This window comes from Flavobacterium sp. UBA6135, from assembly GCF_002428305.1.
Classification (GTDB): domain Bacteria; phylum Bacteroidota; class Bacteroidia; order Flavobacteriales; family Flavobacteriaceae; genus Flavobacterium.
In genome coordinates, this window is sequence record NZ_DIVJ01000010.1 from 173,015 (window position 1) to 270,649 (window position 97,635).

General features: G+C 34.0%; 79 protein-coding genes, 1 tRNA gene and 1 pseudogene (1 of these 81 running past the window's edge). 56 read left to right on the plus strand and 25 right to left on the minus strand.

Annotated features, from left to right (window positions below):
• Positions 1-248, plus strand: the final stretch of a protein-coding gene (gene dinB, locus B3L86_RS03140; protein WP_291114939.1) for a DNA polymerase IV. Its footprint begins 835 nt before the window's first position; only the last 248 of its 1,083 coding nucleotides appear in the window; its start codon lies off the left edge, out of view; it ends in the stop codon at positions 246-248.
• Between the two features lie 55 nt (positions 249-303).
• Here dinB and pyk read toward each other — a convergent pair whose 3' ends face one another.
• The 5 genes from pyk to B3L86_RS03165 form a co-directional block, all read right to left on the minus strand.
• Positions 304-1,734 (minus strand): pyruvate kinase, encoded by a 1,431-nt coding sequence (gene pyk, locus B3L86_RS03145; protein ID WP_291114941.1) that lies wholly within the window; start codon positions 1,732-1,734, stop codon positions 304-306.
• Positions 1,735-1,740: 6 nt separating this feature from the next.
• Positions 1,741-2,226 (minus strand): IPExxxVDY family protein, encoded by a 486-nt coding sequence (locus B3L86_RS03150; RefSeq protein WP_291114943.1) that lies wholly within the window; start codon positions 2,224-2,226, stop codon positions 1,741-1,743.
• 99 nt (positions 2,227-2,325) lie between these two features.
• Positions 2,326-3,069: a ribonuclease III gene (gene rnc / locus B3L86_RS03155; protein WP_291114945.1), complete on the minus strand. Its 744-nt coding sequence runs from the start codon at positions 3,067-3,069 to the stop codon at positions 2,326-2,328.
• Between the two features lie 8 nt (positions 3,070-3,077).
• Positions 3,078-4,331: a beta-ketoacyl-ACP synthase II gene (fabF, locus tag B3L86_RS03160; protein WP_291114947.1), complete on the minus strand. Its 1,254-nt coding sequence runs from the start codon at positions 4,329-4,331 to the stop codon at positions 3,078-3,080.
• A 175-nt stretch (positions 4,332-4,506) separates the two neighbouring features.
• A complete protein-coding gene (locus B3L86_RS03165; protein ID WP_007137004.1) occupies positions 4,507-4,743 on the minus strand; it encodes an acyl carrier protein in 237 nt (78 codons plus the stop codon).
• 174 nt (positions 4,744-4,917) lie between these two features.
• Between B3L86_RS03165 and B3L86_RS03170 the strand changes: the two genes are divergently transcribed.
• The 4 genes from B3L86_RS03170 to B3L86_RS03185 all read left to right on the plus strand — a co-directional run bounded on the left by B3L86_RS03170 (position 4,918) and on the right by B3L86_RS03185 (position 6,761).
• Positions 4,918-5,487 (plus strand): phosphoribosylglycinamide formyltransferase, encoded by a 570-nt coding sequence (locus B3L86_RS03170; RefSeq protein ID WP_291114949.1) that lies wholly within the window; start codon positions 4,918-4,920, stop codon positions 5,485-5,487.
• A gap of 23 nt (positions 5,488-5,510) precedes the next feature.
• On the plus strand, positions 5,511-5,990 hold the full coding sequence (rnhA, locus tag B3L86_RS03175; RefSeq protein WP_291114951.1) for a ribonuclease HI: 480 nt from the start codon (positions 5,511-5,513) through the stop codon (positions 5,988-5,990).
• 249 nt (positions 5,991-6,239) lie between these two features.
• A complete protein-coding gene (locus B3L86_RS03180; RefSeq protein WP_291114953.1) occupies positions 6,240-6,458 on the plus strand; it encodes a hypothetical protein in 219 nt (72 codons plus the stop codon).
• Positions 6,459-6,479: 21 nt separating this feature from the next.
• Entirely contained in the window at positions 6,480-6,761 is a 282-nt protein-coding gene (locus B3L86_RS03185; RefSeq protein WP_291115093.1) for a type II toxin-antitoxin system RelE/ParE family toxin, read from the plus strand.
• Between the two features lies 1 nt (position 6,762).
• Here the strand turns inward: B3L86_RS03185 and B3L86_RS03190 are convergent, their stop codons facing one another.
• Positions 6,763-7,140: a hypothetical protein gene (locus B3L86_RS03190; protein WP_291114955.1), complete on the minus strand. Its 378-nt coding sequence runs from the start codon at positions 7,138-7,140 to the stop codon at positions 6,763-6,765.
• A complete protein-coding gene (locus tag B3L86_RS03195) occupies positions 7,140-7,451 on the minus strand; it encodes a hypothetical protein (protein ID WP_291114957.1) in 312 nt (103 codons plus the stop codon). The genes B3L86_RS03190 and B3L86_RS03195 overlap by 1 nt, the downstream gene beginning before the upstream one ends.
• Before the next feature lie 691 nt (positions 7,452-8,142).
• On the opposite strand from B3L86_RS03195, the gene B3L86_RS03200 reads away from it, so the two are divergent.
• From B3L86_RS03200 to B3L86_RS03210, 3 genes are all read left to right on the plus strand, one after another.
• Positions 8,143-8,883 (plus strand): hypothetical protein, encoded by a 741-nt coding sequence (locus tag B3L86_RS03200; RefSeq protein WP_291114959.1) that lies wholly within the window; start codon positions 8,143-8,145, stop codon positions 8,881-8,883.
• A 129-nt stretch (positions 8,884-9,012) separates the two neighbouring features.
• The gene (locus B3L86_RS03205) at positions 9,013-9,939 is read left to right on the plus strand and encodes a PfkB family carbohydrate kinase (RefSeq protein ID WP_291114961.1); all 927 of its coding nucleotides are present in this window, start codon (positions 9,013-9,015) and stop codon (positions 9,937-9,939) included.
• A gap of 122 nt (positions 9,940-10,061) precedes the next feature.
• Positions 10,062-11,960, plus strand: coding sequence for an amidophosphoribosyltransferase (locus B3L86_RS03210; RefSeq protein WP_291114963.1), 1,899 nt, complete (start codon positions 10,062-10,064; stop codon positions 11,958-11,960).
• Between the two features lie 526 nt (positions 11,961-12,486).
• On the opposite strand, the gene B3L86_RS03215 is transcribed toward B3L86_RS03210, so the two are convergent.
• Positions 12,487-13,095: a superoxide dismutase gene (locus B3L86_RS03215; protein ID WP_291114965.1), complete on the minus strand. Its 609-nt coding sequence runs from the start codon at positions 13,093-13,095 to the stop codon at positions 12,487-12,489.
• A gap of 109 nt (positions 13,096-13,204) precedes the next feature.
• Here B3L86_RS03215 and B3L86_RS03220 point away from each other — a divergent pair, with 109 nt between their 5' ends.
• From B3L86_RS03220 to B3L86_RS03235, 4 genes are all read left to right on the plus strand, one after another.
• Positions 13,205-16,375, plus strand: a complete 3,171-nt coding sequence (locus B3L86_RS03220) for a UvrD-helicase domain-containing protein (RefSeq protein WP_291114967.1) — start codon at positions 13,205-13,207, stop codon at positions 16,373-16,375.
• 20 nt (positions 16,376-16,395) lie between these two features.
• Positions 16,396-17,589 (plus strand): glycine C-acetyltransferase, encoded by a 1,194-nt coding sequence (gene kbl / locus B3L86_RS03225; RefSeq protein ID WP_291114969.1) that lies wholly within the window; start codon positions 16,396-16,398, stop codon positions 17,587-17,589.
• A gap of 112 nt (positions 17,590-17,701) precedes the next feature.
• Positions 17,702-19,090 carry an OmpA family protein gene (locus B3L86_RS03230; RefSeq protein ID WP_291114971.1) on the plus strand — a complete coding sequence of 463 codons (1,389 nt, stop codon included), beginning with the start codon at positions 17,702-17,704 and terminating at the stop codon, positions 19,088-19,090.
• Positions 19,091-19,153: 63 nt separating this feature from the next.
• A complete protein-coding gene (locus B3L86_RS03235; protein ID WP_291114973.1) occupies positions 19,154-21,913 on the plus strand; it encodes a PD-(D/E)XK nuclease family protein in 2,760 nt (919 codons plus the stop codon).
• A gap of 49 nt (positions 21,914-21,962) precedes the next feature.
• Here B3L86_RS03235 and B3L86_RS03240 read toward each other — a convergent pair whose 3' ends face one another.
• Positions 21,963-22,757: an alpha/beta fold hydrolase gene (locus B3L86_RS03240; RefSeq protein ID WP_291114974.1), complete on the minus strand. Its 795-nt coding sequence runs from the start codon at positions 22,755-22,757 to the stop codon at positions 21,963-21,965.
• A 428-nt stretch (positions 22,758-23,185) separates the two neighbouring features.
• Between B3L86_RS03240 and B3L86_RS03245 the strand changes: the two genes are divergently transcribed.
• The 3 genes from B3L86_RS03245 (at position 23,186) to B3L86_RS03255 (ending at position 29,118) form a co-directional block, all read left to right on the plus strand.
• Positions 23,186-23,584: a hypothetical protein gene (locus tag B3L86_RS03245; protein ID WP_291114976.1), complete on the plus strand. Its 399-nt coding sequence runs from the start codon at positions 23,186-23,188 to the stop codon at positions 23,582-23,584.
• A 331-nt stretch (positions 23,585-23,915) separates the two neighbouring features.
• Positions 23,916-27,368 (plus strand): toxin-antitoxin system YwqK family antitoxin, encoded by a 3,453-nt coding sequence (locus tag B3L86_RS03250; RefSeq protein ID WP_291114978.1) that lies wholly within the window; start codon positions 23,916-23,918, stop codon positions 27,366-27,368.
• Entirely contained in the window at positions 27,358-29,118 is a 1,761-nt protein-coding gene (locus B3L86_RS03255) for a hypothetical protein (RefSeq protein WP_291114980.1), read from the plus strand. Before B3L86_RS03250 ends, B3L86_RS03255 begins: the two co-directional genes overlap by 11 nt.
• 318 nt (positions 29,119-29,436) lie before the next feature.
• On the opposite strand, the gene B3L86_RS03260 is transcribed toward B3L86_RS03255, so the two are convergent.
• On the minus strand, positions 29,437-30,729 hold the full coding sequence (locus B3L86_RS03260) for an aminopeptidase P family protein (protein WP_291114982.1): 1,293 nt from the start codon (positions 30,727-30,729) through the stop codon (positions 29,437-29,439).
• 114 nt (positions 30,730-30,843) lie between these two features.
• Between B3L86_RS03260 and B3L86_RS03265 the strand changes: the two genes are divergently transcribed.
• From B3L86_RS03265 to B3L86_RS03300, 8 genes are all read left to right on the plus strand, one after another.
• Entirely contained in the window at positions 30,844-33,699 is a 2,856-nt protein-coding gene (locus B3L86_RS03265; RefSeq protein WP_291114984.1) for a VPS10 domain-containing protein, read from the plus strand.
• A 16-nt stretch (positions 33,700-33,715) separates the two neighbouring features.
• Positions 33,716-34,585: a ChaN family lipoprotein gene (locus tag B3L86_RS03270; RefSeq protein WP_291114986.1), complete on the plus strand. Its 870-nt coding sequence runs from the start codon at positions 33,716-33,718 to the stop codon at positions 34,583-34,585.
• A gap of 302 nt (positions 34,586-34,887) precedes the next feature.
• Positions 34,888-35,781 carry a succinate dehydrogenase cytochrome b subunit gene (locus B3L86_RS03275; protein WP_291114988.1) on the plus strand — a complete coding sequence of 298 codons (894 nt, stop codon included), beginning with the start codon at positions 34,888-34,890 and terminating at the stop codon, positions 35,779-35,781.
• Positions 35,782-35,799: 18 nt separating this feature from the next.
• Positions 35,800-37,809, plus strand: a complete 2,010-nt coding sequence (locus tag B3L86_RS03280; RefSeq protein ID WP_291114990.1) for a fumarate reductase/succinate dehydrogenase flavoprotein subunit — start codon at positions 35,800-35,802, stop codon at positions 37,807-37,809.
• An 8-nt stretch (positions 37,810-37,817) separates the two neighbouring features.
• The gene (locus tag B3L86_RS03285; protein ID WP_291114992.1) at positions 37,818-38,576 is read left to right on the plus strand and encodes a succinate dehydrogenase/fumarate reductase iron-sulfur subunit; all 759 of its coding nucleotides are present in this window, start codon (positions 37,818-37,820) and stop codon (positions 38,574-38,576) included.
• 79 nt (positions 38,577-38,655) lie between these two features.
• Positions 38,656-41,442, plus strand: coding sequence for a GH92 family glycosyl hydrolase (locus B3L86_RS03290; RefSeq protein WP_291114994.1), 2,787 nt, complete (start codon positions 38,656-38,658; stop codon positions 41,440-41,442).
• Positions 41,443-41,508: 66 nt separating this feature from the next.
• Complete coding sequence (locus B3L86_RS03295) at positions 41,509-42,924, plus strand: glycogen synthase (protein WP_291114996.1); 1,416 nt, start codon at positions 41,509-41,511, stop codon at positions 42,922-42,924.
• A 3-nt stretch (positions 42,925-42,927) separates the two neighbouring features.
• On the plus strand, positions 42,928-44,202 hold the full coding sequence (locus B3L86_RS03300) for a glucose-1-phosphate adenylyltransferase (protein ID WP_291114998.1): 1,275 nt from the start codon (positions 42,928-42,930) through the stop codon (positions 44,200-44,202).
• Here the strand turns inward: B3L86_RS03300 and B3L86_RS03305 are convergent, their stop codons facing one another.
• A complete protein-coding gene (locus tag B3L86_RS03305) occupies positions 44,203-44,766 on the minus strand; it encodes a hypothetical protein (protein WP_291115000.1) in 564 nt (187 codons plus the stop codon). It abuts the gene before it with no gap.
• 62 nt (positions 44,767-44,828) lie between these two features.
• Here B3L86_RS03305 and B3L86_RS03310 point away from each other — a divergent pair, with 62 nt between their 5' ends.
• Positions 44,829-45,593, plus strand: coding sequence for an amidohydrolase (locus B3L86_RS03310; RefSeq protein ID WP_291115002.1), 765 nt, complete (start codon positions 44,829-44,831; stop codon positions 45,591-45,593).
• A gap of 1 nt (position 45,594) precedes the next feature.
• Here B3L86_RS03310 and B3L86_RS03315 read toward each other — a convergent pair whose 3' ends face one another.
• Complete coding sequence (locus B3L86_RS03315) at positions 45,595-47,181, minus strand: Ig-like domain-containing protein (RefSeq protein WP_291115004.1); 1,587 nt, start codon at positions 47,179-47,181, stop codon at positions 45,595-45,597.
• 74 nt (positions 47,182-47,255) lie between these two features.
• On the minus strand, positions 47,256-47,936 hold the full coding sequence (locus tag B3L86_RS03320) for a ComF family protein (RefSeq protein WP_291115006.1): 681 nt from the start codon (positions 47,934-47,936) through the stop codon (positions 47,256-47,258).
• A gap of 155 nt (positions 47,937-48,091) precedes the next feature.
• Here B3L86_RS03320 and B3L86_RS03325 point away from each other — a divergent pair, with 155 nt between their 5' ends.
• The 12 genes from B3L86_RS03325 (at position 48,092) to B3L86_RS03380 (ending at position 62,177) form a co-directional block, all read left to right on the plus strand.
• Complete coding sequence (locus tag B3L86_RS03325) at positions 48,092-49,633, plus strand: glycine--tRNA ligase (protein WP_291115008.1); 1,542 nt, start codon at positions 48,092-48,094, stop codon at positions 49,631-49,633.
• 4 nt (positions 49,634-49,637) lie between these two features.
• Positions 49,638-50,936: a M48 family metalloprotease gene (locus B3L86_RS03330; RefSeq protein ID WP_291115010.1), complete on the plus strand. Its 1,299-nt coding sequence runs from the start codon at positions 49,638-49,640 to the stop codon at positions 50,934-50,936.
• A gap of 12 nt (positions 50,937-50,948) precedes the next feature.
• Positions 50,949-52,508: a DUF6770 family protein gene (locus tag B3L86_RS03335; RefSeq protein WP_291115012.1), complete on the plus strand. Its 1,560-nt coding sequence runs from the start codon at positions 50,949-50,951 to the stop codon at positions 52,506-52,508.
• A gap of 108 nt (positions 52,509-52,616) precedes the next feature.
• The gene (locus B3L86_RS03340) at positions 52,617-53,384 is read left to right on the plus strand and encodes a sensor histidine kinase (RefSeq protein WP_291115014.1); all 768 of its coding nucleotides are present in this window, start codon (positions 52,617-52,619) and stop codon (positions 53,382-53,384) included.
• Positions 53,347-54,063, plus strand: a complete 717-nt coding sequence (locus B3L86_RS03345) for a LytR/AlgR family response regulator transcription factor (protein ID WP_291115016.1) — start codon at positions 53,347-53,349, stop codon at positions 54,061-54,063. Before B3L86_RS03340 ends, B3L86_RS03345 begins: the two co-directional genes overlap by 38 nt.
• Before the next feature lie 169 nt (positions 54,064-54,232).
• Positions 54,233-54,889 (plus strand): hypothetical protein, encoded by a 657-nt coding sequence (locus B3L86_RS03350; RefSeq protein ID WP_291115018.1) that lies wholly within the window; start codon positions 54,233-54,235, stop codon positions 54,887-54,889.
• Positions 54,879-55,307 (plus strand): hypothetical protein, encoded by a 429-nt coding sequence (locus tag B3L86_RS03355; RefSeq protein ID WP_291115019.1) that lies wholly within the window; start codon positions 54,879-54,881, stop codon positions 55,305-55,307. Before B3L86_RS03350 ends, B3L86_RS03355 begins: the two co-directional genes overlap by 11 nt.
• Before the next feature lie 4 nt (positions 55,308-55,311).
• Positions 55,312-57,585, plus strand: coding sequence for a cation:proton antiporter (locus B3L86_RS03360; protein ID WP_291115021.1), 2,274 nt, complete (start codon positions 55,312-55,314; stop codon positions 57,583-57,585).
• 328 nt (positions 57,586-57,913) lie between these two features.
• Entirely contained in the window at positions 57,914-58,984 is a 1,071-nt protein-coding gene (locus B3L86_RS03365) for a LytR/AlgR family response regulator transcription factor (RefSeq protein WP_291115023.1), read from the plus strand.
• Between the two features lie 219 nt (positions 58,985-59,203).
• Positions 59,204-59,365 carry a hypothetical protein gene (locus B3L86_RS03370; RefSeq protein WP_291115025.1) on the plus strand — a complete coding sequence of 54 codons (162 nt, stop codon included), beginning with the start codon at positions 59,204-59,206 and terminating at the stop codon, positions 59,363-59,365.
• 93 nt (positions 59,366-59,458) lie between these two features.
• The gene (locus tag B3L86_RS03375) at positions 59,459-61,510 is read left to right on the plus strand and encodes a tetratricopeptide repeat-containing sensor histidine kinase (protein WP_291115027.1); all 2,052 of its coding nucleotides are present in this window, start codon (positions 59,459-59,461) and stop codon (positions 61,508-61,510) included.
• 1 nt (position 61,511) lies between these two features.
• Positions 61,512-62,177, plus strand: coding sequence for a response regulator (locus B3L86_RS03380; RefSeq protein ID WP_291115029.1), 666 nt, complete (start codon positions 61,512-61,514; stop codon positions 62,175-62,177).
• 799 nt (positions 62,178-62,976) lie between these two features.
• Here B3L86_RS03380 and thiL read toward each other — a convergent pair.
• Both thiL and B3L86_RS03390 read right to left on the minus strand, forming a co-directional pair.
• Positions 62,977-64,023, minus strand: a complete 1,047-nt coding sequence (gene thiL / locus B3L86_RS03385; protein ID WP_291115031.1) for a thiamine-phosphate kinase — start codon at positions 64,021-64,023, stop codon at positions 62,977-62,979.
• 39 nt (positions 64,024-64,062) lie between these two features.
• Entirely contained in the window at positions 64,063-68,130 is a 4,068-nt protein-coding gene (locus tag B3L86_RS03390) for a T9SS type B sorting domain-containing protein (protein WP_291115032.1), read from the minus strand.
• 206 nt (positions 68,131-68,336) lie between these two features.
• Here B3L86_RS03390 and B3L86_RS03395 point away from each other — a divergent pair, with 206 nt between their 5' ends.
• Complete coding sequence (locus tag B3L86_RS03395; protein WP_291115034.1) at positions 68,337-68,813, plus strand: DinB family protein; 477 nt, start codon at positions 68,337-68,339, stop codon at positions 68,811-68,813.
• An 83-nt stretch (positions 68,814-68,896) separates the two neighbouring features.
• On the opposite strand, the gene B3L86_RS03400 is transcribed toward B3L86_RS03395, so the two are convergent.
• The gene (locus B3L86_RS03400) at positions 68,897-69,862 is read right to left on the minus strand and encodes a helix-turn-helix transcriptional regulator (RefSeq protein ID WP_291115036.1); all 966 of its coding nucleotides are present in this window, start codon (positions 69,860-69,862) and stop codon (positions 68,897-68,899) included.
• A gap of 115 nt (positions 69,863-69,977) precedes the next feature.
• On the opposite strand from B3L86_RS03400, the gene B3L86_RS03405 reads away from it, so the two are divergent.
• Genes B3L86_RS03405 through B3L86_RS03415 form a run of 3 tightly spaced genes read left to right on the plus strand, consistent with a single transcriptional unit; the run spans position 69,978 to position 71,619 of the window.
• The gene (locus B3L86_RS03405) at positions 69,978-70,442 is read left to right on the plus strand and encodes a HigA family addiction module antitoxin (protein WP_291115038.1); all 465 of its coding nucleotides are present in this window, start codon (positions 69,978-69,980) and stop codon (positions 70,440-70,442) included.
• 2 nt (positions 70,443-70,444) lie between these two features.
• Positions 70,445-71,074, plus strand: coding sequence for a nucleotidyl transferase AbiEii/AbiGii toxin family protein (locus B3L86_RS03410; protein ID WP_291115040.1), 630 nt, complete (start codon positions 70,445-70,447; stop codon positions 71,072-71,074).
• Positions 71,075-71,079: 5 nt separating this feature from the next.
• Complete coding sequence (locus B3L86_RS03415; protein WP_291115042.1) at positions 71,080-71,619, plus strand: hypothetical protein; 540 nt, start codon at positions 71,080-71,082, stop codon at positions 71,617-71,619.
• Between the two features lie 99 nt (positions 71,620-71,718).
• On the opposite strand, the gene lepA is transcribed toward B3L86_RS03415, so the two are convergent.
• Positions 71,719-73,515, minus strand: a complete 1,797-nt coding sequence (gene lepA, locus B3L86_RS03420) for a translation elongation factor 4 (protein ID WP_188361368.1) — start codon at positions 73,513-73,515, stop codon at positions 71,719-71,721.
• Between the two features lie 284 nt (positions 73,516-73,799).
• Here lepA and B3L86_RS13655 point away from each other — a divergent pair.
• Positions 73,800-74,026 (plus strand): annotated as a pseudogene (locus tag B3L86_RS13655) (DUF433 domain-containing protein).
• Positions 74,027-74,176 (plus strand): DUF5615 family PIN-like protein, encoded by a 150-nt coding sequence (locus B3L86_RS03425; protein WP_291115043.1) that lies wholly within the window; start codon positions 74,027-74,029, stop codon positions 74,174-74,176.
• Between the two features lie 517 nt (positions 74,177-74,693).
• Here the strand turns inward: B3L86_RS03425 and B3L86_RS03430 are convergent.
• Positions 74,694-75,458 (minus strand): hypothetical protein, encoded by a 765-nt coding sequence (locus B3L86_RS03430; protein WP_291115045.1) that lies wholly within the window; start codon positions 75,456-75,458, stop codon positions 74,694-74,696.
• Between the two features lie 157 nt (positions 75,459-75,615).
• Between B3L86_RS03430 and B3L86_RS03435 the strand changes: the two genes are divergently transcribed.
• Together B3L86_RS03435 and dusB are read left to right on the plus strand one after the other, a co-directional pair.
• Complete coding sequence (locus B3L86_RS03435; RefSeq protein WP_291115047.1) at positions 75,616-75,969, plus strand: helix-turn-helix domain-containing protein; 354 nt, start codon at positions 75,616-75,618, stop codon at positions 75,967-75,969.
• Between the two features lie 161 nt (positions 75,970-76,130).
• Positions 76,131-77,123 carry a tRNA dihydrouridine synthase DusB gene (gene dusB / locus B3L86_RS03440; RefSeq protein ID WP_291115049.1) on the plus strand — a complete coding sequence of 331 codons (993 nt, stop codon included), beginning with the start codon at positions 76,131-76,133 and terminating at the stop codon, positions 77,121-77,123.
• A 61-nt stretch (positions 77,124-77,184) separates the two neighbouring features.
• Here the strand turns inward: dusB and B3L86_RS03445 are convergent, their stop codons facing one another.
• From B3L86_RS03445 to rbfA, 3 genes are all read right to left on the minus strand, one after another.
• Positions 77,185-78,612: an MATE family efflux transporter gene (locus tag B3L86_RS03445; protein ID WP_291115051.1), complete on the minus strand. Its 1,428-nt coding sequence runs from the start codon at positions 78,610-78,612 to the stop codon at positions 77,185-77,187.
• A gap of 156 nt (positions 78,613-78,768) precedes the next feature.
• Complete coding sequence (locus tag B3L86_RS03450) at positions 78,769-79,968, minus strand: ABC transporter permease (protein ID WP_291115053.1); 1,200 nt, start codon at positions 79,966-79,968, stop codon at positions 78,769-78,771.
• Position 79,969: 1 nt separating this feature from the next.
• Complete coding sequence (rbfA, locus tag B3L86_RS03455) at positions 79,970-80,362, minus strand: 30S ribosome-binding factor RbfA (protein WP_188361363.1); 393 nt, start codon at positions 80,360-80,362, stop codon at positions 79,970-79,972.
• Between the two features lie 93 nt (positions 80,363-80,455).
• On the opposite strand from rbfA, the gene mce reads away from it, so the two are divergent.
• Together mce and B3L86_RS03465 are read left to right on the plus strand one after the other, a co-directional pair.
• Positions 80,456-80,860 carry a methylmalonyl-CoA epimerase gene (gene mce, locus B3L86_RS03460; RefSeq protein ID WP_291115056.1) on the plus strand — a complete coding sequence of 135 codons (405 nt, stop codon included), beginning with the start codon at positions 80,456-80,458 and terminating at the stop codon, positions 80,858-80,860.
• 46 nt (positions 80,861-80,906) lie between these two features.
• A tRNA-Ile gene (locus B3L86_RS03465) sits at positions 80,907-80,980 on the plus strand.
• Between the two features lie 464 nt (positions 80,981-81,444).
• Here B3L86_RS03465 and B3L86_RS03470 read toward each other — a convergent pair.
• Positions 81,445-82,035 (minus strand): riboflavin synthase, encoded by a 591-nt coding sequence (locus B3L86_RS03470; RefSeq protein ID WP_291115058.1) that lies wholly within the window; start codon positions 82,033-82,035, stop codon positions 81,445-81,447.
• A gap of 61 nt (positions 82,036-82,096) precedes the next feature.
• Between B3L86_RS03470 and pdxA the strand changes: the two genes are divergently transcribed.
• From pdxA to B3L86_RS03510, 8 genes are all read left to right on the plus strand, one after another.
• A complete protein-coding gene (gene pdxA, locus B3L86_RS03475; protein WP_291115060.1) occupies positions 82,097-83,143 on the plus strand; it encodes a 4-hydroxythreonine-4-phosphate dehydrogenase PdxA in 1,047 nt (348 codons plus the stop codon).
• A gap of 84 nt (positions 83,144-83,227) precedes the next feature.
• A complete protein-coding gene (locus B3L86_RS03480) occupies positions 83,228-83,767 on the plus strand; it encodes a YceD family protein (RefSeq protein ID WP_291115062.1) in 540 nt (179 codons plus the stop codon).
• Between the two features lie 9 nt (positions 83,768-83,776).
• Positions 83,777-83,971, plus strand: coding sequence for a 50S ribosomal protein L32 (gene rpmF, locus B3L86_RS03485; RefSeq protein ID WP_008465217.1), 195 nt, complete (start codon positions 83,777-83,779; stop codon positions 83,969-83,971).
• A gap of 162 nt (positions 83,972-84,133) precedes the next feature.
• On the plus strand, positions 84,134-85,132 hold the full coding sequence (locus tag B3L86_RS03490; RefSeq protein ID WP_291115064.1) for a beta-ketoacyl-ACP synthase III: 999 nt from the start codon (positions 84,134-84,136) through the stop codon (positions 85,130-85,132).
• A gap of 21 nt (positions 85,133-85,153) precedes the next feature.
• Positions 85,154-85,645: an acetyl-CoA carboxylase biotin carboxyl carrier protein gene (gene accB / locus B3L86_RS03495; protein WP_291115066.1), complete on the plus strand. Its 492-nt coding sequence runs from the start codon at positions 85,154-85,156 to the stop codon at positions 85,643-85,645.
• A 98-nt stretch (positions 85,646-85,743) separates the two neighbouring features.
• Positions 85,744-87,090, plus strand: a complete 1,347-nt coding sequence (accC, locus tag B3L86_RS03500; protein ID WP_291115068.1) for an acetyl-CoA carboxylase biotin carboxylase subunit — start codon at positions 85,744-85,746, stop codon at positions 87,088-87,090.
• A gap of 299 nt (positions 87,091-87,389) precedes the next feature.
• Positions 87,390-88,892 carry a glycosyltransferase gene (locus B3L86_RS03505; protein ID WP_291115070.1) on the plus strand — a complete coding sequence of 501 codons (1,503 nt, stop codon included), beginning with the start codon at positions 87,390-87,392 and terminating at the stop codon, positions 88,890-88,892.
• Positions 88,893-89,096: 204 nt separating this feature from the next.
• Positions 89,097-90,431: a sigma-54-dependent transcriptional regulator gene (locus B3L86_RS03510; protein ID WP_291115072.1), complete on the plus strand. Its 1,335-nt coding sequence runs from the start codon at positions 89,097-89,099 to the stop codon at positions 90,429-90,431.
• Here the strand turns inward: B3L86_RS03510 and B3L86_RS03515 are convergent.
• Both B3L86_RS03515 and B3L86_RS03520 read right to left on the minus strand, forming a co-directional pair.
• The gene (locus tag B3L86_RS03515) at positions 90,420-92,834 is read right to left on the minus strand and encodes a hybrid sensor histidine kinase/response regulator (protein WP_291115074.1); all 2,415 of its coding nucleotides are present in this window, start codon (positions 92,832-92,834) and stop codon (positions 90,420-90,422) included. The two genes, B3L86_RS03510 and B3L86_RS03515, sit on opposite strands and share 12 nt — an antisense overlap.
• Positions 92,835-92,916: 82 nt before the next feature.
• Positions 92,917-94,821 carry a S9 family peptidase gene (locus B3L86_RS03520; protein WP_291115076.1) on the minus strand — a complete coding sequence of 635 codons (1,905 nt, stop codon included), beginning with the start codon at positions 94,819-94,821 and terminating at the stop codon, positions 92,917-92,919.
• Positions 94,822-94,904: 83 nt separating this feature from the next.
• On the opposite strand from B3L86_RS03520, the gene B3L86_RS03525 reads away from it, so the two are divergent.
• Complete coding sequence (locus B3L86_RS03525) at positions 94,905-96,143, plus strand: RHS repeat domain-containing protein (RefSeq protein ID WP_291115078.1); 1,239 nt, start codon at positions 94,905-94,907, stop codon at positions 96,141-96,143.
• Positions 96,144-96,145: 2 nt separating this feature from the next.
• Complete coding sequence (locus B3L86_RS03530) at positions 96,146-96,565, plus strand: hypothetical protein (protein ID WP_291115080.1); 420 nt, start codon at positions 96,146-96,148, stop codon at positions 96,563-96,565.
• 854 nt (positions 96,566-97,419) lie between these two features.
• Here the strand turns inward: B3L86_RS03530 and B3L86_RS03535 are convergent.
• Positions 97,420-97,635 (minus strand): OmpA family protein (locus tag B3L86_RS03535; RefSeq protein WP_291115082.1); only part of this gene is annotated, 216 nt, incomplete at its 5' end.

Genomic DNA, 97,635 nt, shown 5'->3' on the forward strand with positions numbered 1-97,635 from the left:
TGCAAAAACACAAAATAGCCGGAAAAACAGTAACCTTAAAAATAAAATACTCTGATTTTTCACAACAAACCCGAAGCAAAACCTTGCCCTATTTTATCTCTGATAAAGCCTTATTGTTGGAAACCGCAAAAGAATTATTATACCAAGAAAAATTAAAAGAATCTGTTCGATTGTTGGGGATATCATTAAATAATTTAAATACTGAAATCAAAAAAACTGTTGTGGTGCAACTGAAATTTGAGTTTTAAAAAAAAACTCCAATTAAGAAATCTCAATTGGAGTTAGTTATTTTTATGATGTATGTTACTCTATTTCAGAAACACGTAAGGTGTTTACCATTCCTTTTTCTGCAATTGGCATTGCAGCTAAATTTATAACCATATCGCCTTTAAAAACAAAACCTTTTTCTTTGGCAATGCTGTTTACATCTTCAACCGTATCATCAGTGCTGGCAAATTTGTCATAGTAAAAAGAACGAACACCCCATAACAAGTTAAGCTGTGTTAAAATACGTTTGTTTGAAGTAAATACTAATATATGAGCACTCGGACGCCAAGCTGAAATTTGAAAAGCAGTATAACCACTATTAGTTAGTGTTGAAATGGCTTTTGATTTGATTTCATTTGCCATAATCGCAGCATGATAACAAATAGATTTGGTTATAAATCGTTTTGTTCTAACATGAGGTGGGTTTTGTGGCACTTGAATCAGCGGACTGTCTTCTACGGAAGTAATAATTTTAGTCATGGTTTCAATAACTTCAACCGGATAACTACCCACAGAAGTTTCACCTGACAACATCACAGCATCAGCACCATCCATGACCGAGTTGGCCACGTCGTTTACTTCTGCTCTTGTTGGAGTTAAACTTGTAATCATTGTTTCCATCATTTGTGTGGCAACAATTACCGGAATTCGAGCAGTTTTAGCTCTGTGAATTAATTTCTTTTGAATTAAAGGCACTTCTTCAGCGGGAACTTCCACTCCTAAATCACCTCGAGCCACCATTAATCCATCACAAAAAGCAACAATTTTATCAATATTTTCTACACCTTCCGGTTTTTCAATTTTTGCAATAATCGGAATTTTATGATCGGAATGTTTAGCAATTAAATCTTGTAACTCTTCTAAATCTTTTGAAGTTCTTACAAATGAAAGTGCAATCCAATCTACATTGTTTTCTATAGCAAATAAGGCATCTTTTATGTCTTTTTTAGTCAAAGCCGGAAGCGATACTTTTGTGTTTGGCAGGTTAACTCCTTTTTTTGATTTTAACGGACCACCTTGAATAACTCTACAAACTACTTCTGTGGTTCCGTTTGTTTCAATAGCTTCAAACATTAATTTACCGTCATCTAAAAGAATTTTTTCACCAGGATTTACATCTTTTGGAAATTCTTTATAATTCATATAAACGCGTTCGGCTGTTCCGGGGATGTCTTCTGCAGTTTGAAAAGTGATAATGTCACCTTTGTTTACCACAACATCTTCTTTCATAACCCCAACACGAAGTTTTGGACCTTGTAAATCGGCTAAAATGGCTGTGGTATAACCATATTCGTCATTTAATTCACGAATAATTTTTATTCTTTCGCTGACGTCAGTATAATCTGCATGAGAAAAATTAATTCTAAAAACATTAACTCCGGCATCAATCATTTTTTTAATGATTTCTTTACTACTACATGCAGGACCTAAGGTGGCTACAATTTTTGTTTTTTTATTTGTTGGCATTTCTTTTTAGAAAATTAGATTATTTTTTGATTTAATTTTTGATTTATCTACTTGATAAAGTGTTGTTAAAGATGGAATGTTTTTTATTTTTCCCATTAATCCGGCAATATTTACTTGTGATTTTTCAGCATCAATTTTGAAAAAAAAATCTACTTTTTTGTATTCAGGAACTAAATATAAAGTAGTGGTGAATTCTTCTGAGTTTTCAAAAAGAGTTTGTCCTTTGTTTTTTTGTGAAACCGCAATTTCTTTTTTATTTTCAATTAAATTCCAAGCAATTTGATTGTCAGGATCTTCAAACACAAATCGGGTAAATCCGGTTTTGATGGTTTGAAATGAAGTTTGTATTTCTTTTTTGCTTCGACTCAACAAGATCGGCAGATTCTGGTTTATAAAATAGGCCAACCGATAATCTTCTAATGTGGTATGAATAGCGATTAGTTGAAAATCAGCTTCTTCAAAATCGTCGATTACTAATTTGTGGACTGCCATTTAAAACCAAATTAAGCTGTAAATATACTATTTAAATGGCTAAAAAGTATGGTAGGCATGTAACTTAACTAAAATTTATTAACGAAAACGATATAGTTTTTAGTGCTTTATAATCATTTTTTCCTGAAGTGCATAATAGGCTCTTTTGGCAGCAATTTCCTCAGCCTTTTTTTTGGATGTAGCTCTTGATTTTGCAATGATTTTAGAATCAATCATCAATTTAACACCAAAAAAGCGTTGACCATCAATACCATTGTCATCATAAATATCAAAATGAAAACTCTTTTTTTCTTTTTGACACCATTCAATAATCATACTTTTATAGCTGATGACTTTTCCTTCCAGTTTGGCAATATCCACATATGGAATGATTACCCGTTTGTTGATGAATTTTTCACAATAGGTATAACCTTTGTCTAAGAAAATAGCTCCAATTAAAGCTTCAAAAATATTGCCGTGAATGTTGTCTCCAAAATGTTTAGTGGGAACATTGCTACTTACAAACCGGATAAGGTTTAAATCCCGGCCTAATTCGTTGAGGTGTTCTCTGCTTACTACCTTTGAACGCATTTTAGTCAAATAACCTTCATCTCCATGAGGTACTTCATTAAAAAGATGTCCGGCAATAACGGCACTTAACATTGCGTCTCCAAGAAATTCCAGACGTTCATAACTGATGGGATTTCCTTTTGCATCCAATTTATTAAAGGAACGATGTGTGAATGCTTTTTTATAAATTTCTATGGATTTCGGTTTAAAACCTAGTATTTTTTGAATTTCAGTAAAAAAAATCCCGTCCTCATTAGAACGGGAATTTGATAATATTTTTTTAAATAAACTCATCTTACGAACTAAGCGTCTATTTTTTTAAACAATACACAAGCATTGTGACCTCCAAAGCCAAAAGTATTACTCATTGCCACTTTGATATCTCTTTTTTGAGCTTTGTTTAAAGTCAAATTAAGATCAGGATTGATGTTTTCATCAACTACTGTATGATTAATTGTTGGAGGAATAATTCCGTGTTTGATGGCTAAAATGGAAGCAATTGCCTCAATTCCTCCGGCAGCACCCAAAAGGTGACCCGTCATGGACTTGGTGGAATTGATGTTTATGGTTTTTGCATGGTCACCAAAAACTGCACTAATAGCTTTTAATTCAGCAACATCGCCCAATGGCGTTGAAGTTCCGTGTGTGTTGATATGATCTACTTCTTCAGGATTCATACGTGCATCACGCAGACAGTTTTTCATTACGGCAATTACACCCAGTCCTTCAGGGTGAGGTGCCGTTAAGTGATAGGCGTCTGAAGACATTCCTCCGCCACCGATTTCACAATATATTTTTGCTCCACGGGCTTTGGCGTGTTCGTATTCTTCTAAAACCAATGCTCCTGCTCCTTCACCTAAAACAAATCCATCACGGGTGGCATCAAAAGGTCTTGAAGCTGTTTCCGGACTTTCATTTCGGGTTGATAAAGCATGCATCGAATTAAATCCGCCCATTCCTGCAATAGTTACAGCGGCTTCAGAACCTCCAGAAATGATAACATCGCAAAGTCCTAAACGAATGTAATTGAACGCATCAATCAAGGCATTAGCAGATGAAGCACAAGCAGAAACGGTGGTATAATTTGGACCCATAAATCCATTTTTCATGGAAATATGTGCCGGTGCAATGTCTGCAATCATTTTAGGGATAAAGAAAGGGTTGAATTTTGGTGTTCCGTCACCTTTGGCATAATATAAAACTTCTTCTTGAAAAGTTTCTAATCCGCCAATTCCGGCACCCCAAATTACACCTACGCGGTGTTTGTCAACATTTTCTGGCGTAATTCCGGCATCTAAGATGGCTTCATCACTGGCAACCAAAGCATATTGAGCAAATTTATCCATTCTTCGAGCTTCTTTGCGGTCAATAAAATCTTCCACATTGAAATTCTTTACTTCGCAAGCAAACTTGGTTTTGTGTTTTTCTGTATCGTAATAAGTAATTGGTGCCGCTCCACTAACTCCATTCACTAAACTATTCCAGTATTCTTGAATATTATTTCCAATGGGGGTTAAAGCACCTAAACCGGTAACAACTACTCGTTTTAATTCCATTTTTAACTGAATTTTATTGGTACGAATATAAACAAAAAAACCCTGATTTTTATTGAATAATTAAAAAACAGGGGTTAAATTGTATATGTTTTAGATTGTATGACAATCAGGATATAATTTTAATTAAAATAATAACACCCGCCAGACCTAAGTAAAGCGGGATGTTTTTTTGTTATTATTTTTTAGCCTCTTCGATATACGAAATCGCTTGACCTACTGTAGCAATGTTTTCAGCTTGGTCATCCGGAATTTGAATGTCAAATTCTTTTTCGAATTCCATAATTAGCTCAACAGTGTCTAATGAATCAGCTCCTAAATCGTTAGTGAAGCTTGCTTCTGTTACAACTTCGTTTTCGTCAACTCCTAATTTGTCCACGATAATCGCTTTTACTCTTGATGCAATGTCTGACATAATCTTTAAATTTTAGTTTAATTGTTGGCAAAAATAAAAAACTTTATTTTAAAACAACATTTTAGTTAATAAATGTGACTACGAATTTAAAAAATTTATTTCACAATAGAAGCTTAAACCCTATAAATTCTCGTTTCTTTTTTGTTTTTTTGCGTAATAAAAATTACAGGAAACATGAAGAACATCGTGATTTTTGCCTCAGGAACGGGTTCCAATGCTGAAAACATCATTCATTATTTCAAAAATAATACCTCAAAATCGGTAGTCGGTGTATTTTCAAACAATTCTAATGCAAAAGTAATAGAAAAAGCAAAAAAACTTGATGTTCAAACGCTTATATTCAACAAAGACGAGCTTTACGGCGATTTTGTGCTTTCTAAATTAAAGGAATTGAATCCTGATTTAATTGTCTTAGCCGGGTTTTTATTGAAGTTCCCGGAGCCTATTATCGCAGCATTTCCCAATAAAATTATTAATATTCATCCGGCTTTGTTGCCAAAATATGGCGGAAAAGGAATGTATGGCAACCACGTGCATCAAGCCGTTTTGAACAACAAAGAGACCGAAACCGGAATCACTATTCATTATGTAAATGAACACTATGACGAAGGAGGAATAATCTTTCAAAAATCTGTTTCCATTCTGGATTGTTCTACTTTTGAAGAAGTTTCAAAGAAAGTTCATCAATTGGAACACGAGTATTTCCCACAAGTTATCGACCAACTTTTAACTCGTAACCCGTAACTTTTAAACCCGCAACCAATTAAATGACTCACGAAATTCATATCTATACTGACGGAGCTGCCAAGGGAAATCCCGGACCCGGAGGATATGGTGTGGTGATGGAATTGGTGGGGACTCCCTATAAAAAAGAATTTTACGAAGGATTTCGACATACTACTAACAACCGTATGGAATTATTGGCGGTGATTGTTGGTTTGGAAAAGATAAAGAAACCAAATACAACCGTTTTGGTTACTTCCGATTCTAAGTATGTGGTGGATGCTGTAGAGAAAAGATGGGTTTTTCAATGGGAGAAAAAAGGCTATGCCGGAAAGAAAAACCCTGATTTATGGATGCGGTTTCTAAAAATCTATCGCAAACATAAAGTAGATTTCAAATGGGTAAAAGGGCATAACAGTCATCCGCAAAACGAGCGATGTGATGAGTTAGCGGTTTATGCCTCGGGATTGCCAAATTTGTCTGTGGATGTGTTTTATGAAAAGGAGGATGAGAAGTTGTTTTGATTTGTTATTTTTTATACTTTTACTGATATAAACCCGTTGGGTGTAATTATTTAATTCAATAGTATTCTGGATATTTTTGCCACGAATTCACAAATTATAAATTTAGTAAATGCAATAATTTGTTCATCTTTGATGAAAATTCGAATTTAATCGAATAATTATTATAAAAAATTAGTGAATTAGTGGCAAAATTATTTCCAAAATTTAATTACACCCAACGGGTTAATATAACTTTTTATACTTCTACTAATGACAACAAAAGCATTAAAACAAGTAAGCGAAAAATTAAAGCTTTTGCCGGAGAGCATGATTGAGGATGTAGAAAATTATATTGATTTTTTATCCTATAAACATTCTCAAGAATCTTTTGATATACCGCAATGGCATAAAGAGGAGGTTTTTAAAAGAATAAAGCTCAACAAAAAACCGATAGATGCATTTGATATGATTGATAATCTAGAGGAATAATTCATAGCAAAATTTTCAATAATTGCTGATCCAAATGTTAAAAATGATTTAAAAGAAGCTCGAGATTTTTTAAATTCAAGGAGAAATGGATTAGGCAAAAAATTCTTGTCAGAATATAGAATAACGCTAAAACATCTAGAAAAAAATCCCAATTTTCAAATAAGATATAGTGACATTCACTGTTTACCTTTAAAAACTTTTAAATACATGATTCATTTTAGAGTAGATGAAGAAAAAAAAATCGTTCATGTGTATGCAGTTCTTTCTACCTATTTGAATCCTGAAAAAAATTGGATTAAGTAGTCTAATCCTCTTTTTTCAAACTATTCATCCTTTGCCACCCATAAAAGAGAAAAGCACCAATCATATATAAAATCCCATCTATTATATCTGCTGTGTAGCGTAGGTTTCTTTCAGGCAGATAGATTTCAAAAAACCATCCAAAGAGTAACGCCATGGCAGTACATTGAAAAAAAGTGAGTTGTAGTTTTGGGTTGGCTTTGATTTTTCTTACTGACCACAAACAAACACTTAAGACCAAGGGCAAAGCTGTCAAGTCGTTGTAATAATTATTTATGATTCTTGGTACATGATACTCTGTTTGTTGCAGAAGATAAATAGCAGTAGAGCTCAAAAGTAAGAGCAGAAAAAGCCAAAAGGAATAGTGTTTTTTTCTTTGCATCAGGCGGAAATCATTGCGGCTAACCAAGCCAAAAAACTTCCGATTGCCATAATGATGACCCAAACGGAATGTAAAACAGCAGCGAAAACGCGAACGAGCCAAAAGCGATGGTTTTGTAATTTGTATAAAAAAGAATTTTCAGTAGTAACCTGTTCTTCTTTTAGTTGGTCTTTTATTTTCTTCTTTCTTTTTTCAATGCTTAGCTTTCGAATCAGTGTTGGATTAATCAATTCGCCACAATTGGAACAATGGTCCAAATTGCGATTGAATGTGCCGCAGGATTTGCATTTTATTAGCGAAAGATTGTTCAATTTTATTTTTTACAAAAATACGAAAAATAAAAGGGATGGATGAAACAGCCAATTTTGTGAGGTTGGGTGTTACTATGAAGTTTGTTGGAGTTCTTTTGGAGTTTTCATTTGAAAAATGACTTTTAACTTTACTTGTACTAATTAAATTAGCAGCTTTGATAAAGTGATGCGATAGCAGCGGGGGTTTATAGTCGAATGGGTTATAAACGCTTTTGTTATTTTATATAAAATCTGTTTTTTTCATTTAATCTAATTGGATTTCGAATTACTACTGACTGAATTTGACCACAATTGACGTGTTTTGACTTATTTTGATAGCCTTTGGAGGGATTTGACGATTTTTTTGGAATTTAGTTGGGTTTTGTTCGATACATGTTCGGGATTTGTTCGAACGGGCTTCGGAAAAAGGGGGTGTTTTCCGAACAAATGTGCCACTTGTATGGAACAAAAGCCGAAAAGAAGAGCTAAACCCCCTGCTCCCGAACGAATCCTTTCGTGTGGTTCTGTTTAATAAAGAAAATTTTTACTATTTTTGAGTTAAAGCAAAAGTAGGAGTAGAAACTATAAATTTTATAATCCTGAAGATTTTTCAGTATTTTAAGTTATAAAGCCACACGAAGGGATTCGTGCAGCAGCGGGGGACTTTTTTTGTATTCATATCATTAAAAACTATAATCAAAATTCAAGTAATATGACAAACAACAAATTCGATGAAATCATCGCTAATGACAAACATTTAAATGCGTTATTAAAAGAGAAAAAAGTTTCAGCTTTTAGTCAATTTAGGAATAAAGATTTTAGAGACGAAAGTTTTAAAGAATACATAAGCAATGATTATAATCACATTTTTTTGGAATTGTTTTCAAATTCAACTGTAGAAAACACCGATGTCAGAACTGCGTTACTTAGATCAATTGAGTTCTTGGCAACAGATAGTTTTAAAGAAACCCTAATGACACATTTTAAAGGGGAGTTGGAAAATTCTTATGCAAAACTTATTAAATTTAAAGAATTTTTGCTTTCCACAGAAACAAAATCATTACCTCTTGAAAAGGCATATGAACAAAATAATGTTGATGATTTGGATTTGGACTCGATTTTTTCGCCTGAAAACTTTTTTATTTATAACAATTATGGGAATCATCCAAAAATTGTGGATGTGAAAAATAAAATCATGAACGAATGTCTTGCTATTTGCGATGAAATTTCAAAATCAAAACCCAATAAAGATCATTTTAGGTATGCTGTTTATAATGTGTTGTTTAACAATTTAGAAAAAATCACCACTTTTGATGCAAATCAATTGGAAAAATTGAATTTACATAACAAAACAATCGCAAAAAAAAGAAATGCTGTGGAATATAAGTATTATATAATGGTAACGCTTATTATATTGTTTTTTGTTTTCAGACTTCTTAAACGAGTTTCTTAATTTTTTTAACTCAAAAAAACTACTAATCCGTATAAATACCACCCAAACTTTCACAAACTTTTAAATCAAGACCCATTTAAACTTTTAAACAAAAAACGTATCTTTGCACCTCATTTCAAATCATAAAAAATGAACAAATTGCTTATCGTTGGGACCGTTGCTTTTGACGCTATTGAAACCCCTTTTGGTAAAACAGACAAAATACTAGGTGGAGCCGCTACTTTCATTGGTTTATCTGCTTCGTTTTTTGATGTGAAATCAGCTATTGTTTCGGTTGTTGGCGAAGATTTTCCGCAAGAGTATTTGGATTTATTATCAGATAGAGGCATCGATATTTCGGGAATTGAAATTGTAAAAGGCGGCAAAACGTTCTTTTGGAGTGGCAGATACCATAATGATTTGAACTCAAGAGATACTTTAGTAACAGAACTAAATGTATTGGCTGATTTTCAACCGAAAGTGCCGGCAGGTTATCAAGATGCAGATGTGGTGATGTTGGGCAATTTACATCCGATGGTGCAAATCAGTGTTTTAGATCAAATGACTGAAAAACCAAAGTTGGTTGTATTGGACACGATGAATTTCTGGATGGATTGTGCCTTACCGGAATTACACCAAGTGATGAAAAGAGTAGACGTGATTACGATTAACGATGAAGAAGCCCGTCAACTTTCAGGCGAATATTCGTTAGTGAAAGCGGCTGCAAAAATCCATACGATGGGTCCTAAATATGTAGTAATTAAAAAAGGCGAACACGGAGCCTTGTTGTTTCAAGGAAAAGAAATTTTCTTTGCTCCGGCTTTACCGTTAGAAGAAGTGTTTGATCCAACCGGAGCTGGCGATACGTTTGCCGGTGGTTTTTCAGGATTTATCGCTCAAAGCGAAAACATTTCGTTTGATAACATGAAAAACGCCATTATTCACGGCTCCAACTTAGCTTCTTTTTGTGTAGAGAAATTTGGAACAGAGCGAATGCTTGTTTTGGAAAAAGAAGAAGTTTATGACAGATTAAAACAATTTAGAGCTTTGACTCAATTTGATATAGAATTAGAATAAGAAAGTGTGCCTCGAAATTTCGGGGCATTTTTGATTAAAAATTTAACTGCAAATTCGCAAATTTCTAATTTAAAAAAAGTTACAAATTTGAGGAAGCAACAACACAACAACTATAGAATACCATGAGTGACAACTTAAAACACGAATGCGGCATTGCCCTTTTACGATTAAAAAAACCGTTGCAATTTTATAAAGACAAATACGGAACGGCTTTTTATGGGATACAAAAAATGTATCTTTTGATGGAAAAGCAGCACAACCGTGGTCAAGATGGAGCCGGTTTTGCGAGTATCAAATTTGATATGGAGCCCGGACAGCGTTATATCAGTCGCGTTAGATCCAATCACGCACAACCTATTCAGGATATTTTTACACAAATAAACGAACGCATTAATGAGGAGCTTACTGAAAAACCGCAGTTTGTTGATGATGTAGCTTGGCAAAAAGAAAATTTACCGTATATCGGTGAGTTGTTTTTAGGACATGTACGTTACGGTACTTTTGGTAAAAACAGCATTGAAAGTGTGCATCCGTTTTTGCGTCAAAACAATTGGATGCATCGAAACTTGATTGTAGCCGGAAATTTCAACATGACCAATGTGAAGGAGTTATTTGAAAACCTGGTTGAGTTGGGACAACATCCAAAAGAAATGGCCGACACGGTTACTATTATGGAAAAAATAGGTCATTTTTTAGATGACGAAGTGATTGAGCTGTATCAAGAATGCAAAAACAATGGCCTTTCCAAAAGAGAAGCGTCGCCTGTTATTGCAGAAAAATTGGATATAGCAAAAATTTTAACCAAAGCATCAAAAAATTGGGATGGTGGCTTTGCAATGGCCGGACTTTTAGGTCATGGTGATGCATTTGTGTTTCGTGATCCCGCCGGAATCCGCCCTGCGTTTTTTTATGAAGACGACGAAATTATGGTGGTTGCTTCAGAAAGACCGGTCATTCAAACGGTTTTCAATGTGCCTTTCGAGAAAGTGCAAGAATTAGATCCGGGAAAAGCATTGATTATAAAAAAGAACGGCTCTTTTTCCATGGAACAAATTTTGGAACCTTTAGAAAAAAAATCATGTTCCTTTGAACGCATTTATTTTTCCAGAGGAAGCGATGCCGAAATTTATCAAGAGCGGAAACAATTGGGAAGGTTAATTCTTCCTGCGGTTTTAGATGTAATTGAAAACGATACCGACAACTCTGTTTTTTCTTATATTCCCAATACGGCTGAGACTTCTTTTTACGGAATGGTGGAAGCGGCTCAAGATTTTTTGAACCAACGAAAAAACAAATACATCTTAAATAACCGTAAAACGTTAACGAAAGAAAAACTAGAAGAAATCTTATCGGTTAAAATCAGAACAGAAAAAGTAGCGATTAAAGATGCCAAACTACGCACTTTTATTACAGAAGACAGTAGTAGAGATGATTTGGTGGCTCACGTTTATGATGTAACCTACGGGGTTATTAAACCTACAGACAATCTGGTTATTATTGACGATAGTATTGTTCGTGGCACCACGCTCAAGAAAAGCATCATCCGAATGATGGACCGTTTGAATCCGAAACGAATTGTTGTGGTTTCATCGGCTCCACAAATTCGTTATCCGGATTGCTACGGAATTGACATGGCAAAATTAGAAGGATTGGTAGCTTTTAGAGCGGCATTGGCTTTGTTGAAAGAAACCAACCAATATCACATTGTTGATGAAGTCTATAAAAAGTGCAAACAACAAGAAAAATTAAAAGACGCAGAAATTGTTAATTATGTGAATGAAATCTATGCACCGTTTACGGACCAACAAATTTCGGATAAGATTGCAGAAATGCTAAGTTCTTCGGATATCAAGGCCGATGTAAAGATCCTATTTCAAACGGTTGAAAATTTGCATATAGCTTGTCCGAATCATTTGGGTGACTGGTATTTTACAGGGGATTATCCTACACCCGGAGGTAATCGAGTGGTGAACCGAGCCTTCATGAATTTCTATGAAGGAAAAGATGCAAGAGCCTATTAAAATGGCATTTGCTACTTTTTAACGATTTTTATTGCATTTCATCTATTTTATTTGTTAAATGATTTAACATAAGTGTAAATTTGAACTTACCATAGCATTAGTAGGTTAAGTTTATGGTAGATTTGGGGCAAAAAGGGTGGAAGCAATTCCACCTTTTTTATTTTATAAAATCACCATCTTAGGTATTCTACTCTTTTTTTACTGTTTTGAAGGTTTGTAAATAACTTCTTTATTTGTTCAAAACTTTAATTGCTGCTTTTTTTTTTAAGAAAACTACTCTTTAAACTAGCATTATTACCTTAATTCGATACTAGATTACAATCAAATCCACAAAATCCAAATATTTCAACATTTTTTTAAGTGTTAAAATTACTTTAATAACATACATTTGCCTTACCATAGTACGCACGGTTAAGTTTATGGTAGATTTGGGGCAAAAAGGGTGGAAGCAATTCCACCTTTTTTATTTTATAAAAAAACGACTCCGTTTAGAGAGTCGTTTTTTAAAACGGTATGTCAGACTTACTTATTTCTCAATAGCAAATCGTCTTGATACTTCTGCCCAATTTATAACTTTAAAGAAAGCTTCTATATAGTCAGGTCTTCTGTTTTGATAATGTAAGTAATAGGCATGTTCCCAAACATCCATCCCTAAAATGGGAGTTCCACCACAGCCAACACCAGGCATTAATGGATTGTCTTGATTTGGTGTGCCGCAAACATCCAATTTGCCGCCTTTTTGAACACACAACCAAGCCCAACCTGATCCAAATTGTGTGGCACCGGCTTTAGAAAATTTTGCTTTGAATTCTTCAAAAGAACCAAAATCTCTTTCAATAGCATCTGCTAATTCTCCGGTTGGTTCGCCCCCACCATTAGGAGTCATTACTGTCCAAAATAAGTTGTGATTGTAAAAACCACCACCATTATTTCTAACAGCAGCATTCGTTTTATCCAAGTTGATTAGTATGTTTTCGATGGTCAAACCTTCAAGATCTGTTCCTTCAATAGCCGCATTTAAGTTATTGGTATAGGCAGCATGATGTTTTGAATGGTGGATTTCCATTGTTCTTGCATCAATATAAGGTTCTAATGCATTGTATGCATAAGGTAATTGTGGTAATTCAAAAGCCATGGTCGTTATTTTTTATGTTTTACAATAGTTGCATCAAATTTAAACAATTAACTTTGGAAAAGGAAATACTATTTCATTATAGTTGTATTAACATTAAGAATTATACCAATTGAGTAGAGCAGCTTTTTCAATTTACAACGCGTCAGCAGGTTCGGGCAAGACATTTGCCTTGGTAAAAGAATATTTAAAAATAATTTTGGCATCACCCAAGCAAGATGCTTATAAATCTATTTTGGCGATTACTTTTACAAACAAAGCTGTGGGCGAAATGAAATCAAGGGTGGTTGAAAACCTTTCGCAATTTGCACAAGAGCAACCTTCAGATAAAGCCATGGCTATGTTGCACAAAATTGCGGAAGAGTTGCAAATGACACCTCTTGAAATCAAGCAAAAAGCCAGAATTATTTTAAAGCATTTGATTCATAACTATGCTTCGTTTTCTATTTCTACCATAGATAAGTTTACTTCCACTGTTATTCGAACGTTTGCACACGATTTGAATTTGCCGAGCACGTTTGAAATTTCAACAGAAACCGAAAATTTACTTCAAGAAGCCATCGATGCTTTAATCTCTCAAGCGGGGACCGATGCTATTTTAACGAAACTCTTAGTCGACTTTGCCATTGAAAAAACAGATGACGATAAATCATGGGACGTTACCCGAGATATAAAAGAAATCGGTAAATTGTTGTCTAATGAAAATCACCGCCATGAAATTGAAGCCTTCAGAGAAAAATCAATTTTAGAATTTGTTGCAATAAAAAGTGATTTGCTCCAAAAAATCAAAAGTGGCAAGCAAGAATGCATCACACTTTCAACTGCTGCTTTTCAATTGATTCAAGACCATCAATTGGATGAAAAATCATTCAACAGGGGGATGGTTTATAAGTTTTTTTTAAAAAATTCAAAAGGAGAATTAGATGCTAAAGCCAATTCGCTACTGAATTATTTTGAAGAGGGCAGTCGTTATTCGAAAGCGTTACCTCAACATCAAAAAGATGCGGTAGACGAAATAATGCCTCGTTTGATGGAGTTTTATACGTTATTCAATTCCAATGCCAACAGACTATTATTGCTCACCGCTTTTTTGAAAAATCTGAATCCGTTATCGCTATTAAACCAAGTTAGTATCGAGTTATTGAAAATTCAAGAAGAAAAAAACATCCTTTCCATTTCGGAATTCAATAGTATTATTCACGAAAAAATTCAAAATCAACCGGCTCCGTTTATTTATGAACGAATGGGCGAACGCTACAAGCATTTCTTCATTGATGAGTTTCAAGACACTTCTGTTATGCAGTGGCAAAACCTGATTCCACTGATAGACAATGCCTTATCTAGTGAAGATTTGACCGGTGAACAAGGGACGCTAATGATTGTTGGCGATCCAAAACAAGCCATTTACCGTTGGCGTGGTGGCAAAGCCGAACAATTTATTGCATTGTTTAAAAAAGAAAATCCTTTTTCCAACCCAAATAAAGAGCAGTTTCCGTTGGACACCAACTGGAGGAGTTACACCGAAATTATTGACTTCAACAACCGTTTTTTCAACTTTATGGCCAATAATTTTGAAAATCAAAATTATAAAGAGTTGTATGAAAAGTACAGTTGGCAAAAAAGCAATGCTAAAAAGGGAGGTTTCGTTTCGATACGGTTTATTCCAAAATCAGAAAAAAGTGAAGGAGAATCTCCGGAAGACGATTGGACCGATTCGGATAGTTATCTTCAAAAAACGTTAGAAACTATAGAAAAAGTGCTAGCCAAAGGGTTTTCATATAAAGATATTGTAGTGATTACGAGAAAGAGAGATCCCGGCGTAAAAATTGCGGCTTTTTTAACGGAACATTCCATTCCTATTGTATCTTCAGAAACGCTTTTGATTGCCAACAGCAAAGAAGTTCAGGCAATAATTCAGTTTCTGTATTATCTATCCAACGAATCCAATAAAGAGGCGAAAGCCAAGTTTTTGTATTATTTGGCGAGGTATTGTCAACATAAATTGTCGGTGCATGATTTTATGGACCAAGGTTTAAAAATTGAAAATGAAACCGCATTTGAAACGTGGCTCGAAACGTTTGATTTGTTTTTATCCTTTCAATCCATTAGAAAAAAGTCGTTGTATGAAGCGGTAGAAATTTTATTGCAAACCATCTCCAATTCAGAAAAAACAGATGCTTACCTACAGGATTTCTTAGATAGAGTTTTAGAATTTGAATTTAGAAATCAAACCGGAACACTTGAGTTTTTAAATTATTGGGAAACCAATTGTCATAAATTCAGCATTCCCTCTCCTGAAGGAAATAACGCCGTTCGATTGATGACAATTCACAAATCGAAAGGTTTGGAATTTCCGGTGGTTATTTTTCCTTTTGCAGAAGAAGATTATAGTCGTTCGCCAAAAGATAAATTATGGATAGCGGTTGATGAAGGAAATTTTGGATTACCCAAGGCATTAATTGACAACAATTCCTCTGTTGAGGGTTTTGGCGAGGAAGCCGCGTCATTATATACAATTAAAAAGCAAGAAGAATTGCTTGACAATGTGAACTTGTTGTATGTAGCACTGACTCGTGCGGAAGAACAACTTTACATTATCTCTAAAATGAACCTTTTAAAAGATGGTGAGGCAGCCAAAAACAATATGTCTTCTTTTTTTATCAACTATTTAAAAAGTCAACATTTATTTGATTTAAATCAATCGGACTATACTTTTGGAAGCGAAGAAAAAGTTTCTTCAGCATCATCCGATGTTTCTACATTAAAAAAGATACCGCAACTTCATGCGATTTTTGATTTTAATTCGATTAAGATTGCACATCGCGAAAGTTTGATGTGGAATACCAAGCAACAATCAGCCATTGAATTTGGAAATTGCATACACGAAATTTTATCTTACGTAAAATCAATTGACGATATTGAAATAGCGATTCAAATAGCGATTGAAAGCGGCATTATTCACAAAGAACAAAAAGAAATAATAAAAGAAACGCTGCAACAAATTCTATCTCATCCGGAATTAGCCGTTTTCTACCATAAAAATAATCAAGTGCTTAATGAGCAAACCATAATTCAAAAAAATGGACCCATTTTAAAACCCGATAGAATTGTGCTTTTTTCGGCAAATGAAGCCGGAATACTTGATTACAAAACCGGATTGCCCAAAACAAGTCACGGTATACAAGTGGCCACTTACGGTCAAGCATTAGAAAGTATGAATTATATTGTAACAAAAAAAGCATTGGTTTATATTGGAGAAAAAATGGAAATAGTACATTTGTAAAAAAACAACACCTTATTATCATGTACGGCAAAATACAACAACACTTACAAAACGAATTAGAAACCATAGAGACGAATGGTTTGTTTAAAAAAGAACGCATCATAACTTCGCCACAAGGAGCAGAAATTACGATTGCCTCTGGAGAAAAAGTTTTAAATTTTTGTGCAAATAATTACCTTGGGTTGTCATCACACCCTGAAGTAGTGCAAGCTGCAAAAGATGCTTTAGATACGCATGGTTTCGGAATGTCATCAGTACGATTTATTTGTGGGACCCAAGATATCCACAAAACATTAGAAAAAAAAATCGCTGAATTTTATGGAACAGAAGACACCATTTTGTATGCGGCAGCTTTTGATGCCAATGGCGGTGTTTTTGAACCTTTATTAGGAGAAGAAGACGCTATTATTTCTGATAGCTTGAATCATGCCTCCATTATTGATGGGGTTCGATTATGTAAAGCAGCACGTTATCGTTATGCAAACAATAATATGGATGATTTAGAGCAGCAATTGATTAAAGCCAATGCAGAAGGAAGAAGGTTTAAACTCATTGTAACTGATGGCGTTTTTTCAATGGACGGTTTGGTGGCTCCATTAGATAAAATCTGTGATTTGGCTGATAAATATGACGCCATGGTCATGGTTGATGAATGTCATGCTGCCGGATTTATCGGAGCTACCGGAAAAGGGACTTTAGAAGCAAAAGGCGTAATGGGACGTGTAGATATTATCACCGGAACTTTGGGTAAAGCGTTAGGCGGAGCTATGGGGGGTTATACTACAGCCAAAAAAGAAATCATCGAAATTTTAAGGCAACGTTCGCGACCTTATTTGTTTTCGAATTCTCTAGCACCATCAATTGTTGGTGCATCCATTAAAGTTTTCGAATTATTAGAAAAAGACACTTCTCTTAGAGACACACTTGAAGCAAACACTAACTATTTTAAAAACGGTATGAAAAAAGCCGGTTTTGATATCATAGATGGTGATTCCGCCATTGTTCCTGTCATGTTATACGATGCCAAATTGGCTCAGACAATGGCTAATGAATTGCTGAAAAAAGGCATCTATGTAATAGGCTTTTTTTACCCGGTTGTACCAAAAGAAAAAGCAAGAATAAGAGTGCAATTATCAGCAGCACATACACAGGAGCATTTAGATAAAGCTATAGACGCATTTGTTTCTGTTGGTAAGGATTTAGGCGTAATTTAACATGTCGTTTATAATTCTTATTAAAAATAGTTAACGTTTCGTTTTGTAATTACAACAAAACACTATATTTTTGCAGTAATTAACAATTTATTGTAAACAAAACAAATCAAGTATGAAACATCTTAACAAATTATTTATTGCTTGCCTATTGATCATTGGCTTGGGAGCCAATGCTCAGGATAGTAATAATCCATGGGCGATAACTATTGGAACTAATGCTATCGATGGAGCTAGGGTAAGTGCATCGGAAAGTTTTACTAATCAATTTTCGGAGTACTTTAACTTAAAAGACTTTTGGAGTGTTGCACCATTTGTGTCAACTCTTGGAGTAACTAAAAATGTAGGAGGTAATTTTTCATTTGGAGTTACTGGGTCTTTTAACAAAATCACTAAATTCGTTTTACCACGAGAAAAACCAGCAGATTTTACAGTTGTAAATCCTGGTGATTTAATGTACTATGCAGTTGATGGTGCTATCAACTACAGCTTAGGAAATTTCTTAAACTTCATTGAGCCGGTTGCTCATGTTGGTGGAGGTTATACTTTTTTAGGAGATTACAGTGCAGGTAATGTAAATGGTGGTTTAGGTGTGAATTTTTGGTTTACTGAAACAATTGGACTTTCATTACGATCTACTTACAAGCATTCTTTTGCTGAAGAAAGATTAGAAGTTCCAACTCACATGCAACACATGGCTGGACTTACTTTCAAATTTGGAGGTAAAGATTCTGATGGTGACGGTATCTATGATAGAGATGATGAATGTCCTGATACATTTGGTTTAGCTCAATTTAATGGATGTCCAGATTCAGACGGAGATGGAATCCCTGATCATAAAGACGATTGTCCTGATACATTTGGTATTGCTCAATTTAACGGATGTCCTGATACAGACGGAGACGGAATCATGGATAAAGAAGACGATTGTCCTGAAGTAGCCGGTTTAGCTTCATTAAGAGGTTGTCCTGATACAGATGGTGACGGAATCGCTGATAAAGATGATAAATGTCCAGAAGTTAAAGGTCCAAGAGAAAACAACGGATGTCCATGGCCAGACAGAGATGGTGATGGTGTTCTTGACAAAGATGATAAATGTCCGGATGTTAAAGGAACTGTTGCAAACTTTGGTTGTCCAGAAGTTTCTGAAGAAGTTGTAAAACAATTGAATGAATTTGCAAAATCAATCTTATTTGATACTGGTAAATCTACAATCAAACAAGTTTCTTTTGGAACATTGGTATCTATCAAAAATGTAATGAATGAATATCCTTATGCTAAATTCAGAATTGAAGGGCATACAGATAGTACAGGTTCATTAGCATTAAACGAAAGACTTTCTAAAGAAAGAGCTGCTGCTGTTAAAGATTACTTAATCGCTAATGGTGTTGACGCTTCAAGATTAGAGTCTGAAGGATTCGGTCCATCTCGTCCGGTTGCTGACAACAAAACGGCAGCAGGCAGAGCTCAAAACAGAAGAACAGAAGTTGTTGTTATCAAATAATTTCTTTTTTAAATAAATTTAAAAACGCTCCGTTATTCGGAGCGTTTTTTTTATTTTTATACAATGCCTGAAAACACCTATTTACAAAAGCTTTCTAAAACCATCTTCGAAAATTATGGGAATGATTTTTCGAATCTTATTGTTGTTTTGCCTAACAATAGAGCAAAAATTTTCCTCTTAGAAGCTTTAAAAGAAGAGAGTCATCACACTTTTTTTGCACCAACAATAATCAGTATTGAAGCTTTTATTCAAGATGTTTCCGGACTTCGGTCTATTGATTCTATTGAGGTGCTTTTTGAATTCTATACAATTTATTGTTCCATAACTGCCAAGGAGGAGATTCAATCTTTTGAGCTTTTTTCAAATTGGGCCAAAACGTTACTGCAAGATTTTAATGAAATAGATAGGTATTTGTTAGAACCCAATCATGTGTTTTCTTATCTAAAAGATATTGAAGCCATCAAAAGATGGGATTTAGAGCCACAAAACAAAACAGAATTAATAGATAATTACCTTAAGTTTTGGCATAATATGCCTATTTACTATTCGGAACTTTATACTGCTTTACTCAAAAAAGGAATAGGCTATCAAGGGTTACTTTATCGTGAGGCTGTTGCTAACTTAAACCATTTTAGTAATGCTATTGGAAATAAAAAATATCTTTTCGCCGGATTTAATGCTCTTAATCAAGCCGAAGAAAAAATCATTCAAGAATTACTTTCTCTAAATATTGCTTCCATTTATTGGGATGCTGAAGGCACTTTTTTAAATGATCCGTATCATGATGCCGGATTGTTTGCCAGAAAAATTAAGAGTTCGTGGCGGCACTATAAAACAAACCCCTATGAATGGATTTTTGATCATTTTAAGGAGCCCAAAAAGATTCAAATACTTGGTACTCCAAAAATGATCGGACAGGCAAAATTAGCGGGTTCTATTTTGCATGACATTGCAAAAGAAACACCGCTTAAAAATGTGGCTGTTATTTTAGGTGATGAAACTATTTTAATTCCTTTATTGTATTCGTTGCCGTCAGAAGTTACAGAGCTCAACATTACAATGGGTTATTCCGGAAAAAACAATCCCGCTCAATTAGTTGTGAATAAGCTGTTTAAAATGCATCAAAATGCAATAAACAGAAGCAAGAACACTTATGTTTACTATTACAAAGATGTTTTAGAAGTCTTGAATAATGCTTTAATTGAACCTTTTATTGATGCCAAAAAACTGATAACTGTTATCAATGCTAACAACTATACGTTTATAACCAAAGACAAGCTTTTTGAGATTCAAAAAGAACCTAATTCTTTGTTTTTGCTTCTTTTTGAAAAATGGGACGCTTCACCAGCAGTTGTTTTGGAAACTATATCAGCCGTTTTAATTGAAATTAAAAATCAACTTTCAAACGATTCAGAAAGCAATAAAATTGCAAAAGCTTTTTTGTATTCTGTTTATAAAGTAATAACAAAGCTTACTAATTATTGTTCGAATCATGAGGCCGTTCAAAGCCTTGCTGTTTTGTACTCTATTTATAAACAAATAATTGATTTAGATGAAGTTTCTTTTGAAGGAGAACCACTTCAAGGTTTGCAAATAATGGGTGTTTTGGAAAGCAGGGTTTTAGATTTTGACACGGTTATTATTACTTCAATGAATGAAGGCACTTTTCCGGCGGGAAAATCTCAAAATTCGTTTATCCCTTTTGATGTAAAACGCGAACTGGGTTTGCCTACTTTTAAAGAAAAAGACGCTATTTATACCTACCACTTTTATCATTTATTGCAACGAGCCAAAAATGTATATCTTTTATATAATACGGAATCAGAAGGAGTGGATGCCGGAGAAAAAAGCCGGTTTATTACGCAATTGGAATTTGAAAAGCACCCCAATCATTCTATAACACACGAATTATACAATGCCGTATTGCCCGAAAAAGCAAACGAAGCGGTAGTTATAGAAAAGTCAGCTAGTATAATGGAACGCTTGGAGGCACTTTTTTCAACCTCACTGTCGCCTTCGTCAATTACTACTTATATTCGAAATCCGATTCAGTTTTATTTTCAAAAAATATTGCGAATCTCTGAAGTGGATGAGGTGGAGGAAAACATTGCCATCAACACCTTAGGGACTATTATTCACGAATCTCTGGAAGCATTATACAAGCCTTATTTGAATTCGCTGTTGACGGTTTCCATCATTGATAAAATGTTGGAAGCAGCAGATCAAGCAGTGCTGCAACAATTTAAAATGGTCTATAAAGAAGGTGAGATTACCAAAGGTAAAAACCTATTGGCTTATGAAGTAGCCAAACGAAATATTTACAACTTTTTGCATTATGAAAAGAAACTACTAGAAGCCGGCGATGCCGTTACGGTTTTGTATCTCGAGCACAACTTTCAACAAGTATTGATCGATGATCGATTGCCTTTTCCGGTAACTATTAAAGGAAATGTGGATAGAATAGAATTACGAAACGAAAAACTTCGCATTATCGACTACAAAACCGGTAAAGTGGAACAACGAAGCTTAGCCATTGAAACCTTTGAAGGTTTAACTCTTGCTATTAAAAATGACAAAATCATTCAGTTGTTGTGTTATGCCTTTATGGTGCAGTCAACGTTCCCCAATGTAGCGATGGAAGTGGGCATTATTTCTTTTAAAAATTTAAAAGCAGGATTCATGCCTTTTCAAATTAAAGAAGGAAAAGACGGTATTTCAAATTTAATTGATGATACAATCTTAGATAATTTCAAAACGGAATTAATTGATTTATTGCTGGAAATTTTGAATCAAGAAATGCCTTTTGAGGAGAAAACTTTATAATATAACTAAATAAAGAAGCAAGTGTTTAAATTACTTTAATAAGTAAAAATTAAATCTTCTTCAAGAACCCAAGTAAAACCGTTTTTAACTCGGTTTCATTTTCAATATGACTCATGTGTCCATCGGGAAATGTAACCAATTCTACTCTGGTTTTTTCTATTTGTTCCAGACTGTCATCATAGTTTAAAACACCATCTTTCTTGCCTAAAATCAATAAAATAGGATAGGTGGCAAAATGAAACAACACCTCTCTATCGATTCGTATTTTCATACCTTCTAAAGCGGCAACAATACCTTGAAGCGGTGTTTTTAATGCTTCTTTTTTCACCTCTTCAATAACATCGCTCAGACGTTCCCGATTGTCTTCACTAAATAAATTGGCAATAGACATTCTCACAAAAGCGGTATGATTTTGTTTTACGGCAACTATAGCTCGATCCCGGTTTTGTTTTCGTTCTTTGCTATCAGCTCTTGAAGTAGAATTCAATAAAGCCAATCCTTTTACAGCATCCGGATACAAATCAGCAAAAGCCAACGCCACATAACCACCCATGGAATGACCCATAAACACGGCTTTTCTGATTTTGAGTTCACGCAACACTTGATGTACCATATCGGCTTGATCTTCCATGGTGTGAATGTAACCCAAACATTCTGTGTAACCATGACCTAATAAGTCGATAGCAATCACTCTGTTTTTTTTAGAAAAATCGGCTATAAAAGCATTCCACATCGAAAGGTTTTCTAAAAAGCCGTGTAATAGTACAACGGCTGTTCCTTTTCCAATGTCGGTGTAGTTGATTTTGGTGTTTTTGTATAGTATGTTTTTGGTTTCAGGTTTCAAGTTTCGGGTTGAAAAGTTGGTTTGGCAAAGTAAATTATAACTAAATTAAAATCCAATTGGAATTAATTTAATTTAGAGGAATAAAGATTTGATAAAATAAATTTTGATAGTTACAGTTTTAATAAAAGATGAGTTTACGCATAATAATTAATTAAGCATAAAATATGTGATAAAGCAGCATTATTTTTTCCACAAAGAATTAAATGCGTTAAAATTTTTAACTTTAATAATTATAACTTAAAAATCAAAAGGTATGAAAAATTTGTTTTTATTATTTTTTGTATTCATGTTATATTTAACATTGATTTCTTGCTATAACGAGAAAAACGAAGTTATTGAAAGTACTATCGTTGGTGAAGAGTTACACCAAAACGCTCTCAATAGAAATTCCTTTAATCCTCCTGCGGATCATCCTGTAAAAGCTGATCATGTTAGAAGACCAAAAAGGATTAAAGGAAGTAGATGCCATTTACAAAGCAAGTATGCCATCTTCTAAAAATGAACCCTATTATGACAACTTGAGACAAATTGGTTTTATGTTGTTGATAAGTAACGGCTTAATTAAGGATGGTACTAAAGAACAAAAGTTGTATTATATTAATGAACAACTTGAATCCATCGCCAATCTTCCCAATTTTAATGACTTTTATTTGCTTTTAAATTCCTTGAAATCTGAGGTTTCTCTAAGTGAATTAACTGGATACTCTGATAAATTTTTCAATAAAAATCTTGCTCTTATTAATGAAATTGGATGGAAAAATGAAGATGAAAAAATCCAGAAAATTAGTGAGTTAAACGAAGCTTTGAGATTATTTAGTACTGAATAACATTTTTTAAAATATATCAAAAAGGAGAATCTTGACTGAGATGCTCCTTTTTTTTATGTTTATACTATTGGTTTATAAAAATGAAAGCAAATTTTATTTCCTACTCCTTAGATGAAACGTTTACTCATAAAATTAGCATGGCAAAATTATATGGCTAGACTGTTTTATAATGAAAGATTTATTAGTTTTAGTGTACAACTTTCCAGTCGTTTGTTCCTTGCGAGACAATAGCATGAATAGATTTTGTATATTTACAATACAAAAAATTAGAAACTGCTATCAATTGATGGCAGGACCAGCCCAACTTTAGTATAAGAAAATACCTGAATACATGCACAATTTTTTTTACTTTTTTTCAAAAATCTCGATGTTGGCACTTTTGCTGGCTATTTTCAGCACACAAGCACAACCCGTCCACAGCCGATTGTCGCATAAAAATGACACCATTGTCAAGGAAAACGGCAATAACAAAGAACTGACTATTCTGAATTTCGAGAAGAAAAAAGTAGCTGTTATTCGCCTGAAAAATAACCTCAAAGACGGCTGGCAAGAAAAATATGGTTATCAGGAAGTGTTGGTCGAGAAATCTATGTACAAAAATGACCAATTGCATGGATTGCAATCCCTCTATGACAATCAAGGAAAACTGAGAGAAAAGAAAGAGTATTGGTGGAATCCAGACACAAAAAAATCAGAACTTCATGGGCTTTTTGAAAGTTTCAGTCAAGGCACGAAATTAATGCAACATCAATATAAAAACAACCAAAAGAATGGCCCGTTCAAAGAAACGAACATGAAAGGGGTTGTTACTAGAAAGGGTTTTTATCATAACAATCTATTGGTGGGAAAAATTGAAGAATTTACCAACGAAGGTAAAAAAAGAAATGTGAGAAATTACAAAATCATTACATCTGAACTCGGCAAAGAACAGTCGGTGTCTCATGGCAAATTCATCACATATAAAGAAAATGGCAGCCTTCAATCCGAAGGAACGTATGAAAACGGAAAAAAAACAGGTAAATGGATTGCGTATCATCACCAACAACCGTATTTAGAATCGATTGTTCATTACAAAGATGATCAAATGCATGGTTATTATGAGCGTTACCATCCAGAAGGTTTTTTGTCCAACAAAGGAACTTACTATCACCAAATTACAGTCAACGATACTTTACTCAAAAACGTCAATGAAGGCAAGAAAGAAACCTATCATAAAAACGGAAAACCTCAGATGATGGAATTCTATCAAATGGGCAAACTGCAAGGTTTATGGCAGCGTTTTTATGAAGATGGCACGATACAAGAAGAGCGAAATTACAAAGATCATTTGGAATCGGGATACAAACGCTATTATGACAAAAATGGTTTGAAAATCCATGAAACTTTTCATAAAATCATCGTTGTTGATGGTAAAAAAACCAGTGTGAAAGATGGTTTTGAATACCGATGGATCAACGGCGTACTCATTTTGAAATCGGAATTCAAAGACGGTTTGGAAATTGGCATTCGCGAAACTTTCTATGATGACGGAAAGAAAAAAGAGGTTGTTTCCTTAAAAGAGGGATACTTTCATGGCGATTATCGAGAATTTTATCCCAATGGAAAATTAAAACGATTTGTGGAATATGAAATCCCAAAAAATGAAGCGACACCAAGACATAGAATTTTTGGTTGGTCCAAAGATTTTGACACACTGGGTCAGCTGACCTACCAAAAATTTTTAGGCTTAAAAGACAAGATGATTGTAGAAACCAGATATGACAAAAATAAAATTGTCTATTGGCAAATTCCGGATTTAATGGAAATGAATCATTTTCCAAATGGGTCGTTGTTGTCATTGAAAACATCCTCTTTTTATAACCAAGCGGCGGTGCATTTTTACTTTTACAGCGATCAAAAATTGAGAAAAACCATTTTCCAAGATGCTGAAAGCTTGACCACATCCATGGCCGATTTTGCCAGCGATGGCACTTTAGCTCATATTTATTTAGACAATCCTGACAACAATCCGCCGCCAGCCACCAAAACGCAAGTTGAAAAAGTGTCCAACCAATGGAATCCTGATTGGTTTCACAGTCCATTGATGACAGACCGATTGAAAAATGGCACTTATGAACTGAAATACAAGAATGGTAAGCCGTTTTTCAAAGGGCATTTTACAGACGACTTGCCCGATGGCGATTTTGTGATTTTTGACCCGATTCAAAATGACACATTGGGATATAAATATTATGAAAGAGGCATTCAAAAAGGTAACTTTCTTGAAAAATTTGGAGGTAAAAATATTACTCGAAAAGGCGATTTTCATGGAAACGGTTTTTTGAAAACGGAAGCTAATTTTCAAAAAAATGGTTTGCCCAACCGAAATTATAAAAATGATGAAACCGGAAAAAGATGGTTTACCGAAGAATTTCATGACAATGGAAAATTGAAATATTTTAGAGATGAAAACTCAGGTTTGTCTGCTGATTATGATTCAAATGGGATGACTGTTTCAGAAACCATTCTACTGACTGGAAAACCCGATTGGAAAGTACGAAGAAATTATCATCCGAATTCTAAACAAGTCAAAACGGAATCTTTTTATTATAAAAACGAACAAGACAGTTTGTATTTGGGCTATTTTCCGAATGGCGATTTGGAATTCAGTGTGGCCTATCGCAACAGCAAACGCAACGGAAATTATTTGGCTTACTATGCTGATGGTTCTTTGAGAGCGATGGGGTTTTATGAAAATGACATTCCAGAAGGGGAGTGGGTGCAATATAAAGACGGCGTCGCAGAAACTATTTTCTATGAAAAAGGGAAAGCGATTGTGAAACCAAAAACCCAAAAATGCGGTTGTTCGGATGATCGTTTGAGTAAAAATCAAATCAAATTTGCCCAAACGGTCGATGCGTTGGTTGCTTTCAATGAATTGCGTTATCATTTACCAGAATATTTGAAACCAGTCAGCCAACTGAATTACGGTTCTATCTTTTTCAGAAATTACCAATTCAGCAATGGACATCAAAGTGGGTTTTCGTCTTTGCAATTGTTGATGTTCAAAGAGTTTTCTTTCGATTTGCCCGCCAATCAGCAAGTGAGAATTACACTCAATCCGTGCGAAACGCCGGGTTATATTAGTATCATGGACATGACCGCCAGCTATTTTTTCAATAATCCAGAAGAAACTCGGGCAACGTTTCATCCACAGAGAATTGCCATCAGTTTGTTGAATAGCCCTCTCAAAAGTAGAGATGCCGACTATCCGAATTTTACGGCTCTGTTTGATACTAAAAGTCTTGAGTTTAGAGGAAGTGAACCCATTGCCATCAACTTTAGTGAAAATCCTAATGCGTGTTCTACCACCGGAAGAATTAATGATTTTTTGAATGTAGAAGTTAAAGTAGCAGAGCCTTTGTTTTTCAGTCAAAATTATAGAAATAATGAATTTTACACTTCAAAATATCCTAATTTTCAAAACCAATCTAAAGAAGATTTCTTTGGTTTGAATTGTTCTGAGGCTACTATTTCATTTCAAATTATAGAAAAGGGAAAAGAACTCAAATTTGATATTTTCAATGCGGAATTATTAGCAGGAGGTCTTTGGGTGGCAGGAAATTTGACTTTTAAAGTAACCAAAAAATCAGAAGATTTATTTGTTTATCAATCTGAAAAGGAAACATTCGAGTTTAGTTTACAAAATTTGAAAAAAGAATTTATTAAAAAAGGATTCAGTAGATTACATACCATTCATGATGAAAAACAAAACCATTTGATATTTCAATTTTATGCAGAATAAATTCAAATTACCAACAAAATTTTTAGTGGTCGTTTTATTCTTGACGATGCACTTGGGTCATACGCAAAGTCTTTGGGATATGTTATACAACAAATCTTATGATTTCAATAATTATGTCAAAAAGCATACTTCTGAGAAAAAATATTTGCAAGGAACCATTGAAATAACGCAATATAGTTTTAAAAATCAATCGCTAGAGTTATATCCTACACTAAATCAAAAAGTATTTGAAACTTGTATTAATTCCCTTGAAGATGAACTCAAATATAGAATTTTGCTTCAAAAAGCATTGGACAAATTAGAAGTATTGAACAAAGTGGTCAATAGCAGAAACAGTCGCTATTATGAAGATAATTTAAGTAAATTGAATCCAAAGCTATCACGTATTGAAATTGAAGTGGTTTCAATCGTGGGTCAAAAAGTTTGTTATCAGTTTTCATATGAATTCGACATTGCTTCACGCGAAGTCAAACAAATTGAAGTTAAAGATTACTATTGGGGTGATTTAACAACGGCTACATTAGTCAAGATGGACAGAAAACCTAGTGAATCACAAATCAAAAGCATTGAAGATAAAGCGTTCCAACAATTCAATGAACAATTTCTGTTGGCATCTAAAAATCTTAATCTAGAAGATTTGGATGATTATAACGAGGAACTTGAGAAAAGACCTGTTTCGAAACCCCTGGAAAATCAAGGTAATGTCTATCATAAAATTCAATTGAAAGATGCAGATTTTTTATGGATACATCATGGGATTTTGATACAAATTCAAGATTATGCGTCCACAACAGAAACCATCCAAGGAAGAGGATTAACCTTTTTCATTCCATATCATGAAGCACTTCCATATCTCAAGTGGATTCCGGAATTGTCTTTTATTGCACAAATTCCTGTGGTTAGAAATGAATTTCAAAACTGGAACGAACCCAATTTTGTGATTTCTAAGTTTTTCAGTATTAAATCTGAACCTAATTTGCTTGATTTGATGAAACATCAAAATTCTAATCAAAAACAGAAAATCAAACAATTACAACAAACGAGTTTTCAGGTCTTTAAAAATGGCGAAAGAAAGCAAATGAACAGGAATGTATATCAATTTGATGGCAACCAAAAAGTGTTGTGGCAGGAAACTTTTGATGATCAAGACAAAACGTATTCCAAAACGTTTTACGATTATGATGCGAAACAAAATTTGATTTCAACGACTGTAAAACTCAGAGCACAAAAAGATCGAACAACCCAATTTCAGTATGATGCCAAAGGTAATTTATTACGTAAACGCACGAGTGAAAGTCAGGAAATCACAGACACGCATTATTTTTACAATCAAAATGCTGTTTATTCATTTTCGCATCAAATTTTTGGAGAAGTGAACAGAACCATTGCACATGTTTCGTTATATAAAGACAAATTTTGCACAGACCATATTTGTTATCTTTTAAATTCAAACGGCGATGTGATAGGTGTTCAATCACAAAAATATATTTCTAGCCAAGCCCAAATCGGTCGAGATGCCAATGGTTTGTTGCGAGAAGCTCATTTTGATAATGACCGATACCATTACTATTTTGATTACAACGACCAACAGTTTTTGACTCATTATAGGGTATTTGAATATGCTATTCAGAAAAATGAAATGCAATGGTTTTATGAAGATGGAGCTCCAATTCCTTATAAAGTCACAAAATTGAATTCCAGTTATGACACCGTCAAAATTGAAGAATTGATTACTAGGGAAGGGTTTTAAGTAGTTGGTTTAACAAACAGTTTGGAAATTTGAAGAAAAAATCAATTACTAGTGTTGCATTGATTTTTCAAAATAGTCATAAACAAATAAATAATAAATAGTTACATGCTTTCTTTGGATGTGCAAATAGAAATTACAGTTTAAGTTAAGCGACATTTTTGTAAATGCTTTTAAAAAAAAGAAATAAAGTTAGTATTTAATAATGATAAGGTTGTGAAAATTAGAACTAAATTATAATCCAATCTGTGTTTAAGAAAAACGACCCACTTTCCTGTGAGTCGCCTTTAAACTTATTAATATTTAAACTCTTAAACCAATTTAAGCATTCATTAAAGATTCAATCTCCTCCACTTCAATCGGAATATTTCGCATCAAATTAAACGGTTCGCCACTTTTTTGAATCACCACATCATCTTCCAATCGAATGCCAAAACCTTCTTTTGGGATATAAATGCCGGGTTCAACTGTAAAAACCATATTGGCTTGCATCGGCTCATGTAATAATCCGTAATCGTGTGTGTCTAATCCCAAATGATGCGAGGTGCCATGCATGAAATATTTTTTGTAAGCCGGCCATTCCGGATTTTCATTTTGCACATCGGCAGTATCAATAAGGCCTAAGCTTAACAATTCCGAAGTCATGATTTTGCCTACTTCCAGATGGTATTCTTTCCAAAGTGTTCCGGGAACCAATAGTTTAGTAGCTTCATTTTTCACTCGCAACACCGCATTGTAGACTTCTTTTTGTCGTGGAGAAAACTTTCCAGAAACGGGAATTATTCGAGTCATATCACTCGAATAATTGGCATATTCTGCACCTACATCTAACAAAATCAAATCGCCTTCTTTGCATTGTTGGTTGTTCTCGATGTAATGCAACACATTCGCATTATTTCCTGAAGCAATAATTGGCGTATAGGCAAAACCTTTTGAACGATTTCTAATGAATTCATGAGCAAATTCGGCTTCAATTTCATATTCCATTACGTTGGGTTTCACAAAAGACAGTACTCTGCGGAAACCTTTTTCGGTTAAATCACAGGCTTTTTGCAACAAATCAAGTTCTTCACTTTCTTTAATCGAACGCAGCCGTTGTAAAATCGGATTGCTTTTTTCTACTTTGTGAGCCGGATAGTTTTCTTTCCACCATTTGATAAAACGGGCTTCGCGAGTTTCTGTTTCTACGGAAGCACGATAATGTTCGTTGGTGTTGATATACATCCTATCGGCATACGACATTACTTCTTTTAAAATCTTATGAAAATCAGTTAACCAATAAACGGTTTTAATGCCCGATACTTCAAAAGCTCTTTGTTTGGTAAGTTTTTCACCTTCCCAAACCGCAATATGTTCGTTGGTTTCTCTTAAAAACAAAATTTCTTTTAAATAGGCATAAGGAGCATCCGGAAAAAGCAATAAAATGCTTTCTTCCTGATCAACACCGCTTAAATATAAAATATCCCGGTGTTGGGCAAAAGGCAAAGTTGTATCTGCACTGACAGGATAATTATCATTGGAGTTAAACACGGCCACACTGTTTGGTTTCATGGAAGCCACGAATTTAGCTCTGTTTTTTATGAATAAATTTTGATCAATTTGGTGGTATTTCATAAATGCTAACGATTTGAATATTTCTCAAAAGTACTAAGTTTAAAAAAAATTTAAATGTAAATTGCAGGATAAAATTTCATATTTTTAAATTTCCAATTCTTTATCTTCAAAATAATGAGAAAAAAGTATTCCATTTTTATGCTTTTGGCAATCCAATTGGGATGGTCTCAACAAGCTACGTCGCCAGAAAAAGTTGCAACTGCATTACAGCAAAAAAGTAGTTTAGCTGAAAAATCATTGGTTAAAAATCTAACTTTTGAAAGTGTTGGACCAACTGTAATGAGTGGTAGAGTGGTGGATGTTGCAGTAAATCCTTTGGATCCCACTGAATTTTATGTGGGCTATGCCTCCGGTGGTGTTTGGCACACCAATAACAACGGGATGAGTTTTACACCAATTATGGACAATGCTCCAACTCAAAACATTGGTTGCATTGCTGTAGATTGGAAAAGCGGCACCATTTGGGTTGGTACCGGAGAAAACAATTCATCACGCTCCTCTTATGCCGGAATCGGAATTTTAAAATCAAAAGATCAAGGAAAAACTTGGGAAAATGTAGGATTGCACGACAGCCATCACATTGGTAAGATTGTAATAAACCCGTCAAATCCAGATCAAGTGGTAATCGGAGTTATTGGTCATTTGTATTCTAAAAATGACGAAAGAGGTGTTTTCAAAACAACAGATGGCGGAAAAACATGGAAAAAAACCTTGTTTATTGATGATGGAACCGGGGTAATTTCTATAACGGTTTCGCCAAAAAACTTTGCCATTCAATATGCATCAGCTTGGCATAGAAATCGAAAAGCATGGAATTTTTTAGGGAATGGTGCCACTTCGGGCATTTATAAAAGTGAAGATGCAGGTTCTACATGGGAATTAGTTTCAACTCCGGAAAGTGGTTTTCCAAATGGTGAAGGCTTGGGTAGGATAGGTTTGGCGGCTTTTGACAACGATGTGGTTTATGCGGTTCACGACAACCAATTCAAACGACCTGCAACAGTGGCTGCAAAGTCAACTTTGCCTGAAATGTTTAGTGTTCCCGGCGATGTGTTTGAGGCCATTCCATCCAAAGAAATTAATAATTATTTGAAAACATTTGGCTATTCTGAAAAATACAGAGCAGAAAACATCAAACATTTGGTTTCCAATAATTATATGAAACCGGCTGAAGCCAAAAGTTTTTTGTTGGATGCCAATAAAGCCTTGTTTGAAACCGAAGTTATAGGAGCCGAAGTTTTTAAATCAACCGACGGCGGAAAAACATGGAAAAGAACCCATCAGGATTTTATTGATGATTTCTTTTATTCGTATGGTTATTATTTTGCAAAAATTACGGTTGACCCATCCAATTCAGATAGAATCTATATAGGCGGTGTTCCAATCATTAAATCTGACGATGGTGGAAAAACCTTTGTTTCTATCAACAGAGAAAATGTTCATGCAGACCATCATGTTGTTTGGGTAAATCCAAATAAACCGGGGCATTTGATTAATGGTAACGATGGCGGTTTGAATATTTCGTATGATGATGGTAAAAATTGGATTAAGTGTAATTCACACAACGTGAGTCAATTTTACAGTGTCAATGTAGACTACCAAACACCTTATAACGTTTATGGTGGTATGCAAGACAATGGCGTTTGGGTTGGACCAAGTAATTACAGCTACAGTTCAGAATGGCATCAGGAAGGAAAATATCCATATGAAAGCATTATGGGAGGTGACGGTATGCAAACACAGATTGACAGACGTAATCCTAATCTTGTTTTTACCGGATTTCAATTTGGAAATTATTATAGAATTGACAGAGCAACTAAAAACCAAAAATACATTTCTCCTCGTGCCAAAAAAGACGAAAAGCCATTGCGATATAATTGGCAAACCCCAATTTTATTGTCAAGTCACAACCAGGATATTTTATATATGGGATCACAATACCTTCACCGTTCGTTCAATCAAGGTGATGATTGGACAGCCATTTCACCCGATTTGACACAAGGTGGAAAAGAAGGAAATGTAGCCTATGGAACCATTACAACCTTTAGCGAAAGTCCGTTTCAATTTGGTTTACTTTATACGGGAAGCGATGACGGATTGGTGCATGTTTCCAAAGACGCCGGAGCCACGTGGCAAAAAATTTCAGACAGTTTTCCAAAAGACCTTTGGGTTTCAAGAGTGGTAGCCTCTGCCCATCAAAAAGAACGCGTTTATGTAACATTAAACGGTTACAGATGGGATGATTTTACTTCATATGTTTATGTTTCCGAAAATTACGGACAAACTTGGAAATCTATCGCAGCAGGCATTCCAACCTCACCGATTAATGTAATTTTGGAGGATTCTGATAATCCAAAAATCATTTATTTGGGAACAGATAACGGTTTTTATATTTCATTTAATCAAGGTGCTTCATGGCAACTTTTTATGAATGGATTGCCCAATGTTGCCGTGCATGATGCCGTGATACAAAAAGAAACAAAAGATTTAATTGTTGGCACCCACGGGCGTTCTATTTATAAAACCAATTTGAAAAGCATTCAACAGCTAAACGATGACATCCTAAATCAAGATTTAAAAGTGTTTGAAACAACATCTATAAGACATTCTGAAAATTGGGGGAGCAGTTGGACAAAATGGTTTCCCGGAAATGTGCCTAACGTAAAAGTTGATTACTATGCCAAAAATAAAGGAGAAGTTGTTGTTGCTGTTTTAAATGACTTAGGAATTCCTGTTTATGAGGAAAAAATTCAAGCCCAAGAGGGATTGAACACATGGAATTATCAAGCTACAGTTTCAACAACCGGAAAAGAAAAATGGCAGAAAAAAGTAAAAGATGTAAAACTTAAAGCAGCTAAAAACGATGCTATCTATTTGATTCCCGGAAATTATACCATTAAAATGACACAAGGTGCCGTTTCACAAACCATTCCTTTTGAAGTTAAAAAAAATGAACGAACACCAAGATAATTAGAACCTATAACCCATGAAAAGCTATAACAGACTCAGAATAGTACTTTTATTTTTAACCTTAAGTTGTTTTACCAATGTAGTAGGTCAAAACAAAATGCCATATCAATTATTTGATAAAAACGGCAAAAAGACCACCTATGAAAAGTTATTAAAAGCAGCTACAAAGACAGAGGTTTTGTTGTTTGGCGAATACCATGATAATTCTGTGGTACATTGGTTACAATTGGAAATCACCAAAGACTTGTCGGAAAAGAAAGCTTTGGTTTTAGGTGCCGAAATGATAGAAGCCGATAATCAAAAACAGTTGAATCAGTATTTGCAAGGTGAAATAAATCAAAAAGCATTTGATACTTTGGCCCGACTTTGGTCCAATTATAAAACAGATTACAAACCTTTGGTTGATTTTGCTAAGGAGCAAAAAATTCCGTTTGTAGCAACTAACATTCCCAGACGTTATGCCAGTATGGTTTTTAAGAATGATTTTGCAGCTCTTGACCCATTGACCGACGAAGAGAAAACATGGATAGCTCCTTTGCCCATTGCATTTGACATCAATTTGCCGGGTTATCAAAATATGTTGGAAATGATGGGCGGTCATGCCGGAGAAAAAATGCCAAAAGCTCAGGCCATAAAAGATGCCACTATGGCTCATTTTATTATACAAAATTTAAAAAGCAATTCGCTTTTTATACATTATCACGGTACGTATCATAGTGATAATTTTGAAGGGATCTATTGGTATTTAAAACGAGAAAACCCAAGTTTACAACTTGTAACGATTTCAACGGTTACACAAAAAGATATTACCAAGCTTGAAAAAGAAAACCACAATAAAGCTGACTTTATTCTTGTTATTGATGAGGATGTGACTAAGACCTATTAAAATTTAGTTTAATCAATGCAAAACTGGTTTTAAATGGAGCTACTTTTTTTAGTTGCAACACTAGTGCGTTACAAGTTCTATTTTTGCTGCCAATTCATTAATTTTAAAAGAATTACTAGTTTTTAAGGCCCTACAAATGGTTCTTTTTTTTGTATAGATTTTTACAAAAACCCATTTTAAAATCTAAACACTTGTTAATCCTTCTTTAAAATCACTTTAAATTAGAACGAAAAGGTTGTAGTTATTTCCAAATAGCTGTAAATTTGTGTGCAATTTTTAAAAATTTATTTTACACAAACATTATGGCAAAATCGGCACTTTTGAAGTCTTCCATTGCAAAAAAGTATTGGATGGCTCTTACGGGTTTATTTTTATGCTTGTTTTTAGTAGGTCATTTGGCCGGAAATCTTCAACTTATTTTCGGAACTCCTTTGCAATTCAATGAATATGCATTGTTTATGACCACTAATCCTGCGGTAAAAATTCTATCTTATGTTACCTACATTTCCATCCTTTTTCACGTTATTGATGGATTTCTGTTAACCATTCAAAACAGAAAAGCACGACCGGTTGGTTATGCAAAAACTAATCCCAAAGCAAACAGTAGTTTCTCTTCCAGAAACATGGCCGTTTTGGGAACTTTGGTGTTAATTTTTATTGCCACACACATGACAAACTTTTGGGCAAAAATGCATTTTGACAAAAAAATGCCTTTGATGATTCAACCTATTGAACCAGCTCCCGGTATGAAAGCAGATTATTATGTTGGTAGAAGCATAGGACAGTTTTATCCTGTTGATCAAGTTAAATTGCCAGACGAGCCTGCTCCAATGGATGGAGTAATTCCAAAACAACTAGAAGTTAGAAATGGAACAGATATATACAATGTTAATGCAAATGTTAAGGTTGGAGAATTGTATAAAGACTTACACAAAATCACAATGGATTTTTTCAAAAGTAAAGAAAAACTTTTTGGAGTAATTCCAAACGAAGGTTTGTTTTTTACCATTTTCTATGTGTTATCCATGGCTGTTTTAGGGTTTCATTTATGGCACGGTTTCCAAAGTGCTTTTCAATCCTTGGGAGCAAATAGCCCAAAATGGACGCCAACGATTCATTTTATTGGAAAAGCATTTGCGGTTTTAGTTCCGTTTTTATTTGCTATTATTCCTTTATACATTCATTTTACTAAATAATCAACATCAGAATATATTATGAAGTTAGATTCAAAAATACCGGAAGGTCCAGTTGGTCAAAAGTGGACAAACCACAAAAATCATTTAAAGTTAGTTGCACCTAATAACCGTCCGAAAATTGACATTATTGTAGTGGGAACCGGTTTGGCCGGAGCTTCTGCTGCCGCTTCTTTTGGAGAAATGGGTTATAATGTAAGTGCGTTTTGTTTTCAAGATTCACCTCGTAGAGCTCACTCTATTGCGGCTCAAGGTGGAATTAATGCCGCTAAAAATTATCAAAATGATGGGGATAGTGTGTACCGTCTTTTTTATGATACCATAAAAGGAGGCGATTACCGTGCTCGTGAAGCCAACGTTCATCGTTTAGCCGAAGTTTCAGGTAGCATCATCGACCAATGTGTGGCTCAAGGTGTTCCTTTTGCTCGCGAATATGGCGGGATGTTAGACAACCGTTCTTTTGGAGGAACGCAAGTGCAACGTACGTTTTATGCTGCTGGTCAAACAGGACAACAATTATTATTAGGTGCTTATTCCGCTTTATCAAGACAAATCGGATTAGGTCGTGTGAAAATGTACAACCGTCACGAAATGTTAGAATTGGTAAAAGTAGACGGAAAAGCTCGCGGAATTATTGCCAGAAACCTAATCACAGGTGAATTAGAAAGACATTCAGCTCACGCTGTAGTTATAGCTTCGGGAGGTTATGGAAATGTTTATTTCCTTTCAACCAATGCCATGGGAAGTAATGTTACTGCTTCATGGAAAATCCATAAACAAGGAGCGTTATTTGCCAATCCATGTTTCGTTCAAATTCACCCAACGTGTATTCCGGTTCACGGAACCAATCAGTCGAAATTAACGCTAATGTCTGAATCATTGCGTAATTCCGGTCGAATTTGGGTTCCTAAAAAGAAAGAAGATGCCGAAGCGATTCGTGCTGGAAAATTAAAACCAACTCAAATAGCAGAAGAAGAAAGAGATTATTTCTTGGAAAGAAGATATCCTGCTTTTGGAAACTTAGTGCCTCGTGACGTAGCTTCCAGAGCCGCTAAAGAGCGTTGTGATGCCGGTTACGGAATTGAAGCAAATGACACCAATGAAGGGGTTTACCTTGATTTCTCGACAGAAATTAAAAGCAAAGGAAAGCAAGCCGCTTATGCTCAAGGAAATCACAATCCTTCTGAAGAAGAAATCATCAAATTAGGTAAAAAATGGTTGGAAGAAAAGTACGGAAACTTATTCACCATGTACCAAAAAATTACCGATGAAAATCCATACGAAACCCCAATGAAAATTTATCCTGCTGTGCATTATACGATGGGTGGCGTTTGGGTTGATTATAATTTGATGTCAACTATTCCAGGTTGTTTTGTGGCGGGAGAAGCCAATTTCTCTGATCACGGAGCCAACCGTTTAGGTGCTTCTGCTTTAATGCAAGGTTTAGCCGATGGATATTTCGTATTACCCTATACCGTTTCTAACTATTTAGCAGACGAAATCAGAACCGGAAAAATTTCGACTGATTTACCTGAATTTGCTGAAGCAGAATCCAATGTAAAATCGCAGATCGATAAATTTTTAAACAATAACGGTTCTAAAACTGTTGACCATTTCCACAAACGTTTAGGTTTAATCATGTGGAATAAAGTAGGAATGGGAAGAAACGAACAAGGTTTAAAACAAGCCATTTCAGAAATTGCTCAACTAAAAGAAGAATTCTACAGCGATGTGTATGTTCCCGGAACTTCAGACGAATTAAACCCTGAATTAGAAAAAGCTCTTCGTGTAGCCGATTTTATTGAATTGGGACAATTAATGGCAATGGATGCCTTGCAACGTAACGAATCATGTGGGGGTCACTTCCGAGAAGAATACCAAGATGCAGAAGGTGAAACCTTACGTGACGACGAAAACTTTAAATTTGTGGGAGCTTGGGAATACAAAGGTTCAGACATTTCAAAAGCCGTATTACACAAAGAAGAATTGAAATACGAAGAGATTAAAATTGCAGCTCGTAATTATAAATAATTAGCATTATGTCAACAGCAAAAAATATAAATATTACCCTGAAAATTTGGCGTCAAAAGAACACCAAAACAAAAGGTGGAATCGAAACTTACAAACTAGATAATGTTTCAACAGCCAGTTCGTTTTTGGAAATGTTAGACCAATTAAATGAGCAATTAGTCAATGACAGAAAAGAACCTGTTGCGTTCGATCACGACTGTCGTGAAGGAATCTGCGGAAGCTGTTCGTTATACATCAACGGACGTGCTCACGGACCGGATACCGGCATCACCACCTGTCAATTGCACATGCGAATGTTCAACGATGGCGATACCATTTACGTTGAACCTTGGAGGAGCAAAGCCTTCCCGGTAATCAAAGATTTAGTGGTAGACAGAAGTGCATTTGACCGAATTCAACAAGCTGGTGGATTCGTTTCTGTAAATACATCCGGAAAAACCATTGATGCCAACTCACTTCCTGTGCCAAAAGACGATGCAGACAAAGCTTTTATGGCGGCGGCTTGTATTGGTTGCGGAGCTTGTGTGGCGACTTGTAAAAACGGTTCAGCCATGTTATTTGTTGGAGCGAAAGTATCACAGTATGCGTTGTTACCACAAGGAAAAGTAGAAGCAACTGAGCGTGTTCTAAACATGGTTCGTCAAATGGACGAAGAAGGTTTCGGAAACTGTACCAATACCGGTGCTTGTGAAGTGGAATGTCCAAAAGGCATTTCCCTAGAAAATATTGCCCGTATGAACAGAGAATATTTGAAAGCAAGTTTGTAAAATTTACGTTTTTTTTTAAATAATAAAAGCATTCAGCAGTAGTTGAATGCTTTTTTTTATATTTGATAAAACGATTCTAATGAAATTCTATAAAATAATTTTTGTCTTATTTATTTCTCAAATAACATTTGGTCAAAACTACCAACACTACGTCAACCCCTTCATCGGAACCGGCGGAACCGGACATACATTCCCTGGAGCCACCGTGCCATACGGAATGGTGCAACTTTCCCCAGACACCCGCATCGACGGTAGTTGGGAAGGCTGTTCCGGTTATCATTATTCTGATAATCGCATTTATGGCTTCTCACATACTCATCTCAACGGAACAGGCGTTTCTGATTATGGCGATATTTTGTTAATGCCCACGATGGGCGAACCGTCCTTTGACAACAAAATTTATTCCTCCACTTTTTCACATAAAAATGAAAAAGCTTCTGCCGGATTTTATTCCGTTAAATTAGATAAACATAACATCGATGTTCGATTAACAACATCCACAAGAGTTGGTTTTCATGAATATACCTTCAATGAAAGCGGTCAAGCCAACATCATTTTAGATTTAAATCATCGGGATAAATTATTGGAAGGTGAAATTAGAGTAATAGATGATAAAACCATTGAAGTATTAAGACGAAGTGAAGCATGGGCTCGTGACCAACATGTTTATGCCAGAATTGAATTTAATGTTCCTTTAAAAATAAACAAAGAAAAAACCATTTTTAAAGGAATAAAAGGTGATTATCACGGAACCGAGTTGGCAATTAGTTTCTCTAAAAAAGTCAAAAAAGGTGACAAGATACTTGTAAAAGTAGCCCTTTCACCCACAGGACATAGTGGAGCACAACTCAACAGCACCGAAATTCCACATTGGGACTTCAATAAAGTTAAAAAAGCGGCAGAAGAATTATGGAACAAAGAACTCTCCAAAATAGAAGTCACCTCTAATGATAAAAATAAACTCACTATTTTCTACACCGCTTTGTATCATACGATGATGCAACCCAACATCGCTCAAGATTTAGACGGAAAATACCGAGGTCGCGACAACAAAATTCACCAAGCGGAAGGATTTGATTATTACACCGTTTTTTCCCTTTGGGACACCTTTCGAGCTGCTCATCCGCTGTATACCTTAATTGATAAAAAACGAACCTCAGATTACATCAACACCTTTATAAAACAATATGAACAAGGCGGTCGCTTACCCGTTTGGGAATTGGCTTCCAACGAAACCGATTGTATGATTGGCTATCATTCTGTTTCTGTGATTGCCGATGCAATGGTAAAAGGTATAAAAGGTTTTGATTATGAAAAAGCCTATGAAGCCGCCAAACATTCCGCTATGCTCGATCATTTAGGATTGGATGCTTACAAAAAGCAAGGTTTTATTTCGATTGATGATGAACACGAAAGTGTTTCCAAAACATTAGAATATGCCTATGACGATTGGTGTATCGCTCAGATGGCCGAATTACTTGGTAAAAAAGAAGATTATCAGTATTTTATGCTTCGTTCTCAAAATTGGAAAAATCTCTTTAATTGGGAAACCGGATTCATCCAACCCAAAAAAAATGGTGGTTGGGATAAACCTTTTGACCCCAAAGAAGTGAACAACAATTACACCGAAGCCAACGGATGGCAATACACGTTTTTTGTGCCGCAAGACATTCCGGGAATGATTGAAGCAATGGGCGGCGAAGCCAAATTTGAAGCCAAATTAGATGAAATGTTTAATTCTGTCAGTGAAACGTCCGGTCGTCATCAAGTGGATATCACCGGTTTAATCGGTCAGTATGCTCACGGAAATGAACCAAGTCATCATGTAGCGTATTTGTACAATTATGTGAACAAACCGGAAAAGACAAAAGAAAAAGTACATTTCATTTTAGAGAATTTCTATAAAAACGACCCCGACGGTTTAATTGGCAATGAAGATTGCGGCCAAATGAGTGCGTGGTATGTGTTGAGTTCGATGGGAATTTATAATGTAACACCGGGACAACCTTTTTGGACGACTACTGAGCCTTATTTTGAAAAAATGAAAGTGAATTTTGAGGATGGGACTTCTAGAAGTATTGATAAATTAACCAAAGATGATATGTTTGGATTGAATTTAAAAGAAATGCCAGACAAAGATTATTTTGTTAGGAATCTATCTGTAATTCCGGTTATTGAGGCTGACAGTAAGGCTTTCCTAGATAAAACAGTAATTTCATTTATTTCTCAAAATAAAGAAGTTGAATTTTTTTACAGTTTGAACGGAAGTCCTTTTAAAATGGCTGATACTACAACTTTAACTCTTGATAAAACAACAGAAGTAAAACTTTATACAGAAGATGGTTATGGTCAAAAAAGCAATACCATCTCCGCCACTTTCTTCAAAAAACCAAACAATTTCACCATCGACATCAAATCAACTTACAATCCGCAATACCACGCCGGTGGTCCGGAAGGTTTGATTGACGGTATTTTTGGTACCGAAAACTGGCGAAAAGGCGATTGGCAAGGGTATCAATCGCAAGATTTTGAAGCGGTGATTGATATGCAATCCGCCCGTGAAATCAATCAAATTACCGCCAATTTTCTGCAAGATACCCGTTCGTGGATTTTGATGCCCACCAAAGTGGACTACTATATTTCAGATGATAATGTGAATTTTACGCTTTTTGACACACAAAACAACACGATTGACCCGAAAGATTACAATTCCATCATCAAAGGATTTGAAAGTAAAAATAAGCTGATAAATGCTCGATATGTAAAAATCATTGCCACCAACTTCGGTAAATTACCCGAATGGCACCAAGGTTTTCCGTATGATGGTGAAGCGTTTATTTTTATTGATGAGATAACAATAAAATAAATTAACAACATTACAACATTTCAAATAATTCCCTATCTTTATGAACTACTGAACTAGTTTATATCTATGGAAATTTTTCATATAAGTGCAGAATGTTATCCTGTTGCAAAGGTTGGCGGTTTGGCTGACGTTGTGGGTGCCTTGCCAAAATATCTCAATAAACTCGGTCATACTGCCAAAGTTGTGGTGCCGGGCTATGACAACAAATTCACCAATGAAAACGAATTTGATACTGTACATAAAGGTTTATTGAAATTAGGGTGGTTTCAGTTTTCGTACACTATTATGAGAGAAAAAACCAATAAATTAGGTTTTCAATTGTATGTTATTGCCATTCCGGAACTTTTTGACCGACCCAATGTTTATTCGTATGAAGATGATACGGAACGGTTTACCGCTTTTCAAATCGCTTTTTTAAATTGGCTCACCGAAACAGATCAGAAACCGGATGTTATTCATTGTCATGATCATCATACGGGATTAATTCCGTTTATGGTTCAGTTTTGTTTCAATTACCAAGATTTAAAACATACTCCAACGGTTTTAACGATTCATAATGGTCAATATCAAGGTTGGTTTGGATTTGACAGAATACATTATATCCCTGATTTTGAAAGAGGAAAAATGGGATTTTTAGAATGGGGAGGCATTATCAATCCTTTGGCTTCGGGCATTAAATGTGCTTGGAAAGTTACCACTGTTTCGCCAAGTTATTTGGATGAAATTAGTGAAAACGCCAATGGTTTGGAACATTTACTGCGTTTTGAACGTTATAAATCACTTGGAATTTTAAACGGCATTGACACTGATGTTTGGAATACCCAAACGGATGAAATGCTTCAAACCAATTATACGATTAAAGGTTTTAAAAAAGGCAAAGAAGCCAACAAAGCCTTTTTATGTGAACAGTTTAATTTAGATCCAAAATTACCTTTATTTACCTTTATTGGTCGTTTGGTTGGAGAAAAAGGAGCTGATTTGCTACCTCAAATTTGTAGTGTAGCTTTAAATGAATTTCATCAAAAATTAAATATTTTGATTTTAGGTTCCGGAGACCCAAATGTTGAACGAGGTTTGCAAAGCCTACAAAATTTCTATCACGGAAATTATAATGCCTATATCGGATATAATGAAAAATTGGCTCACATCATTTATGCCGGAGCTGATTTTCTGTTAATGCCTTCACGAGTAGAACCTTGCGGATTGAATCAAATGTATGCGTTGCGTTATGGCACGATTCCCATTGTTCGAAGAACCGGCGGTTTAAAAGATACCGTTTTAGACATTGGTGATGGTGGTTTTGGAATTTGTCATAATGAAACCAGTGTTTTTGATGTGACGCATTCCATGTATCGGGCCATTGTTTTATATGAAGCTACCAAATCATTTGATGCGGTTAGAAAAACCTGTATGCAAATTGACCATTCATGGGATAAAGTTGCAGAAGAATATAGTACTGTTTACCAATCGTTAATACAATAGAATATGAACAAAAGTGCATTAGCCATTATCTTAGGTGGCGGACAAGGATCTCGATTAGCTCCATTAACTGAAAGTCGTTCAAAGCCGGCGGTTCCGATTGCCGGAAAATACAGGTTGGTGGATATTCCTATTTCAAATTGTATCAATTCTGACATTAAACGCATGTTTGTTTTGACACAATTCAATTCGGCATCTTTAAATCAACATATAAAAAATACGTACCATTTCAGTCATTTCAGTACTGCTTTTGTGGATATTTTGGCCGCAGAACAAACACCTGACAACCCCACTTGGTTTCAAGGAACTGCCGATGCCGTAAGACAATGCATGCAACATTTCATGAATCATGAATTTGATTATGCTTTGATTTTATCCGGAGATCAATTGTATCAAATGAATTTTAACGAGATGATTGCCGCACATGAAAAGAGTGGAGCCGCCATTTCAATAGCAACATTACCTGTTTCTTCAAAAGAAGCCCCTGAATTCGGAATTTTAAAAACCAACAATGAGAGTTTTATCACCTCATTCATTGAAAAACCTAAAGCAGCATTATTACCTGAATGGACTTCTGAAGTAAGTGACGAGATGAAAAGCGAAGGGAGGCATTATTTGGCGTCTATGGGTATTTATATTTTTAACCGTGATTTATTGGTAGAATTAATGTCAAACCCCGACACTAAAGACTTTGGAAAAGAAATTATTCCGCAAGCCATCGGGAAGCACAAAGTATTGAGTTATCAATATGAAGGCTATTGGACAGATATTGGAAATATTGACTCCTTTTTTGAAGCCAATTTAGAATTGACGGAAGATATACCAAAATTCAATTTGTTTGACAACTCTAAAAGAATCTATACACGAGCCAGAACATTACCACCTACCAAGATTTCCGGTAAAACTACCATTGAAAAAACGATAATGGCAGAAGGTTGTATCATTAATGCAGCACAAATCAATCATTCCGTGATTGGAATTAGAAGCAGAATTGGAGCCAATTCAGTAATCACTAATTCGTATTTAATGGGTAATGATTTTTATCAAAATTTAGAAGAAATAAGCACCAATTATAGCCAACATATTATCAATATTGGAATTGGGGAGCGTTGCCAAATTAACAATACTATAGTGGATAAAAACTGTAGAATTGGAAATGATGTCAAACTAAACGGCGGTAAGCATCTTGAAGACGTCAATACAAAATGGTACACCGTTAGAGATGGCATTATTGTAGTGAAAAAAGGTGTTGTTTTACCTGATGGCTTTTCGGTTGGATAATTAGTCTTTCCAACCCCAAGGAGCTGAAGGGTTTTCAACTGATTTTGTCAAATCAAATTTTACTGAAAAAACACGGTCTGAACCAATACGTCTTAAATTATAGGTAAAAGAAGTTTCATCAACGGTTATCCACCAAACATTAGTAGATGCATAGCCAATTAAATCACTTGTTTCTTGATCTGCCGGGAAAAATTGAATTTTTGGCAAACCGGAGTTTGATGTAGTTCCGCCATATTGCGTTACTTTATCTTCAGAGCCATCTTCATGTCTATGGTCATGTTTGAGTGTGATTCTATCGTTTTTAAGGGTCAATACCCAAGTTCTTGATTTGTCATCGCCCACAAAAAAAGGAATACGAATGCGATTGTCTTCACAACTGCGAACATGCATGACTAAACGTTTGCCACGAAAATCATCGTTTGCCGGACCTTCGGTAATTTCACCTTCAAAGGATTTGCCACAATGTGTTTTTAAGGTTTCCCAAAATTGTTGAGCTCCTGATTTTTCTTGTGCAAAAAGACTTAGTGTTGCAAAAAGTGATACTGTGAGTATGTAATTTTTCATGAGATGAATTTTTGTCAAGATAAGAAATAATATTTAATGTAATTTTATAAAAATATTCAAACATGAAAGTGAGTTGTATTCAAGGGTCATTATTTTGGGAAAATGCTTCAGCCAACAGAAATTATTTTGAAGAAAAAATCAATTCTATCCAAGATGAGGTTGACTTAATTGTACTTCCTGAAATGTTTACTTCCGGTTTTACCATGAATCCGAGTGTTGTGGCTGAGGAAATGAGTGGAGAAACAGTACTTTGGCTTAAAAATATGGCTATTCGCAAAAATGTAGCGATTACGGGTAGTATGGTTATTTCTGAAAACAATCTTTTTTTTAATCGGATGCTTTTTGTTTTTCCAAATGGAGATATTCGCTATTATGACAAAAAACATTTGTTTACTTTGGCAGGAGAAGACAAGTCGTATACCTCAGGAAATGAAAAAGTTATAATTTCATATCTCAATTGGAACATTTGTCTTCAAATATGTTATGATTTGCGTTTTCCGGTTTTTGTCAGAAATACAGAAGATTATGATGCAATTATTTATGTTGCCAATTGGCCAAAACCGCGAATTGCAGCCTGGGATGCGTTATTAAAAGCCAGAGCAATAGAAAACATGAGTTATGTTATTGGAGTAAATCGAATTGGAGAAGACGGTAATGGGCATCCCTATGTTGGTCACACACAAATTATTGATGAACTGGGGAATTATTTGGTTACACCTGATGAAAACGAAACTGTTTTTACGGCTACATTATCCCATCAAAAAATGATGGAAACACGCAATAAACTGGGGTTCTTAAACGACAGGGATATCTTTCAAATGCGTTAATTTAGCCACCTACATTTATGGTTTGTTCCACATCCCAATTCGATCTAACTTCAATAGACGTTGGATAATAATAGACTTCTTCGGTTTGTCTTTTTTCAAGATAACTTCCGGTATCCCAAATACCGTTTTTGTTATTGTCATAAATTATTCGAACTGTAAATTTATTAGGTTGTAATAGGTCAAAATTTACATTGTCGGAATTTGTAGCATAAGACTCTGCTAATGTTTTTCCTTTGTTGTCAGTAAGTTGCACAATAATCGGATAGGATTTTGCACCTACTATTTTCAAGGTTAAATTTCCATAATCACTAATATTTCGTGTGTTAAATTTAAAACTCATCGAATCGTTTGTTTTTTCAAACATGTCTGTTACTGCATTTGGCAACAAAGTAAGTTTATAATTTTCTCGTTCCTCTTTTTTGAACAGTAATTGAAGGAATTGTTTTTCAGCATTGTATTTTGTTGTAACCGGAATTAAAATCGAGTCTTTGTTTCGCAATTCTATTTTTGTTTCATCCCATTTTGACAAAGGGGTGCTTGTTTTTAAGCTTAGAGTATCTCTAAAATTAACACTTCCTGTAGGCTGTAAGCCAACGGATAGGGTGTCAACTTTCATATTTTTTAATTTTACCATAAAATCTTTTTCATAATTTTTTGATTTAAGTTGCAGCTTTAAGGAGTCCGTTTTTTGCATGGGATACCAAATCTGAAGTGAATCTTTTCCTTCAACTTTACTAATTTTTGTGTCAAGTTCTGTTGTTCCGTTGAACAACTTTACAGCTACATTTTTTGGTTTACCCTCATGTCCCACTATTAATTTATTTCCTGAAGCTTGTGTTGCTCTAATAGCTTTAAATGGCAATTCCTCTTGAAACAATTCCATTTCATAAAATGAATTTTCAGGAACGGTTATTGGCTCGCTAAAAAAAGCAATTTTATCGTTTTTCGGGTCAAATTTATAATTGTTGTTGTTGTCTTTCAAAGCGACGAGGATGTATTTCCCTTCTTTTAGATTTTCTAATTTAAAAGTAGAAGCTGAATCTAAAGTGTTGGTTATATATCTTGGATTTTCCTTGTAAATTATGGAATCATAAAATTTTTCATTGTATTCATATAAATGAATAGATACAAAATTATCGGGGTTTGGGTAAAATGCATCTTTTATGCTTCCAACAACTGTTAAGGAATCAATATATGAACCCGTTGAAAACACATATTTAAATTGTTGATATGGATTCCCTTCGTTGTTGTCTTGAATACTTTTGCCAAAATTTAAACTGTAGGTAGTGTTTGGTAACAACGTGTCATTTATCTTGATAGTAATTGTTTTACTTGCAAATGACGGACTAATTGTTGGTGCGTGTTTCATCAATGGCGAAACAATCAATTGTTTGTTGACATCTTTTAATTTTATATATTCGTCAAAATGAAGTTTGATTTCTTTAGCGTCAAAATGGGTTGAATAGTTTTTAGGGTCGCTGATTTTTAAAACTGGAGAAATGGTATCTTTTAAACCTCCGGTAATAAAGCCACGTTTGGCACATCCGGTTATTAATAGGGAAAAAAGAAGTATAGTGAGAAACCTCATGAGCTACAAATAATTTTGAGTCACAAAATAACAATTATATTTAGTGGAAATGAAATGTTTTATGTTTTTGTTTACTATTGATTGTATGCTAAAGCTGCAATGCTGATTTTTGAGTTGGGAATAGAGGCCAAAACTTTGCCACAAGCTTCTAAGGTTGAACCCGAGGTTATTACATCATCAATCAATAAAAAATGTTTCCCATAATCCGTTGGCGTATAATCCACACCAAATGCTGTTTTTTTATCGTCAATTCTATCAAAAAATGATTTTTTGGTTTGCGTTACTGCATAAACATCTCTGTGTAAAATGCTGTCATTATAGGGTACATTGAGTGATTTTGAGAGTGCGTGTCCAAAAGTAGTCAATTGATTATAGCCTCGTTCTTTCAATCTTTTTTTATGTAAAGGAACAGGTATTATTTCATCGAAAACTACTTTTTCATGAATAGCCTTCAGTTCTTCACCATACCATTCGCCTAAAAAAGTGCCTACTTCCTGATGGTTTTTGTATTTTAATTTATGAATTAACTCCTGAACAATTCCCTTTTTGTGAAAATACAACAATGAAGAAGCATGTTTCAACTCTAACCTTCCATAAAATCTTTTGATTATTTCGTTGTTTTCCATTTCCGTATGTCTTGTCAAGGGAAGTTCATGCCGACAAGTGGTGCAAATTGTTGTTTCGTTTGCGAGCAACAAATCGCTACAAGCCAAGCAAACAGTGGGATAGAATAAATTAAAAAGGCTTTTGAGCATACTTTTGCGTGTTTAGTATTACAAATGTAAATTTTTATTGAAATCAAATGTAACTAGAACAGAAATTATTAATGAATTGAATGACAATTTATATTAAAAAGCTTTTTTAGTCATAACCCCCACCAATCTAATCTTTTTTATATTTTTGCACCATTATGGCAAAACAAGAAGATAATTTTAAGAATGTAATTTCACACGCAAAAGAATACGGGTTTATTTTTCCATCCAGTGAAATTTATGACGGTTTAAGTGCCGTTTACGATTATGCTCAAAACGGAGCAGAATTAAAGAAAAATATAAGAGAATATTGGTGGAAATCGATGGTGCAAATGCACGAAAACATCGTAGGTATTGACGCTGCGATTTTTATGCATCCAACGACTTGGAAAGCTTCGGGTCACGTTGATGCCTTCAATGATCCGTTGATTGACAACAAAGATTCGAAAAAAAGATACCGTGCCGATGTTTTAATTGAGGATTATGCTGAAAAATTAAACCAAAAAGCACAAAAAGAGATTGACAAAGCCAGAGAACGTTTTGGTGATACATTTGACGAAGCTCAATATGTGACCACCAACCCTCGTGTGATGGAATACAAAGCCAAACAACGCGAAATTTTGGAAAGAATGGCTCGTTCTTTAGGTAATGAAGATTTAGCCGATGTAAAAGCATTAATTGAAGAATTAGAGATTGCTTGTCCGGAATCTGGTTCCCGAAATTGGACCGAAGTGCGTCAGTTTAACTTGATGTTCGGCACCAAATTAGGAGCTTCTGCCGACTCTGCGATGGATTTGTATTTGCGTCCGGAAACGGCTCAGGGCATTTTTGTGAATTTCTTAAACGTGCAAAAATCGGGTCGTATGAAAATTCCATTTGGAATTGCTCAAACCGGAAAAGCGTTTAGAAACGAGATTGTAGCTCGTCAGTTCATCTTCCGTATGCGTGAATTTGAACAAATGGAAATGCAATTTTTTGTGAAACCGGGCGAAGAGATGAAATGGTATGACTACTGGAAAGAAACCCGTTTAAAATGGCATTTATCGCTTGGTTTAGGTAGAGAAAATTACCGTTTTCACGACCACGAAAAATTAGCTCATTATGCCAATGCAGCAGCAGATATCGAATTTAATTTCCCATTCGGATTCAAAGAATTGGAAGGAATTCATTCCAGAACAGACTTCGATTTGAAAGCTCACGAACAATATTCAGGAAAGAAATTACAATATTTTGATACGGAAGAAAACAAAAATTATGTTCCATACGTAGTAGAAACTTCAGTTGGTTTAGACCGAATGTTTTTGGCTGTTTTTGCCAATTCCTTAACAGAAGAAGCATTAGAAGACGGTTCAACACGAACAGTTTTACGTTTACCTTCGGTTTTAGCTCCAACAAAAGCAGCTGTTTTACCTTTGGTTAAGAAAGACGGTTTACCTGAAATTTCAAGAAAAATTGTAGAAGAATTGAAATGGGATTTCAATGTGGCGTATGATGAAAAAGATGCCGTAGGGCGTCGTTACAGAAGACAAGATGCCTTAGGAACACCATTTTGCATTACAGTTGACCATCAAACCATAGAAGATGAAACAGTTACCATTCGTCATAGAGATTCAATGCAACAAGACCGTGTGAAAATTTCGGAATTAAGAGCTATTATTGCGAATGATGTTTCGATGCGAAATTGGTTAATAAAAATGTAAACTAATGAAAAAAGCGACGTATTTATTTGGTTTGATTTTTTTCCTTATTGGTTTGACAGTTTCCGGCCAACAAGAAACTGTCATAGATACAACAGACAAAGCGTATCGTAATTTGTTGGAATTAAAATATTTAGAAATCACCTCTAAAACAGAATTAAAACTTAAAAATTTACCAGATAAAAAGGTTCGGAAATATCTTGTAGATGCATATCCTGAGAAGAAAAAAGAATTTTTAAATCTTATTAAAAAAGGAGTTTTTGTGGAGGATGAAAAATATTCTCCTTTGCTAAAGTCTACTTTTGAGGAAATAAAAAATGCAAATTCAGATTATGATTTAAGTGATATTCTTGTTTTACTTTCGCTAAACGAACAGGCAAACGCATACAATTATGGCGATGGTATTATTGTCATCAATCTTCCTTTAGCTCATAATTTGGATAATGAGTATCAGTTGGCTTATGTAATGTCTCACGAAATTGCTCATCAGTTATTAGATCATGTAAATATTTCAATGTTTAAGAATGCTGAATTAAATACTTCTAAAGGTGTTCAAAATCAATCAAAAGAAATTGAAAAAGAAAAATTCAACAAACAAAAAAAGGCAGAAACCTATCTTAAGAAATTAGTTTACAGTTCAAGAGAAGGTCGAAGAAAACACGAACATCAGGCAGATTCTCTGGGGTTTATACTTTTTAACAAAGCTTATCCAAAACATATGGAAGTGGCTTTAAATGCCCTGAGACTTTTAAAAACAATTGATGAAGAGAAAGATTCTTTAGTGTCAGAAAATTATAAAAGAGTATTTACAACACCCAATCAAAACTTTAAAGATGAATGGTTGATAAGCAATAAATTGGCCAATTATAATTACAGTAATACTATTCGTTTTTGGGAGGTTGATTCTTTACGAACTCATCCCGACATTGATACTAGAATTAATTTTTTGAAACGCACTTTCAATATAAGCCCTTCTAATGAAGTAATTAATTTCTCACCTTACAATAAAATAAAAAAAGACGCAAACAAAGAGTATGTCTTGATTCTTTATTTTCAGGAAGAATATGGCAAGTCACTTTATCACACGTTAATTTCTTTAAAATACAGTCCGGACGATGTTTTTTACAAGAAGATGTTACATGATAATTTGAACAAACTAAGAGAGGCAAGAAATAATTATACTCTGAATCGTTTTTTAGATACAGAAAACCCAAAATTTTCCAAGAGTTATAATTCTTTTTTAAGCTTTATTAGAAACCTTCGAAAAGCAGAATTTAATGAAATTACAGAGCATTATAAATACTAAATCAACCACTAAATGAAAAAAACATTACTTTTTTGTACAATGCTGTTTTGCTTAAATGCGACTGCACAAATCAATCGATTAAGCGAAATCAGTTCAGGTAAAATGCTTGACTCTGAAATCATATATGAAAATAAAGGAGAAGATGTATATGGCTATTTGCTCCTTTATCAAAAAGATATCGTTGAAAAAAATAAATTTGAATTAGAAGTGGTTTTGTTAGATAAAAACTTAAATAAAGTTTCTTCTGCTATATTTGAAAAGAAGAATACCGCTCAAATGAAAAATTTTATATTAATTCAAGCGGGTCAACAAAACATGAAACAATCGGTAACAAAAATGTTGTATGCCGTAAAGATGGGCGATAAAATTGTAATTTGTATGATTGATCGTGGAGTAAGCCCTGTAGAGGAGTATATCGATTTAGATTTAAAGACAAATACACTTTCAGAGCCTTATTGTTTTGTAGATTTTAAAACCTATAAAAGAACTGAAGCAGATTTAAAAGACGTTAGCTTTCACTTTAAAACAAAAACAGCCAGTTATATTTCAGATAATTTTTTTGCAATTGAAAAGAAATTTGGTTCTAATCCCAATAAACCTAATTACAGAAAAAAAAGTACGTTACATTTTTATGACAAAGACTTTAATACGTTGTTTGAGTATAAATATGATAAATCACCTACAAAAAATGGCAGTACAGATATAAGTGTTGTTGCTGATAACGAAAATTATATTTTGTGCTACAAAACTGAAAGCAAAAAAGATAAGGATAAAAAGCCTTTTAATTACTTTGTAATTATTGATAAAAATAATGGAGTAGAGAAAAGCACCATAAAATTTGAATCAGATTTATATGACTTTTCATATGGTTCTGCAAAATTTGTAAACAATGAAGTGCATTTTTCAGGTCATTTTAGAAAGAAAGGGTCTGTTTTTAGCAGTAAAAAACATTTAGGCTTTTATCATGGGGTTTTTGATATTGAAACCGGAAAACAAAAAAAACTTAATGTTGCTAAGTTTACAGATTTTGCTTCTTATTATAAATCGATAACTCCAAATGGTAATATTAAGAAAGAAGGTTATTTGCACCCATTACATCATTATTATACTAAAGAAGGAAAATTGGTAATGGTAACAGAAACTTTTAGTGATTTTAAAAATCCTACCATTGGAAACATGTATTTGCTTGAATTTGATTCGAATATGAAGATTTCTACATTTCAGAAAATAGATAAAACTCCTCGTACATATAAATACTATAGAGGAAACGGATACCTTCTGGCTAAATTCGGACTATTTGATTACCTGTATGCTCAAAAGTTACAAGATGTAGATAATGGATTTGTTCTTTTTTATGCCAATAATGAAAAAGAAGGTAAACGGGGGAAGAAAAAGCCAGATTATAAATTAGGTATTGTAACTTACATTGACGGAAAATTTGAAAATGAAAAAATAAGTTTAAAAACTTCAGACGGACAAATTTACCCAATGAAAGCAAAAAACGGTTATATTATGTTACGAGAAGTTTCAAATAATGATGTTGAGTTTAGGTTAGAGAAAATTAACTATTAGTCTATTTTTATCTATAGAATAAAAATGTAATAACCATTCAATAATATGTAATAAGGCTTTCCAATTGGGAAGCCTTATTTGTTTAAATTTGCAAGACATTTTCAGATTATGGAATCCAATGATTTTCAATTTTACTTTTATTTTTTAGTTGCTGCACTTGTTTTGGTGGTGGGAATAGCTCTTTTTTTGGGATATAAATTAGTTAAATCTTTAAAAAGAAAAGAAGCTATTGAGATGCAATTTCAACAATTAGAAGATAAAGTTAACAATTTGCAATTGGAAACTTTGGAAGCAAAACTTAATCCGCATTTGTTTAAAAATATTTTGAATTCTATTCAATCTCACGCTTATCAAACGTATTTTGCTTTGGATAAACTGGCCAATGTGTTGGATTATATTTTGTATGAAAGCAGAAAAAAATTTGTCACGCCAAAAGAAGAAATTGAATTTGCCTGTAATTTGATAGAAATCAATAAAATAAAAGTGAGTCCGCTTTTCGAATTAAAAGTAAAAATGAAAGTGAATGAAGAGGAATTGCTTTATAACCAAAAGTTAATTGCTCCGATGATTTCCATAGACATGATTGAAAACGCCTTTAAACATGCCGATTTACAAAGTGCCGATGCCTTTATTTCCATTGTATTTGAATTTAAAGAAAGTGTTTTCTATTTAACAGTTTCCAATAAAATTTCAGGAAAATCAAAATTGCCCAAAGACAAAGGCGGTTTTGGAACCCAAACCTTAGAACAAAGACTAAAAATTATCTACAAAGATCATTTTAAACTGGATCGATTTGTAGAAAAAGACGTTTATATTTCACATTTAAAAATTAATCTCCTTGAACACAAAGCTGAAATGCTTGCTACTCGACGATGAGTTGCCCGGATTAACTTATTTGAAAATGCTTTGCGAACAAATTCCTGAATTGGAAGTCGTCAAAGCATTTAATAATCCCGATGTGTTTTTAAGTGAAATTCCTGAATTAGATTTCGATTTGTGCATTTTAGACATCGAAATGCCAATGATTTCGGGCATTGAAGTAGCAAATCTATTACAAGGAAAACTAATTATTTTTGCCACAGCTTACAAGGAATTTGCGTTGGAAGCTTTTGAATTGGATGCCGTGGATTATCTGCAAAAACCCATCAAAAAAGAGCGATTGCAAATGGCTGTTCAAAAGGCATTGAAAAGAAGTCAATTGCAAAATCCACCCAAAAAATATGTGCAACTACAAGCAGATAAAGGCAAAATACTATTATACTTCGACAAAATCAACTACATCAAAACCGCTTCCATTGACAGCAGAGATAAGGAAGTTGTGATGGATGATGGTTCTGTAATCGTTTTAAAAAATATTTCATTTGAAAAATTGTTGGAATTCCTTCCTTCAACAGATTTTTGCCGAATTAATAAACATGAAATCATCAAACTTAGTGTTGTTCAATTTTTTTCTGCTGACCAAATTACTACAAATTGGATTCAAAAAGGAAAGAATGTTGTACTCATGTTAGGGAATACATACAAAAACGATTTCCTCTCTAAGGTAAAATTATAATTTCATTACACTTTTTTTCTCTTTCATTACAATCTTCAAGTTGTTGTTTACAACAGAACAATGCATTTAGTTTTTATATCGGATTTTTGGGCAATAAAATTTTATAGTCATGGAAATGATATGTCCAAATGATTTTTATTGGTTGCAAAAAAACAACCTTCTAAACAAAATGAAGGAATATTTTTTGAAAAGTACTTGTAAGCCTTTACAGTATCCCAAAACATTAGTTCAAAATTGTCAAGGTCTTTTTTTTCAGAACAAAAAAGTTAAAACATTACTTTTTTCTACGGATATGGCTATTATAGAAAATATTGAAGCGGATGCAGTTTTGGCGGTTTATCCATTTTCTCCTTCAGAGCGGATTATGAAATCGATTATCTCTTTTTCAAACAAACCTGTTATATGTGGTGTGGGTGGCGGATTAACAAAAGGGAAAAAGTCGCTTGATATGGCTATGGCTGCAGAACAAATGGGAGCTGCTGCTGTAATTGTCAATCAGCCGTTTTTAAATAAAGATATTGAGACTATCAAGCGAAACATTTCTATTCCCGTAATTTCTAGTGTTTCTACAGCTGAATTTTCTTTTCAAAACAGAATAAATTCCGGGGTTGATATCTTTCATATCACTGGCGGTCAAAACACCAATCAAATCATTCAAAAAATTAAACACATAAGTCCACTTTTTCCAATTATCGCCACAAGCGGAAAAACGAGAGAAAGTGTAAAATCTTCTGTTCAATCTGGAGTTAATGCCATTGTTTTAACTCCTCCAACAAATGGAGAACTGTTTAAATCGATTATGAATCAATATAGAAATGGGAAATAATATTTGGAAATTAGTTAACAATAGCAAGTTCCTTTTACTGATAATCGTGTTTTTTTCAACGAATGTTGAAGCACAAGAGCCAAAAGTTGATTTTGCATTTTACGACGGAATCGTAATTATGGGATATGTTGATCAGGGAGGTTTTTTAAACTTTACCGGGCCAAACGTAAATTTTAGCACAAACAATTCAAAATTTATCTTAGGAATGTTGCCTTCGTTACGATTTAAAGAAGATAACAACACACCAAAAAACGCTTTTGTAACACCTAATTTAGGCGTAGGTTTAACTTATTCTTACCGATTTCTTGCAATTCAAATGCCTATATACTACAATGCTAAGACAGCTACAAATGATGGAAAATGGCGTATAGGATTAGGATTAGGAATTAGACTAAACTCACTAAATAAAAAACCATAAACAAATGAAAAACTTTAAAAACTCATTCTTTTACATTTTAATCATTGGTGGTTTTTCTGCCTTAATGTATTGGATTGCCGTTCAAGGCGAAAAACTTGAATACAATAGAAATATTGAAGTCGTTTCTACCAATTTATCACAATGGGATTCGTTTTTAGAATCAATTACGCACAACATTCATCATCCCTTAGCGATATTATTGGCTCAAATTGTGACTATTATTTTAGTGGCCAGAATGTTTGGTTGGATTTGCAAAAAAATCGGTCAACCTTCGGTTATTGGTGAAATTATTGCCGGAATTGTTCTAGGACCTTCGTTATTCGGCATGTATTTTCCTGAATTTTCAGCCAATCTTTTTCCTGCTGAGTCATTGGGAAATTTGCAATTTCTGAGCCAAATAGGGCTTATTTTATTCATGTTTGTCATCGGAATGGAGTTAGACCTCAAAGTGCTTCAAAACAAAGCTCATGACGCAGTTGTAGTGAGTCATGCCAGTATCATTATTCCGTTTGCTTTAGGTATGGGATTGGCTTATTATATTTATGAATCGTTTGCTCCCGAAGGAGTTCAATTTGCTTCTTTCGGCTTGTTTTTGGGAATTGCGATGAGTATTACGGCTTTTCCGGTTTTAGCAAGAATTGTTCAAGAAAGAGGTTTGCATAAAACCCGCTTAGGAACCATGGTTATCACTTGTGCTGCTGCTGATGATATTACGGCGTGGTGTTTGTTGGCTGCCGTAATTGCTATCGTGAAAGCTGGTTCTTTTGTAAGTTCGCTTTACATCATAGGTTTAGCAGCCATTTATGTGTTGTTGATGCTAAAATTGGTACGTCCGTTTTTGAAAAGAGTAGGCGATTTATATGCCACAAAAGAAAAATTGAGTAAACCAGTCGTAGCTATCTTTTTTGTAACGCTGATTGTTTCTTCGTATGCTACTGAAATTATTGGTATTCACGCCTTGTTTGGTGCGTTTATGGCGGGTGCAATTATGCCGGATAATATGCGATTTAGAACTCTTTTTATCGAAAAAGTAGAAGATGTTTCCATTGTATTGCTTTTGCCATTATTCTTTGTTTTTACAGGTTTGCGAACGCAAATCGGACTTTTAAATGATCCTTATTTGTGGAAAGTGACGGGTTTAATCATTTTAGTGGCAGTTGTTGGAAAATTTGTGGGAAGTGCTTTAGCGGCTAAGTATGTTGGTCAAAATTGGCGAGATAGTTTAACCATCGGTGCGTTGATGAACACCAGAGGTTTAATGGAATTAGTGGTTTTAAACATTGGTTTTGATTTAGGAGTTCTTACGCCCGAAGTTTTTGCAATGATGGTGATTATGGCACTCGTAACCACATTTATGACTGGTCCTGCACTGAATTTAATTGACAGATTTTTCAAAAAACAAACTGATGAAACCATTCCGGCAGAAGTGATTGATGCCGGAAAATATAAAGTGTTGATTTCGTTTGGTGATGCTAAAAACGGTAAAGCTCTTTTGCGTTTAAGTCATTTTTTTACCAAAAAGCAAGGTGAAAATGCATTAATTACCGCCATGCACCTGACACCTACCAGCGAAATCAATCAAATTAACATTGAAAACTATGAAAAAGAAAGTTTTGAACCCATTTTAAACGAAGCTCATAATAGTAATCAAAAGGTTTCCACTTTTTTTAAAATATCAAATGATATTGATTCTGATATTTCCAAAACGGCCAATCAAGGCGATTTTGATTTGCTTTTAATCGGTTTAGGGCAATCAATGTTTGAAGGAAGTTTTTTAGGTAAAATTTTAGGATTTACTACCAGAATAATTACTCCCAATCGAATTTTTAATACAATTGCAGGAAAGGAAAACATTTTTGAAGAATCTATTTTTGATGAAAGAACGCGGCAAATTTTGATGAAAACTGAAGTTCCTGTGGGGATTTTAGTCGATAAGAAATTCACTAAAGCGGATGTTGTTTTTGTGCCCGTTTTTGATAAAAATGATGCTTTTTTGATTTCGTATGCTCAAAAATTAATTCATAACAACGAAGCACAAGTAACCATATTAGATTCAACCGGATTTATTAAGAATAATGCAGATATTAAAGAAATGATTCGTTCCATTGAACAAAAAGCTCCTAATCATATAACGGTTATGAACGAACAAAAAATTGAAAAAGAGTTTTTACTCAAACAAGATTTGATGTTGATAAGTCTCAATAGTTGGAAAAAATTGGTTGAAACCAGAGGAATTTGGTTGAGCAACACGCCTTCAACTCTTATAATTCAGAAATAAACAAATCTATTGATTTGTAAAAAATAAAAAATCCCAAACTCATTTGAATTTGGGATTTTTTTATTCTAAACGAAGATGAGAAGTTTTTTATCGGAAAAATTTACAGTATATCGAATAGCTTAAAAATCGATAAAGTATCTCTTTTTTTTAACCTATGTTTGTTAATAAGTATGTGTTTGGCCTTGTGATTATCCGCATATTTATTGTTAAAATTGTTCTGTAGTTTTTATGCCCCTAAGAATTACATAACTAACCTACATAATGTGATTTTTTACTGCAAAACGAGATTCGTTTCAGCAGTTTATTTTAATTTAGTTTATGTAGGCCAATGAGTTACAGTTATGTCATAGTTGATGATGACTCTAAAAGCATGTTGAAAACGCAATCTGTCATGGAAATGTTTTCAAACTTTGAGCTTCTGGGAACTGCAACCTCTTATACTGCCGGTTTAGACTTAATTTTAGATAAAACTCCTGATTTTGTATTGCTTGAGGTAAATCCGCAAGACAGAGAATCAAAGTTATCATTACAACTGCTAAGCGAACTTCACCGTTACTTAAAAAAGCTACCTCACATTATAATTGTTTCTCATGATCAAAGCGAGGCCTTTGAAGCAATAAAACATAATGTTTTAGATTATCTCATCAAACCCATTGCACCTTTAGAAATTAAAAAGACCTTTTTGAGGTTTGAAAAAAATTCAGAAAGTTTTGAATTGGGGGAATTCAAACGAATTAATTCATCAGCTAAGAATCATGAAGAGAAAGCAACTCTTGATTTAATTTCACCTACAGAAGAAGCTGCTCCTGAAGAAACATTTTCGGAATCGATTCAAAAGGAGTTAGTCGAACTAAAACAAACGCTAAAACAATTTATAAAAGAATCCGACACAGCTCTAAAAATTGATTTGGATGAAGTCATTTCAAAAGTTACCGACGCATTAAAAGACCAACCTTCGGTTGCTAACGAAATGGATTGGTCGCCCATTTTAAATCAACTTCAAAATTTCAGTCAATCCACCTTCTCTCCCGAAGGAACTGAAAAAAACAAGCGAAATTTGATTTGTATCAAATCCTATGGTGATTATCGATTCTTAGAATTGGATGATATTGCTTTTTTGCAAGCGGATAATAATTCCACCGACATCACCCTTAAAAACGGAGAACAATTAACGGCGTTTAAAACGCTGAAATATTTTGAAGAAAACTTACCCGGTAATTTTTATAGAATTCACAACAGTTATATCGTAAATAAAGATTATATCTCCCGAATTCATACCGGAAACAGCATTTGTTATATCAAGAACACCAAGCATCAAATCCCGTATTCAAAGGGATTCAAGGATAATTTAGACCTTATTTTATCCGACTTAGCAGGCTCAGAATTCAGGGAAAATTAAACAATCCGACATTTCACCCTTATTTTTAATCATTTCACCATTCTTTGAATGCATTCTACCATTCAGAGCCTGATTTTGTTGGTACTAGGAAACATCTCACATACTTTTACACCATCAAATCACCAACCACGTTTGTTGATGTTCATTTTGAAATCGATTTTACATCTATTATAGTATTGCACCAAAAAACTTTACAATAACTTACAAAAAGAAAATATTATGAAAACATTATTTGCATTATTCGGACTTTTCATGTTTGCTTCAGTTTCTTCAACTGATTTAACGGTAAACACTACTGCTAACAATGACCAACCAGTTTTAACTGAAAATGGTGATGGGACATCAGTTGGTGGAGGAAAAAGAGGCTTAGTTGTTCTTTAATTAAAGAGTTTACAAATAGATTTTTCAAATAAGAAAAATTTATTTCTCAAATAACAAATCTTTTTAATATTTTTGATTCAAACATCAGAAATATTGAAAAGATTTTTTTTTATTTCCATTCTTCTTTTATTTGTTTATTCCTGTAAAGAATTTTCAAATAAACCCCATAACAGTGATGCTCTTCAAGACAGTATCCAACTTTATATTGGCAAAGCAAATGATTTCACAAAGTCAGATGATGAAGTTGTAGCATATTTGGACAAGGCCAGTTCTTTTATCAAATCACAAGAACGAGATTCTATTTACTTTATAAATAAGTTTTATGTTGCTTTCATTTATGACAATGTAGGCAAAAGTGATCAGTTTAAAAATATAATGCTTGAAGTTGTTGAAGAAGCTACTAAAGAAAGTGATTCTGTAAATCTAGCCAGAGCTTATTCTTATATAGGTGAATACTATTCCGGGAGGATGGTTTTAGATAGTGCGGTTATGAATTTTCAACAAGCAGAAAAAATATTCTTTAAATTAAAAGATAATGTAAGCATTGGTAGAACGCATGTAAAAATGGCTCTTGCAAAATACAAGGCAAGAGATTATATAGGTAGCGAAAAATCAGCAGTTGACGCTTTGAATTTTATTAGATTAGAAAACAATAAATTATTGGAGTATGAAGCAAACAGTTTGTTGGGAGTTACTTGCATTGAAATTAAAGATTTTGATAAAGCCAAAGAGTATTTTGAAAAATCACTTAGAATTGCAAATGATGAACAATTAGAAAATTTTGGAAAATATCAAACAAAAGCAGCTTCATTAAATAATTTAGGAATCATAAATTTTAAGATGGGTTATTACAAAGACGCCTTGTCTTATTTTAATCAAGCTATTAAAGAACCCTTGTTATTGGAAGAACATCCAAGTTTGTATGCAACAACTTTAGCCAATCTTGCCAAATCAAAATTAAAATCCGGAGATTTTACTAATTTACCAGAAGAATTTTATAAATCATTGCGAATTAGAGAAAACAATCAATCTATTCCAGAAATTGTAAATAGTAAAATTGATCTTTCCGAATATTATGAAAAAATAGGGAAAGCAGACAGTGCCAAATATTATGCTCGTGAAGCCTACAAAATGGCAAAAAGTACTAACATTCTCAATTTACAATTGTCGGCTATAGACCAATTAAGTAATGTAGAACCTGAAAATGAAAACGCCTATTCTAAAGAATACATAAAATTATCAGACAGTTTGTTGGCTGCAGAACGCAAAGTGAGTGAGAAGTTTGCCCGTATTGAATTTGAAACCGATGAAATCATGCGTCAAAAAGAGCAGTTGGCCATACAAAACAGAAATATTATTTTCTTTTCATTGCTTTCGCTTTTTATAGTTGGATTACTTTATATTATACGGGATCAAAGAAATAGAAATGCACAATTGCGACTTCGAGAAGCCCAACAGCGAGCCAATGAAGAAATTTATAACTTAATGTTGAGCCAACAAAAAAAGTTGGATGATGTAGTTATCAAAGAAAAACAACGCATTGCACAAGAGTTACATGATGGTGTTTTAGGGCGTTTGTTTGGCACGCGATTGAATTTGGATAGTTTAAATAAAAAAAATGATGAAAAAGCTATTCAAAACAGAGATCACTATATATCGGAGTTAAAAAATATAGAACAAGATATTCGAGAAATTTCACACGAATTAAATAGAGAGAAGTTTGCCTTAGTTAATAACTTCGTTTCAATTTTACATAACTTATTTGAAGAGCAAAAAACGATTTCAGAAGCTATTTTACAAACAAAAATTGATACTACCATTGATTGGACAAAAGTTGATAATACAGTAAAGATTAATTTGTATCGAATAGTTCAGGAATCGCTACAAAATATTAATAAATATGCCAATGCAAAAACTATTATTGTAAATTTGTTACGAGACAATGATTCGATGAATTTAACCATTCAAGATGACGGACAAGGTTTTGATGTTTCTAAGAAGAGTAAAGGCATTGGTCTTCAAAATTTAGAATCAAGAGTCAATTCCTGTGGTGGTACCATTATGATAAAATCCGCTAAAGGAGAAGGAACTACCATAGAAATCATGATGCCATTTGAAATACCAGTAAACAACAAACAACCATAAAATGCTTAATCACTACCAAATTCTAATTGTTGACGATCATCCTTTTATTATTGAAGCCTACAAAAATGCATTGAAAAGTTACAGTGCTGAAGGATTTCAATACACCGTAAGTCAGGCCAATAATTGCAAATCGGCTTATGAAATTTTAACGGGTAATCAGAATCATTTTGATATTGCTTTTTTAGACATTAGTATGCCGGCTTATGAAGAGAAAAACCTTCATTCGGGAGAAGATTTGGCTAAAATGATTCGAAAAATATTACCCGATTGTAAGGTAATCTTGTTAACCATGCATACGGAGTTAATTAAAATAAACAACATTATTAAAGATATTAACCCTAATGGTTTGGTGATTAAAAACGATTTAACTTTTGACGAATTGTTGTTAGCCTTTGATAAGATTTTAAATAATGAAAATTATTACAGTCAAACGGTTATCAAGTTTGTCAGTCAATCGCAACATGAAAGTATTCATATTGATGAGTTTGATAAACAAATACTTTTCCACCTTTCAAAAGGTATAAAAACCAAAGATATTCCCACTTACGTGCCACTTTCATTAAGTGCAGTTGAAAAAAGAAAACTAGGCTTAAAGGAGTTGTTGCAGTTAAAAGGCGGTAGTGATGTAGAGTTGATCTCCGAAGCAAAAAACAAAGGCTTGATTTAGAATCAAGCTTTTTTTATATAAAACTTTGTGGGAAACCGTAAAAAGTTTAAGGGAAACCGTAACAGTAATGAGTTAGTACTGTATACTTTTACAGTGTAATTTATTTGTTTAGTTGTTATTGGTTTTCTCTGAAAAGAGAAATTAGGAGTTATGGTCAATAAAAAAGATGTTTCATCCTTTCTGTTCCAAAAATAAATACCTACTAAAATTGACCCACTTCTAAGTATGAAAATTAAAAAAGCAATACTCCCCAAAGTATTGCTTTTTTTATTTGATTTAAAATACGCGGAAAACCGCATCATTTTTTACGGGAAACCGTAACAATTAGTAGCTGTAGGCTTTCTATTTTTACATCAGTTAAAAGAAGTAATTTTTTTCATGTAATTATAACAAAACCTACAATTGAAATGCAGTAGTCAAACAAACGAAATGCCACCCTTTTTGCCCCAACTTTAAGGAGATTTAACCTAAAAAGACTACTCTGTTACTAGAAAAAGCAATACTCCCCAAAGTATTGCTTTTTTTATTTGATTTAAAATACGCGGAAAACCGCATCATTTTTTACGGGAAACCGTAACAATTAGTAGCTGTAGGCTTTCTATTTTTACACCAGTTAAAAGAAGTAATTTTTTTCATGTAATTATAACAAAAACCTACGAACGAGATTGAGTAGTTAAACGATCGAAATGCCACCCTTTTTGCCCCAACTTTAAGGAGATTTAACCAAAAACGACTACTCAACTACAAAAAAAAGCAATACTCCCCAAAGTATTGCTTTTTTTTATGTTTAATCACTATGCTATTTTGTAAACGAATTCCATCCTAATGATTTTAATTCGATAGCCTCATTGGCTCTTGTAATCAAATGAATGCCTTCTTTTTTGTTTACCATGTGACCAATTACAGTTAGGTTAGGATTGCCTTTTATTTTAGAAAAATCATCAATTGGAATGGTAAATAATAATTCATAATCTTCGCCTCCACTTAATGCTATTGTGGTGCTGTCAATTTTAAATTCCTCACAAACAGTAATGAGTTGTGGGTCTAACGGAAGTTTTTCTTCATATAGTTTACAACCAACCTCAGATTGTTTACACAAATGGATAATTTCTGAAGACAAGCCATCTGAAATATCAATCATAGCCGTTGGTTTTACTTCCAGTTTTTCTAAAAGTTCTTTTATATCTGTCCGAGCTTCGGGTTTAAGTTGTCTTTCTATAAGGTAAGTATAATTTTCTAAATCCGGTTGGTTGTTTGGGTTTACTTGAAATACTTGTTTTTCACGTTCCAAAACCTGCAATCCCATGTAGGCTGAGCCAATGTCACCGGTTACGACTAATAAATCGGTTGCTTTTGCACCATTTCTATAAACAATTTCTTCTTCTTTTGCTTCTCCAATTGCTGTTATGGATAGTAATAAACCTTTTTGTGATGAGGTGGTGTCTCCACCAATAATGTCTACTTTATAAATTTCTGAAGCTAAAGCAATCCCTTCATACAATTCTTCAATAGCTTCTAATGGGAATCGATTTGAAACAGCAATAGATACGGTGATTTGTGTTGGTTTTGCATTCATCGCACAAATGTCAGACAAATTAACCGTCACTGCTTTGTAACCCAGATGTTTGAGTGGCATATAGGCCAAGTCAAAATGAACGCCTTCAATTAAAAAATCAGTAGAAACCACCATTTTGTTGGTTCCGAAATTTAAAACTGCCGCATCGTCACCAATTCCCTTTATGGTTGAGGCGTTTTTTATTTGAAAGTTTTTAGTTAAATGGTCAATTAAACCAAATTCTCCCAATTGGTCAATACTCGTTTTTTGAGGATTTTTATCTTCTAACATGCTATTTCATTTAGAAGGCAAAGGTACAAAATATCAGGGTTATCGTTTGATACTAAAATGGGATTTAAAAATAGTTGGTTTTTGATTTTTTAAGTATTGAACTTCAAACCAATAATCGGTTGCCGGCATTTGATTGTTGTTGTATCTGCCGTCCCAACCTAGGCCTGAAGGGCTTATTTGTTTTAACAATTTGCCGTAGCGATCATAAATAAAAATGGTGGCATCAGTTTGATTACTCAAATCAGAAATGTTCCAATAGTCATTATAACCATCATCATTTGGCGTAAAAAACTTAGGGTATTTTAATACGTTGGCAATTAATTCTATGGTGCCACAATCGCCTTTGGTGTCAATTATTTTAATGGTATGTTGCCCGGAGTCCACATTGTGAAAGTTCGGACTTTGTTGAATTGGGTTGTCATCCAATTGAAACACATAGTCACCAAAACCACCTGTTACCGTTACATAAATTGAAATGGAATCATAAAAATCGTCAATAACGGTTAGAAAACCGGTTGCTTTACTGGATTTTGTCACAACAGCCGTGGTGTTGTTATAACCACAATTAGTGCCATTATCCGGAAAATTGTTTGTGATTATTACATTATAAGTTCCTTCTTGAGTTGCTAAATAATTAGTGCCAATTCCCATTAAAGTTTGATTTAAATGCCATTCAACAGTATAATTTGAAGCACTCAACCCGGTTTGAAATAGGTGAGGTGTAATTAAATTACCATTATCAAAATCGACACAAATTACCCCTTCAGGAATTTGTATGTTATTTAAAGGGTTAATTGTTACAACAAATGATTTTTGATCAAAACAAGTAGTGTTATCTGAAGCTGTAGCAAAAACATAAATTGTTTGAGAGGTTGTTACAGAACTTCCGGCAGTCAGTAAGCTACCTGTTCCATTAGGGCCGGTGAAATAATTACCTTGAGTTAAGGCCGGTAACACATAGTTGCCACATTTCTGAATATTTGCAAATGCTTCTAAAATAGGAGTAGTAAAAATAGTAACAGTAAATGATTTTTCTGCTGAGCAATTTAATCGATCACCCACCTGAGCATACACATAGATGGTCTCATTTGTAGTTATCACTGTACCAGGAGATAATTGTGTTCCGGAGCCATTGGGTTCCGTAAAATAATTCCCTAGACTTAACGGTGGTAAAACGTAAATGTCACAAGCATTTATATTTGGTAAATTTCCTAATTCTAAATTATTTAAAGAAACACTGAATAAACTTTCACTATAACAGGAAGGCATATAGCTCAAAGGATTGTATATGTATATGACTTGTGAACTTGTCAAAACAGTGCCCGGTTGTAAGTTCTGTCCTCCACCATTTGGCCCACCATTAGCGGTATAATAACTTCCGTTGGTTAAAGGAGGCAAAACAAATGTAGCTCCACAGATAAAGACATCAGTAAAACTATCAACCGGTGGCGGCGGATTTACTTGAACCAAAAAACTATGTTGGCTGATACAATCTCCTATTGCTGCATAAATATAAACAGTTTGTGTATTTGAAATTATATGCCCTGGCTGCAATTGGAAACCTTCTCCATTAGCCAATTGATAATAAGTACCGCCAATGGTTAACGGAGGCAAACTATAGGGTCCACAAGACACTACATTTGTGGGGGTGTTAATTGTTGGAGATGAATTAATAACTATATCAATACTCAAATTATCTGTACAATTTGGAGAAGTGGTTGTTGGAACATAAAAATATATGGTTTGAGAGTTAGTAATTACAGTTCCTGATGGGATTTGAGAACCGCCACCCAAAGGTTGCGTGAAATAGTTGCCTACAGGCAGTTCAGGTAACGTATAACTTCCACAAGCCGAAATCACATTATTAAAATTCGGAGTATAAATAATATCTACCGAAAATAAATGTTGACTGGCACAGAAGTCATCAATATTAATTAGAATTAGTGACACGCTTTCCACAATGTTATGTCCAGGGAAATATATATCACCTGTAGAAACATCAAGATAATAAACTCCATTAATAGGAATTGGTAATGTATAAAAATCACAAGTAATTACATCGGGTAATTCATCAACAGGGGGTAATGGATACACAACTACATTTACTTCTTTTTCAGTACAAAAAACATCATCAATAACCGCGTGGTAATAGATTGTTTGATCCGTACTTAATTGAGTCCCTGCCGGTAATAAATTTCCACCGGCATTGGGTTGGGTATAAAATTCTCCGGCCGGCAATCCCGGTACGATAAAGACACCACATCCAATTTCATCTATTTCAACATCTTCAATGATGATGACTGCAAAAAAACTTTCGTTTTCGCAAGGGTTTTCATCAGTTGGGCCGCTATAAATAAAAATCACACTCGTGTCTTCAATGATGTCTCCGGCATTTAATAGGGTGCCGTTTCCACCTGTTTCTGTATAATAATTTCCATAGGTTAATGGGGGTAATTCATAACTACTGCAAACTACAACTTGGTCTCTTGTATCAACCGGTGGCCTGAATTCGATTCGTATTTTGAAATTTACGACATCAAAACAAAGTGCGTTTGAAACATCTTGCATTCTGACCCAAAGAGTATAAGGAGATTGGGTAACGCTCATTGCAAAACCGGTAGTGTTTTGAATCGGGTTTTGATTTGCCATTGCATTGGCTTCGGAAGTAAAAAAGCTGACTGTATAATTTTCAGGATTTTGTCCGTTGAGTATTATAGGGACATAAAAATTTAAATTTCTAATTACATTGCCCGAACCAACTGTACAAATTAATACATCGTTGGGCGTATTAGCAACAATTTCAGGCGATACAACCAATTCAAAAGGAAGTAGTGTAGAACATATAAATCCGGAAGATATTGTTCTGATTTTGCAATATATGGTTTGATTTCCGGCACTCAAATAGGTGGCCAATTGGTTTGTTGGAATGGAAGGGGTATTTGCATTTGCGGCATCTAAACTTCCGAAGTATAAGAGTGAATAGACTTCAGGATCTAACCCTAATGACGATGTTGAATTTATTGTAAGGTTAAAAGGATAGGTTGCTTGACCCGTATTGCAAACATATAATGAAGCAGGAGTATTATATTGAAGGTTTGATAATATGATTTCATCAGAAATGGAACAAGTACTATTTGGAAAAACGGCATTAAAAGAATAAATTCCAGGTTGGGTAGCGGTGTAATTTGAAGAGGTAGCATTGGGAATAACTTCGCCATTTAACATCCAAGTATAAGTAAAACCAGCACCTAAATTTGGATTTAAAACAACTGTTTGTCCTTCGCAAATGGTTAAATCAGGACCAAGAGTTGCTGAAGTACTGAAGTTTCCGCCAGCAATCAAAACGGCTGAATCATAACCACTATCGTTATAATCACCAATTACAATCTTAATTCTATAATTTTGATTTGGAATCACTTCAGAATAGGCAGTCATTAGAACCGTTTCTCCTCTCATATTCATGGATGATGTTGCCGGATTTGTTACATTATATCTACTAAAAAAACTAGGATTTTGCGATAAACATGAGGTGTTAAACTGAGTATTTCGTATGTTTTTTACAGAAACCGGTGTTGAGGTGCCTGGAATAACAGCTAAATTTGTGGTTTGACCTGTAGTTAAGTTTGTCAATAAGAATGCAAATACATCACTAAAACCGCACTGATATTCTCCATATTCATTAGAAGCAAATAAAAAATCAAAACTAAAATTGGTTGAAATTGGAGTAAAATCAAACTGCAAAAAGGCAACATCGGTGATGCCGGTTGTTTGTCCGGAAGAATTACTGATGTTTTGTAAATCAACATCTCCGTTTGTATTAATTTGACTGCTCAGATTGGCTCCGGAATAAGTGCCTTGAGAATATTTAGCAATACCATTTCTAATTATAACCCCTTGTTGAATGGGAAAATTTGGATTTGAACTAGTAAAAGCTCCTATACTTCTCCTGGAAGAAAATTGAAAATTTGTTTCGTTTGAACACGAATTTTGCATCAATACATTTCTGACCAAGTTGGGAATAGTGTAGGTAGTGGTATCAACCACTATTCCTTGAGAAAAGACTGAAACTGTAAAAAGCAATAAAATGCCGGAAATATATTTTTTCATTTTAATTATAAAAACCCAAGCTAATGTAAAAAAAACTTAGCAATGAAGTTGCTTTTTTAACGTGTTATATCATATTCTAACAAATTAGTTGTCTTTTCTTAAAATTATTCTTGTTTAAAAAAGTGTTAAAATATAATCCTACTGACAAACTGTTGTCACTTGCTGCCAATAACTTTGTTTCATTAATCATTAAATAATAAAAAATTATGACAACAATAGCCCAAGTAATCAGTAAAGAAGATTTATTAAAACACTGGCAAGGTCACCGTTCGTTAACCCGAAGAGTAATTGAAGCCTTCCCTGAAAAAGATTTTTTTGAATTTTCTGTTGGCGGTATGCGAACGTTTGCCGAATTGACTTCCGAATTGTTAGCCATTGGAGCTCCAGCCATGAAAGGCATCGTGAACCGTGAAGTAAAACCGTATGACGAAAACACCGATAACGGGAAAACCAAAGCCGAATACTTAGCAAAATGGGACAAAGCCACTGAAGAAATTAATCACTATTGGAGTATGTTACCGGTGGAAGATTTCGATAAGACTTTTAATCTTTTTGGACAATATGAATTCCCGATTATTCAAAATATCCTTTATTTTATTGATAACGAAATTCATCATCGTGGACAAGGATATGTGTATTTGAGAGCTTTAGGAGTTGAGCCGCCTTTTTTCTGGGAGAGATAGGTTTTAACTTTCAAATTTTTAAACCATTAAGGTGTTAAGAATCATTAAGTTGTTTCCTTAATGTCTTAATGGTTCAAAAAAAGTCATTTCAAAAGCTTCATTTTAATAGTTCCCATCAATTCCAACACCCTTACCTTCAATCGTTCCGGTTCAAGAATCGTTGCAAAATCGCCAAACATCAGAAAAAATCTCGGGAAACCATCTTCAATGTCTTTGCATAAAAAAGTCATTTCTACCTTATTCCCAACCACTTTTTCAGAAACAAAACCGTGGTATTTTCTTTCACCGGAAAGGTATTTTGCCATTTTCTTTTCAATGGAAATAACGACTTTGGTGGTGGGATATTCTTCTTTGTCTTTATTCAAATAAAATTCCAATGCTTCGTGTTCTTTCGTGAAAGCGATTTCTGTTTTTAGGATGTTGTGAATGCGGTCGGTTCTAAACTGACGGTAATCTTTCCGCAAATGGCAATAACCCAACACATACCAATTATTGTGATCATGAAAAACACCCACCGGTTCGATGGTTCTGGCGGTATTTTCATCCGCTTCAAAAGCTTGATAATCCAAAATCAATTGCGTTTTGTCCGCAATACTTCTGAAAATAAAAGCCAATGCATGCGGAGCTTGTTTTGGAAAAGTTTTTTCCAACGGTTGCATCACCACATTGGATTCGATCGTGGAAACCCAATCTTTATCGGCACTTTTCAATACAGCTTTTAACTTATACATCGCCGAAGCATACTGATCTCCAATTGATTTATCAGAAAATTTCTCCATCAGTTTTTCGGCGGCAATAAAACTTTCGGCTTCTTCTCGAGTAAACATAACTGGAGGCAATCGATAACCTTCTAACAAAGAATAACCCAAACCGGCTTCGCTGTAAATAGGCACTCCGGAAGCTTCTAACGTTCTAATGTCGCGGTAAATGGTTCGCAAACTCACCTCAAAACGAGTAGCCAAATCCTGTGCTCTCACAATCTTTTTGGATTGCAACTGAATTAAAATGGCGACAATGCGGTCAAAGCGTTTTGGGGTTTCGTCGTGCATAAAAGGCTTTTGTCAAATATAGAATTTTTATTTTTCAAATTTCATTGATTATTTCAAATGTGAGAGATGGCAATTATATAAACAAATTTGTTTACATTTGTGTAAAAGTAGAATTATGTATGCTATCCTTAAATATATAAAAGGGATTCATCCCGGAAAAATAATTGACAGAGAGCTGAAAAAACAAAACAGCAATCAACGTCAGTTGGCATTGGCTATTGGTGAACATCCACAAACACTTAATGCGATAGTTAACGGTAAGCGAAACATAAATACTTCTTTGGCTTTAAAAATTGAAGATAGATTAGGTTTAGAAGAAGGATTTTTGATGACACTTCAAGCTCATTACGATATTAAAATCATAAAAAATGATGAAAGTTATAAGCCCAATTTGTCTAAATTAAGAAAAAACACTTTCTGGGATACGACTCTCGATAAAATAGATTGGAAGTTAATGAAACGTGCCGTTATTACAAGAGTATTTGCCTATGGTACAAAAGAAGAACAAGAAGAAATTATTCGATTTTATGGAAAGGATGAAGTAGAAAGAATTAGTAAATTATTTCCCGCTAAAAGATAAGTATGTTTTGGAATACTGTTTCACCGTTACTGAAATCTATTTTATCAGATTTGATGAAGGAACAATTGTTTTCTCCTTTTCGTTTGGTAGGAGGAACGGCCTTGAGTTTGCAATTTGGTCATCGTTTATCAGTTGATATTGATTTGTTTACGGATGTTGAGTATGGGTCTATCAGTTTTAAAAAAATTAGAGATTTTTTAGAAAATAAATATCCTTATTGCAATTACAGAGATCTTGATTTAATTTCATTTGGCACCTATTTTGAAGTTGGATTTTCAAAAGATGATTTTGTGAAAATTGATATATACTACACTGACAAATTTGTTTTTAATGAATTGATAATTGACAACGTAAGAATGGCAACTTCAGAAGAAATAATTGCTATGAAATTGGATGTCATCAATAATAAAGGAAGGAAAAAAGACTTTTGGGATATACATTATTTCTTAGAAAATTATGAACTTGCTCAATTTATTGAGTTATTTGAAAAGCGTTATCCCTACGGCATTAGCAAAACATTAAAAAATCAGTTATTAGATTTTGAATTAGCAGATACTGACTTTAATCCCATATGTTTACTGAATAAAGAATGGGAATTGATAAAATATGATTTTGTTGAGAAAATAAATTGAAGAAAATGAATAATTCTAATAAAATAATAGGTAGTTTTTTTGTGCTTTTCATAGCCTTGAATTTCTTTATTTTAATGGGTTGTGAAAATAAGCAATCAGATTCCAATAAAATAAAAGTATTTCTAAGTCCAAATAAATTGAAAGGATTTTCAAGTGATTCAATAGCTGTTATTAGTTTCAAGAGAATTAACAATAAAACAGAAGTCGATTGTCTTTACAAAGATGTTATTCAAGCTCCATCACGAACTAATGCAAGTTTATGCTTTTTTAACTCACAGATTTTTTATGACAATGAACTATTCTCAATGGAGGAAGTCTTGAATAAGTTAGAAGAAGAGATCAAAACAATTAAAGACAGGGACTACTTTACAGTTGAATTGTCATATCGGGACAAAGATAATAATGTTGCTATTTTTCAACTATTTGATAATTTATTGGTGGATTTTGAAAAAGCCAACTATGACCTAGATTTATATTTTTTCATTTATTTAAGTACAAGTTCTAATAATTGTTTTCCACCGCCACCGCCACCAATGTCGGAATAGCACTAGGAGATTGACAAGAAAAAACCCAACAACTCTCGTCATTGGGTTCTCATATATTTTTCCTCAGTACCTTAGTCCCTCAGCACCTCAGCACCTTTCCTAATCATTCAATTTCAACACCGCCATAAACGCCTCCTGCGGAATCTCTACATTACCCACCTGACGCATTCTCTTTTTACCTTTTTTCTGTTTTTCCAACAGTTTTCGTTTACGGGAAATATCTCCACCGTAACATTTGGCGGTCACGTCTTTTCGTAACGCTTTAATCGTTTCACGAGCAATGATTTTTGCACCAATTGCCGCCTGAATCGGAATGTCAAACTGTTGTCTTGGAATCAATTCACGCAGTTTTTCACACATTTTCTTACCAATGTTATAGGCATTGTCTTCGTGAATCAAAGCCGACAAAGCATCCACCGATTGAGCGTTTAACAACACATCTAATTTTACTAATTTTGACGTTCTCATCCCAATGGGTGAGTAGTCAAACGAAGCATATCCTTTGGAAACCGTTTTCAAACGGTCATAAAAATCAAATACAATTTCGGCCAACGGCATATCAAAATTTAACTCAACTCTTTCCGTCGTTAAATAGGTTTGATTGGTTATCACACCACGTTTTTCAATACACAAACTCATTACATTACCCACAAACTCTGATTTCGTAATGATGGTGGCTTTAATATAAGGTTCTTCAACACGGTCCAATTTTGATGGTTCCGGTAAGTCGGATGGATTGTTTACAATCAAAATCGTATCCGGTTCTTTTTTGGTAAAAGCATGATAGGAAACGTTGGGAACTGTTGTAATCACAGTCATATCATATTCACGTTCCAAGCGTTCCTGAATGATTTCTAAATGCAACATTCCTAAAAATCCACAACGGAAACCAAATCCTAAAGCAGCAGAACTCTCAGGAACAAAAACCAACGACGCATCGTTTAATTGTAATTTTTCCATCGAAGCTCTTAAATCTTCATAGTCTTCGGTGTCAACAGGATAAATTCCGGCAAAAACCATTGGTTTTACATCCTCAAAACCTGTAATCATATTAGTAGTAGGGTTTTTAGCATCGGTCAACGTATCACCTACTTTTACTTCTTTTGCTTCTTTAATACCCGAAATTAAATAGCCTACATCACCGGTTGAAATCACGTTTTTCGGAACTTGATTTAACTTCAAAGTCCCCACTTCATCCGCAAAATATTCGTTTCCGGTTGCCATGAATTTAATCTTCTGGCCTTTCTTAATTTCACCGTTTTTCACACGAAAAATTACTTCAATACCACGAAACGGATTGTAATGCGAATCAAAAATCAACGCCTGCAACGGCTCATCAACATTTCCTTTTGGTGCGGGAATTTTTTCAATAATCGCAGCCAAAATATTTTCTACACCAAAACCGGTTTTACCCGAAGCGTGAATAATATCCTCTAATTTGCAACCTAATAAATCAATAATATCGTCGCTCACTTCCTCCGGATTGGCACTTGGCAAATCCACTTTATTCAAAACCGGAATAATTTCCAAATCGTTTTCCAAAGCCAAATATAAGTTGGAAATCGTTTGAGCCTGAATACTTTGAGCAGCATCTACAATCAACAAAGCCCCTTCACAAGCGGCAATAGATCGGGAAACTTCATATGAAAAATCAACGTGTCCGGGCGTATCAATCAAATTCAAAATATATTTCTCGCCTTTATACGTATATTCCATTTGAATCGCGTGACTCTTAATTGTAATCCCACGTTCACGCTCCAAATCCATGTTGTCCAGCAACTGAGCCTTTTCCTCACGAGCCGTCACCGTTTGCGTAGCCCCCAATAATCGGTCGGCCAGTGTACTTTTCCCGTGGTCAATGTGAGCAATAATGCAAAAATTTCGTATGTTCTTCATCTTCGTTTAATTCAAATTTATTTTGTGGGGCGTTTTCGCCGCGGCGAATCGGGCTTTCCGTTCCAAGTCCTCGTCACGGTTTCGCTATCGCTATACCGTTCCTGTGGGCTTTCCACTGCAATCCCTAACGCAAACCCTGCTCCTTAGCGAATTGTGTGCAAATATAAAGCAAAGTTTTGGATTTTAAACGGGTTAAACGGGTCAGGTTTACTACTAGCACATTTCTATTTTTATAATTCAATTCAACAATCTTTAGTATATTTGTTTACTTAATTACTTTAGTTATGAATGCAACAAAGGAAATAATTGTTAGAGACTTAGCAATAATGAACGGAAAACCTCTAATTAAAGGAACACGAATTACGGTTGAATTAATTTTAAAAAATTATCCGAGGGAGCAACTGTAGAAGATTTACTTAAAATTTATCCTCAAATAACTTCTAAACAAGTAATGGCAGCTTTGGATTATGCGGCAAATGTTATCAGCAACGAAGAATTATTAGATGTTTAGATGATTATTGCAGACGAAAATATTCCTTTACCAATCATAGAAATGTTGGTTAAAAATAAAATTGAAACTATTTCAATTTATGATAATTACAGAGGTATATCAGATGTAGAAATCATTAAATTAGCTCAAAATCCCCCTTGCTATTATTAAGGCATGTAGATAGATTTGAAAGCTATAAATTAATTTTCATTATCCAGTATAAAAATTACAAGAGAAAGTCTCAAAAAATGAGAGACTTTCTCTTGTTTAAATATTACTTATTAAGCTAATTGACTGTAAATTAGAAAAAAAAGAATCAAAAACTCAAAATACAGATTCATTGATTGTTTTGAAGCTGGATTTTTTTTGAGATATATAATTGTCAAATTTAAGAATTGAATTATAAAAGTGACTTTAATAAGCAAGCTAATAGTAGAATTATAGTCAGGAAATATTAGATAAGCACCTACCAATAAAAGATTTAAGATATAAAATAATGAATTTATCTTTAGGGGTAAAAAACTATCTTTTTTATTAATTATCCTCCTTGAAAAATAAATTAGTAAACTTAAAATAGCTATAAATTTGACAATATTAAACGAATCGTAAAAGATACCAATAGCAAATAATAATATTCCGATATATTTAAAAAAATTTGTCATAAATATGTTAATGATTTTGAACTCATTTAACCAAATAAACAAGCGGCAGTATGCCAAGCCATTTGAGTATGTCCAGTTAATAAAAATTGTGCAGTATCAACCCATGTCCATGTTGAAGATGCACTTTGCAACCTTCTACACATGCATGCGTCAAAACCAGATCTGACACCACAGTTCATACCAAAAGCAACTATATTTTCATTTGGATCGCCAATGATTATATTCTCATCAAAAGTATTATTCTCATCAGAATAAAACAAATAGTAGCTTGACCATTTATACATTGAAACAGTTGTTAGAAGTCTTTTTCTGTAATCATTGTTAGAAACATTATTAACTATAAAATCTTCATAGAGTTTGCTTTTTTCAATTATGTTTTCAAGGTCTATCTGTTTTGAAAAACTTTCTAAAATCAAATTTTCTGTTTCGGAAATTTCCTCTTTTAATTTTAAACTATTTTTAAGGTTACTAGATTCAGTTGAAATTTTCAATTCAACTAAACTCTCTAAATCTGGATTATTTTTATTTGCTTCTATGAATATCTTTAAATCATTTAAAAACGATTTATAATTTAAACCGTATGTATCATATTCATTTTCTGGGGTTTTAATATTCTCATCAGAATAATTTCCCTTACGAAAATTCAAATTATCATTTTCAATTTGTTCTTCAAAGCTTAACAATGAACTTTTAATTTTATCAATATTTTCAATTGATTGAGAATCTTCTGTCTTATCACAAGATAAAAACAATAAAACAATAGCAACAAGGCTGATAGAAATTTTTTTCATAAAAATAGAATTTAATCTTAGTTATACATTAATTTTGACAAAAAAAAATTAAACGTAAATAAAATCCTATGTTAAAATTGGATATTTTTACCCAGATTTTACATTCTTTTTTTAATTTTAACATATTCAATTCTTTTACATTTAAAAATCTAAAAATATGACAATTTCAATTGGTAACAAACTAAAAAAACTCCGTAAAAATAAAGGGTATTCTCAAGAGGAAGTTGCAAACCTTTTACATAACTCGCAATCAACGTATGCTCGTATAGAAAACGGAGAAAGCCATTCTTCGGCTAATCACATTGTTAAAATTTGTGAAGTATATGAAATTACTCCTGAAGAATTAATTAAAAGTGATAGTGTTGTTATTGGTAATATTGGAACAAATAACGGGGTGGGATATGCAGAAGTAGTAAATCAACTTTCAGAAAAATTAATTGAACAATATGAATTGAGATTAAAAGAAAAGGATGAACAAATAAAAAATTTAAAAACACAAATAGAAAAATAAATTTTTAATGAAATAAAAAGACAAGTTATCAAAGATTATTTTCTTAATCTTAAGGAAGACAACATTAATTAATTTCCTCTATCAAAATAGCATCCTTCTAGCTTTAAATACCCCGTTTTGCAAACCCCACCCGTTTCCTTATCTTTGCAAAAAAAATTCCAATGCCAAAAATCGGAAACATCATTTTGCCCGACTTCCCCTTACTTCTTGCTCCAATGGAAGATGTGAGTGATCCGCCGTTTCGTCGCTTGTGCAAATTGCACGGAGCCGATTTGATGTATTCTGAATTTATTTCGTCCGAAGGCTTGATTCGTGATGCGATGAAAAGCAAAATGAAACTCGATATTTTTGATTACGAACGTCCGGTGGGTATTCAAATTTTTGGAGGCGATGAAGAGGCGATGGAAATGTCCTCCCGAATTGTAGATGCAGTGCAACCCGATTTAGTCGATATTAATTTTGGTTGTCCGGTTAAAAAAGTCGTTTGCAAAGGAGCCGGTGCAGGAGTTTTAAAAGATGTTGATTTGATGGTTCGTTTAACCAAAGCAGTTATTAAAGGAACCAATCTTCCCGTAACAGTAAAAACTCGTTTAGGTTGGGATGAAAACTCTATCAACATTGATGAAGTGGCTGAACGTTTACAAGACATTGGCGTGCAAGCCCTAACCGTTCACGCCCGAACACGTGCCCAAATGTATAAAGGTCATTCTGATTGGTCGCACATTGCTCGTGTAAAAAACAATCCGAGAATTACGATGCCTATTTTTGGAAACGGTGACATCGATTCACCCGAAAAAGCATTAGAATACAAAAATAAATACGGTTTGGATGGAATGATGATTGGTCGTGCTGCCATTGGTTATCCGTGGATTTTTAACGAAATCAAGCATTATTTCAGAACAGGAGAATATTTGCCCGAACCCACGATGAAAGACCGCATCGAAGCCGCCCGAAATCACTTAATCTGGTCAATGGATTGGAAAGGCGAACGCGTTGGAATTTTTGAAATGCGTCGCCATTACACCAATTATTTTAAAGGCATTCACGGATTTAAAGAATACAAACAAAAATTAGTTACAACCGACGGAGCAATGCCGTTAATGGCAATATTTGATGAGATTGCTCAGGTTTATGCTAATTATGAGACGGTTTAAATTTACCATATAAGTCATATAAGAAAACTTAAATTTATATGACTTATATGGTTTGTATAATTTACACCACCATTTTCTTCCACTTCCCTTTTTTATACAAAATATAACCGGCAATGGTAATGCACGTTTCCGCTATCGGAACCGCCATAAAAACTCCGGTTGGTCCCATTTTTAAATACTTCGCTAAAAAATAAGCTAACGGAATTTGAAATAGCCAAAACCCGAAGAAGTTAATTTTTGTGGGTGTCCACGTATCTCCTGCACCGTTAAACGCGTTGATGAGCACCATTCCAATTCCGTAGAAAACATAACCTAAACTCATAATTTGAATGGCTTCCACGGCAATGTCCAAAACCGCTTTGTCATTCGTAAATAGAGTAATAATAGGTCGGGCGGCGGTTAACGTGACAATCATAATGATAGCCATAAATATCACATTGTATTTTGCGGTAACCATTACCGATTTTTCGGCACGTTCAATTTGTTTGGCTCCTAAATTCTGACCCACCAAAGTGGCAGCAGCACTACTCAATCCCCACGCGGGAAGAATGAAAAACATCATAATTCTAAGTGCGGTTTGATAACCCGCTGAACCAACATCTCCTCCGGTTGTTGCGACAAGGTTTGCCATAAAAATCCAACTGCACGACGCAATTACGAATTGTAAAACTCCGGGAGCAGCAATTTTGACCAACGCTTTTATTTGTTCAAAATCAGGAGTTATGTAAGCTACCATCATTTTGATAACCCCTTTTCCGTTGAAAAGATGATATAGTTGATAGATTACACCAATACTTCTTCCAATTGTAGTCGCAATAGCAGCTCCGGTTAATCCATAAGCCGGAATGGGTCCAAAGCCATTAATCAAAATCGGATCTAAAATAATGTTACAACCATTTGCCAACATCAAACTTTTCATTGCAATGGCGGCATTTCCGGCACCTCGGAAAATTCCGTTGATTAGGAAAAGTAACATAATGGAAATGCTTCCTCCCATCATAATTTGAACAAACGAAGTTCCGTAAATCGCCGATTCTTGCGAAGAACCCATCCAAATCAAAATATCGGTGGCATAAATGATTCCGAAAATGCTGAGAATGGTATTTACAGCAATGGCAATTAGTATCGCTTGCATACCAGCTTTTGCCGCAGCAACGGGATCTTTTTCGCCAATTCTTCGGGCAACAACCGCTGTAGCTGCCATACTGATTCCGATAGCTAATGAATAAATTATAGTAAGAACCGATTCGGTTAATCCAACGGTTTGAACGGCAAAGCTGCTGTTTTCCAAGTGCCCAACAAAGTACAAATCGACTAACGCAAAAACCGATTCCATCATCATTTCCAACACCATCGGAATGGCAAGTAGTATAACGGCGGTTTTTATTTTTCCGGAAGTATAATCAAAATCGGCTTCGCCTTTTAAGGCCATTTTTATAGTAGAAAAGATACGTGAAAGCATACCTTCTGATAGTTTGTTTTCTGTCATTTTTAATAAAGATTAAGTGAATAAAGATTTGTCTGAAAGACCTTTCAGACTAAATTAAAGAGAGAAATACGTCTTTATACGAAATAAGGACAAAAAAATACTATCATAATTCTTGAAGTGAACTACAAATGTAAATTTATTTTTGAAAGAAGGAAATTATTCCAATAGTTTTTTGTTTACCCTGCTGCTGGCTATCCAGGAGGACAATAGTCCTAAAAGTGAGATAGTTCCTAGCGTCAGTAAAATGTTTTTAAAAGAAAAAACTACAGGATATGCTAAACTTGGCGTAATCATGAAAAGCTCATACTTTAACTGAAGAAGTATAACAATTGACCCTAAGAAAATACCAAGTAACCCGCCAATTATGCAAATTAAAAAACCTTGAGTCAGAAAAATAGAGCGTAGGTTTTGAATTGAAGTGCCTAAATTGAAAAGTGTTTTTAAGTTGGTTTTTTTGTCAATTATCATCATAATTAAAGCACCAATTAAGGTAAACAAAGTGACAATTAAAACCAAAGTTAGGATTAAATACAAAATCAAATTTTCTGTATTTAGCATGCGATATAAGGATTCATTGAGTTGGCCTCTGTTTTTTATGACAATATCAGCACCTAAAATAGTTTTCAAATTTTCTCTAATTTCAGATTCATTATGTTTTTCAGAGAGTTTAAATTCAATGTTTGTAATTTGATTGGATTTGAGTTCTAATAATTCCTGTGCAACTTCAAGGTCGCAAAAAACATATTTTTGATTTAAATCTTCATTTAAAAAATAAAAACCAATTGGATTTAATTGAATTTTGTTAAAAGCGTTATCAGGATTTTCAATTGCCCCTTTTCCGGGTCTTACCACAAAAGCTTCAAATACATTATTAAAATCAAACAATCCAACTGATAATTTTTGAGCAATTCCAGAGCCAATAACTACTTGATAGGAATCATGGTCTAACCATTCGCCTTGAAAAATGGTATTTTCAATACTTGTAACTCTCACAAAATTAGAATCAACACCTTTAATAAAAGCTAATTGATCCTTCCCATTAAAAGTAAACAAGGCTTTTTCCTCAATAATTTTGCTGAAATTTTGGATTCCTTTGATTTCGGATAGTTTTTTTTCTTGTTCTTCCGAGAGATAAAATGTTTTGCCTAAGTTACTTTCCACTTTCAGTTGTGGATCAAAATCATTTGAAAATGACAAGCTGAAGTCTTTTAACCCACTGAATACGGATAAAACTACAAACATTGCCATGGTTCCGGCAATTATTCCTAGAGAAGAAATTGCGGTAATAATATTGATAGCGTTGTTTTTACTAGCACTAAATAAGTATCTTTTAGCTATGTAAAAAGGAAATTTCAAGTTATGATTTTTTTCTTTTTTCTAACAAATCGCGGTTCATAACAGGATTTTCTTTCATCGAAAGTGCTTGGTCAATTTTTTCAATGTATTCAAGCGAATCGTCGATAAAAAAAGTCAAATTGGGAACTTTTCTAAGTTGCAGTTTTACACGTTGTGACAAATCGTGTTTAATTAATGGTGTGTTGGATTTGATGCTTTCCAATAATTCTTTGCCTTTTTCCGGAGGGAAGATGCTCAAATACACTTTTGCAACAGATAAATCAGTAGTCACACTTACTTTTGATACAGAAATCACCAAGTTTGTAATGCCATTTTTCCTGATTTCACCTTGCAAAATATCGACAAGGTCCTTCTGTAAAACACTTCCTATTTTTTTTTGTCTATTCGTTTCCATGGTGCAAAAATACAACATTTTAACTTTCAAAATATATATCTTTGCCTTTTCAAGTGTTACATCAGATGGAATTTGAATTTACAATTTTAAATAATGAGAAAAATAGAACATATTGGTATTGCTGTAAAAGATTTAGAAAAGTCAAACCAACTATTTGAAAAGCTTTTTGGAAATCCGCCTTATAAAGAAGAAGAAGTGGCAAGTGAAGGTGTAAAAACTTCTTTTTTTCTTAACGGACCAAATAAAATTGAATTGTTGGAGGCCACTCATTCTGAGAGTCCGATTGCAAAGTTTATTGAGAAAAAAGGAGAAGGTATTCACCATATCGCTTTTGATGTAGAAGACATAATTAGTGAAACAGAACGACTTAAAAACGAAGGTTTCATAGTATTGAATGAAATTCCCAAAAAAGGAGCAGATAATAAATTGGTTGTTTTTTTACATCCAAAATCTACAAATGGTGTATTAATTGAATTATGTCAAGAAATTCAACAATAATTTTGGAGTAAAACAAAAATAGTGGTAATATTGCAACCTCAAAACCGGTCCTATAGCTCAGTTGGTTAGAGCACCTGACTCATAATCAGGTGGTCCCTGGTTCGAGCCCAGGTGGGACCACAATAAGACCCTTTCTATACGAAAGGGTTTTTTTGTAAAAATGATGAAGAAAATAATTGCATTATAATAATGTTCATTTGCAACAAAAACTAAAACTAAATTCTAGTTTTGTATTTTAACTAATATCTTGTATAATTGAATCTATTTTGTAGTGGTTGTTCCTTTTTTTTTAGAATTTTCACTTTATTTGTGAAAAAATTTTGTTAAAGAGGGGATTTGTTTAGTTTTGTACTTTATGAGAATTGACCCTAAATATTTAATTGTGCTACTGTTCACATTTGTGAGTATGTCAGCATTGGCTGAAGATTTTTCACCACCACCACCACCAGGGCCACCAGGACCCCCTGGTTCGCCAATTGATACTTACTTAATTTTATTAGTTATTATTGCTATTCTCTTTGCCTTCTATAAATTGAATCTATTTAAAATAAACAAAAAATCTTCACAGTAAAAAAAAGATTTTTTCATTTAGAAAGCGAATGCAGCCTCGCCACATATTTTCCAATTACATCAAACTCTAGGTTAACTTGGTGTCCAACTTCAAAATTTTTAAAGTTGGTATGTTGGTAAGTGTAGGGGATGATAGCAACACTAAATTCATTAGCTTTCGAATTTACAACAGTTAAGCTCACTCCATTAACTGTTATGGAGCCTTTTTCAATAGTTATGTTGTTAAATGTTGGGTGGTATTCAAATGTAAACAACCAGCTTCCTTCCGTTTCTTTTATTGATTTACAAATTCCAATTTGATCCACATGACCTTGAACAATGTGTCCATCCAGTCGGTCTCCTAATTTCATGGCACGTTCCAAGTTAATTGTATCGCCTTTTTTCCACGTTCCAATGTTAGTTTTGTTAACGGTTTCTTTTATTGCTGTGACAGTATAAGTCTCATTTTCAATAGCTACAACAGTCAAGCAAATGCCATTATGAGCAACACTTTGGTCAATTTTTAATTCGGTTGTAATTGAGGAAGTAATTGTAAGATGAAGATTGTCTTCTTCTTTTTGTATATCTTTAATAATTCCAAGAGTTTCTATGATTCCTGTAAACATTTGCGTTTTATTTTCTTAAATTTGCACTTCAAAAGTAGCAATTATTATCCTTAAGACAATTATGAACAAAGCAGAAAATATACTGGTAGGAATTTCAATAGGAGATTTAAACGGAATTGGAAGCGAAGTTGTGCTCAAAACATTCGAAGACCCAAGAATGTTAGAGTTTTGTACGCCTGTTATTTTTGCGAATGTTAAGATGTTATCTTTTTTGCGAAAAAACTTTGAATCTACTGCTTTTTTACATGGGATAGATAGATTAGATCAAATTGTTCCAGGAAAAATCAATGTTTTTAATCTATGGAAAGACAGTTTTAATCTCGAATATGGTGTAGTAAATGATGTTGTAGGAAGTTATGCAATAAAGTCTTTTGTTGCAGCAACAAAAGCATTAAAAGAAGGCATGGTGGATGTTTTAGTTACTGCTCCAATTAATAAATACAACATTCAAACCCAAGATTTTAATTTTCCCGGCCATACTGATTATTTAAATCAGGAACTAGATGGTGATGCACTAATGTTGATGGTAAGTGATTCTCTGAGAATTGGTTTATTGACAGATCATATTCCGGTTACTGACGTGTCAAAGCATATTACTGAAAAATTGATTCGTCAGAAAATAAATACCATCAAACAAACATTAATTCAAGATTTTAAAATACGAAAACCTAAAATAGCCATGTTGGGATTAAATCCACATTGTGGTGATCATGGTGTGATTGGAAAAGAAGATGATGAAATTTTAAGACCAACACTCAATAAAATGTTTGAAGAAGGCACTTTTGTTTTTGGACCATATGCTGCAGACAGTTTTTTTGGCACCAAGTCACATGAAAAATTTGACGCTGTAATAGCGTGTTATCACGATCAGGGATTAATTCCATTTAAAACATTGTCTTTTGGAAGCGGAGTTAATTATACGGCTGGTTTGAATAAAGTAAGAACCTCACCGGATCACGGAACCGCATTTGAAATAGCCGGAAAAAACCAAGCAGATTTTACTTCATTTAAAGAGGCGGTTTATTTGGCAATTGACATTTATAAGTCACGTTTAGAGCATGCTCAAATTACTGAAAAACCATTGAAAGTAAAAGAAAAACAGTTTTAAACAAAAAAATGTTTATAACTGTATTGGATTTACGATAATTTTATATCTTTGCAAACCAAATTTTTGGGACAAATTGATGTTGAGATGAAAGTATCTAATGAATATTTAATTCCGTTTATCGGATTAAAGCTAGGAAAACACCAATTTGACTATCAAATAGATAAGACGTTCTTTGATCGCTTCGAATATGATGATTTTGAAAGTTGTGCTATTGAAACCTCTGTTGTTTTAGAAAAAAAAACAATGATGTTAGAGTTACACTTCAAGCATAAAGGAACTGTTCATGTTCCTTGTGATGTCACCGGAGAACCTTTTGATTTACCTATTAAGGGAAAAATTGATTTGGTTGTTCAGTTTGGAGACGCTTTTAATGATGAGAATGAAGAATTGTTGATTTTGCCACATGGCGAGCATCAAATAGACATTTCGCAATACATTTATGAAATGATTGTATTGTCCATTCCATTAAAAAGAGTGCATCCGGGAATAAAAGACGGAACATTACATTCTGAAGTAATTGAAAAATTAGAAGAATTGGCAGTCAAAGGAGAACAAGAAGAAAATAAAACAGAAGAAACAGATCCTCGTTGGGATCAATTAAAAAAACTATTAACGGATAAATAATATAGTAAAATGGCACATCCAAAGAGAAAAACCTCGAAAACCAGAAGAGACAAAAGAAGAACTCATTATAAAGCAACTGTTGCTCAGATTGCAACATGCCCAATTACCGGTGAAGCTCACTTGTATCACAGAGCGTATTGGCATGAAGGAAAAATGTACTACAGAGGTCAAGTTGTGATTGATAAATCAGAAGCTGTTGCATAAAAATTTCTTATAAAAATAAGACAAACTCTCACTATGTGAGAGTTTTTTGTTATGTCTATTTTTTATATAAAAATGCCTAAAAAACAATAAAACTTGGAATTTTTTTTGTAATTTCCACCTCTTTTCCTTGATTTTTGAAGAAAAGATAAACAAACACTATTTATGAGTAAAATAACAGCCGCCATAACCGCAGTTGGTTCTTATGTTCCGGATTTTGTATTGTCAAATCAAGTATTGGAAACCATGGTCGATACAAACGATGAATGGATTACTTCCAGAACCGGAATTAAAGAAAGAAGAATATTAAAAGAAGAAGGAAAAGGGACTTCTTATATGGCTATCAAAGCTGCTCAGAACCTTTTGGAAAAAAGCGGTATTGACCCTAAAGAAATTGACATGGTCATTATGGCAACAGCAACTCCTGATTTACCGGTTGCGGCAACAGGGGTTTTTGTAGCAACAGAAATTGGAGCAACCAATGCATTTGCATATGATTTGCAAGCTGCTTGTTCTAGTTTTTTATATGGCATGTCTACCGCTGCGGCTTATATTCAGTCCGGGCGTTATAAAAAAGTACTACTTATTGGAGCAGACAAAATGTCGTCCATTATTGATTATACCGATAGAGCAACCTGCATTATCTTTGGAGATGGTGCAGGTGCTGTTCTTTTTGAGCCTAACCAAGAAGGTTTAGGTTTGCAAGATGAATTTTTAAGAAGTGACGGCATTGGTCGTGAGTTTTTAAAAATTGACGCAGGCGGCTCCATACTTCCTCCATCTCAAGAAACTATTGATAAGAAGCAACATTCTGTTTTTCAAGATGGAAAAACGGTATTCAAATATGCCGTTTCCGGAATGGCTGATGTCAGTGAGAAAATTATGCAACGTAATAATTTGTCACATGATGATGTCAATTGGTTAATTGCTCACCAAGCAAACAAACGAATCATTGATGCTACAGCAAACCGAATGGGATTGGATGAAAGCAAAGTGTTGATAAACATTCAACGTTATGGAAACACAACTTCTGCAACATTACCTTTGTTGTTAAGTGATTTTGAACATAAACTAAAAAAAGGAGATAATTTAATATTTGCCGCTTTTGGCGGTGGATTTACCTGGGGTTCTATTTATCTTAAATGGGCATACGATAAAAATTAAACTAAACTAAACCAAAATATCATGGATATTAGAGAAATTCAAAACCTAATCAAATTTGTAGCAAAATCTGGTGCTACTGAAGTAAAATTAGAAATGGATGATTTTAAAATCACCATCAAAACTACAGAGGCCGGTGCAGCTGAGGCTTCTTATTTCCAACATTATCCTTCGGGACAACCAATGCAACAAATGGTTCAACAGCCGATTGCTCAAGCTCCTGCTCCAAGTGCCCCTGCAGCTCCTGTTGCCCCTGCGGCTGATGACAATTCAAAATATATTGTGATCAAATCACCAATGATTGGAACATTATACAGAAAACCTGCTCCTGATAAATCTCCTTTTGTTGAGGTGGGTGCATCAATCTCAAAAGGGGATACCGTTTGTGTAATTGAAGCAATGAAGTTATTCAATGAAATTGAATCAGAAGTTTCAGGAAAAATTGTGAAAATTCTTGTGGATGATATGTCTCCGGTTGAATTTGACCAACCTTTATTCCTAGTTGACCCATCTTAATTTTAGATTTTTTAGATTTTCAGACAAACAGCATTTTATTGAGGAAAAGTATCTGAAAATCAAACAATCAAATTATCTAATAATCTAAATAAATAAAGATGTTTAAAAAAATATTAATTGCCAACAGAGGAGAAATTGCACTTCGTGTAATTAGAACTTGCAAGGAAATGGGAATTAAAACTGTTGCGGTTTATTCAACAGCAGATGCCGAAAGTCTCCATGTTAAGTTTGCAGACGAAGCCGTTTGCATTGGTCCGCCTCCTAGTAACTTGTCTTACTTAAAAATGTCAAATATTATCGCTGCCGCAGAAATTACAAATGCAGATGCGATACATCCCGGATATGGTTTTTTATCTGAGAATGCTAAATTCTCAAAAATTTGCCAAGAACACGGTATAAAATTTATTGGTGCTTCTCCCGAAATGATTGATAGAATGGGAGATAAAGCTTCGGCTAAAGCAACCATGAAAGCTGCCGGAGTTCCATGTGTTCCAGGTTCTGAAGGATTGTTAGAATCATTTGAAGAAGCGGCCAAAATTGCCAAGGATATGGGCTACCCTGTAATGTTAAAAGCAACAGCAGGTGGTGGAGGAAAAGGAATGCGTGCCGTTTGGAAAGCTGATGAACTTCAAAAAGCTTGGGAAAGTGCCCGTCAAGAATCAGCTGCAGCTTTTGGAAACGATGGTATGTATATGGAAAAGTTGATTGAAGAGCCACGCCATATTGAAATTCAAGTGGTGGGTGATGCTTATGGAAAAGCGTGTCACCTTTCTGAAAGAGATTGTTCTGTGCAACGTCGTCATCAAAAATTAACAGAAGAAACGCCTTCTCCTTTTATGACTGACGAATTACGAAATAAAATGGGAGAAGCTGCTGTAAAAGCTGCTGAGTTTATCAAATATGAAGGTGCCGGAACTGTTGAGTTTTTAGTTGATAAGCATAGAAATTTCTATTTTATGGAAATGAATACTCGTATTCAAGTAGAACACCCAATAACGGAACAAGTGGTGGATTATGATTTGATTAGAGAGCAAATTCTTGTAGCTGCAGGTGTGCCAATTTCAGGTAAAAATTATTTTCCTCAACTTCATTCTATAGAATGTCGTATTAATGCGGAAGATCCTTATAACGAATTTAGACCATCACCAGGGAAAATTACGGTATTACACGCACCCGGAGGTCATGGAGTTCGTTTAGATACTCACGTGTATGCGGGTTATACGATTCCACCAAACTACGATTCCATGATTGCTAAGTTGATTACAACAGCTCAAACAAGAGAAGAAGCTATCAACAAAATGAAGCGTGCTTTGGATGAATTTTATATTGAAGGAATTAAAACTACCATTCCGTTTCACCGTCAATTAATGGAAGAACCGGATTATGTTGCGGGTAACTATACAACTAAATTTATGGAAAGTTTTAAGATGAACGATCCGGAATAAATTAGAATTAATTTTTATTACAATGAGCTCGATTTACTTATCGGGCTCATTTTTTTTATCTATTTTTCAATGGTATATCATTTTAAGTGTGTAAAAAATAATGATTTGGGTAAATTTTACTCAATTTTAATAGTTATAAATTTTTATATAGTATTATTTTTCAGATAGTTATAATATAGGCATGTGACTTGCTTAGACATAAATGTAAATTCTCTATAAAATTCATTTTCTGAATTATAAACAATCAAATTAGGAGAATTTAAAGGATAAAAAAAAGTCAACTTATAAAAATACTATTGATGGAGAATAAAAATCTAAATTCAACAAAATCCTACTCTTTAAAAAAGGAGAATAGAGCAAATGAACAAAATTTATATAGTTTTATTTTACCTGTTTACAGTAAATCATTACACCAAGTTTTGACAATTGGATATTATAGAATTCAAGATTATTTCACTAACAAAAATCAATCAAAAGTTGGTTCGCTTAATGGAGTGGTATTAATCAGCACTTTTCTAGTTATGATAGGTGCGGCTTTTTTGGTATATCAATTACAGCCTAGTTTTGAACAATTTAATTTAGATCGAATGAATTCCACTTTTGGAATGACTTTTTTGGTGTTATCAATTACTTTGTTGGCTTACAAGGCTTGTTTTTTTCTATTCAAAATATACTTATATCTCCGATATAAATCAATTGCATCGGTTTCTGACGAAGAATTACCTACTTGTACCATTATTGTTCCTGCATACAATGAAGGGAAACTAGTTTGGGAAACCTTAAAAAGTATTGCTAACAGTGATTACCCGGAAGAAAAATTACAAATTTTGGCAATTGATGATGGAAGTAAAGACGACACATGGTATTGGATGCAACAAGCTAAGTTGCAATTAGGTGATCGTGTAACTATTTTTCAGCAGCCTGAAAATAAAGGTAAAAGGCATGCTCTTTACCGTGGTTTTAATCTTGGTACTGGCGATGTTTTTGTAACAATAGATAGTGATTCCATTGTAAAAACGGATACGTTACGAAATTTAGTGAGTCCATTTGTTACCAATGTAAATTGTGGTGCTGTTGCAGGTAATGTGAGAGTGCTAAACAATGAAAAAGCTATGTTGCCAAAAATGCTAAATGTTAGTTTTGTAATGAGTTTCGAGTTTGTTCGTGCTGCAGAAAGCATGTTAGGGTCGGTACTTTGTACTCCGGGAGCTTTAGCGGCCTACAGAAGAGATGCGGTTTTCAATTGTCTTCCTGAATGGATAAACCAAACATTTATGGGACAGCCTTCAGATATTGGTGAAGACCGAGCTATGACCAACATGATTTTGAAACAAGGACATCATGTTTTGTTTCAAAGAAATGCATACGTTTTGACCAATGTGCCTGAACAATACAAAGGGTTGTATAAAATGTTTATCCGATGGGGTAGAAGTAATGTTCGCGAGAACATCATGATGGCAAAATATGTTTTTACAAATTTTAGAGAAGGTTCAAAAGCAGGATCACGGTTACTATTCTTTAATCAATCGTTAAACATCATCATGACCTATCCGTTTTTACTGTTCATGTTGTTTTTTATTGTAACACATCCGCTGTTATTTTTAAGTTCTACATTGGCTAGTATATTGATTATATCCTCTTTTCCGGTATTGTTTTACGCAAAAAGATATAATTTATCGGAATCTATTTGGGCTTATACCTACAGTATTTTGTACACTTTTGGTTTATTTTGGATAACGCCTTATGCAATTGCAACAGCAGCTAAAAGCGGTTGGTTAACACGAGAATTACCGGCTAATTAATAGACATCACAATTGTTTTTTAAATATCAAAAAAAAAAAAAATTAGTTGAATAAAATTGGTTTTGTTACTTATGTAGCTGAGTTTCCCAAAAACTTAGCTACATTAAAAAAGAGGTCTAGGGGTGACCTCTTTTTTTATTTAATTATTTTTTAAGAGAATTTTCAATAGAATCACTTATTTTAGCTAAAACCAAAGTTTAACTAATGAAGAAGATTTTATTGATTGAAGATGACGTTGCTTTTTGTAAAATGGTGAGCAATTTTCTATTTAAAAATGACTATGCTGTTTCCACCGCCTTTTCTGCAAGCGAAGCCAAAACCCTTGCCAATGCCTCTGATTTCGATTTGATTATGTGCGATTTGCGTTTGCCTGATAGTGACGGCATTGATCTTATGGTAGAATTGAAGTCAAAAAAGCCGAATGTTCCTGTGGTTTTAATGACCGGTTATGCGGATGTTACTACTGCGGTAAAAGCTATGAAAAAAGGAGCTTTTGATTATATTTCAAAACCTTTTGTTCCGGAAGAAGTTTTGTTGGTTCTATCGAATGCACTTTCTAAAAAAGAAGAGAAAATAAATTCAAAGTTAGTGTCAACTCCAAAATCAACAGTTCCAAAAAGCAATTTTGTTAGTGGAATCAGTGCTGTTTCAAAGGCAATGAACAATCACATTCAGTTGGTAAGTCCAACCAATTTATCCGTTTTAATAATTGGTGATAGTGGAACAGGAAAAGAAGTTGTAGCAAAAGAAATACATAATTTAAGCCAGCGAAAAAATGCTCCTTTTATTGCTGTAGATTGTGGTGCAATTCCAAAAGAATTGGCAACAAGCGAGTTTTTTGGCCATTTAAAAGGATCATTTACCGGAGCCGTGACAGATAAAATTGGTCATTTTGAATCCGCTAATGGGGGTACATTATTTTTGGATGAAGTGGGCAATCTAACTTATGAAAATCAAATCCAGTTATTGCGTGCTTTACAGGAGCGAAAAATTAAAAAGATTGGAAGCAGTACAGAAGTTGACGTAGATATCCGGGTGATTGCTGCCACAAACGAAGACTTAAAAGAAGCGGTTAAAAATGGAAGTTTCAGAGAAGATTTATACCACAGATTAAACGAATTTTCTATTACCGTACCAACTTTAAACGAGCGGAAGCAAGATTTATTGATGTATGCAGATTTCTTTTTAGAAAAAGCAAATGAGCAGTTAAACAAAAATGTAATTGGTTTTTCTCCCGAAGTAATTCGTATTTTTCAAGCCTATTCTTGGCCGGGAAATCTAAGAGAATTACAAAATATTATTCGTCGTTCAACACTTTTAACACAAGGGAATTTAATTGAAAAAGAAGTAATTCCTTCTGATTTTTTTGAAGTAGAAAATCAAGCTAAGTCGGTTTTTTCTAAGTCTGAAAATGAAAAAGAGATGATTATTAAAGCATTAAACTTATGTAATGGGAATAAATCTGAAGCAGCAAAAATGCTAGAGATTAATAGAAAAACACTTTATAATAAATTGAAATTGTACCAGTTAGAAGATTAATTCTTTTTGAAGAAGTGCAGCTAATAGTATTGCTTTTTCTTTTATCTTATTGAGAATTATTTTCATTTGATCATCTGACAGAGCTGTTTTTTCACATTCCTCTAATTGTTCCAATAACGGAATGATTTCTTTAGCTTCTAACTGTTTTGTCATGGGTAGCATTCTGTGAGAAATTGCTGCTATGTTTTTTTTGTCTGAATTTAAGAGTGATTCTTCAATAATAGCAATATTGGAAGTAGTGTTTTCTATGAATGCTTTTACAACTTCTGTAATAGCGGGTTCATCATTATCTAACATTGATTTCAAATTTTTCAAATTATATTCTTTTGATACAATTTCAGAATTTTCAACAGAATCATTTTTAGCAGCGATATTTATTTTTAAAATAGTACTCAAAACAGCTAATAATTCTTCAGATCGATACGGTTTATGTAGGACGGATGAAAAACCTTTTTCTAAGTAAATATTTTTGTTCATATCTCTTTGTCCCGTAATTGCAACAACAGGAATTTCTTTCGGAATTTGATTAAGCAATTCAAAACCACTCATTTTAGGCATTTGAATATCGGTGATAATTGCGTCGTAATCTTCTGTTTTTAAAGAATTAATTAGTCGTTCAGGGTCATCAAAAGAGATAACGCTAAAATTATAAATTTTTAAAAATTCAGTGGTTAATTGTAATAGAGCGTTGTCATCATCTACTACTGCAATGTTGATTTTTTTGTTTTCTTTTTCTAATAAAATAGGAATTTCTTTTTTGTTTTCAGTCATTAATGCAGGCAAAGTTAATGTGAAGGTGCTTCCTTTGTTTACTTCGCTTTCTACCGTTAAATTTCCTCTTAAAATTTCTGCTAATTTTTTGCAAATGGTCAACCCTAAGCCGGTGCCGCCATATTTCTTTTCAATTGATTTATCGGCTTGGGTAAACTCGTTAAAAATTAAGTTGAGTTTGCTACTCTCTATCCCAATTCCAGTATCTTCAACAATTATTTTTAGCTGATTTTCAGTGTAAATTGCCTTGATTTTAATATATCCTTTTTCGGTAAATTTATAGGCGTTTCCGATGAGGTTACTTAAAATCTGTCTGATTCGCAAAGCATCACTTTCTAGTGATAAATTGGCTATGGAATCCAATTCAAATTTTAGCGAAATGGGTTTGGATGTATGTAATGTTTGTATACTTTCAGCTACTTCAACAATTAATTTATCTAATTCAAAAGAAGTGTTTTCCAGTTCAATTTTGCCGGCTTCAATTTTAGAAAAATCCAATAAATCATTCACTAATTGGTTGATGTAAATTGATGAACTTTTAATATTTGATAAGTAATAATTTTGCTTTTCAGAAACACCGCCAATACTTATTAGTTCGCTAAATCCTTGAATGGTATTCAACGGGGTTTTTAAATCATGACTCACTGTAGCAATAAGTTGTTCACGAGCGGTTAAAAGCGATTCTGTTTTCTTTTTTTCAATTTCCAATTGTTTTCTATAGCGTTGGTTTTTAAGAAAGTCGCTTGTAATTAAAAGAAAAAACAAACCCGTCATTACCAATCCAATAATTGCTGCGGTGGTTAAGATGGAAACAGTTTTTTGTTGGGCTTTTTCTCTGGTTAAATTGTTTAAATTGGCTTTTTTGATAACATCCGATTCAAATTCTACTAGTATTTCATTCAACTTTTGAGAAATAAACAAATCATTGCGGAGTAGTTCAATTTCTTTATTTTTTTGAGAAGCTGTCTTGGCTTGACTGTTTACACGAACATTTTCGAGTATTTTTTTGGAAGAAACTAAAATGGAATCAATTTCTTTATCGGTTAAGGTGCTTGCTGATTCTTTGGGAACATTTGCATTCAGATAATCAACATATTCTTGATACACCCTTCGTTCATATGGCGTGAGTTTTGTTGGGTCAACATTCAACCCTTCCAATGTAATTTTACCCATCGACTCTTCAATTCGGGTCAAATCACTTAAAGCGTTATCTATAGTGAAATAAGTGTTTTGTGATTTATTTATTTTTTTTAATTCTTCAATGTTTGACACTTTTTGATCCAGAATTATTTTTAAACTATCTAATAAAACAACCTGTTTTTCATTGTCTATTTTAAGTCCAAACGAATCAATTTCAGTAATTAATAGTTTATTTTCTTCTCCATATAATTCAAAATCTTTTTCGAGATTGCTTTGTATGGCTACACGGCCTAAATTATCTACATCATAGATTTTCGATATCAAAGTTCCCAAACGAATGAGTTTTTGGTTTTCCTCAACCGATTGATTTTCGTAGTTTGAAAAAAGCTTATTTTCTTTGAACAACATAAATCCTACTGCAATTACTAAAGTAGCAATGAGTAAGTAACTTACTAAAACTTTAAGTGGAATAAAACTAGATTTTGCAGCCATTCTCAAAGATAAAAAGAATGAAATATTTATTTCTTTAGGATTTGTTAAAAATGAAAAATCCCGAATTGCTTCGGGATTAATTTTATAAAGTTTCTTTCAACCAACCAAAAAATTCTCTTTGCCAAACTATTGCATTTTGAGGCTTTAGTACCCAGTGGTTTTCTTCTGGGAAGAGTATAAATCGACTCTTAATTCCTTGCAATTGTGCCGCTTGAAACGCTTCTTGCCCTTGACCAATTGGCACGCGGTAATCTTTTCCTCCTTGAATAACTAAAATAGGAGTGTCCCATTTGTTCACCATTGAAATCGGATTAAATTGGTTGTACGATTTTTGTGCGGCTGCATTGTCTTTCTCCCAATAAGCACCACCAATATCCCAGTTGGTGAAGAAAACTTCTTCGGTAGTTCCATACATACTTTCCAAATTGAAAACACCACAATGTGAAATAAATGATTTGAATCGTTTGTTGTGGATTCCTGCCAAGTAAAACACAGAATAACCGCCATAACTTGCTCCAACGGCACCTAGTCTTGTTTTGTCAACATAGGATTCTTTTGCTACATCATCAATGGCTGAAAGATAGTCGTCCATCACTTGACCGCCCCAATCTTTACTGATTTGCTCATTCCATTCCACGCCATGACCGGGCATTCCTCTTCGGTTTGGTGCAACTACAACATAACCTTGTGAGGCCATCAAACTAAAATTCCATCGAAAGGAATAAAATTGTGAAAGAGCTCCTTGTGGTCCGCCTTGGCAGTATAACAAAGTTGGATATTTTTTAGTTTTATCAAAGTTGGGAGGAAGAATTACCCACACTAACATTTTTTTGCCGTCTGTGGTGGTTACAAATCTCTTTTCAAAAGTTGGCAAAGCTAATTTGCTATATATTTCATCGTTTACTTTAGTCAATTGAAGCCAAGCTTTTTTCTTAAAATCATAGGAGAAAATTTCTTTTGCATGATTCATATCGGTTCTGCCAACAATAATTTTATCGCCTGAAATACCAAAAATGTCTGTTACATCAAAATCACCTGATGTAATTTGACGAACAGTGATGGCAATTCTGGTTAATCCCGGAAAATTAACTTCAAACAATTGTTTGGTTCCATCAACAGGGGCTAAAAAATAAACTTTCTTTCCGTCAGCACTCCAAGTAAAGCTATCTACGGTTCCATCCCAATTGGCGGTTAAATTCATATCCATTTCTTTGAAACGAACAATAATGTCATTTTTATCCGCTTCAAAACCATCTTGTTTCATTTGTAACCAAGAAAGTTCTCCGTTTGGTGAAATGGTAGGATGTGTGTCATAACCTAAATTACCCTCGGTTAAATTTTTGGTTGTTTTTGTTTCTAAATTATATTCATATAAATCAGTATTTGTTGAAATTGCATAAGCAGTTCCTGATTTCTTTTTGCTTACATAAATGATACTTTTCCCGTCTTTTGACCATACATAATCTTCATCGCCACCAAAAGGTCTTTGAGGTGAATCATAAGGCTCGTCTTTCATGATGTCAAAAAAGGAATCGTCTTTATTCACCTCCGAAAAGCCAACATGGTTATGTTTTCCTTCATTCCAACTATCCCAATGACGATAATTTAATCCGTTGTATACTTGAACGTCTGATTTGTCTAATTCCGGATAAAAATCTTTACCGTGGATTTTTTCAATTTTCACTTCTTTGTGCGAAAGAATATATTTTCCGTTAGGGGAAACATTTTTATCATTTAAAAGTTCTTTGATTTCTGTAATTTCTGTCGGAACACCACCATTTAAAGAAATGCTATATGTTTTAGAATTTGATTTGTTTTCTGTTACTGAAGGTGTAGCAACTTTATAAAGTATGCTTTTTCCGTCTTTAGAAATTCCTAGAGGAGAGACTCTTCCTAGTTCCCATAATTTTTCAGGGGTTAATACATTTTGAGCAGTTAATGACGTAATACTCATAGTGATTGCTAAAGTTAAAATGGCTATTTTCATTTGATTCGATTTTGAATCTATAAATATACAATTCTACTTTTTTTCTAATTGAATTTTGACAAAAAAAAAACAGACGCTCATATATGAGATACACCAAGCATTATTATGCCGGTTCTCAAAGAGTAGCTTCACAGACAGGTGATACGTATGCCGACAATCATTTTGCTGCCCGACCCGAGACTTCTAAATCCTCGTCTGAATTTGATTCGAAGCACCAAAAGCAGCAACTTTTAAAGGACATGCTTATGTATGCAGAGAAAACGGGTCAGGAATTGCCAAAATTTAAGGAGAAAGGTACTATCTTGTCGCCGGATTCCGACTCAAGTGCCAAAAGCAGTAATCTGGTCTCTGAACTCTATTTTTATCATCCGGACCATTTAGGTACGAGTACTTATGTTACCGACGGGCAAGGTTTCGCTTATCAATTTTTCTTAAATTTGCCTTTTGGAGAGACGATGGTAGAGCAACACTCTTACTCCAACGATTTTGATAATCGTTATAAGTTTAATGGGAAAGAGTTGGATGTTGAGACGGGATTGTATTATTATGGGGCTAGGTACTACAACCCACAGTTGAGTATATGGTTGAGTGTGGATCCGTTGGCGGAGAAGTTTCCTGCGTGGTCGCCATATAGTGCATTTTATAATAATCCGATATTTTATGTTGACCCAGATGGAAGAGAAAATATACCTGCATTAATATGGGCAGCTAAAAATATGGCAAATAAAGGAATACCATTCAATATTTGGTATGGAGGAGATGGGGGTTGGACATATAAGGCAGGAACTGTACCAACAGGAACGGTATGTTATGAAAGTTGTTGGACTTCTTATATGAATGGAGCTGATGCTTCGGTTATGACTACACTTAAATCAGGTTTTTCAACAAAAGGAGGAGGATTTAAAGGACGTTCACACGAAACAGGAGGAATGAATTGGTTTAAATCAGGAGATGGAACTGATAGGCAGTTTGTTTCAGATATATCACAAGGAGAGCTTGGGGATATTGTATTTATGGGGGAAGTTGGAGATATGAGGGGTCACGCTGTATTATTGGCAAGTGAGATTACAAAAGGTTCAGTTGAAATAAATGGTAAATCAGTTGAAACAATGACTTTTTATTCACTTAGTACAAGTTCAGATTCAGACTCAGGTAGTTTTGGGGGAAGAGAATTTTCATTTCAGAATGTTGGAGGTAAATGGTTACTTAATGGAGACGGATATGAATTTAGAGGCTATGGACAAATGAAAAATGTTACAACCACTGATGAACAAAGACAAGAAGTAACAAAATTAATTGAAGAAGTTAAAAAAGGTAATTAAATATGAAACGATTATTTCTTTTTTTGCCTTTGTTTTTCTTGTGTTGTCAACACTTAACAGGGCAAACATTTAGTTCAGAAGAAAGAAAAACTGAGGTAGAAAATATTCTGAACACAGTAATAAACAGTACTTATTTTGATAGTATTTATAATCAAAAGCGAGTTTATTTTTTGGCAAATGAGTTATTAACGGAAAATATAACTTTAACCCTGAAAAGAAATAAGTGCAAGGTTAAAATTTTAAATAAAAATCAAACAAGGAAAGTCAAACAATATGTTGTTCTTGGAGATTTTACTTTAGATTGGAATAATCCTATCGTTGTAAGGGTTCAACTGTCTGTATTTCCTAAAACATTAAATATGCGACTTGAAAAGAAAAAAGGTATATGGGAAATTGTTGACTATATGTTTTTTGAAGAATAACAGAAAGCCCGAGCAATCGGGCTTTTTCTTTTACAGCATATTCAGTTTAGTAGTCTTAATAAAATTATCTACGGTCAGTAAAAGACATTCTTTGTCTTTGTGGCAAGTTTTCAATCTCTGCCATACGCTTAAACATTACAGGGTCTTTATAAACGTTTTGGCTTTCTGTCTTGCCCAAAAGCTGATGTGGTATCTAAAACTTCTGCGAGCTTCTTAATCACATCTACAGTCGGTTTTACTTCGTCACGTTCTTTTATAAGAATTTGTTTAATCGAGTTCTTAAATTAGGAGATGTGTAAGAGAACACAAAAATAGTAGCTAAAAATCAGCCAGTAGGCTATCCATAAATTTTGATCTTTATTCTTTGCTCAAATAAGTTTCGATGAAATTTCTTTAGCCCCGATTCTCGAAGTGTTCTCTTCTAAAAAGCACGTTGCTCTCTGAATGTCTCTGACTTCTGAGCAAATTAATTATTCCAATTTAATTAGATTCTGGAAAAGTAAAAAATGGTAAATGGATTTGTTATGAGAAATCAGATTATACAAACATTGCCCAAACTACCCCTACCATCCAGAACAAGATAACTTGTAATTTTATCCCTCTTGCCCACAATCTGTTCAAATCAATCTCTAAAAATAGTTTGATTATTATTTCCGTAATTTCTAGCACTGCTATATTTTCAACTTAATTTTCAAAGATCGAAATTTAATTTTTTACGCTCACGAGTGAGATTTTGGCAGTAGAGCACATGTTGATAAATTAGAATCTGAAACAAGTTCAGATTGACAATGTTAAATAAAAAACAGACTACCGTTTCCGATAGTCTGTTTTTAGCATTTAGTTGTTTTGGTATTTTATTTCTTTACAATCAAGAACTCACTTCTTCTGTTAAGAGCGTGTTGTTCTTCGGTACAATTTTCACCACAATCTACTTTAGGTTCGCTTTCGCCTAAACCTTTTGCGGAGATTCTGTCTTTTGCAATTCCTTTAGAGATAATGTATTGAGCTGTTGCTTGAGCTCTTCTTTCAGATAAACTCATGTTGTAGCTGTCGCTTCCTCTGTTGTCAGT

Coding starts and splice junctions, on each gene's coding strand:
- B3L86_RS03365 (WP_291115023.1), top strand. CDS start 57,914: ATGAGTTACAGTTATGTCATAGTTGATGATGACTCTAAAAGCATGTTG.
- B3L86_RS03165 (WP_007137004.1), bottom strand. CDS start 4,743: ATGTCAGACATTGCATCAAGAGTAAAAGCGATTATCGTGGACAAATTA.
- B3L86_RS03245 (WP_291114976.1), top strand. CDS start 23,186: ATGTTAGAAGACCAAAAAGGATTAAAGGAAGTAGATGCCATTTACAAA.
- thiL (WP_291115031.1), bottom strand. CDS start 64,023: ATGTTAGAAGATAAAAATCCTCAAAAAACGAGTATTGACCAATTGGGA.
- B3L86_RS03390 (WP_291115032.1), bottom strand. CDS start 68,130: ATGAAAAAATATATTTCCGGCATTTTATTGCTTTTTACAGTTTCAGTC.
- B3L86_RS03280 (WP_291114990.1), top strand. CDS start 35,800: ATGAAGTTAGATTCAAAAATACCGGAAGGTCCAGTTGGTCAAAAGTGG.
- B3L86_RS03505 (WP_291115070.1), top strand. CDS start 87,390: ATGGAGAATAAAAATCTAAATTCAACAAAATCCTACTCTTTAAAAAAG.
- B3L86_RS03205 (WP_291114961.1), top strand. CDS start 9,013: ATGAACAAATTGCTTATCGTTGGGACCGTTGCTTTTGACGCTATTGAA.
- accC (WP_291115068.1), top strand. CDS start 85,744: ATGTTTAAAAAAATATTAATTGCCAACAGAGGAGAAATTGCACTTCGT.
- B3L86_RS03265 (WP_291114984.1), top strand. CDS start 30,844: ATGAGAAAAAAGTATTCCATTTTTATGCTTTTGGCAATCCAATTGGGA.
- B3L86_RS03405 (WP_291115038.1), top strand. CDS start 69,978: ATGTATGCTATCCTTAAATATATAAAAGGGATTCATCCCGGAAAAATA.
- B3L86_RS03200 (WP_291114959.1), top strand. CDS start 8,143: ATGACAAACAACAAATTCGATGAAATCATCGCTAATGACAAACATTTA.
- B3L86_RS03290 (WP_291114994.1), top strand. CDS start 38,656: ATGAAATTCTATAAAATAATTTTTGTCTTATTTATTTCTCAAATAACA.
- B3L86_RS03255 (WP_291114980.1), top strand. CDS start 27,358: ATGCAGAATAAATTCAAATTACCAACAAAATTTTTAGTGGTCGTTTTA.
- B3L86_RS03470 (WP_291115058.1), bottom strand. CDS start 82,035: ATGTTTACAGGAATCATAGAAACTCTTGGAATTATTAAAGATATACAA.
- B3L86_RS03425 (WP_291115043.1), top strand. CDS start 74,027: ATGATTATTGCAGACGAAAATATTCCTTTACCAATCATAGAAATGTTG.
- B3L86_RS03400 (WP_291115036.1), bottom strand. CDS start 69,862: ATGCACGACGAAACCCCAAAACGCTTTGACCGCATTGTCGCCATTTTA.
- B3L86_RS03310 (WP_291115002.1), top strand. CDS start 44,829: ATGAAAGTGAGTTGTATTCAAGGGTCATTATTTTGGGAAAATGCTTCA.
- B3L86_RS03335 (WP_291115012.1), top strand. CDS start 50,949: ATGAAAAAAACATTACTTTTTTGTACAATGCTGTTTTGCTTAAATGCG.
- B3L86_RS03230 (WP_291114971.1), top strand. CDS start 17,702: ATGAAACATCTTAACAAATTATTTATTGCTTGCCTATTGATCATTGGC.
- B3L86_RS03180 (WP_291114953.1), top strand. CDS start 6,240: ATGACAACAAAAGCATTAAAACAAGTAAGCGAAAAATTAAAGCTTTTG.
- fabF (WP_291114947.1), bottom strand. CDS start 4,331: ATGGAATTAAAACGAGTAGTTGTTACCGGTTTAGGTGCTTTAACCCCC.
- B3L86_RS03270 (WP_291114986.1), top strand. CDS start 33,716: ATGAAAAGCTATAACAGACTCAGAATAGTACTTTTATTTTTAACCTTA.
- B3L86_RS03490 (WP_291115064.1), top strand. CDS start 84,134: ATGAGTAAAATAACAGCCGCCATAACCGCAGTTGGTTCTTATGTTCCG.
- B3L86_RS03445 (WP_291115051.1), bottom strand. CDS start 78,612: ATGACAGAAAACAAACTATCAGAAGGTATGCTTTCACGTATCTTTTCT.
- B3L86_RS03305 (WP_291115000.1), bottom strand. CDS start 44,766: ATGAAAAATTACATACTCACAGTATCACTTTTTGCAACACTAAGTCTT.
- rnc (WP_291114945.1), bottom strand. CDS start 3,069: ATGAGTTTATTTAAAAAAATATTATCAAATTCCCGTTCTAATGAGGAC.
- B3L86_RS03515 (WP_291115074.1), bottom strand. CDS start 92,834: ATGGCTGCAAAATCTAGTTTTATTCCACTTAAAGTTTTAGTAAGTTAC.
- rpmF (WP_008465217.1), top strand. CDS start 83,777: ATGGCACATCCAAAGAGAAAAACCTCGAAAACCAGAAGAGACAAAAGA.
- B3L86_RS03320 (WP_291115006.1), bottom strand. CDS start 47,936: ATGCTCAAAAGCCTTTTTAATTTATTCTATCCCACTGTTTGCTTGGCT.
- B3L86_RS03350 (WP_291115018.1), top strand. CDS start 54,233: ATGAAGGAATATTTTTTGAAAAGTACTTGTAAGCCTTTACAGTATCCC.
- B3L86_RS03435 (WP_291115047.1), top strand. CDS start 75,616: ATGACAATTTCAATTGGTAACAAACTAAAAAAACTCCGTAAAAATAAA.
- B3L86_RS03410 (WP_291115040.1), top strand. CDS start 70,445: ATGTTTTGGAATACTGTTTCACCGTTACTGAAATCTATTTTATCAGAT.
- B3L86_RS03150 (WP_291114943.1), bottom strand. CDS start 2,226: ATGGCAGTCCACAAATTAGTAATCGACGATTTTGAAGAAGCTGATTTT.
- mce (WP_291115056.1), top strand. CDS start 80,456: ATGAGAAAAATAGAACATATTGGTATTGCTGTAAAAGATTTAGAAAAG.
- B3L86_RS03170 (WP_291114949.1), top strand. CDS start 4,918: ATGAAGAACATCGTGATTTTTGCCTCAGGAACGGGTTCCAATGCTGAA.
- B3L86_RS03510 (WP_291115072.1), top strand. CDS start 89,097: ATGAAGAAGATTTTATTGATTGAAGATGACGTTGCTTTTTGTAAAATG.
- B3L86_RS03415 (WP_291115042.1), top strand. CDS start 71,080: ATGAATAATTCTAATAAAATAATAGGTAGTTTTTTTGTGCTTTTCATA.
- B3L86_RS03250 (WP_291114978.1), top strand. CDS start 23,916: ATGCACAATTTTTTTTACTTTTTTTCAAAAATCTCGATGTTGGCACTT.
- B3L86_RS03380 (WP_291115029.1), top strand. CDS start 61,512: ATGCTTAATCACTACCAAATTCTAATTGTTGACGATCATCCTTTTATT.
- B3L86_RS03360 (WP_291115021.1), top strand. CDS start 55,312: ATGAAAAACTTTAAAAACTCATTCTTTTACATTTTAATCATTGGTGGT.
- B3L86_RS03235 (WP_291114973.1), top strand. CDS start 19,154: ATGCCTGAAAACACCTATTTACAAAAGCTTTCTAAAACCATCTTCGAA.
- kbl (WP_291114969.1), top strand. CDS start 16,396: ATGTACGGCAAAATACAACAACACTTACAAAACGAATTAGAAACCATA.
- pdxA (WP_291115060.1), top strand. CDS start 82,097: ATGAACAAAGCAGAAAATATACTGGTAGGAATTTCAATAGGAGATTTA.
- B3L86_RS03315 (WP_291115004.1), bottom strand. CDS start 47,181: ATGAGGTTTCTCACTATACTTCTTTTTTCCCTATTAATAACCGGATGT.
- B3L86_RS03340 (WP_291115014.1), top strand. CDS start 52,617: ATGGAATCCAATGATTTTCAATTTTACTTTTATTTTTTAGTTGCTGCA.
- rbfA (WP_188361363.1), bottom strand. CDS start 80,362: ATGGAAACGAATAGACAAAAAAAAATAGGAAGTGTTTTACAGAAGGAC.
- rnhA (WP_291114951.1), top strand. CDS start 5,511: ATGACTCACGAAATTCATATCTATACTGACGGAGCTGCCAAGGGAAAT.
- B3L86_RS03520 (WP_291115076.1), bottom strand. CDS start 94,821: ATGAAAATAGCCATTTTAACTTTAGCAATCACTATGAGTATTACGTCA.
- B3L86_RS03300 (WP_291114998.1), top strand. CDS start 42,928: ATGAACAAAAGTGCATTAGCCATTATCTTAGGTGGCGGACAAGGATCT.
- dusB (WP_291115049.1), top strand. CDS start 76,131: ATGCCAAAAATCGGAAACATCATTTTGCCCGACTTCCCCTTACTTCTT.
- B3L86_RS03370 (WP_291115025.1), top strand. CDS start 59,204: ATGAAAACATTATTTGCATTATTCGGACTTTTCATGTTTGCTTCAGTT.
- B3L86_RS03355 (WP_291115019.1), top strand. CDS start 54,879: ATGGGAAATAATATTTGGAAATTAGTTAACAATAGCAAGTTCCTTTTA.
- B3L86_RS03325 (WP_291115008.1), top strand. CDS start 48,092: ATGGCAAAACAAGAAGATAATTTTAAGAATGTAATTTCACACGCAAAA.
- B3L86_RS03285 (WP_291114992.1), top strand. CDS start 37,818: ATGTCAACAGCAAAAAATATAAATATTACCCTGAAAATTTGGCGTCAA.
- B3L86_RS03330 (WP_291115010.1), top strand. CDS start 49,638: ATGAAAAAAGCGACGTATTTATTTGGTTTGATTTTTTTCCTTATTGGT.
- B3L86_RS03430 (WP_291115045.1), bottom strand. CDS start 75,458: ATGAAAAAAATTTCTATCAGCCTTGTTGCTATTGTTTTATTGTTTTTA.
- accB (WP_291115066.1), top strand. CDS start 85,154: ATGGATATTAGAGAAATTCAAAACCTAATCAAATTTGTAGCAAAATCT.
- B3L86_RS03260 (WP_291114982.1), bottom strand. CDS start 30,729: ATGAAATACCACCAAATTGATCAAAATTTATTCATAAAAAACAGAGCT.
- B3L86_RS03525 (WP_291115078.1), top strand. CDS start 94,905: ATGAGATACACCAAGCATTATTATGCCGGTTCTCAAAGAGTAGCTTCA.
- B3L86_RS03210 (WP_291114963.1), top strand. CDS start 10,062: ATGAGTGACAACTTAAAACACGAATGCGGCATTGCCCTTTTACGATTA.
- lepA (WP_188361368.1), bottom strand. CDS start 73,515: ATGAAGAACATACGAAATTTTTGCATTATTGCTCACATTGACCACGGG.
- B3L86_RS03395 (WP_291115034.1), top strand. CDS start 68,337: ATGACAACAATAGCCCAAGTAATCAGTAAAGAAGATTTATTAAAACAC.
- B3L86_RS03295 (WP_291114996.1), top strand. CDS start 41,509: ATGGAAATTTTTCATATAAGTGCAGAATGTTATCCTGTTGCAAAGGTT.
- B3L86_RS03215 (WP_291114965.1), bottom strand. CDS start 13,095: ATGGCTTTTGAATTACCACAATTACCTTATGCATACAATGCATTAGAA.
- B3L86_RS03530 (WP_291115080.1), top strand. CDS start 96,146: ATGAAACGATTATTTCTTTTTTTGCCTTTGTTTTTCTTGTGTTGTCAA.
- B3L86_RS03275 (WP_291114988.1), top strand. CDS start 34,888: ATGGCAAAATCGGCACTTTTGAAGTCTTCCATTGCAAAAAAGTATTGG.
- B3L86_RS03480 (WP_291115062.1), top strand. CDS start 83,228: ATGAAAGTATCTAATGAATATTTAATTCCGTTTATCGGATTAAAGCTA.
- pyk (WP_291114941.1), bottom strand. CDS start 1,734: ATGCCAACAAATAAAAAAACAAAAATTGTAGCCACCTTAGGTCCTGCA.
- B3L86_RS03190 (WP_291114955.1), bottom strand. CDS start 7,140: ATGCAAAGAAAAAAACACTATTCCTTTTGGCTTTTTCTGCTCTTACTT.